At 70.9% G+C, this 115,343-nt stretch carries 88 protein-coding genes and 3 rRNA genes (2 of these 91 cut by a window edge); 27 read left to right on the top strand and 64 right to left on the bottom strand.

The window, feature by feature from the left end; all coding sequences use genetic code 11:
* On the bottom strand, positions 1-19 hold the 5' end (the start) of the coding sequence (locus F9C11_RS25190; RefSeq protein ID WP_409179819.1) for an alpha-1,4-glucan--maltose-1-phosphate maltosyltransferase. Its footprint begins 1,961 nt before the window's first position; only the first 19 of its 1,980 coding nucleotides appear in the window; the start codon lies at positions 17-19; its stop codon lies off the left edge, out of view.
* Between the two features lie 284 nt (positions 20-303).
* Complete coding sequence (gene glgX / locus F9C11_RS25185) at positions 304-2,448, bottom strand: glycogen debranching protein GlgX (RefSeq protein WP_409179818.1); 2,145 nt, start codon at positions 2,446-2,448, stop codon at positions 304-306.
* 175 nt (positions 2,449-2,623) lie between these two features.
* On the opposite strand from glgX (F9C11_RS25185), the gene F9C11_RS25180 reads away from it, so the two are divergent.
* Positions 2,624-3,601: a helix-turn-helix transcriptional regulator gene (locus tag F9C11_RS25180; protein ID WP_409179817.1), complete on the top strand. Its 978-nt coding sequence runs from the start codon at positions 2,624-2,626 to the stop codon at positions 3,599-3,601.
* Here the strand turns inward: F9C11_RS25180 and treZ are convergent.
* From treZ to F9C11_RS25155, 5 genes are all read right to left on the bottom strand, one after another.
* Positions 3,591-5,297 carry a malto-oligosyltrehalose trehalohydrolase gene (gene treZ / locus F9C11_RS25175; RefSeq protein WP_409186976.1) on the bottom strand — a complete coding sequence of 569 codons (1,707 nt, stop codon included), beginning with the start codon at positions 5,295-5,297 and terminating at the stop codon, positions 3,591-3,593. The two genes, F9C11_RS25180 and treZ, sit on opposite strands and share 11 nt — an antisense overlap.
* Positions 5,294-7,570, bottom strand: coding sequence for a malto-oligosyltrehalose synthase (treY, locus tag F9C11_RS25170; protein ID WP_409179816.1), 2,277 nt, complete (start codon positions 7,568-7,570; stop codon positions 5,294-5,296). The genes treZ and treY overlap by 4 nt, the downstream gene beginning before the upstream one ends.
* Complete coding sequence (glgX, locus tag F9C11_RS25165; protein WP_409179815.1) at positions 7,567-9,693, bottom strand: glycogen debranching protein GlgX; 2,127 nt, start codon at positions 9,691-9,693, stop codon at positions 7,567-7,569. The genes treY and glgX (F9C11_RS25165) overlap by 4 nt, the downstream gene beginning before the upstream one ends.
* Positions 9,694-9,747: 54 nt before the next feature.
* Positions 9,748-11,688: a 4-alpha-glucanotransferase gene (gene malQ, locus F9C11_RS25160; RefSeq protein WP_409179814.1), complete on the bottom strand. Its 1,941-nt coding sequence runs from the start codon at positions 11,686-11,688 to the stop codon at positions 9,748-9,750.
* A 264-nt stretch (positions 11,689-11,952) separates the two neighbouring features.
* Positions 11,953-12,807: a TIGR03619 family F420-dependent LLM class oxidoreductase gene (locus F9C11_RS25155; protein ID WP_409179813.1), complete on the bottom strand. Its 855-nt coding sequence runs from the start codon at positions 12,805-12,807 to the stop codon at positions 11,953-11,955.
* Positions 12,808-12,958: 151 nt separating this feature from the next.
* On the opposite strand from F9C11_RS25155, the gene F9C11_RS25150 reads away from it, so the two are divergent.
* Positions 12,959-13,252 carry a DUF3040 domain-containing protein gene (locus F9C11_RS25150; protein ID WP_409179812.1) on the top strand — a complete coding sequence of 98 codons (294 nt, stop codon included), beginning with the start codon at positions 12,959-12,961 and terminating at the stop codon, positions 13,250-13,252.
* Here the strand turns inward: F9C11_RS25150 and F9C11_RS25145 are convergent, their stop codons facing one another.
* The gene (locus tag F9C11_RS25145; protein WP_409179811.1) at positions 13,253-13,735 is read right to left on the bottom strand and encodes an Lrp/AsnC family transcriptional regulator; all 483 of its coding nucleotides are present in this window, start codon (positions 13,733-13,735) and stop codon (positions 13,253-13,255) included.
* A 133-nt stretch (positions 13,736-13,868) separates the two neighbouring features.
* Between F9C11_RS25145 and F9C11_RS25140 the strand changes: the two genes are divergently transcribed.
* Positions 13,869-16,184 (top strand): transketolase-like TK C-terminal-containing protein, encoded by a 2,316-nt coding sequence (locus F9C11_RS25140; RefSeq protein ID WP_409179810.1) that lies wholly within the window; start codon positions 13,869-13,871, stop codon positions 16,182-16,184.
* 3 nt (positions 16,185-16,187) lie between these two features.
* Here the strand turns inward: F9C11_RS25140 and F9C11_RS25135 are convergent, their stop codons facing one another.
* The 4 genes from F9C11_RS25135 to F9C11_RS25120 form a co-directional block, all read right to left on the bottom strand.
* Positions 16,188-17,084 (bottom strand): DUF4157 domain-containing protein, encoded by an 897-nt coding sequence (locus F9C11_RS25135; RefSeq protein WP_409179809.1) that lies wholly within the window; start codon positions 17,082-17,084, stop codon positions 16,188-16,190.
* Between the two features lie 7 nt (positions 17,085-17,091).
* Positions 17,092-18,183 carry a Zn-dependent alcohol dehydrogenase gene (locus F9C11_RS25130; protein WP_409179808.1) on the bottom strand — a complete coding sequence of 364 codons (1,092 nt, stop codon included), beginning with the start codon at positions 18,181-18,183 and terminating at the stop codon, positions 17,092-17,094.
* A 23-nt stretch (positions 18,184-18,206) separates the two neighbouring features.
* Complete coding sequence (locus F9C11_RS25125) at positions 18,207-19,619, bottom strand: aldehyde dehydrogenase family protein (protein WP_409179807.1); 1,413 nt, start codon at positions 19,617-19,619, stop codon at positions 18,207-18,209.
* 63 nt (positions 19,620-19,682) lie between these two features.
* A complete protein-coding gene (locus F9C11_RS25120) occupies positions 19,683-20,354 on the bottom strand; it encodes a GntR family transcriptional regulator (RefSeq protein ID WP_409179806.1) in 672 nt (223 codons plus the stop codon).
* Between the two features lie 180 nt (positions 20,355-20,534).
* On the opposite strand from F9C11_RS25120, the gene F9C11_RS25115 reads away from it, so the two are divergent.
* The 3 genes from F9C11_RS25115 to F9C11_RS25105 all read left to right on the top strand — a co-directional run bounded on the left by F9C11_RS25115 (position 20,535) and on the right by F9C11_RS25105 (position 23,744).
* The gene (locus F9C11_RS25115) at positions 20,535-20,990 is read left to right on the top strand and encodes a hypothetical protein (RefSeq protein ID WP_409179805.1); all 456 of its coding nucleotides are present in this window, start codon (positions 20,535-20,537) and stop codon (positions 20,988-20,990) included.
* A gap of 1,142 nt (positions 20,991-22,132) precedes the next feature.
* Positions 22,133-22,987, top strand: coding sequence for a trypsin-like serine peptidase (locus F9C11_RS25110; RefSeq protein ID WP_409179804.1), 855 nt, complete (start codon positions 22,133-22,135; stop codon positions 22,985-22,987).
* Complete coding sequence (locus F9C11_RS25105; protein WP_409179803.1) at positions 22,923-23,744, top strand: class I SAM-dependent methyltransferase; 822 nt, start codon at positions 22,923-22,925, stop codon at positions 23,742-23,744. Before F9C11_RS25110 ends, F9C11_RS25105 begins: the two co-directional genes overlap by 65 nt.
* A 126-nt stretch (positions 23,745-23,870) precedes the next feature.
* Here the strand turns inward: F9C11_RS25105 and F9C11_RS25100 are convergent, their stop codons facing one another.
* The 5 genes from F9C11_RS25100 to F9C11_RS25080 all read right to left on the bottom strand — a co-directional run bounded on the left by F9C11_RS25100 (position 23,871) and on the right by F9C11_RS25080 (position 27,896).
* Positions 23,871-24,686, bottom strand: coding sequence for a hypothetical protein (locus tag F9C11_RS25100; RefSeq protein ID WP_409179802.1), 816 nt, complete (start codon positions 24,684-24,686; stop codon positions 23,871-23,873).
* Positions 24,687-24,780: 94 nt separating this feature from the next.
* Positions 24,781-26,307 (bottom strand): CehA/McbA family metallohydrolase, encoded by a 1,527-nt coding sequence (locus F9C11_RS25095; protein WP_409179801.1) that lies wholly within the window; start codon positions 26,305-26,307, stop codon positions 24,781-24,783.
* Positions 26,308-26,817: 510 nt separating this feature from the next.
* Positions 26,818-27,033 (bottom strand): alpha/beta fold hydrolase, encoded by a 216-nt coding sequence (locus F9C11_RS25090; RefSeq protein WP_409179800.1) that lies wholly within the window; start codon positions 27,031-27,033, stop codon positions 26,818-26,820.
* A complete protein-coding gene (locus F9C11_RS25085) occupies positions 27,012-27,611 on the bottom strand; it encodes an alpha/beta fold hydrolase (protein ID WP_409179799.1) in 600 nt (199 codons plus the stop codon). Before F9C11_RS25085 ends, F9C11_RS25090 begins: the two co-directional genes overlap by 22 nt.
* 123 nt (positions 27,612-27,734) lie before the next feature.
* Positions 27,735-27,896, bottom strand: coding sequence for a hypothetical protein (locus F9C11_RS25080; protein ID WP_409179798.1), 162 nt, complete (start codon positions 27,894-27,896; stop codon positions 27,735-27,737).
* A gap of 173 nt (positions 27,897-28,069) precedes the next feature.
* On the opposite strand from F9C11_RS25080, the gene F9C11_RS25075 reads away from it, so the two are divergent.
* Entirely contained in the window at positions 28,070-28,591 is a 522-nt protein-coding gene (locus tag F9C11_RS25075) for a 2'-5' RNA ligase family protein (protein ID WP_409179797.1), read from the top strand.
* Here the strand turns inward: F9C11_RS25075 and F9C11_RS25070 are convergent.
* From F9C11_RS25070 to F9C11_RS25060, 3 genes are read right to left on the bottom strand one after another with little or no spacing between them, the layout of a single operon-like run.
* A complete protein-coding gene (locus F9C11_RS25070; protein ID WP_409179796.1) occupies positions 28,533-29,615 on the bottom strand; it encodes an MAB_1171c family putative transporter in 1,083 nt (360 codons plus the stop codon). The two genes, F9C11_RS25075 and F9C11_RS25070, sit on opposite strands and share 59 nt — an antisense overlap.
* 7 nt (positions 29,616-29,622) lie before the next feature.
* A complete protein-coding gene (locus F9C11_RS25065; RefSeq protein ID WP_409179795.1) occupies positions 29,623-30,231 on the bottom strand; it encodes a hypothetical protein in 609 nt (202 codons plus the stop codon).
* A complete protein-coding gene (locus tag F9C11_RS25060) occupies positions 30,228-30,671 on the bottom strand; it encodes an XRE family transcriptional regulator (RefSeq protein WP_409179794.1) in 444 nt (147 codons plus the stop codon). Before F9C11_RS25060 ends, F9C11_RS25065 begins: the two co-directional genes overlap by 4 nt.
* A 224-nt stretch (positions 30,672-30,895) precedes the next feature.
* Between F9C11_RS25060 and F9C11_RS25055 the strand changes: the two genes are divergently transcribed.
* The gene (locus F9C11_RS25055) at positions 30,896-31,840 is read left to right on the top strand and encodes an NAD-dependent epimerase/dehydratase family protein (RefSeq protein ID WP_409179793.1); all 945 of its coding nucleotides are present in this window, start codon (positions 30,896-30,898) and stop codon (positions 31,838-31,840) included.
* The gene (locus F9C11_RS25050) at positions 31,837-34,011 is read left to right on the top strand and encodes a glycosyltransferase (protein ID WP_409179792.1); all 2,175 of its coding nucleotides are present in this window, start codon (positions 31,837-31,839) and stop codon (positions 34,009-34,011) included. Before F9C11_RS25055 ends, F9C11_RS25050 begins: the two co-directional genes overlap by 4 nt.
* Here F9C11_RS25050 and F9C11_RS25045 read toward each other — a convergent pair.
* Positions 33,941-34,447, bottom strand: a complete 507-nt coding sequence (locus F9C11_RS25045; RefSeq protein WP_409179791.1) for a GtrA family protein — start codon at positions 34,445-34,447, stop codon at positions 33,941-33,943. The genes F9C11_RS25050 and F9C11_RS25045 overlap by 71 nt on opposite strands.
* A gap of 188 nt (positions 34,448-34,635) precedes the next feature.
* Here F9C11_RS25045 and F9C11_RS25040 point away from each other — a divergent pair, with 188 nt between their 5' ends.
* The 6 genes from F9C11_RS25040 (at position 34,636) to F9C11_RS25015 (ending at position 43,067) form a co-directional block, all read left to right on the top strand.
* A complete protein-coding gene (locus F9C11_RS25040; protein WP_409179790.1) occupies positions 34,636-35,793 on the top strand; it encodes an NAD-dependent epimerase/dehydratase family protein in 1,158 nt (385 codons plus the stop codon).
* 105 nt (positions 35,794-35,898) lie between these two features.
* Positions 35,899-37,212: an SWIM zinc finger family protein gene (locus tag F9C11_RS25035; protein ID WP_409179789.1), complete on the top strand. Its 1,314-nt coding sequence runs from the start codon at positions 35,899-35,901 to the stop codon at positions 37,210-37,212.
* The gene (locus tag F9C11_RS25030; protein WP_409179788.1) at positions 37,209-38,651 is read left to right on the top strand and encodes a DUF5691 domain-containing protein; all 1,443 of its coding nucleotides are present in this window, start codon (positions 37,209-37,211) and stop codon (positions 38,649-38,651) included. The genes F9C11_RS25035 and F9C11_RS25030 overlap by 4 nt, the downstream gene beginning before the upstream one ends.
* Positions 38,648-39,733, top strand: coding sequence for an ATP-binding protein (locus F9C11_RS25025; protein ID WP_409179787.1), 1,086 nt, complete (start codon positions 38,648-38,650; stop codon positions 39,731-39,733). The genes F9C11_RS25030 and F9C11_RS25025 overlap by 4 nt, the downstream gene beginning before the upstream one ends.
* Positions 39,730-41,910, top strand: a complete 2,181-nt coding sequence (locus tag F9C11_RS25020) for a DUF5682 family protein (RefSeq protein ID WP_409179786.1) — start codon at positions 39,730-39,732, stop codon at positions 41,908-41,910. The genes F9C11_RS25025 and F9C11_RS25020 overlap by 4 nt, the downstream gene beginning before the upstream one ends.
* A complete protein-coding gene (locus tag F9C11_RS25015) occupies positions 41,907-43,067 on the top strand; it encodes a VWA domain-containing protein (protein WP_409179785.1) in 1,161 nt (386 codons plus the stop codon). The genes F9C11_RS25020 and F9C11_RS25015 overlap by 4 nt, the downstream gene beginning before the upstream one ends.
* Positions 43,068-43,199: 132 nt before the next feature.
* Here F9C11_RS25015 and F9C11_RS25010 read toward each other — a convergent pair whose 3' ends face one another.
* Entirely contained in the window at positions 43,200-44,090 is an 891-nt protein-coding gene (locus F9C11_RS25010) for a MerR family transcriptional regulator (protein ID WP_409179784.1), read from the bottom strand.
* A 44-nt stretch (positions 44,091-44,134) separates the two neighbouring features.
* Here F9C11_RS25010 and F9C11_RS25005 point away from each other — a divergent pair, with 44 nt between their 5' ends.
* Complete coding sequence (locus tag F9C11_RS25005; protein WP_409179783.1) at positions 44,135-44,878, top strand: maleylpyruvate isomerase family mycothiol-dependent enzyme; 744 nt, start codon at positions 44,135-44,137, stop codon at positions 44,876-44,878.
* Between the two features lie 231 nt (positions 44,879-45,109).
* Here F9C11_RS25005 and F9C11_RS25000 read toward each other — a convergent pair whose 3' ends face one another.
* The 6 genes from F9C11_RS25000 to F9C11_RS24975 all read right to left on the bottom strand — a co-directional run bounded on the left by F9C11_RS25000 (position 45,110) and on the right by F9C11_RS24975 (position 54,425).
* Positions 45,110-46,582: a flavin-containing monooxygenase gene (locus F9C11_RS25000; RefSeq protein ID WP_409186975.1), complete on the bottom strand. Its 1,473-nt coding sequence runs from the start codon at positions 46,580-46,582 to the stop codon at positions 45,110-45,112.
* Positions 46,583-46,690: 108 nt separating this feature from the next.
* Positions 46,691-49,000, bottom strand: a complete 2,310-nt coding sequence (locus F9C11_RS24995; protein ID WP_409179782.1) for a polysaccharide lyase 8 family protein — start codon at positions 48,998-49,000, stop codon at positions 46,691-46,693.
* Positions 49,001-49,079: 79 nt separating this feature from the next.
* A complete protein-coding gene (locus tag F9C11_RS24990; protein WP_409179781.1) occupies positions 49,080-50,534 on the bottom strand; it encodes an aldehyde dehydrogenase (NADP(+)) in 1,455 nt (484 codons plus the stop codon).
* A 552-nt stretch (positions 50,535-51,086) separates the two neighbouring features.
* Complete coding sequence (locus tag F9C11_RS24985; protein WP_409179780.1) at positions 51,087-52,232, bottom strand: hypothetical protein; 1,146 nt, start codon at positions 52,230-52,232, stop codon at positions 51,087-51,089.
* Between the two features lie 4 nt (positions 52,233-52,236).
* On the bottom strand, positions 52,237-53,493 hold the full coding sequence (locus tag F9C11_RS24980; protein ID WP_409179779.1) for a glucarate dehydratase family protein: 1,257 nt from the start codon (positions 53,491-53,493) through the stop codon (positions 52,237-52,239).
* On the bottom strand, positions 53,493-54,425 hold the full coding sequence (locus F9C11_RS24975; RefSeq protein WP_409179778.1) for a 5-dehydro-4-deoxyglucarate dehydratase: 933 nt from the start codon (positions 54,423-54,425) through the stop codon (positions 53,493-53,495). The genes F9C11_RS24980 and F9C11_RS24975 overlap by 1 nt, the downstream gene beginning before the upstream one ends.
* 130 nt (positions 54,426-54,555) lie before the next feature.
* Between F9C11_RS24975 and F9C11_RS24970 the strand changes: the two genes are divergently transcribed.
* The 5 genes from F9C11_RS24970 to F9C11_RS24950 all read left to right on the top strand — a co-directional run bounded on the left by F9C11_RS24970 (position 54,556) and on the right by F9C11_RS24950 (position 60,922).
* Positions 54,556-55,353: an IclR family transcriptional regulator gene (locus tag F9C11_RS24970; protein ID WP_409179777.1), complete on the top strand. Its 798-nt coding sequence runs from the start codon at positions 54,556-54,558 to the stop codon at positions 55,351-55,353.
* An 84-nt stretch (positions 55,354-55,437) separates the two neighbouring features.
* The gene (locus F9C11_RS24965; protein ID WP_409179776.1) at positions 55,438-56,262 is read left to right on the top strand and encodes an NAD-dependent epimerase/dehydratase family protein; all 825 of its coding nucleotides are present in this window, start codon (positions 55,438-55,440) and stop codon (positions 56,260-56,262) included.
* A 42-nt stretch (positions 56,263-56,304) separates the two neighbouring features.
* Positions 56,305-57,186, top strand: coding sequence for a helix-turn-helix domain-containing protein (locus tag F9C11_RS24960; RefSeq protein WP_409179775.1), 882 nt, complete (start codon positions 56,305-56,307; stop codon positions 57,184-57,186).
* Between the two features lie 93 nt (positions 57,187-57,279).
* Positions 57,280-59,205, top strand: a complete 1,926-nt coding sequence (locus F9C11_RS24955; protein WP_409179774.1) for a maleylacetate reductase and hydroxyquinol 1,2-dioxygenase domain-containing protein — start codon at positions 57,280-57,282, stop codon at positions 59,203-59,205.
* Positions 59,192-60,922, top strand: coding sequence for an FAD-dependent oxidoreductase (locus F9C11_RS24950; RefSeq protein ID WP_409179773.1), 1,731 nt, complete (start codon positions 59,192-59,194; stop codon positions 60,920-60,922). The genes F9C11_RS24955 and F9C11_RS24950 overlap by 14 nt, the downstream gene beginning before the upstream one ends.
* Before the next feature lies 1 nt (position 60,923).
* Here F9C11_RS24950 and F9C11_RS24945 read toward each other — a convergent pair whose 3' ends face one another.
* The 9 genes from F9C11_RS24945 to cmk form a co-directional block, all read right to left on the bottom strand.
* A complete protein-coding gene (locus F9C11_RS24945) occupies positions 60,924-63,224 on the bottom strand; it encodes a glycosyl hydrolase family 95 catalytic domain-containing protein (protein WP_409179772.1) in 2,301 nt (766 codons plus the stop codon).
* A gap of 20 nt (positions 63,225-63,244) precedes the next feature.
* Positions 63,245-65,539, bottom strand: a complete 2,295-nt coding sequence (locus tag F9C11_RS24940; RefSeq protein WP_409179771.1) for a glycosyl hydrolase family 95 catalytic domain-containing protein — start codon at positions 65,537-65,539, stop codon at positions 63,245-63,247.
* Between the two features lie 158 nt (positions 65,540-65,697).
* Complete coding sequence (locus F9C11_RS24935) at positions 65,698-66,279, bottom strand: dihydrofolate reductase family protein (protein ID WP_409179770.1); 582 nt, start codon at positions 66,277-66,279, stop codon at positions 65,698-65,700.
* Positions 66,276-66,545 (bottom strand): VOC family protein, encoded by a 270-nt coding sequence (locus F9C11_RS24930; RefSeq protein WP_409179769.1) that lies wholly within the window; start codon positions 66,543-66,545, stop codon positions 66,276-66,278. The genes F9C11_RS24935 and F9C11_RS24930 overlap by 4 nt, the downstream gene beginning before the upstream one ends.
* A gap of 121 nt (positions 66,546-66,666) precedes the next feature.
* On the bottom strand, positions 66,667-68,022 hold the full coding sequence (locus F9C11_RS24925; RefSeq protein WP_409186974.1) for a M1 family metallopeptidase: 1,356 nt from the start codon (positions 68,020-68,022) through the stop codon (positions 66,667-66,669).
* An 82-nt stretch (positions 68,023-68,104) separates the two neighbouring features.
* Positions 68,105-71,992, bottom strand: coding sequence for a Pls/PosA family non-ribosomal peptide synthetase (locus tag F9C11_RS24920; protein ID WP_409186973.1), 3,888 nt, complete (start codon positions 71,990-71,992; stop codon positions 68,105-68,107).
* A 254-nt stretch (positions 71,993-72,246) separates the two neighbouring features.
* Positions 72,247-73,728, bottom strand: coding sequence for a ribosome biogenesis GTPase Der (der, locus tag F9C11_RS24915; protein WP_409179768.1), 1,482 nt, complete (start codon positions 73,726-73,728; stop codon positions 72,247-72,249).
* Between the two features lie 15 nt (positions 73,729-73,743).
* Positions 73,744-74,400: a lysophospholipid acyltransferase family protein gene (locus tag F9C11_RS24910; protein ID WP_409179767.1), complete on the bottom strand. Its 657-nt coding sequence runs from the start codon at positions 74,398-74,400 to the stop codon at positions 73,744-73,746.
* Complete coding sequence (cmk, locus tag F9C11_RS24905) at positions 74,397-75,122, bottom strand: (d)CMP kinase (RefSeq protein ID WP_409186972.1); 726 nt, start codon at positions 75,120-75,122, stop codon at positions 74,397-74,399. Before cmk ends, F9C11_RS24910 begins: the two co-directional genes overlap by 4 nt.
* Before the next feature lie 211 nt (positions 75,123-75,333).
* Between cmk and F9C11_RS24900 the strand changes: the two genes are divergently transcribed.
* Both F9C11_RS24900 and F9C11_RS24895 read left to right on the top strand, forming a co-directional pair.
* Positions 75,334-75,816 (top strand): cation:proton antiporter regulatory subunit, encoded by a 483-nt coding sequence (locus F9C11_RS24900; protein WP_409179766.1) that lies wholly within the window; start codon positions 75,334-75,336, stop codon positions 75,814-75,816.
* The gene (locus tag F9C11_RS24895; RefSeq protein ID WP_409179765.1) at positions 75,816-77,006 is read left to right on the top strand and encodes a cation:proton antiporter; all 1,191 of its coding nucleotides are present in this window, start codon (positions 75,816-75,818) and stop codon (positions 77,004-77,006) included. The genes F9C11_RS24900 and F9C11_RS24895 overlap by 1 nt, the downstream gene beginning before the upstream one ends.
* A gap of 48 nt (positions 77,007-77,054) precedes the next feature.
* Here the strand turns inward: F9C11_RS24895 and F9C11_RS24890 are convergent, their stop codons facing one another.
* From F9C11_RS24890 to F9C11_RS24850, 9 genes are all read right to left on the bottom strand, one after another.
* Positions 77,055-78,956 carry a Xaa-Pro dipeptidyl-peptidase gene (locus tag F9C11_RS24890; RefSeq protein WP_409179764.1) on the bottom strand — a complete coding sequence of 634 codons (1,902 nt, stop codon included), beginning with the start codon at positions 78,954-78,956 and terminating at the stop codon, positions 77,055-77,057.
* An 88-nt stretch (positions 78,957-79,044) separates the two neighbouring features.
* The gene (locus F9C11_RS24885; protein WP_409179763.1) at positions 79,045-79,797 is read right to left on the bottom strand and encodes a pseudouridine synthase; all 753 of its coding nucleotides are present in this window, start codon (positions 79,795-79,797) and stop codon (positions 79,045-79,047) included.
* Positions 79,787-80,647, bottom strand: a complete 861-nt coding sequence (gene scpB / locus F9C11_RS24880) for an SMC-Scp complex subunit ScpB (protein ID WP_409179762.1) — start codon at positions 80,645-80,647, stop codon at positions 79,787-79,789. Before scpB ends, F9C11_RS24885 begins: the two co-directional genes overlap by 11 nt.
* Entirely contained in the window at positions 80,644-81,669 is a 1,026-nt protein-coding gene (locus tag F9C11_RS24875) for a segregation and condensation protein A (protein ID WP_409179761.1), read from the bottom strand. The genes scpB and F9C11_RS24875 overlap by 4 nt, the downstream gene beginning before the upstream one ends.
* A complete protein-coding gene (locus F9C11_RS24870; protein WP_409179760.1) occupies positions 81,669-82,085 on the bottom strand; it encodes a cobyrinic acid a,c-diamide synthase in 417 nt (138 codons plus the stop codon). Before F9C11_RS24870 ends, F9C11_RS24875 begins: the two co-directional genes overlap by 1 nt.
* Positions 82,082-83,131, bottom strand: a complete 1,050-nt coding sequence (locus F9C11_RS24865; RefSeq protein WP_409179759.1) for a ParA family protein — start codon at positions 83,129-83,131, stop codon at positions 82,082-82,084. The genes F9C11_RS24870 and F9C11_RS24865 overlap by 4 nt, the downstream gene beginning before the upstream one ends.
* A gap of 132 nt (positions 83,132-83,263) precedes the next feature.
* Positions 83,264-84,196 (bottom strand): site-specific tyrosine recombinase XerD, encoded by a 933-nt coding sequence (gene xerD, locus F9C11_RS24860; protein ID WP_106965024.1) that lies wholly within the window; start codon positions 84,194-84,196, stop codon positions 83,264-83,266.
* A gap of 39 nt (positions 84,197-84,235) precedes the next feature.
* On the bottom strand, positions 84,236-84,868 hold the full coding sequence (locus tag F9C11_RS24855) for an NUDIX domain-containing protein (RefSeq protein WP_409179758.1): 633 nt from the start codon (positions 84,866-84,868) through the stop codon (positions 84,236-84,238).
* On the bottom strand, positions 84,865-86,565 hold the full coding sequence (locus tag F9C11_RS24850) for a CTP synthase (protein ID WP_409179757.1): 1,701 nt from the start codon (positions 86,563-86,565) through the stop codon (positions 84,865-84,867). The genes F9C11_RS24855 and F9C11_RS24850 overlap by 4 nt, the downstream gene beginning before the upstream one ends.
* A gap of 97 nt (positions 86,566-86,662) precedes the next feature.
* On the opposite strand from F9C11_RS24850, the gene aroA reads away from it, so the two are divergent.
* Positions 86,663-87,949, top strand: coding sequence for a 3-phosphoshikimate 1-carboxyvinyltransferase (gene aroA / locus F9C11_RS24845; protein ID WP_409179756.1), 1,287 nt, complete (start codon positions 86,663-86,665; stop codon positions 87,947-87,949).
* On the opposite strand, the gene F9C11_RS24840 is transcribed toward aroA, so the two are convergent.
* Together F9C11_RS24840 and F9C11_RS24835 are read right to left on the bottom strand one after the other, a co-directional pair.
* The gene (locus F9C11_RS24840; RefSeq protein ID WP_409179755.1) at positions 87,942-88,787 is read right to left on the bottom strand and encodes an alpha/beta fold hydrolase; all 846 of its coding nucleotides are present in this window, start codon (positions 88,785-88,787) and stop codon (positions 87,942-87,944) included. The two genes, aroA and F9C11_RS24840, sit on opposite strands and share 8 nt — an antisense overlap.
* 42 nt (positions 88,788-88,829) lie before the next feature.
* A complete protein-coding gene (locus F9C11_RS24835; protein WP_409186971.1) occupies positions 88,830-89,501 on the bottom strand; it encodes a GntR family transcriptional regulator in 672 nt (223 codons plus the stop codon).
* A gap of 144 nt (positions 89,502-89,645) precedes the next feature.
* Here F9C11_RS24835 and F9C11_RS24830 point away from each other — a divergent pair, with 144 nt between their 5' ends.
* Together F9C11_RS24830 and F9C11_RS24825 are read left to right on the top strand one after the other, a co-directional pair.
* Complete coding sequence (locus F9C11_RS24830; protein WP_409179754.1) at positions 89,646-91,073, top strand: NCS1 family nucleobase:cation symporter-1; 1,428 nt, start codon at positions 89,646-89,648, stop codon at positions 91,071-91,073.
* Complete coding sequence (locus F9C11_RS24825; RefSeq protein ID WP_409179753.1) at positions 91,073-91,783, top strand: aspartate/glutamate racemase family protein; 711 nt, start codon at positions 91,073-91,075, stop codon at positions 91,781-91,783. Before F9C11_RS24830 ends, F9C11_RS24825 begins: the two co-directional genes overlap by 1 nt.
* 28 nt (positions 91,784-91,811) lie before the next feature.
* Here the strand turns inward: F9C11_RS24825 and F9C11_RS24820 are convergent, their stop codons facing one another.
* Entirely contained in the window at positions 91,812-92,948 is a 1,137-nt protein-coding gene (locus F9C11_RS24820; RefSeq protein ID WP_409179752.1) for an acyltransferase, read from the bottom strand.
* Between the two features lie 391 nt (positions 92,949-93,339).
* Here F9C11_RS24820 and F9C11_RS24815 point away from each other — a divergent pair, with 391 nt between their 5' ends.
* Entirely contained in the window at positions 93,340-95,229 is a 1,890-nt protein-coding gene (locus F9C11_RS24815) for a glycosyl hydrolase family 18 protein (RefSeq protein WP_409179751.1), read from the top strand.
* A 400-nt stretch (positions 95,230-95,629) separates the two neighbouring features.
* Here F9C11_RS24815 and F9C11_RS24810 read toward each other — a convergent pair whose 3' ends face one another.
* The 15 genes from F9C11_RS24810 to argH all read right to left on the bottom strand — a co-directional run.
* Positions 95,630-96,577, bottom strand: a complete 948-nt coding sequence (locus tag F9C11_RS24810; RefSeq protein WP_409179750.1) for a copper transporter — start codon at positions 96,575-96,577, stop codon at positions 95,630-95,632.
* Positions 96,574-97,758: a putative cytokinetic ring protein SteA gene (gene steA / locus F9C11_RS24805; protein WP_409179749.1), complete on the bottom strand. Its 1,185-nt coding sequence runs from the start codon at positions 97,756-97,758 to the stop codon at positions 96,574-96,576. The genes F9C11_RS24810 and steA overlap by 4 nt, the downstream gene beginning before the upstream one ends.
* Before the next feature lie 102 nt (positions 97,759-97,860).
* Complete coding sequence (locus F9C11_RS24800) at positions 97,861-99,009, bottom strand: DUF1266 domain-containing protein (RefSeq protein ID WP_409179748.1); 1,149 nt, start codon at positions 99,007-99,009, stop codon at positions 97,861-97,863.
* Positions 99,010-99,019: 10 nt separating this feature from the next.
* Entirely contained in the window at positions 99,020-100,804 is a 1,785-nt protein-coding gene (recN, locus tag F9C11_RS24795; protein ID WP_409179747.1) for a DNA repair protein RecN, read from the bottom strand.
* A gap of 96 nt (positions 100,805-100,900) precedes the next feature.
* Positions 100,901-101,821 (bottom strand): NAD kinase, encoded by a 921-nt coding sequence (locus F9C11_RS24790; RefSeq protein ID WP_409179746.1) that lies wholly within the window; start codon positions 101,819-101,821, stop codon positions 100,901-100,903.
* Positions 101,818-102,636, bottom strand: a complete 819-nt coding sequence (locus F9C11_RS24785; protein WP_409179745.1) for a TlyA family RNA methyltransferase — start codon at positions 102,634-102,636, stop codon at positions 101,818-101,820. Before F9C11_RS24785 ends, F9C11_RS24790 begins: the two co-directional genes overlap by 4 nt.
* A 5-nt stretch (positions 102,637-102,641) precedes the next feature.
* The gene (locus F9C11_RS24780) at positions 102,642-102,848 is read right to left on the bottom strand and encodes a hypothetical protein (RefSeq protein ID WP_009079580.1); all 207 of its coding nucleotides are present in this window, start codon (positions 102,846-102,848) and stop codon (positions 102,642-102,644) included.
* A 16-nt stretch (positions 102,849-102,864) separates the two neighbouring features.
* On the bottom strand, positions 102,865-103,833 hold the full coding sequence (locus F9C11_RS24775; protein WP_409179744.1) for an HAD-IIA family hydrolase: 969 nt from the start codon (positions 103,831-103,833) through the stop codon (positions 102,865-102,867).
* Between the two features lies 1 nt (position 103,834).
* Positions 103,835-106,441 (bottom strand): hypothetical protein, encoded by a 2,607-nt coding sequence (locus tag F9C11_RS24770; protein ID WP_409179743.1) that lies wholly within the window; start codon positions 106,439-106,441, stop codon positions 103,835-103,837.
* Between the two features lie 208 nt (positions 106,442-106,649).
* Positions 106,650-106,766 (bottom strand): 5S ribosomal RNA (rrf, locus tag F9C11_RS24765).
* Positions 106,767-106,848: 82 nt separating this feature from the next.
* Positions 106,849-109,968, bottom strand: a 23S ribosomal RNA gene (locus tag F9C11_RS24760).
* Between the two features lie 298 nt (positions 109,969-110,266).
* Positions 110,267-111,786: ribosomal RNA gene (locus F9C11_RS24755) — 16S ribosomal RNA — on the bottom strand.
* Together the 16S, 23S and 5S rRNA genes form the textbook arrangement of a ribosomal RNA operon.
* A gap of 360 nt (positions 111,787-112,146) precedes the next feature.
* Positions 112,147-113,421 carry a tyrosine--tRNA ligase gene (gene tyrS, locus F9C11_RS24750; protein WP_409179742.1) on the bottom strand — a complete coding sequence of 425 codons (1,275 nt, stop codon included), beginning with the start codon at positions 113,419-113,421 and terminating at the stop codon, positions 112,147-112,149.
* A 32-nt stretch (positions 113,422-113,453) separates the two neighbouring features.
* Entirely contained in the window at positions 113,454-114,089 is a 636-nt protein-coding gene (locus F9C11_RS24745; protein ID WP_409179741.1) for a DNA-3-methyladenine glycosylase, read from the bottom strand.
* Positions 114,090-114,133: 44 nt separating this feature from the next.
* On the bottom strand, positions 114,134-115,343 hold the 3' portion of the coding sequence (gene argH / locus F9C11_RS24740) for an argininosuccinate lyase (protein ID WP_409179740.1). 206 nt of this gene lie beyond the right edge of the window; 1,210 of the gene's 1,416 nt are visible here — the last part of the coding sequence; the start codon falls outside the window, past its right edge — the gene reads right to left on this strand; its stop codon occupies positions 114,134-114,136.

The following is a 115,343-nucleotide window of genomic DNA, read 5'->3' as shown; positions in this document are numbered from 1 at the left end:
TCCCGAGCCTGCCGGTCATGGCGATGCCCCTTTTTCACGGTGGGTGGGAAGGTGGTCGGAGTGCGTTCGCGCGAGCACGGCCAGTGTGCCTGATTCCTCCAAAGCCGTTGACAGCGGGGCCTTTTTCTGCAATTCCCGCCACCCGGTCGGGCGAAACGCGCCCATTCGGCGGAACTGTCCGTCGGATTCCCGTCTCCCGCCCGCAACACGCGCGCCGAACAGAGTTAACAATCGGCGGCGCGTTCCGGTGATTACCCGGGAGTATCAGCGGGTATCCCCGGCCGGAATGCCCGCTGCCGTTTCTTACGGCTGCGGGATCTCCACCGTGTCCCGCGGCGCGCGCAGCAGCAGCAGCGACCGCGCCTCGACCGTGATCCGCGACTTCGGCTCGAGCACGCCGGGACGGGCCGGGGTGCCGTCGGCGGTGCTGGTGTCCAAAGTGGGCTTGAAGGTCTCGCCGTACTCCGGGCCGGGCAGCACGATCTCCGCCGGCTCCGCGCCCGCGTGCAGCACCAGCAGCCACGAATGGTCGGTGACGAGCGCGCCCTCGCGGTTGCGCGCCTGGCTGTTCGACCCGTCGATCCACATGCAGAGCGTGCGGCGGTCCTCGTCGAACCAGTCGATCTCGTCGAACTCCTCGCCGTCCGGGCGGAACCAGACGAGGTCGGGCTTGCCGGTGACCGTCGTGCGGCCCTCGAAGAACTCCGGCTGCCGCAGCGCCGGGCTGTGCGCGCGCAGCCGGACCACGCGGCGAGCGAAGTCGAGCATCGGCTCGGACAGCTCGGTCGGGGTCCAGTCGATCCACGACGTTTCGTCGTCGAGGCAGTAGGCGTTGTTGTTGCCGTACTGCGTCCGCCACATCTCGTCGCCCGCGGTGAACATCGGCGTGCCGGTGGACAGCAGCAGCGTCGCGAACAGGTTGCGCGCCTGGCGGGTGCGCAGCGCGACGATCGCCGCGTCGTCGGTCTCGCCCTCCGCGCCGTGGTTCCACGACCGGTTGTCGTTGGTGCCGTCGCGGTTGTCCTCGCCGTTGGCCTCGTTGTGCTTTTCGTTGTAGGACACCAGGTCCCGCAGCGTGAAGCCGTCGTGCGCGGTGACGAAGTTGATCGACTGCCACGGCCGGCGCAGGTTGTGGTCGTACAGGTCCGAGGAGCCGGACAGCCGGTACGCGAGATCGCGCACGCCGGTCGCGCCGCGCCAGAAATCGCGGACGGTGTCGCGGTAGCGGCCGTTCCACTCGGCCCACTGCGCGCCGAAGTCGCCGACGCGGTAGCCCTCGCCGGTCGCGTCCCACGGTTCGGCGATCAGCTTGCAGCGCGACAGCACCGGGTCGGTGGTGATCGCGGTGAGCATCGTCGACTCGCGGTCGAACATCTCCCCGCGCGGGCGGCCGAGCGTGCTCGCCAGGTCGAAGCGGAACCCGTCGACGCCCATCTCCTGCGTCCAGTACCGCAGCGAATCGGTGACCAGCCGGACGACCGTCGGCGAACCGGCGTCGAGGGTGTTGCCGCAGCCGGTGAGGTCGGCCATGTGGCCGCGGCGGGTGTGCAGGTAGTACGCCGGGGCGTCGAGGCCGCGCAGCGAGAGCGTCGGGCCGTCCGGGCCGCCTTCGCAGGTGTGGTTGAAGACGACGTCGAGCAGCACCTCGATGCCGGCCGCGTGCAGGGCGGCGACCATCGTGCGGAATTCCTCGACCTCGCGGCCCGGTTCGCTGGCGTACCCGGCGTGCGGCGCGAAGTAGCCCAGCGGCGAGTAGCCCCAGTAGTTGTGCCGTCCGGAGCGGATCAGCGCGGGCTCGTCGGCGAACGCGTGCACCGGCAGCAGTTCGACGGTCGTCACGCCGAGCCGGGTCAGGTGCTCGATGGCGACCGGATGCGCGAGGCCGAGGTAGGTGCCGCGCAGCGCCTCCGGGATGAACGGATGCTGCTGGGTGTACCCCTTCACGTGCAGTTCGCAGATCACCGACTCCTCGAACGGCACCTCGGGCTTGACCCCGGTGTCCTGCCCGCCCGGCGAGGTGACGACCGACAGCGGCACCGCGCCCAGCGAGTCCACTGTGGACATCGGGCCGCGCTCGGGGTCGCCGGTGAAGCCCTGCGCGGCGTGCAGGCTGGCGAGCTTCCCGTCGATCCGGCGCGCGTACGGGTCGACGAGCAGCTTGGCCGGATTGCAGCGGTAGCCGTGCGCCGGGTCGTACGGACCGTGCACGCGGTAGCCGTAGCGCTGACCGACCGTGACGCCCGGGACGAGGCCGTGCCAGACGCCGAAGGTGCGCTCGGTCAGTTCGATCCGGCGCTCGGAGCCGTCGTCGCCGATGAGGCACACCTCGACCGCGTCGGCGACCGCGGAGGTCACCGCGAACCGGACGCCGCCCGCCTCCGGGTGGGCGCCGAGCGGAAAGGGACGTCCGGCGAGGACCTGGTTGTCGGATGCGGGTCGTTGTGCCATGCGCCGATCTTTTCAAACCCGAAGCGGCGGCGGGCTCCGGCGCTTGGCTGAACTTGCCCGAAGCAGGGGTGATGACCAGGGCCGATGACCGCGCCGGTAGGGGTCGCGGCCGGGCGTGCCGGTTCCCGGCAGGTTTTGCCGGTTTTTGTCGGTGCGGCCGGGCATGCTGGGCCCCATGCGCGCGAGCCGGCTCGTTTCCCTCCTAATGCTGCTGCAGGCCCGCCAGCCGCGGACCGCCGACGAGCTGGCGGCCGAGCTGGAGGTCTCGCCGCGCACCGTCTACCGCGACATCGAGGCGTTGAGCGCCGCCGGGATCCCGGTGTACGGCGAATCCGGGCACGACGGCGGATACCGGCTGGTCGACGGGTACCGCACCCAGCTGACCGGCCTGACCAGGCAAGAGGCCGAGGCGCTCTTCCTCGCCGGCCTGCCCGCCGCGGCTTCCGGCCTCGGTCTCGGTCCGGTCGCGGCGAACACCGCGCGCAAGCTGCTGGCCGCGCTGCCCGCCGAACTGCGCACCCACGCGGACCGGGTGCGCGAGCGGTTCCATCTGGACGCGGCGTCCTGGTACCACGGCCCGGAGGCCACACCGCAGCTGCCGACGGTCTCGGACGCGGTGTGGCAGCAGCGGCGGGTCCGGATCCGGTATCAGCGGTGGGCCGCGCCCCACGAAGCGAGCCGGACCGTCGAGCCGCACGGGGTGGTGCTGAAGGCCGGGCAGTGGTATCTGGTCGCCCGGCGCTCCGGGGAGTTCCGGACTTACCGGGTGGCGCGGATCGTCGAGGCGGTGCTGCTGGACGAGCCCTTCGAGCGGGCCGAGTCGTTCGAGCTGGGCCGGTACTGGTCGGATTACCTGGAGGATTTCGACGCCCGGCGGCACCGGGGCGAGGCGGTGCTGCGGCTGTCGCCGGAGGGGGTTCGACTTTTGCCTCAGCTCGCTGAACCAGCGATTGCTCGCGCGGCTGCGAGCGGGGTGGTCGAGGCGGACGGCTGGACCCGAGTGGTCGTGCCGATCGAGCAGCCCGAGCAGGCCGTGCACGATCTCTTGCGGCTCGGTCCGCTGGCGGAAGTGGTTGCGCCGCAAGAGCTTCGGGACCGGCTGGCCGAGGCGTTGACGTCGATGCTCCGCCGGTATGCCGAGGTCAGCGGGTAGCGAGCAAGACGAACGACTCCGCGGGCAACACCGTCACGGCGCCCACCTCGGGGCCGCCCCACGAAGCCAGCACCTCCCCCGTCACCGGAAGCTCGACCGGCTCCGGCCCGAAGTTGCACGCCAGCCGCAGCGTGCCCCGGTGCAGCACCAGCCACGCGTCGTCCGGCGCGGTTTCCACCGCGACCCGGTCCAGCCGCGGGTCGGTCAGTTCCGGGCGGGAGCGGCGGAGGCGGATCAGCGTCCGGTAGAGGTCCAGCATCTCCCGGTGCCCCGATTCGCCCGGTTCGCTCCAGTCCAGCCGCGAGCGGGCGACGGTCGCCGGGTCCATCGGGTCCGGGACGTCCGATTCTCCCCAGCCGTGCCGGGCGAACTCGCGGCGGCGGCCGGTGCGGACCGCTTCGGCGAGTTCCGGGTCCGGGAACGACGCGAAGAACTGCCACGGCGTCTTCGCGGCCCACTCCTCGCCCATGAACAGCATCGGCGTGAACGGAGAGCAGAACACCACCGCCGCGCCGCAGGCCAGCAGGCCGGGCGAGACGGTCGCGGACAGCCGGTCGCCGGTCGCGCGGTTGCCGATCTGGTCGTGGTCCTGCAGGTAGGCCAGGAACCGGTGGCCCGGAGCCGCCCGCCGGTCCAGCGGGCGGCCGTGCACCCGCGAGCGGAACGACGACCAGGTCCCGGCGTGGAAGAACGCCTCCCGCAGGGTCTTGGCCAGCGCGCCGGGTGCGGCGAAATCGGTGTAGTAGCCGGTGGTTTCGCCGGTGAGCCGGACGTGCAGCGCGTGGTGCAGGTCGTCGGACCACTGCGCGTGCAGGCCGTAGCCGCCGCCGTCCCGGGCGGTGACGAGCTTCGGGTCGTTCTGGTCGGACTCGGCGATCAGCGTCAGCGGGCGGTTCAGGGCCGCCGACAGCGCGTCGACCTCGGCGGAGAGTTCCTCCAGCAGGTGCACGGCGCGCTTGTCGACCAGCGCGTGCACGGCGTCCAGGCGCAGGCCGTCGAAGTGGAAGTCGCGCAGCCAGCCCAGCGCGTTGTCGATGACGTAGCGGCGGACCTCGTCGGAACCCTCGCCGTCGAGGTTCAGCCCGGCGCCCCAGTCGGTCCGGCCGGCGAAGTACGGGCCGAACCGGTCGAGGTAGGCGCCGGACGGGCCGAGGTGGTTGTAGACGACGTCCAGCACGACCGCGAGCCCGCGCGCGTGACACGCGTCGACCAGGCGTTTCAGCCCGTCGGGACCGCCGTACGGTTCGTGCGCCGCGCCCCACAGGACGCCGTCGTAGCCCCAGCCCGCGGTGCCGTCGAAGGAGTTCACCGGCAGCAGTTCGACGTGCGTGACGCCGAGGTCGACGAGGTGCCCGAGCCGGTCGACGACCGCGTCGAACGTGCCTTCCTCGGTGAAGGTGCCGACGTGCAGTTCGTAGACCACGCCGCCGGCCAGCTGCCGTCCGGTCCACGACTGGTCGGTCCACGCGAAGGCGGAATGGTCGTAGACCCGGGACGCTTCGTGCACGCCGTTCGGCTGGCGCAGCGAGCGCGGGTCCGGCAGCGGGCGCTCGTCGTCGCCGAGCAGGAAGGCGTAGTCGGCGCCGGTGACGTCGGCCTGCCACCACCCGCCCTCGGCGGCGGTCATCTCGTGGTCGGCGCCGTCCACGCGGACGCGGACCCGCTCCGCCGAAGGAGCCCATACGCGGAACATCAGGAGTCCTCCCGCACCAGCAGCGCGACCGGGTACTGGTCGAACAACGCGGACGCCGGCGGGGTGTCGCCCACTCCGCGGCCGGTCAGCACGTCGGTCCACTCCCCGGCGCGCAGCGGCAGAACGGTGTCGCGCCAGCCGCCCGCCCGCTCCAGCCCCAGCGGCAGCCGCGTCACCGCCACGGTCAGGCCGGTGCCGCGTTCGAAGGCCAGAAGATGGTCCGCCGCAACGCCTTCCGCCTGCAGCGGCCGGTATCCGGTGAAGAGTTCCGGACGGTCTCGGCGCAGGGTCAGCGCGTGGTGCACCACGAGGAGTTTCGCCGCGCCCGTCTCGTCGATCGCGGGGCGCTCCCCCGCCTGGACGCGTTCGAGCAGCGAGCGCCGGAGGGCGTAGTCGACCTCGCGGCGGTTGTCCGGGTCGACCAGCGAGTAGTCCCACAGCTCGGTGCCCTGGTAGACGTCCGGCACGCCGGGCCCGGCCAGCTGCAGCAGCTTCTGCCCCAGCGAATTCGCCCAGCCCGCGCCGCGCACCCGATTGACGAACGCCTCGACATCGGCCGCCAGCTCCGCGTCGCCCAGCACTTCGGACGGCCACGCGGCGACGGCGCGCTCGAACTCCTCGTCGTGGTCTGTCCACGTGGTGCGGAGTTTCGCTTCCTTCGCGGCCTTGTCGAGGTAGTCGCGCAGGCGCTCCGGCGAGATCGGCCACGCGCCCACGAGCGTCTGCCACGCCAGGAGATTCAGCGCGGGTTCGTCGATCCCGCGCGCGGCCGTCCAGCGGCGGAACGCGACGGCGAACTCGTCCGCGACCTCCGACAGCGCGGCCATCCGCGCCCGAGTGTCCTCGGACCGCTTCGTGTCGTGGGTGGTCAGCGTGGTCATCGTGGCCGGAGCCGCGGCCGCCCGGCCCGCCGCCAGCGTGTGGAATTCCGCCGGGCTCAGCCCGAACCGGTCCGGGTTGCCGCCGACCTCGTTCAGCGCGGCGAACCGGGTGAACCGGTAGAACGTCGTGTCCTCGGTGCCCTTCGCGACGACCATCCCGGACGTCTGCTGGATCCGCGTGGCCAGCTCGCCGTCCGGCGCGCCGCGCACCTGGCTGTCCAGCGCGTCGAGCGCCGGAGCCAGTTCCGGCCGCCGCTCGCGCGCCCGGGCGACGGCGGTCGCCCAGTGCTCGGAACCCTCGGGGAGGTACGAGCGGTAGACCGGGAACGCGATCATCACCTCGGCCACCGCCGCGCGAGCCGCGTCGGCGTCGACGCCTTGCAGCAGCGCGGCGATCCGGTGCACCTCGGCGACCAGGATGCCGTCGGTCACCAAACGCCGCGCGCCTTCCTCGACCGCGTGGTAGTCGGTGCGCACGCCCTGTTCGGCGGCGAGCCGGGTGAACGCCGGCGCGGCCGCCGGGTCCACGAACACGCCAGTGATCTCGCGCAGCGCGTCGTAGCCGGTGGTCCCGTCGACCGGCCAGCTCTGCGGCAGCGCCTCTCCCGGGTGCAGGATCTTCTCCGCCACCAGCCACGCCCCGGGCGCGCCCTCGCGGAGCCGCCGGAAGTAGCCGCCGGGGTCGGCGAGCCCGTCCGGATGGTCCACGCGCAGGCCGGTGACGTCGCCGTCGGACACCCAGCGCAGCACCTCGCCGTGCGTTTCGGCGAACACCTCCGGCCGCTCCACGGCGACCGCGGCCAGGTTCGCGATGTCGAAGAACCGCCGGTAGTTCAGCTCCCGGTTGCCGCGCCGCCAGCCGGCCAGCTCGTAGTGCTGGCGCGCGTGCACCTCGGCCGGCGTGCCCTCGCCGGTGCCGGGCGCGATCGGGAACCGGTGGTCGTAGTAGACGAGTTCGTCCCCCTCGACAGCCAGCTCGTCATCGTCGTCGCCGAGGACCGGCAGCAGCAGCCGTCCGCGGCTCCAGTCGATGTCGAAGAACGGCGCGTACGGCGAGTCCTGGCCGTTCCGGAGAACGTCCCACCACCACGGGTTCGCCTTCGGGACCTCGACGGACATGTGGTTCGGCACGATGTCCACCACGAACCCGAGCCCGGCGTCCTTCAGCCGCGCCGCCAACGCTTTTCGCGCTTCTTCGCCGCCCAGTTCGCCCCGGGCGTGCCTCGGGTCGGTGACGTCGTAACCGTGCGTGGAGCCCGGGGTCGCGTCGAGCATCGGCGAGCCGTACAACGCGCCGACGCCCAGCTCGCGCAGGTACTCCACGATCGCGGCCGCGTCCGCGAAGCCGAACTCCGGCCGCAGCTGGACCCGATAGGTCGAGGACGGGGTGCTCATTCGCCCTCCTTGGCGGTGCGCTGGAGAACCACGAGCGAACGCGCGGCGAGGGTGAACTTGCCGCCGCCTTCGACCGGTTCGACGTCCGTGTCCCCCACCGTGCCGGTGTCGGTGTCGACCACGACTGTCCATTCGCGGCCGTAGCCGTTGCCCGGCAGGGTCGTCTCGATGTCCTCCCAGTGCGCGTTGAACGCGAGCAGGAACGAATCGTCCTCCACCGGCATCCCGCGCGGGTCGAGGTCCGGAATCCCTTCCCCGTTCAGGAAAATCACCACCGACTTGCCGAACGCGTCGTCCCAGTTCTGCTCGGTCATCTCCTCGCCGGACGGGGTGAACCAGGCGATGTCGCCCAGCTCCTCGCCCTTGCGCACCGGTTTGCCCTGGAAGAACCGGCGGCGGCGGAACACCGGATGCGCCTTGCGGAACGCGGTCAGCGCGGCGGTGAACTCGACCAGGTCGGAATTCTCCGTGGCGAGTTCCCAGTCCATCCAGGACAGTTCGGTGTCCTGGCAGTAGGCGTTGTTGTTGCCCTGCTGGGTGCGGCCGAGTTCGTCGCCGTGCAGCAGCATCGGCACGCCCTGGGACAGCAGCAGCGTGGCGAGCAGGTTCCGCCGCTGCTTCGCCCGCAGCGCGAGCACCTCTTTGTCGTCGGTCGGGCCCTCGACGCCGCAGTTCCACGACCGGTTGTCGTCCGCGCCGTCGCGGTTGTCCTCGCCGTTGGCCTCGTTGTGTTTTTCGTTGTAGGACACCAGATCGGTGAGTGTGAAGCCGTCGTGCGCGGTCACGAAGTTGATCGACGCGAACGGGCGGCGGCCGTCGTCCTGGTACAGGTCCGACGACCCGGTGATCCGCGACGCGAACTCGCCCAGAGTGGACGGTTCGCCGCGCCAGAAGTCCCGCACGGTGTCGCGGTACTGCCCGTTCCACTCGGTCCACAGCGGCGGGAAGTTGCCGACCTGGTACCCGCCCGGCCCGACGTCCCACGGCTCGGCGATCAGCTTCACCTGGCTCACGATCGGGTCCTGCTGCACGAGGTCGAAGAACGTCGACAGCCGGTCGACGTCGTAGAACTCGCGGGCCAGCGCCGAGGCGAGGTCGAACCGGAAGCCGTCCACGTGCATCTCGGTCACCCAGTACCGCAGCGAATCCATGATCAGCTGCAGCGTGTGCGGGCTGCGCACGTTGAGCGAGTTCCCGGTGCCGGTGTAGTCCATGTAGTACTGCGGATCGTCCTCGACCAGGCGGTAGTACGCCTCGTTGTCGATGCCGCGCATGGACAGCGTCGGGCCGAGGTGGTTGCCCTCCGCGGTGTGGTTGTAGACCACGTCGAGGATCACCTCGATGCCGGCCTCGTGCAGGGCGCGGACCATGCCCTTGAACTCCTGCACCTGCCCGCCCTGGCCCTGCATCGCGGCGTAGCCGTCGTGCGGCGCGAAGTACCCGATCGTGTTGTAGCCCCAGTAGTTGCGCAGGCCCTTCTCGTCGAGCGCGTGGTCGGTGACGAACTGGTGCACCGGCATCAGCTCCACCGTGGTCACGCCGAGCTTCTGCAGGTGCTCGACGATCGCCGGGTGCGCCAGCCCGGCGTACGTGCCGCGCAACCGCTCGGGGACGAACGGGTGCGTCATCGTCATGCCGCGCACGTGCGTCTCGTAAATGACGGTCTCGTGGTAGGGCACCCGCGGCGCGCGGTCGTTGGCCCAGTCGAAGAACGGGCTCACCACGAGCGAATACGGCACGTGCCCCGCCGAATCGTCCTCGTTGAGCTGGTCCGGGTCGTCGAAGCGGTAGCTGAACAGCGCCTCGGACCAGTCGACGCCGCGGGACAGCGCCTTGGCGTACGGGTCGATCAGCAGCTTGCTCGGGTTGCAGCGCTGGCCGCGGCTCGGGTCGTACGGCCCGTGCACGCGGAAGCCGTAGCGCTGGCCGGGGCCGACGCCGAGCAGGTAGCCGTGGTGGACGAAGCCGTCGACTTCTTCCAGCCGCGCGCGGGTTTCGTTGCCCTTCTCGTCGAACAGGCAGAGGTCGACGTGGTCGGCGACCTCGGAGAACAGCGCGAAGTTCGTCCCCACGCCGTCATAGGTGGCGCCGAGCGGGTAGGGCTTTCCGGGCCAGGGCCGCACAGGGCTTCTCCTTGGGCATCGGTTTTCGTTGTCCGGACGGGCTTTTCGAGTCTTTCAGCGCAGCGGGCGGGCCGCGGCGAGCGGGGCGACGGCCGCCCGCACCCGCGGGTCGGCGAAGAACCCGTCGACGGTGACGGGAAGGGGGATGCGCCAGTTAGGGTACTCATCCACGGTGCCCGGCAGATTCGGCTGGCACCGCTGCCCGACGACGTCCGCCGGCGCGGTGAGCACCAGCCGCGACGCCGCCGACGCGAGCAGGGTGTGCAGGGCGACCACCAAGTCGTCGTCCGGAATTCCTTCGCTGGCAACCAGTTCGAGCAGCGCCCGGCGTTCGGCCGCCGCCTCGGCGTACTCCTGCTCCGCAGGCCGGTCGAGCTGGCCGAGCTCGGCGCGGACCCGCACGTGCTCGGCCTCCAGCCAGCCGGACACGGTCGGCAGGTCGTGCGTCGAAATGCTGGCCATCGCGTCCGGATCCCAGCGGTCCGGCCGGACGAACGGCTTGCCGGGCGCGTCCCAGTCGCGCTGGAACCACAGCACCGCGGAGCTGAGCAGGCCGCGTTCGTGCATGGTTTCGGTGACGGTGTCCTCGACCGTGCCGAGGTCCTCCCCCACCACGACCGCGCCCGCCCGGTGCGCTTCCAGCGCCAGCACGCCGAGCATCGCTTCGGCGTCGTAGTGCACGTACGTGCCGCGACCAGCCGGTTCGCCCGGCGGAATCCACCAAAGCCGCCACATCCCGGCGACGTGGTCCACCCGGATGCCGTCGGCGTGCCGCAGCACGCCGCGCACGACGTCGCGGAACGGCGCGTACCCGGCTTCGGCGAGCCGGTCCGGCCGCCACGGCGGCAGATTCCAGTCCTGCCCCTGCTGGTTGAACGCGTCCGGCGGCGCGCCGACGCGGACCTGCGCGGCGAAGACGTCCCGCAGCGCCCAGGCGTCCGCGCCGCCGGGATGCACCCCGACCGGCAAGTCGTGCACGACGCCGACCGGCATGCCCGCTTTCCGCGCGGCGCGGCGGACGTTGTCCAGCTGCTCGTGACAGAGCTGCTGAAGCCAGCCGTGGAACTCGATCCGCTCGGCCAGCTCCTCGCGCGCGGCGGCGACCTCGGCGCTGCCGGGATCGCGCAGCGGCTCGGGCCACTCGCGCCAGTCGTTGCCGTGCACCTCGGCGAGCGCGCCGAACGCGGCGAAATCGCGGAGGTCGTCGTCCAGTGCGACCGGATGCGGATGGTGCGGGCGCAGCAGTTCCAGCGCGGCGCGTTTGGCGGTCCACACGGCGTCGTAGTCGATCAGCTCGCCGATCGGATCCGGCGCGAGCGCCCGGACCCGCCGCTGAGTGTCCTCGTCGGCGCGGGCGAACGCCTCGGTGTCGGTTACCCGCAGGTACAGCGGGTTGGCGAACCGGCGGCTGGACGGCGAATACGGCGACCGTTCGACCGGATGCGCCGGACTGATCGCCTGCACCGGGTTGACGAGCAGCACGCCCGCGCCCAGTTCCGCGGCCGACCGGGAGGCCATGTCGGCGAGATCGCCGAAATCGCCCATCCCCCACGACTGGTCGGAATGCAGCGCGTAAAGCTGCAGCATCCAGCCCCAGGCGGACGGCGCCTCGGGCAGCTTCGCCGGGACGACGGCCAGCGAAACCCGTTGCTCCGCGGTCACGATCCGGTGCCAGCCGAGCGGAAGGTCCGCCGGAAGGGTGGCGCCGACGTCACGCGTCGTGCCGTCTTCGAGTTCGACAACGGCGGCCTGGCCGAGGTCGCGGTCCTGCCCGGCGCGCACCACGACCGTCGGCGGCAGCGCTTGAGAGGCGCGGGTTTCTCGCACCGCGGCCAATTCTCGCTGAATCGCTTGTGGAGTGCTGGCATCCACGTCCAGCTGCGCCAATACGGCGACGACCACGTCGGAATCGACCTGTACTTCGACGTGGTCGGCGTTTTCGTAGCGGGTGCCGACTCCGTGGGCGGCGGCCAGTTCGGCCAGTTCGGGAGTCACGTTTCGGTCCGGGGAAGGGGGATGCGCACCGGACCAGTGTCCCGGGCCCCGCCGCTCGGCGCCATTCGCCTCGCCGCGGCGGACGGGCGAAGCGGTGGCCGGCCGGTCGGGGGGCGTGCCGGCCGGTCACCGCCACACGAAACGAGAGGGAAGGCGCTCCCCGGAATGACGCGCGGCCGCCGAGTTCACCCGTTCAGGTGCTCTTCGCTTTTTCAGCGCGCAGGTCCATACCAATGGAGGTAGAGCGGTCCACAGTGGACGCGGTCAGGCCCCGGCCGGCTGCCCGAGTTTCCCGGCGAGCCGGTCCAGCCACGCCTCGACCTCGCCCGCCGGCCGGTCCGGCAGGCCGAACACGACCTCGGTCACGCCGGCTTCCTCGAGTGCGGCCAGCCCGTCCGGATCCGGGCGCGGGCCGAGCGCGATCACCTCCGGTTCGCCCTCGCGGCCCTCCGCGCGCCAGATTTCGCGCAACTGCGCGGCTTTCCCGGCGATGTCGCCCTCGGCGGGCGTGGTGAGCCAGCCGTCGCTGTGCCGCGCGATCCAGCGGAACGTGCGCTCCGTGCCGCCCGCGCCGACGACCACCGGCACCTTGGGCTGCACCGGTTTCGGCCACGCCCAGCTCGGCCCGAACTCCACGAACTCGCCCGCGTAGCTCGCCTCTTCCTCGATCCACAGCGCGCGCATCGCCTCGAGGTGCTCGCGCAGCGCGGTGCGCCGCCGCTTCCCCGGCACGCCGTGGTCGGCGAGTTCGTCGGTGTTCCAGCCGAACCCGACGCCGAGCGTCACCCGGCCGCCGGACAGGTGGTCCAGCGTCGCGACGGTCTTGGCCAGCGTGATCGGATCGCTCTCCACCGGCAGCGCCACCGCGGTCGCCAGCCGGATCGTCGAGGTCACCGGCACCGCGCTGGCGAGCGCGACCCACGGGTCGAGCGTGCGCAGATAGCGGTCGTCCGGAAGCGAGGAGCCGCCGGTGCGGGGATGCGGAGCGTCCCGGCGGACCGGGATGTGGGTGTGCTCGGGCACGTAGAACGTCGCGAACCCGGCCTCTTCCGCGGCTTGCGCGGCCGCCGCCGGGGAAATCCCCCGGTCGCTGGTGAACAGCACGATCCCGTATCTCACCCCCGGCACGTTATTAGAACGTGTTTCAGTTGGCAACGGCCGCCCGGCCCGCGGATCGTTCCGGCGAAAACCCGGGCTTGACGGGGCCCCGGGGCGGGTACTCCACTGGTACTTGAGCGATCACCGGCCCGTCCTGCCCGAGGAGGGGATCATGCTGCCCCATCGCGACCGCAGCGCCCTGCGGAAGATCGAAGAGGAACTCGCCGCGAGCGACCCCGTGTTCGCCGCGACGCTGAGCCAAGGCGTGCCGCCCGTGCGGACCCGGCGGTGGCGGCAGATCCTCGTGCTCGCCGAGGCCACCGTGCTGCTGATGCTGGTCTTCGGCCTGATGGCGGGCGAGACCGGGTGGTTCCTGTGGGGACTGCTCGCCGCGCCGCTGCTGGTCTGGGCGCACCGGACGATGCTGCAGCGCCGCGAACCCGTGGCCGACGACGACCGGAGCTGATCACCCGCGCCCGGCGGCGCGCTCGAGCAGCGGGGTGATCCGGTAGGGCACCATCTCGCGCATGACGAGCGCGTTGTTGGTGCGCTCGACGCCGGGGATCTCCAGGATTTCCCCGGCGATCCGGTACAGGTCGTCCGCGTCCGTCGCCACCACGTGCACCAGCAGGTCCTGCGCGCCGGTCAGTCCGCGCACCTGCAGCACCTCGGGCACCGCGGCGAGGGCGCGGCCGACCTCGTCCAGCAGCCGCTGCCGGGCCTGCACCGTCACGAACGCGGTGAGCGGGTAGCCGAGCGCGGCCGGGTCGATCCGGTGCTCGGCCGAGCGCAGCGCGTCGCCCTGTTCGAGCCGGGCCAGCCGGGTCTGCACGGTGTTGCGGGACAGGCCCAGTTCGTCGGCGAGCGCGACCGCGGTGGCCCGCGGGGTGCGGCCGAGCGCGAGCAGGATCCGGGCGTCGGTGGCGTCGAGCCGCTGAGTGCTGGGCATGCTGCGCAATCCTTTCCGCACCGGGCGGTGCTGGCTTGGGCGTTCTGCGCAATGTCGAGCGCGCTTGTTGTGCACCCTACCCAGCTCTGCTGGACTGGCCCGAACTTTCCGCCCAAGAAAGGTCCGATCCGTCGTGAGCAGCGCCGCCCCCGAACGCCTTCCGGACAACGACACGGTGACCGTCCTGCGCGAGGTGCAGGACCGGGTGCTGTGGCTGTCGGCCGCGATCATCGACCACGCGAACCGGGTGCGGCCGAATCCGACCGGGCTCAAGGTCGGCGGGCACCAGGCGTCCAGCGCGTCGATGGTGTCGATCATGACCGCGCTGTGGTTCGCCCGGCTGCGCGCGCAGGACCGGGTTTCGGTGAAGCCGCACGCCTCCCCCGTGCTGCACGCGATCAACTACCTGCTCGGCGGCCTGGACGAGAAGTACCTGACGACGCTGCGCGAGTTCGGCGGGCTGCAGAGCTACCCGTCGCGGTCGAAGGACCCGGACCAGGTCGACTACTCCACCGGTTCGGTCGGCATCGGCGCGACCGCCCCGATCTGGGGCGCGCTGGCGCGGCGCTACGTCGAATCGCACGGCGGCGGCGCGGGCGCCGGACGGCAGTACTCGCTGGTCGGCGACGCGGAACTGGACGAGGGAGCGTGCTGGGAAGCGATCCTCGACCCGCACGTCGCCGAACTCGGCGAGGTCGTCTGGATCGTCGACCTGAACCGGCAGTCGCTCGACCGCGTGGTGCCGAACATCGGCGCGACCCGGCTGCAGGGCATGTTCGAGGCGGCCGGCTGGCAGGTGCTGACCGTCAAGTACGGGCGGCTGCTGCAGGAACTGTTCGAGCGGCCGGGCGGTTCGGCCTTGCGCCGGCGCATCGACGAGATGCCGAACCCGGAGTACCAGCGGCTGCTCCGGTGCACCCCGGCCCAGCTGCGCGAACGCCTGACGACGCCGGAACTGGCTCCGCTGCTGGACACGCTGGACGACGAAACGCTGCACGCCGCGATCCGCAACCTCGGCGGCCACGACCTCTCCGCGCTGCTGGACGCGTTCGACGCCATCGAAGACCACCGGCCGACCGTCGTTTTCGCCTACACCGTCAAGGGATTCGGGCTCGCCAGCGAAGGACATCCGCAGAACCACTCGTCGCTGCTGACCGCCGAGCAGCTGGGCGCGCTGGCCGAACGCGTCGGGATCTCGCCGGACGACCCGTGGCGGAAGTTCCCCGAAGGCTCCGCGGCCGCCCGGCTGTGCGCCGCGACCGCCGCCCGCCTGCAACGGGAACCCGTTGAGCTGCGGCCGGTGCCGGCGCTGCCGTCCGACATCGGCCGCACGCCGTCCGGCCGCACGACGACGCAGGCCGCGCTCGGCCGGGCACTGCTCGACCTGACCCGCGAGGCGCCCGAAGCCGCGGAACTCGTGGTGACGCTGTGCCCGGACGTCTCGTCCAGCACCAACCTCGGCGGCTGGGTCAACAAGGTCGGCGTGTGGTCGCCGCAGGAACGCGTCGACTGGTTCGCCGACGACCCGGAGACGATCCTGCACTGGCGCGAGCGGCCCAGCGGACAGCATCTGGAGCTGGGCATCGCCGAGGTGAACCTGGTGAGCGCGCTCGGCGAACTGGGCACGACGTGGTCGCGCTGGGGCCGTCCGCTGCTGCCCATCGGGGTGCTTTACGACCCGTTCGTGGAGCGCGCGCTGGAACCGTGGTCGTTCGGCATCTACGGCGGCGGACAGTCCATTTTGGTCGGTACGCCGTCCGGCGTCACGCTCGCGCCCGAGGGCGGTGCGCACCAGTCGGTGACCACTCCGTCGGTCGGGCTGGAACAGCCGGGTTGCGTGACGTACGAACCCGCCTTCGCTTTGGACGTCGAGTGGACCCTGCTGGCGTCTCTGGCGCGGCTCGGGCGACCGGACGGCACCTCGGCGTACCTCCGGCTCTCGACCCGTCCGGTGGACCAGAACCTGGCCGCGGTGCCGGCCGACCCGGCCGCGCGGGAACGGCGGCGCCGCCAGGTCGTGGCGGGCGCGTACCCGATCCGCACCGCCGCGGTGGCGCGCCCGGACGTCACGCTGGTGACGATGGGCGCGATGGTCACCGAGGCGCTGGAAGCCGCCGCCCGGCTGGACGCGCTGGGCAAGCACGCCGACGTCGTGTGCGTGACGAGCCCGGGTCTGCTGTTCCGCGCCGTGCAGGCCCGGGCGGGCCAGGACACGGCCGACACGTGGATCCTGGAGTCGGCGCTGCCGTCCGAACGGTCCGCGCCGATGGTGACGGTCCTCGACGGGCACCCGCACACGCTGGCGTTCCTGGCGAACGTCCACCGCGTGCGGGCGGCGCACCTGGGCGTGACGCGGTTCGGGCAATCGGGCGATCTGGAGAGCGTGTACCGGCACCACGGCATCGACACGGACAGCATCATCCAGGCCGCGCTGGACGTGGCGGACTGACCGTCAGTACCCCACCCACCCGTGCTTGATCCACTGCTTCGCCTTGCCCTCGAACCCTTTCGGCGCCTTCGTGGCGTCGCCCGCCTTGGTCGCCTCCCAGAACTGCCGAGCGATCTCAGCGGTGCCGTAGACGTCCCTGACATAGGCGCGGAACGCGCGGATCTGGTCGTCGCAGTCGGTCGAATCTGCTTTGTCCTTGAGGTATTTCACGCGCGCCGCTCGCAGCAGCTGGCCCAGGCCGAACGCGGTCGACGCCGGGTTCTTCGCGGTGGGCCGCCACCCCGACTCGGCCTCGATGATCCAGTCCTCGGCCTCGGTGATGTCGTCCGGTTTCGGGCACCGGCCGCCCGATTCGGCCGGTGCCGAGGTTTTGCGCGGCGTCGACTGGGCGAGCGCCCGGGCGCCGGAGCGGCCCAGGCGCGGGTCGTCCATGTCGTCGCGCTGAAGCACCGGGCCGTCGACGGCTCCAGCCGCGCCCCCGGTCCGGCCGTCCGCGCGGTGCCGGGCTTCGGCTTCCGCCGGAGCGTGCGCGTCCCCGATCGGCAGCCCGGACGAGGGAATCGCGCCGGCTCCCCTTTGCTGCACCACGTGGGTGAGCTCGTGGGCGAGCACCCGCTGGCCCTGCTCGGTGTCCGGGCGACAGCCGAACACCACGTGCGCGCCGACCGTGTAGGCCCGCGCGCCCACGGCCGCGGCAGACTCCGCCGCCCGCGCCCCGGCATGCACGCGGACCTGGCTGAAATCCTCGCCGAACTGGGCGTTCACGGCCGTGAGCGTCGCGTGGTCCAGCGGCTCGCCGGACTCCCGCAGGACCTCGTGCACGACCGGCGGCGCGGCTTTCGGCGACGTTGTGCTCTGGCGGGCGAACATCATCGCCGGATTCTCGTCCGCCCGCGTCACCGCGGCGTCACTGGCCTCCGCCGCCGATCCGGACCAGCGACCGGGCGCCCTCCCCGCGCCGCATCCGGTCGAACGCCTCGCCCACCTCGCCGAGCGAAATCCGGTGCGTCACCAGGGTTTCCAGGTCCAGCGCACCGGAGACGACCTCGTCGGCGAGAACCGGGATGTCGCGATCCGGGTCGGAAGCCCCGTAGACGGTGCTGGTGAGCGTGCGGGCGAAGTGGAAGATCTCCAGCGGGCTCAGCACGACCTGGTGGTCCTTCCGCCCGACGCCGACCACCGTGCAGTGCCCGCCGCGGCGCACCGAACTCCACGCCGCGCGGATCGTCGTCGCCGCGCCGACGCATTCGAAGGCGTAGTCCGCGCCGCGGCCCTCGGTCAGCCCGCGCACGTTCTTGGCGAGTTTGTCGTCGCTCACCAGGAAATCCGTCGCACCGGCCGCACGGGCGAGCGCTTCCTTCTCCGGCGACAGGTCGGCCGCGACGATCTGCCCGGCGCCCGCGAGTTTCGCGCCGAGCACCACGCACAGGCCGATCCCGCCGAGGCCGAGCACGAACACGCTCTGTCCTTTTCGGACCTTCGCGGTATTGCGCACCGCGCCGACCCCGGTGAGCACCGCGCAGCCCATCAACGCGGCCAGGTCGAGCGGCACGCCGCCGGGCAGCGGCACCACGGAGCGCCCCGGCACCACGGTTTCCTCGGCGAAACCGCCGACGCCGAGCAAGACGTTGAGCGGCCCGCCGTCCAACTCCCCGCGCGGCACCGTGGTGACGCCTTCGATCGCGGAACACAGCCAGGGTTCCCCGGCCCGGCAGAACCAGCATTCCCGGCACGCGGCGGCCCAGTTGAGCACCACCCGGTCCCCCGGCCGCACGTGCGCGACCTCGCTGCCGACCTCGGCCACGACGCCGGACGCCTCGTGTCCCGGCACGAACGGGTACTGCGGGCGCAGCGTTCCGTCCACCATGGACAGATCGGAATGGCACACCCCGGCGGCCGCGATCCGCACCCGCACGTCCCCCGGCCCGACCGGCGGCAGCACGATGTCGCACACTTCCGGACGCCCGCCCTGCTCGCGCACGACCACGGCTTTGACCACGATGTCTTCTCCTTCGGGCCGGGCTAGAGCTGGATGGATTTGAGTTCGGTGAACTCGTCGAGCGCGGCCCGGCCCATCTCGCGGCCGAGACCGGACTGCTTGTAGCCGCCGAACGGGGCCAGCGGGTTGAAGGCCCCGCCGTTCACGTCGATCTGCCCGGTCCGGACCTGGCGCGCGAAGGCCAGCGCCCGCTCCTGGTCGGCCGACCACACCGCGCCGTGCAGGCCGTAGCGGGAGTTGTTGGCGATCCGCAGGGCGTCTTCCTCGTCGTCGAACGGGATGATCGACAGCACCGGGCCGAAGATTTCTTCCTGCGCGATGGTCGAATCCGGGTCGACGTCCGCGAAAACTGTCGGTGCGACGAAGTAGCCTGTGTCCTCAGGAGCTTCGACGCCGCCCGTCACCAGAGTCGCACCCTCGGCGATGCCCTTTTCGATGTAACCGCGCACGCGGTCGCGCTGTGCCGCGCTCACCAGCGGGCCGAGCTTGGTCTTGGGGTCCAGCGGATCGCCCGTCGTGAACCCTTCGGCGAACGTCTTCGCGAGCGCCGCCGCTTCGTCGTGCTTCTCGCGCGGGACGAGCATGCGGGTCCACGCGGTGCAGGTCTGGCCGCCGTTGAGGAACGCGTTGGAGACGCCGACCTTGACCGCCGTCGCGAGGTCCGCGTCGTCGAGGATCACGTTGGCGGACTTGCCGCCCAGCTCCAGCGTGACGCGCTTGACCGTGCGCGCCGCCAGCTCCGCGACCCGCGTTCCGGCGCGCACCGATCCGGTGAACGACACGACGTCCACCTCCGGATGCGTCGCCAGCGCCTCGCCGACCTCCGGACCGTACCCGGTGACCAGATTGACCACTCCGGGCGGGAAACCCGCCTCGTGGATCGCGTCGAACAGCTGGTACGCGCTCAGCGGCGCGACCTCGCTCGGCTTCACCACGACCGTGCACCCCGCCGCCAGCGCGGGCGCGATCTTGCAGGTGATCTGGTGCAGCGGGTAGTTCCACGGCGTGATCGCCGCGACCACGCCCGCCGGTTCGCGCACGATCAGCGAGTTGCCGACCTTCTCCTCCGGCTCCTCCTGGCCGAGCAGATCGACGTAGGTCCGCACGTCGGTCTGCGGCAGCGCGGCCTGGATCCGGGTCGCGATCCGCACCGGCGTGCCGACGTCCTTCGCGATCGTCTCGCCGATCTCGTCGGCCCGCTTCGCCAGCCCGTCGAGGAGTGCGCGCAGCAGCTCCGCCCGTTCCGCCCGGCTGGTCCGCGCCCACGCCGGGAACGCCTCGCGCGCCGCCCGGACCGCCCGGTCGACGTCGGCGGCGGTGCCCTCCGGGATGTGCGCCTGGACCTGCTCGGTCGCCGGGTTTTCCACCGGGATCGAGGATTTTCCGTCCGAGCGGACCCATTCGCCGCCGAGGTACAGCACGTCGCGTTCAGCCACCGAGTCTCCTCCGACCTGGGTTCGCACCCCTCGGCCGGATTCTATAGAAAACGCGCGGGCTGTCTAGTGCTCCGCCAGCACGCCCTGCGCCGCGAGGAAGTCGACCAGCAGATCCCCCGCCTCGCGGATGTGCGCCGCCATCGCCTCCCGCGCCGCCTCCGGCCTGCGCTCGTTCAACGCGGCGAGCACGCGATCGTGGTCGTCGCGGGCCAGCAGCGGCCAGCCCGGGATATCGGCATATGCCGAAAAGGGCACGTACCTGAGCGTCAAGGAGAGCATCCAGGTGAACTTCGGCGCGGCGGCCGCGTGATTGATCATGCGGTGCAACGCGAAATCGGCCCGCTCGGTCGCGTCGAGGTCGCCGTCGCGGACCGTTTTTTCGATCTCGCGCTGGAGGTCGTCCAGCCGCGCCAGCCCGGCCGGATCGAAGACTTCCGCCGCGCGCGCGGCCAGCTCGCCGGAGACGTAGGCCTGCATCGCGTAGACGTCGACGACGTCCCGGCGCGTCACCGGGATCACCCGGAATCCGCGCCCCGGACGGAAATCGACCATGCCCTCGCCCGCGAGCGCCATCAACGCCTCGCGCACCGGCGTGGCGCTGACGCCGAGCCGCTCGGCGAGGTGTTCCGTCCGCAGCCGTTCGCCGCCGCGGACCGCGCCGGTGAGGATCAGATCGCGCACCTGCTTGGCGACCCGCGGGCTCAGCCGTTCGCGCGCTTCTCCGGCCACTGTCACGAAAACTCCCCGCCAGCGTTGGATTTCCCGCCATCGTAGCCCTTGTGCCGCGATGTGACCCCGGTCACTTTTCGTGCCGGGGAGAACCTGCGGAGGGGGTCTCGTCGACTATCCGGACGAACCCGTGCACGGGCGAACCGCACAGTGTCCTCAATGGACACCACGAGGGAGGGAAACCGAATGTCAGCGAAGTCTTCGATCCTGCGCCACGCCAGCCTGATCGCAGGCCCGGCACTGGCCGCGGCCGCCATCGCAGCCGGAACGATCGGAGTCGCCACCGCCGCGACCGGCGACCGTCAGGCCCCGCCTGCCGTCGCCGCGGCGATGGCCCAGCCGCCCGCCGAACAGCCGCCGGAAGGCGCCAGGGCGACCGTGAAGGCCGACCCGAACCCGGCAGCCCCCGGCGGAGACGTCACGATCACCGGCAACTGCGGCGGAGGCAAAGGCCTCAAAAAGGTGATCGGCGGCTACCCGGGCCACCAGGTCCTGAAGGACGTCAAGATCGTGGACGCGAACCCGGAAGCCTTCAAGGCAACGGCGAAGCTGACCACGAAGGCCGGCGACGGAGCAGCCCCGGTGATGGTCGACTGCGACGGAGAAGCAGGCGTAACCCTGCTGGTGACCCACGCCGAGTGACCATGCCGATCAGCAGCACCCGCTTCGGTCCGGAGGCAGCTGGGGCTAGTTAGCGCCCGGCTTCCGGCAGCTCGCGGTTTGCCGGTCCGGTCGGTGGCCAACGACCGGACCGGCAACAGCCGCGAACGACCGACGACTCCGCCAAGCAACGGCATCCACGGGAGGCCACGACCAAACGCCATCCACGCGCCCGATTTGCCCGGCGACTTCACCGGCGGCTTTACCGGAGGCTTCACCGGCGGCTTTGCCGGCGACCTGACCGGCGGCTTCACCGGCGGATCAGCCGCCCGCCGCCTCCGTCCGGGGACGGCCGCGTCCGCCGAGCACCTTGCCCGCCAGCGCGGCCAACCGCCACCTCGGCTCGGGCGTCGCTCGGCCTGACCGCCCGCCCCCACAACCCGAACCAATCCCGCAGCCGACCGCAACCGCCCAGACAATCACCAGCTCGTCCCGGGCATCGCGCGATCTAACCGCGCGTGCCACCACCCCAGCCAGCCCCACGACCGACCGCCACCACCAGACAACCGCCAGCACGGCTCAGACACCACTCGACCTAACCCGCCCAAGACACCGCCAACCCACAGCCGACCGCGACCACCCACCACCGCCAGCTCGACTCACGCACCACCCAACCTGACCCGCCCAAGACACCCCGCCAACCCCACGACCGACCACCACCCACCACCGTCACCTCGGCTCAGACACCACCCGACCTAACCCCGCACGCCACCACCCAAACCAACCCCACGACCAACCGCCACCACCCGGACAACCGCCAGCTCGACTCACGCACCACCCGACCTAACCCGCCCAAGACACCGCTCCCGCCAACCCATATTCGACCGCGACCACCCACCCAGCCCGGCTAGTCGCGGGCCCGGCAGCGCCCCGGGCTGCCCGCACAGCAGGCAGATGACCGGCCAGTCCCCCAGGCTGGCCGGTCACCCCCGGCGGCCCGAGGCGGATCCAACGCACCGAGAGGAGGCCCTCACTTCGCAGCCCACCCACCCCCGCGAGGGTGGAAAATCTCAGCCGCACCGGCCCGGATCCCCTGCTGTGAGCCGATGTGCGAGCGCTGTGAGGTTGCTGTGCATCCGGCCGCACGGGATGCCCGCCGGGCGTCGGCATGGTCATCTTGAAGCGTGAAGGTCAACGTTTCCCGGAGCGCGCTGGTCGTCTGCGCCGCGGCGGCGATCGTCGCGACCGGCGGCGCCAACGCCGTCGTCGACACCGCTGACGTCACCATCTCGACCGGCCAGCCGAGCAGCCCCGGCACCCCGCGCGGCACGGCGACGAGCACCGCGTCCAGCAGCACCCCGGCGACCGGCGGCACCCCAGCGACCGGCGGCACCTCAGCGTCCAGCAGCACCCCGGCGACCGGCAAAGCAAGCCCGGCAGTCGGCGCGCTGTTCTCCGGCGGCAACCACTTCTGCTCGGCCAGCGTGGTGCACAGCCCCACCGGCGACCTGCTCCTCACCGCCGCGCACTGCGTCAGCGGCGACGTCTCCGGCGTCACCTTCAAACCCGGTTACCACGACGGCATCGCCCCGTACGGCACCTGGCAGGTCACCGCTGCGGTCCTCGCGGACGGCTGGAAGTCCTCGTCCGATCAGGACCTCGACTTCGCGTTCCTCAAGGTCGCCCAGCCCGGCTCCGCGAGCCTCGAAAGCCTCACCGGAGCCAACCAGCTGGGCACCAACCAAGGCTTCTCCCACACCATCACCCTCACCGGCTATCCCAACGGCGCCGAACAACCAGTCGTCTGCACCGGCGCCACGACCCAATCCGACGCCTACCAGCAACGCGTCGCCTGCCCCGGCTTCCCCGACGGCACCAGCGGCGGCCCCTGGGTCGTCGACCAGAACCCGAGCACCGGAACCGGCACCGTCATCGGAGCCATCGGCGGCTACCAAACCGGCGGCGCCACCCCGGATGTCTCCTACAGCGCCTACTTCGACGACGACATCGCCCAGCTCTACCGCTCCGCCATCAGCTGATTGGCACCCCGAAACTCCGCACTTCCGCATAAGGTTCGAGCGGCGGAGGGGCTGCGATGAGTTCCGGGTCGGGAACGTCGGCAGAGGATTAGTGGTACTCGACCATGCGCGGCAGCACCGCCCGCGACGAAATCCACCAGCGGCACCTCGGGCTGCCGCCGCGACTGCTGTCGAGCAGCCTGTTCACCTGGACGGCGTCGCGGAAGTTGCAGAGGCGCTGCGGCTCGATCCGGGAAACCGGTTGCTGGATCTGGCGTGCGGACGCGGCGGGTACGGCCTCGAGATCGCCTCCCGCACCGGGGCGCGGCTGATCGGCATCGACTTCGCACCGGCCGCGCTCGACCAGGCCCGGGGGTTCGGTACCGGGGCCGCCGAGTTCCGGCTGGGAGAGTTCGCCGACACGGCACTGCCGGACGATTCGGTGGACGCGGTCGTGTGCGTCGACGCGATTCAGTTCCAGCCGACAGCCGCAGCATTCGAGGAGATGCGGCGAGTGCTCCGTCCGGGCGGACGCGTCGCGTTGACGACTTGGGAGGCCGTCGATCACGCGGACGAACGCGTGCCGGCACGGATCCGGGCGGTCCGCACCGAAACCCGGCTCAGAGATTCAGGATTCACGAACGTCGCGGTTCGGGAACGCGCACAGTGGCGGAACGGGCGATGTGGGAGGAAGCCGCGGCTCTCGACCCGGGCGACGATCCCGCGCTGCAATCCCTTCACCGGGAAGGCGTCCAGACACTGGCTGCTTTCGAGTTGAGGCGCCGAGTTCTCGCCACGGCGACCGCAGGCACTTGACCCGCGCAGGGCGTCTCAAGCCGAATGACCAGGCACTGCCCCAAAAGGCGCCGAAATCCCGCGGTGCCGGCTCGGCGCGCCCATCCGGTCAGCTGGAACTAGGCGGCGCAACCGGCGCCTGATGCAGCGAGAGATTCTGCCCCGCCTTCTCATCTGCGGCCCATGCCCCGGCCTCTGCCGTCCACGTCTGGCCGGCGAAACTCACCCGGTCGACGCCCAGTTTCGCCGCGCGTGCCACCAGCCAGCTCGCGATTCGCCAGCCCTCCGCGGACGGGTGTGCTCCGCTCAGGCGGGCGGTGCCCAGTTCGGCGTTCGCGACTGTCACCAGGTTCGCTGGCGGGTTCAGCGTCAGGTTGCGGCAGGTCAGCGCGGCGGGGTACTGCCCGGTCAGCGCGCCGGTCAGCGCGGTGGCTTCGTCTTCCCACTGGGCGTACGCGTCGGGGGCGCCGGAGCGTTGCACCGCCTGCGCCGCTTCGGTGATGGGGATCGTCTGCCAGTTGTCGAGTTTCGCGAGTTTCTTGTAGAACTCCGTCGCCGAGTAGACCGGGTCCTGAAGCTGGGCGGGAGTGCCCCAGCCTTGGCTCGGCCGCTGCTGGAACAGGCCTACCGAATCCCGGTCGCCGCCGCTCAGGTTGCGGAGTTTCGACTCCTGCAGGGCGGTCGCGAGGGCGACCGTCACCGCGTGCGAGGGCAGGCCCTGTTTGATCCCGACGGCGGCGATGATCGCGGCGTTGTTCATGGGTTCCGGTTGCAGCGTGTACTGCGGCGCGGAGGCGTCGTTCGGTCCCTTCGGCAACGCCACAGTGCAGCCCGGGGTCTTCACCTCGTCACTGCTCGAAAACATGACCACTACGACCACCACGGCCGCGAGAGCCACGACGACCGCAAGGATCGCCGCTCGCACGCCACACCCGCGCACCCGTGCCCGCCCTTCCCCACTGCCCACTCCAAGTGCACAGTCTGCCCGGGCGTTCCGGCCGCGAGACGCTCGGGTCGGGTCAGCCGGCGTCGGCGGCGCCCAGGAAGATCGGGTTCGACAGGGCGACCATGGCGTTCGGCGTCGTCGTCTTCGGGCCTCCCGACGGGCGCCGCACCTCGACCCGGACCCAGCGGCTGTAGCGCGGGTACGTCGTCCACGTGACAGTCGCGGCGCCGGACTCCGGGACGGTCTCGCTGTGCTCCGGCCCGAGCTGGTCGAGGAACGTCACGGTCGTTCCCGGCACTCCGCGCACGACCGCGCGCACCTCGACCGGCACGCCGGTGCCCGCGGCGAGCCGTCCGCCGATGCCCGCGGTGCGGCCCGCGCCGGAGACGGAGAAGTCCAGCTGCACGTCCTTCGATTCGGCGAGCCACGACCGGCCCGCTTTGAGCCCGGCGAGCAGTTCGGCGCGGCCCAGCCGGTCGGCCTGGACGACGGTGTGCGGGAGCGCCACGGTGTGGTCCGGGTTGTGCGCGTCGGAATCGCCGATCGCCGGGATCCACCGGCCGCCGCGCAGCAGGCCGTCCCAGTGCGTGACGCTCGCTTCGTCCTCCGGGCTCCACGGGCCGTTCCAGACCTCGACGAGGTCGGCGATCTCGTAGGCGAATTCGTACGTGCAGCCGAAGCAGTTCGCGAACGGGTGCGCGGCGGTGACCAGGCCGCCCGCCCGGTGCACCTGGTCGGCGAACCGCCGGAAGTCGCGCGGGTCGGAAGCGCGGTAGCGCCAGTCGATCCACGTGCCGGCCGGGAGCCCGATCGCGGGCCAGTGCCCGGACCGCGTGGTGACCTCCTCGCCGTTCAGGATCAGCAGGTCGTCGGTGGCGTAGTCGCCCCACACCAGCTGCGAGCTGGACGTGTTGTGGTCGGTGGACACGATGAAGTCCAGACCGGCCGCCCGCGCGTCCGCCACCAGCTGCTCGGGCGTGCGCCTGCCGTCGGAGTGGACGGTGTGCAGGTGCGAGTCGCCGCGGTACCAGGACCGGCCGCGGTCGCGCGCGGGCGCGGTCTCCGGGGCCGGGTTCGGCCGGAACGGCTTCGAGGTGTCCCGGCCGAAGGTCAGCGTGATGTCGACGCGGTAGTTCAACCCCTGCGGCGCGACCGTGTACGGGCCGAGGATCACGTGCCAGCGGCCGGGCGCGATCGGCCCGGCGAGGTAGCCGGGGGTCGCCTCGGCGGCGCTGATCGAGAACCGGTCGCGGAACCCGCCGGACCAGCCGCGGAACCCGCGGCGGGTGCCCAGTTCGTGCCCCTCCGGGCCGAACATCCCGATGTCGCAAGCATTTCCGCGCGTCCCGGCCGGCACCGACGGCTTGTCGTAGGAGTAGACCACGTCGATCTGCTTCACCCCGCGCGGCACGTCGACCGGGAGGTAGTACCAGTCCGGCACGTCCGGGCGGAAGGTGCCGGCGACGGTCTTCGTCTGCTGCCCGGAGCCGGGCGCGGGCGCCGCGAACGAGACGCCCGGCAGCATGGTCATCGCCGCGCCCGCGGCGACGACGCTTCCGGCCCGGAACAAGGTGCGCCGGTTGAGTTCCCCAGTGGACATGGCCTACCTCCGCGGCGAAGAAGTCGCGCCGACGCTAACCGCCGGGACCACCCCCTTCAACGACGCTCCGGTGAACACTCGGCGACTCGCCTCCTCTCGCCGAGAACGCCGCTCCCATCGCGGGGCGACCGGACACGACACCTTCACCGCCAGCCTCGCCGGGCTCATCCGCGCTCTCCACCGGCCACGTCGATTCCTGGGCTGACACCCGACTAGCAGGCCGCGCGCTCGCCAAAGAACCGCGGTGTCGCAGGCCGCGCACCCGACAACACCCCAACGGCATCACCGCCAACGACGACCGCCGGGCCCAGAAGCGCTCACCTCAGCCGGAAGAACCGCACCGTCAGCACAGCAGGCCGCGCCCTCCGCCCGCCTCGATGGTCTTAACCGCGAGCGCGTCCGGAGATCAGCGCAATCCGGAACGAACCGAGCAACGGCAAGACCATCCCCTAAGCCTTCGGACCGCTCCGGCAACGCCAGCCCCGCCGGCCACCGCGCGACACCGGCCGCTCACCCCGCCGCACCACTCCCCTCCATCACGCGGTCCAGCCATTCCTCCAGCAGCGCCTCGAACAACACCGGCTGCTCGAACTGCAGGTTGTGCCCCGCCCGGTCGAGGACCGCGTAGCTCGCCCGCGGATAGTGCGCCAGCAACCCGTACGGCTCCGCGAATCCGGTGGACGCGTCCTGCCCCCCGCACACGATCAGCGCCGGTTTCCGGTACACCGGACCGCTTTCCGGATCGACCGACAACCGCCAGCCCGCCAGCATCCGCCGCAGCGCGGCCCGGTCGGCGACTGCCAGGCCCGGCGCGACGTCCGCCCGGAAGCGCGCCAGCGTTTCCGGACCACCGCCATCTCCCCGTACTCCGCCGCCTCCGCCGGATCGAGCCCCGCCATCAGCTCCGGGTCGGCGCGCAGCACCTCGTGGTCCGGCACGTCCCGCTCCAGCACCGGCACCGGGCGGGCGACCGGGCACACCAGCGCGAGCCCGGCGACCCGCGCCGGCCGCGCCCGGGTCAGCCCCCGCGCCAGGTAACCGCCGTACGACTCCCCGACCAGCAGAAACGGCTCGTCGCCGATCAGGTCGTCCACCGGGTCCTCCAGCGCCGCGACGAGGTCGTCCGACCCGCGCGCGGACCCGGCGGGCGATTCGCCCATCCCGGGCAGGTCCGGGTAGATCCGCCGGAATCCGGGCCGCCGCGCGAAGACCGGCTCGAGACAGCCGGTCATCAGGCGGTGGTCCGGCGTCCAGCCGTGCACGGCCAGCACCGGCGTGCCGGAACCGTGTTCGACGTAATGCATCGTTCCTCCCTGTTCGCCGGCCACCGTTGTACCGCACGGCGCCGACAATTCCGGGACTCCGGCCGCCGGGAGGAGGACGGCCGGCCGCGGGGGCGGCGATTTCCGGGAGAATTCCCCGGAACGTCAGCCGAGAGAGCTGATCAATTCCCGTTCGGGCGCCGGCCGGCCCGGAGCGGGGCGGCGCGGAACGCAAGCCAGCAGAAGGAAACCTGCCACGACGCCCAGGAGCACGTGGCCGGCGACGGCGCACAATCCGCACAATGCGGTCCATAGGACGATCTTCATCCACCGAGTGTAGGACCGGAAAGAATCGCCGGCTCCGGACTTGGGGAAGACTTAGGGTTCGGTGTGCGCGGAATTCCCGGATGAAACCGGAAAAGAAAGGGTTGCCTTTCCTTTCCCGCGCCCGAAGGGCCCTTCCGGCGCGTCCGCGCGGGCGGTCCGGCAGGATCGGGGCCGTGCCCAAGCCCGGAACCAGCGCGCTCGTCGTCACGCTCCCCTCCGCCGCCGTCCTGCTCGAAACCGCCGCGGCCGTCGACCCCGGACTCGTCCGTCCCGGCCTTCCGCCGCACGTCACGGCGCTGTACCCGTTCCTGCCCGCCGACCAGCTCACCGAGGCGACCGACGCCGCGGTCAGTCAGCTCGCCGGCAGCTTCCCCGCGACGGAAGCGCAGCTGACCGATCTGGTCACCGCGCCCGGGTTCGTCGCCGCGGCCGCCCCCGCGCTGCAGCCCCTCGCCGACGCCGTGTGCGATCGCTGGCCCGACGTGCCCCCGTACGGCGGCCGCTTCGGGGCGCACCCGCCAGCGCATCTGACGATCGCCCTCGGCGGCACTGACGACCAGCTCGCCGAGGTCGCCGAACGAGCCCGAGCCGCGCTGCCGCTCACCGCTCGAGCGGAAACGCTGCACCTCGTCGTGCTCACCGAGGAGGGTTGGCAGCTCCGGCTGTCGGCTCCGCTCGGAACGCCTCCGCGATAGCCCGCAGCCGGGCCACATCGGCCTCGAACGCGGTCTCCGGGGCCCGCGCCGGCGATGCCGCGGGCTCGTCCGGCACCGTCTCCGAGCTGCGCACCATCCGCGCCGCCGCGCTCGGCGGCAATTCGGGACCGACGCCGGACAGCAGCAGTCCGTCGTTGATCTCGCTCATCATCGTCAGCAGCCGCTCCCGGCCGGTCCCCGAAGCGTCGTCAAGGCGGACGATGTCCGGATACCGCGAAGCCAGGTGCTGCCGCAGCGGCCGCAACGCCGCCCGCGTCCGCGCGTCGCGCACTGACCGGCCCAGCGCGGGCAACGCGGGCACCGTCAGCCCCACCACGATCAGCAGCACCGAAATCGCCGGAAACCCGACCGCGAGCGTGCACCGAACTGTCGAAAACGCGCCGCGGCACAGTTTCGCGACCGGATGCTCGGCAGTCAGATCACTGATCAGATCGACAATTTTGCCGACGAGGTAAGCGAATGCGAACACACAGGCCGCGAGCATGAGGCCCAGCCCAGCACGCAGCGCGCCAGTGCCCGCGCGCACCGCTCCGGCGGACACCACGGCGATGTCCGCCACCGCCAAGCCGAGGTACAGCGTGTAGACGGCGATGTAGACGACCAGCGTCGGATTCGACCGGTACAGCTCGTCGAAGAGCCCGACGCCCGTCGGCAGCCCGCGCGTCGCGAAGAACGACGCAGTGAGCACGACGAGCGCGACAATCAACGCCCCGAGCCGCGCGCGCCGTCGACGCTCCGCGACGCCACCGATCTCCGCGACAGTCACTTCAATGCCGTACGCAGCCACCATCGTCGCGAGGTTCGACAGCAGCCGCCCCAGGCTCGGGTACAGCTGGCTCTCGATCTTCTGCGCGCTGTCCGCGAGCAAGCACAACGCGACGCCGAGCGCGATCAGGCTGATCGCGAGCCCCGCGCCCGCACCGGTCCGCCGCGCTCGCACCGCGCGCCAGATCCCGACCGCGAGAGCGAGCAGGCCGACCCCGAAGAACAGAACGTCGATCATTCGCGCACTACCCGAGCAGCGACGCGAAGCGCCGCGCGCGATCCGCTGCCGGGCCGGAAGCGCCTGGCCGCAACTGCGCGTCGTCCGCCGTGGCGGCGCTCATCAAGAACACCGCGAACAGCTCCGCTTCGTACTCGTCGGCATTCGTGGTGACACGGGTGAGCAGATGCGACAGCAGGTGCGCGCTGAGATCCGGCGCGAGCGTCGCCGCTTCGGCGTCGGTGAGCACGCACTCGCCGCGGTGCTCGCACAGCAAGTGCGCGATTTCGTGGGCGATGATGTGGTCCTGGTGCAGCGGCGACGTGCCGGCCGCGTACGCGATCAGGTCGAAGTCGTCGTGCCGCTGCCACGCGCCGGAGGGCTGGCCGGGCGCGTAGCCGACGGCGACCAGGTCGATGTCGCGGCCGCGGTGGCGTTCCAGCCGGTCGATCCACGCGTTCATCGACCACGGCCGCGGGGCGGGCACGTGCCGCAGCAGGTCGCGCACCCGGTCGCGGGCGCGCGCTCGCACGGTCGGGTCGATGTCCCCTCCCGAGGCGATCGGCGGCTGGACCAGCCGGGCGCACCAGGGGGTCCCCGGCGCTCCGGCCGTCGCCAGCATAGCCGCCCGGGTCACTCGGGCTTGCGCCCGCGCCGGGTGCGCTCGCGGCCCTCGGCGTAGCTGCCGAGCTGGTCCATCAGGGCGGAAACGGTCTGCCGGTCGCGCTCGGACAGCCGCATCGCCCGCTGCGCCAGGTCGCGGGCCTGGGTGTCGCGCCAGGCCACGACGTCGGCGACCTGTTCGTCCACCCGGCCGGCGACCTCGTCGTCGAAGAAGTAGGTGACCGGAACGCCGAAGAACCGGGCGAGCGCCTGGATGTGCGACCGCTTCGGGTCGCGCCGCGCGCCCACGGCCAGCTGCTGGACGTGCGTGGCCGACATGCGGACGCCGGTCGTGTCCGCGACGCCCTGGGCGATCTCGCGGTAGGAGTAGGGCTTGCGGTCCGGCGGGTGCACGGTCGCGATCAGGTGCGCCAGCCGTTCCGCGAAGCTGCGCTCCTGCCCCTGCTCGGCCATGCCGCCCCCACCACCGTTCCGTCTCCGTAACAGCGTCCAGCATAACCGTCCCGAAAACTTGACACCAACTGTCCCGTTACGGCTACACTCGCCCCGCGCATCGTTTAGAAAACTAAACACCGGGATCCGCGTGCGGTCGCTGGGGGTGCCCGCACGCGGTCCCGCGCCCGTCCGCGCGCGGGACGCACAAGTGCCGCACAGGCCGCGGAGGTAGGTTGTGCGCCATGACACTCCGCCCCAGTCCCGAAAGGACACCCGTCGTCGTCACCGGCGGAAGCGGCTTCATCGGCCGCGCTGTCGTGCGCGAGTTTCGTAAGCGCGGTTATCCGGTCACTGTCGTGGACCGCGTGCGCTACGAGACGACGGACGAGGGAGTGCGCGTCGTCGTCGGAGATCTGCGTGACGCCGAAACGCGCGAAGCAGCTGTCGAGGCCGGCGTCGGCGGGATTGTGCACCTTGCCGCACTGACGTCCGTGCTGAAGTCAGTGGAGCTGCCGCGCGACACGTACGCGGAGAACGTCGCAGTGACACAAGAACTTCTCGAACTGTGCCGCGTACGCGAGGTGCCGCGTTTCATTCTCGCTTCCACGAACGCAGTGATCGGCGATGTCGGCACTAACACCATCACGGTCGACCTGCCCACGAAGCCGCTTACGCCCTACGGTGCCACGAAAGCGGCCTGCGAGATGCTGCTGTCGGGCTACGCGGGCGCGTACGGGATCACGACGTGCACGTTGCGCTTCACCAACGTGTACGGGCCTGGCATGTCGCACAAAGACAGCTTCGTCCCGCGAATGATGCGCGCGGCGTTGAAGAATGAAGGCGTGCGGGTGTACGGCACCGGAGAGCAGCGTCGCGACCTTGTGCATGTAGACGACGTCGTGCGCGCGGTCGCGCTCGCCTACGAAAGCGGCTACACCGGCCGTGCGATCGTGGGTGCCGGACATTCGGTGTCGGTGCTGGAAATGGTCGAGACCGTGCGCGCGGTGACCGGTGCCGAGCTGCCGGTCGAACACGTGCCCGCGCCGGCCGGCGAGATGCCCGCGGTGGTCGTGGACGTCTCGGCGAGCGCGGAAACCATCGGCTACCGCCCGGAAATCAGCCTCGCCGACGGGCTCGCCACGGCCTGGAAGTACTTCTCCGGGCTGGACCGGGCCGAGGCGCCGTGACCGGATTCCTCCGCCGCCACGCGTTCCTGCTGGTGCTCCTCGTCGCGGGAACCACGCTGCGGGTGCTGTCCTGGATCGCCTACCGGCCCGCGCTGCTGTACATCGATTCCTTCCGGTACCTGGACAATCTGCGGGGCCTGCGCGCCGACGGGATCAACCCGGTCGGCTACGACCTGCTGCTGAAGCCGCTGCTCGCGGTCGGCGGGCTGTCGGTCGTCGCCGCCGTGCAGCATCTGGGCGGGCTGGCGATCGCGGTCGGAAGCTACGCGCTGGCCCGGCGGCTCGGCGCGCGCCGCTGGGTGGGCGCGCTGGCCGCCGCGCCGCTGCTGCTCGACGCCTACCAGGTGCAGATCGAGCAGAACATCATGGCCGAGGTGCTGTTCGAAGCGCTGCTGCTCGGGCTGCTGTGGCTGGTGCTGGCCAAGGGAAAACCGAACTGGCGGCGGATCGCGCTGGCCGGGCTGGTGGTCGGGTTCGGCGTGCTGGTGCGGCTGATCGGCATCACGGTCGCCGCTCCGTTCCTGCTGTACGTGCTCGCCGCGGGCAGCGCTTGGCGTTCCTGGCGCGGCTGGCGCGACGCCGGCGCCGGGCTGCTCGCGATCCTCGTCGTGCTGGTCCCGTACGCGGCGAAAGTCAAGGCAGAGACCGGGAACTGGGGGTTGAGCGGGCCGTCCGGCAGCATGCTCTACGGCCGCACCGCAGCGGTCGCGGACTGCGCGAAACTCCAGCTCGACCCGGTCGTCCGGCAGTTCTGTCCCGCCGAGCCGGTCGAGAACCGGATGGTCGACAACTACACGCACGCCGACCTCGACCCGGCGTGGCCCGGCCCGCTGCCGCCGGGCGCGGACAAGGGCGCGCTGGCGCACGAATTCGCGGTGACCACGCTGAAAGCGCAATGGTGGGACGTCGCGACGGCGATCCTCGGCGACTTCGGCAAGAGCTTCCAGTTCACCCGCTCCACCGCGCCCACCGACGTGCCGATCGACCGATGGCAGTTCCAGCTGGCCTATCCGGAGTTCGCCGAACCGGCCGCGGTCAAGGCGGTCACGCAGCAGTACGACGGCACCGACCCGCAGGTGAACGAGCCGATCGCGGCGTTCCTGCGCGCCTACCAGCTCAACGGCGGGTTCGTGCCCGGCGCCGTGCTCGGGTTCTTCGCGCTGCTCGGCCTGCTGACCCTGCTGCGGCGCAAGAAACCCCGGCATCCGGCGCGCAGCGGTGCGTTGTTCGCTGCGAGCACCGGGTTGCTCCTGCTGTTCGGGTCCGCGGTGTTCGAGTTTTCCTGGCGCTACCAGCTTCCCGCGCTCGTGCTGCTGCCGATCGCCGGGGCGCTCGGGTTCACCACGCTCACCGTGGCGAGCCGTCGTCGTCTCGGCAGTTATCCGGACGCTGTCGACGAAGGCGCGATCGCGGACTTCCACGGCCGGCATCCCGGCGCGAAGCTGTCCGAACTGACCGTGGTGATCGCCGCGTACAACGAAGCCGACGGCATCGGCCAGGTGCTGGAAAAAATGCCCGACGAATGCCTCGGGCTGCCAGTCGACGTCCTGGTGGTCGTAGACGGCGGCACGGACAACACTGCGGCCATCGCGGAAGACCATGGCGCGTACGTGTGCGTCGCGCCGACTAACCGCGGCCAGGGCGCCGCGCTGCGCCTCGGGTATCACCTTGCCGCGGAGAACGGCGCTAAATACATAGTCACCACCGACGGCGACGGTCAGTACGACAACAGCGAAATGGCCGAACTTCTCGCGCCGCTGCTGGACGGCACCGCGGACTTCGTGACCGGCTCCCGGCGGTTGGGCCACGAAGAGGCCGACAGCCGGATGCGCTGGGTCGGCGTGCGCGTGTTCGCGTGGCTGGCGTCGGTGCTCACCTGGCGGCGGATCACCGACACGTCGTTCGGATTCCGTTCGCTGCGCGCGGAACTCGCGTGCGCGATCCCGCTGAACGAACCGCAGTACCAGTCGTCGGAGCTGTTGCTGGGCGCGACTGCGCTGGGCGCGCGCGTGCTCGAACGGCCGATGAGCATGCGGCTGCGCAAGGCGGGCAAGAGCAAAAAGGGCGGCAGCCTCGTGTACGGCGCGAACTACGCGCGGGTCATGACAGGGACGTGGTGGCGCGGGTACGTGCTGCGCCGCGGCCGAAAACGAACCGGTCGAGCATCGTGAACTTCGCGACGAACACCAGGGCGTAGCTGATCACGTACGCCGCGTCGAGCAGCACGACCCACCAGAAGTGCGGCAGGTGCAGCGGCGCGAGCAGATGCCCGGCGAGCGTGGTCAGGCCGACCGAGGCGAGGCCGCCGAGCGAGATGACGACGACGTAGGGCAGCAGTTCGCGGACCGGTTCGGGACGGCCGCGGCGGCCCCACACCCAGCGCCGCGTCAGGAAAAAGTTCAGCACCGCCCCGGCCGCGAACGCGCACGCGCCGGCCAGCCAGGGAGCCCCGTCCGCGGCGAGCACCGCGATCAGCGCGGCCTGGCTGAGCAGGGTCGCGGCCACCGAACTGGCGGCCGCGCGGACGAACCGGGCCAGGCCGCGGCGGCGCGGCTTGGGCGATTCTTCCGCCGTGCGGGGGTTCGCCGGGTTGGCTACCGTCGTCATAGTCCTCAGTCTCCCCTCGGGCCGCCGGCTCCGCCGCGCGGCCCCCCGGCCCACAGCGGATTCACAGCTGACTGCCAGCCGCCGATCAGCGGCGGGCGATTAGGTTCGGATCCGCCACCGCGACACCGGCGCCGTGTCAGAACGAAAGGCCGTGCCTGTCGCGAAGACGAAAGGAAAGGGTGCTCCGGATGCGAGTGCTGGTTCTCGGCGGTGACGGCTACCTGGGCTGGCCCACCGCGCTCCACTTGTCGGACAAAGGCCACGAAGTGGCTGTTCTGGACAACTTCGCGCGGCGGCAGTACGACGTCGAGCTCGGAGCCGAGAGCCTCGTCCCGATCGAGGACCTGAGCACCCGCACCGACGCGTGGCACGAGGTGTCCGGAAAACGCATCGCGCGCTACGAAGGCGACCTGCTCGACGCGGAGTTCCTGTTCGCCGCGGTACGGGAATTCCGGCCTTCGGCGATCGTGCATTTCGCCGAGCAGCGGTCCGCGCCGTATTCGATGATCGACCGCGAGCACGCGGTCTACACGCAGCACAACAACGTGGTCGGCAACCTCAACCTGCTGTACGCCATCGCCGAGACCGACCCGGACATCCACCTGGTCAAACTGGGCACGATGGGCGAGTACGGCACCCCGAACATCGACATCGAGGAAGGCTGGCTCGAGGTCGAGCACAACGGCCGCCGCGACCGGATGCTGTACCCGAAGAAACCGGGTTCGTTCTACCACCTGTCGAAGGTGCACGATTCGCACAACATCGAGTTCGCCTGCCGGGTCTGGGACCTGCGCGCGACCGACCTCAACCAGGGCGTCGTGTACGGCCAGCAGACGCCGCAGACCGCGCTCGACCCGCGGCTGGCCACGCGCTTCGACTACGACGCGGTGTTCGGCACGGTGCTCAACCGGTTCGTCATCCAGGCCGTGCTGGGGCAGCCGCTCACGGTGTACGGCAAGGGCGGGCAGACGCGCGGGCTGATCGACATCCGCGACACCGTCGAGTGCATCCGGCTGGCCGTGGAGAACCCGGCCGCGCGCGGCGAGTTCCGGGTGTTCAACCAGATGACCGAGAGCATGTCGGTGCGCCGGATCGCCGAGGTCGTCGCGGACCGCTTCCCCGGGCCGGTGCAGATCGAGAACCTCGACAACCCGCGGGTGGAGCAGCCGGAGCACTACTACAACGTCAAGCACACCGGGCTGCTCGAACTCGGGCTGGAGCCGCATCTGCTGTCGGACACGCTGATCGAGTCGATGTTCGACATCGTCGGCGCGAACAAGCACCGGGTGAACGACGAGCGGCTGCGCCCGGCGGTGCGCTGGCGCGGGGCCGTCGAAACCTCCTGATTTCCGCTGCTCTCCCCCTCCGTCGCGAAAATTGTCGGTGCCGGGTGGGATGCTCTTCGAGTCAGCCCCCGAGGGGGGAAGAAGCGGAAGAGCGGCAAGGAAAACGTGGGGGACGAAGCAGCGGCGCGGTGGAGCCCGGAGCGGGTGCTCGAACTCGCGCCGGACGCCGCGTCGGCGAAAGCCGGGCGCGGGCAGGCGGCGCCGGCCAAGTGGTCGGGCGCGGGCGCGTCGGGCCGCGCGGTCTGGGGCGCGTGCCAAGGCAGCGGGAAGCGGCCGTACCAGACGACGGTGGAAACGGCCGGGCCCGCGTTCCGGTGCAGCTGCCCGAGCCGGAAGTTCCCGTGCAAGCACGCGCTGGGGCTGCTGCTGCTCTGGGCCGACGGGCAGGTCCCCCGCGAGGAGGAGCCCGGATGGGTGCACGCGTGGCTCGAGGAACGGGCCGCGCGGGCGGAGCGGGCCGAGAAGAGAACGGACGCGCCGAAGGATCTCGAAGCGGCGGCGAAGCGGGCGCAGGAACGGCTCGCGCGGGTCACCGCCGGGGCCGCTGAGCTGCGCGGATGGCTCGCCGACCGGGTGTCCGCCGGGTTCGCGGCATTCGAGCGAGGCGGTGCCGACGAGCTGTACACGGTCGCCTCGCGGATGGTCGACGCGCAGGCTCCCGGGCTGGCGAACGGCCTGCGCCGGGCGGCGGCGCTGGTCGGCCGCGGCCGGGACTGGCCGGATCGGCTGCTGGCCGAGTTGTCGCTGGTGTACGTGCTCGCGGACGCGGCGAGCAGGCTGGAATCGCTGCCGGGCGGGCTCGCCGACACCGTCCGGACCCGGCTCGGGTTCTCGGTGAGCACCGCGCAGGTGCTGGAGTCCGGCGAGCGCGTGCCGGACCAATGGCTGGTCACCGGCGCGATCGACGAGGAGCAGGACTCGCTGCGCAGCAGGCGCACCTGGCTGCGGGGCAAGCGCAGCGACCGGGACGCGCTGGTGCTGTCGTTCGTGCCGCCCGGGCGTCCGCTGGACAGTTCGCTGCCGCCGGGGTTCGTGGTCGCCGGAGAGCTGGTGTTCCACCCGGGCGCGGTGCCGCTGCGGGCGGTGTTCGACCACCGCGAGGAACCGGTGGCGGCGGAATCGGCGCCGGTCGGCGGGAGTTTCTCCTCGGCTCTCGCCGGGCATGCCGCCGCGCTCGCGGCTGATCCGTGGCTGGACCGGTGGCCGATGCTGGTGAGCGGCCTCCGTCCGGCGAGGCACGGCGAGGGCTGGGCACTGTCTGATGTGGACGGTGCGGCGCTGCCGCTGGCGTCCTCCGCGGATCCCTGGCCGCTGCTGGCGCTCGCGGCCGAGCGGCCGGTGACAGTGGCCGGGGAGTGGACGACGGCGGGGTTGCGGCCGTTGAGCTGCTGGCATCGCGACGGGATGGTGCGACTGTGACTGCTTGGAACGACCTCGTCAGCACCGTCCTTCTCGGCACCCGCCGCAGGACCTTCGACCCCGCCGGATTGCCGCCCGGGGTAAGGGAAATCGCCGAGCACCGCACCGAGCCCTCCGACCAGGCGCTCGCCGCCGCGGCGGCCTACACCGGCTACCGGCGGGCCGGGCAGCGACCGCTCGCCGGCATCGACCCCGAACCGGCCGCGGCGGAGGACACCCGGCCGTTCGTCCCGGCCCTCGCGAGGGCCCGGCTCGGGCACCTGCTTTCCGCCAACCGCCCCGAGCTGGTCGAGGAATGGCTCGCCACGGTGGCGGACAAGGGATTCCGCGTCCCCGCCGAGCGGCTGCCCGCGCTCGCCGACGCGGCGCGGACCCGGGTGTCGCTGCGGGCGCCGCTCGCCACGGTCGCCGGTCCGGTCGGGGCGTGGCTCGGCGAGCGGAACCCGGATTGGGCGTTCCTCGTGGCCGCCGCGGACGACACGAGCGACGACGCCTGGCGGTTCGGCACCGCCGCCCGGCGGCAAGCCTGGCTGGAACGCGTGCTCGTCGCCGATCCCGCCCGCGCGCGGGAGGCGCTCGCCGAGGCGTGGGGCAACGAACCGGCCGACGTCCGGGCGACGTTCCTGGCCGTGCTCGGCGAGCACCTCACCGCCGAGGACGAGCCGTTCGTGGAAGCCGCGCTCGGCGACCGGGCGGCCGGGGTGCGCGAGATCGCGCTGCGGCTGATCGGCCGGTACCCCGATTCGGCCTGCGGCGGGCGGATGACCGAACGGCTGCGCGCCTGCGTCACCGTGCGCAGCCGCGCGCTGCGGGCCGACGTCCTCGAATTCACCCCTCCCGAACCGGACGACAGCCTGATCCGCGACGGCATCCGCGTCCCGGCCGGTCCCGGGCAGGGCATCGCCCGGCTGCGCGCCCTCATCGCCGCCACTCCCCTGCGGTTCTGGGCCGAGTACGGCACCCCGGGCGAGCTGGCCGGGATGCTCGTCGAAGGACCGCCGCTGAACGTGGTGCGCGAAAGCTGGGCCACCGCCGCGCTCCGGCAGCGCGACGAACAGTGGGCGCAAGCCCTCGTGGAAGCCGAGCCGGGCGGCCGCAGCACCGCCGCGCTCATCGGCGTGCTGTCGCCCGAACAACAGGCCGCCACGGTCGCGAAGCTGACTCGGGGGCTGCCGGTCGAAGCCCTCACCCGGCTCATCCTCGACCTGCCGCGGCCGTGGCCCGCCGCGCTCGGCACGGTGCTGCTCGACTGGGTCGCCGGGCAGCGCGACCACCGGCTGGTCGCGCACGCGGCCGCGCTGATCGCGAAGGCCGTGCCCGTCGCCTGCCTCGGCCACCCGCTGGCCGAGATCCCGCTTCCCGGCGAAGCCGCCCCGTGGCGGCGCGCAGTCGCCGAAACCCTGTCCTTCCGCCGTGAAATGCACAAGGAGCTCGCATGACGTCCCCCGTCCTCCGGCCGCACGCCGAAGCCGAATACGCCGGCGAACTGGCCGCCCTCGCCGCGGCCGACGACCGGGCGAAACCGCCGTCGTGGCGGCTTTCCCCGTGGGCGGTCGTCACCTATCTGCTCGGCGGGAAACTCGACGACGGCACCGAGATCAGCCCGAAGTACGTCGGCCCGCGGCGGCTGATCGAGGTCGCGGTCGCCACCCTCGCCACCGACCGCGCGCTGCTGCTGCTCGGCGTGCCGGGCACGGCGAAGACCTGGGTGTCCGAGCACCTCGCGGCGGCGATCAGCGGGGACTCCACGCTGCTCGTCCAGGGCACCGCGGGCACCTCCGAGGAGCAGATCCGCTACGGCTGGAACTACGCCCGGCTCATCGCCGAAGGGCCGAGCGACCAGGCGCTGGTCGAAAGCCCGGTCCTGCGCGCGATGCGCGACGGCAAGGTCGCCCGGCTCGAGGAGCTCACCCGGATCCCGGCGGACGTGCAGGACTCGCTGATCACGATCCTGTCCGAGAAGACGCTGCCGATTCCCGAACTGGGCTCCGAAGTGCAGGCGCGGCCCGGGTTCACGCTGGTGGCCACGGCGAACAACCGGGACAAGGGCGTCAACGAGCTGTCGAGCGCGCTGCGGCGGCGGTTCAACACCGTCGTGCTGCCGCTGCCGGACACCGCCGAAGCCGAGGTGGACATCGTCCGGCGCCGGGTCGGCCAGCTGGGCGCCGCGCTTTCGCTGCCCGCCGAAGCCGCCGATCTCGCCGAAATCCGCCGCGTGGTCACGGTTTTCCGCGAGCTGCGGGCCGGCCGCACCGAGGACGGCCGCACCGCGGTGAAGACCCCGTCGGGCACGCTGTCGACGGCGGAAGCGATCAGCGTGCTCACCGGCGGTCTCGCGCTGGCCGCGCACTTCGGCGACGGCGTGCTGCGCGCGCAGGACGTCGCGGCCGGGATTCACGGTGCGGTCGTGAAGGATCCGGTGGCCGACAGCGCGATCTGGACCGAGTACCTGGAGACCGTGGTGCGCGAGCGGGAAGGCTGGGCCGACTTCTACCGGGCAGGCCAGGAGATCGCCGGATGACCACTCATCTCCTCGGGATCCGGCACCACGGTCCCGGTTCGGCGCGGGCGGTCGCCGCCCGGCTCGCCGAGCTGGAACCGGACGTGGTGCTGATCGAGGGACCGCCGGAGGCGGACCAGCTCGTCGACCTCGCCGCGGACGAGGGCATGCGGCCGCCGGTGGCGCTGCTGGCGTACGTGTCCGACGACGTGTCGCGCGCGGCGTTCTGGCCGTTCGCGGTGTTCAGCCCGGAATGGCAGGCTTTGCGGTACGCCGCCGCGGCCGGCGTTCCGGTGAAGTTCTGCGATCTCCCGGCAGCGCACCAGTTCGCGCTCGGCGAAGAACGCACCGCGCCCCGCGCCGACCCGCTCGCGGAACTCGCCGCGGCGGGCGGATACGACGATCCGGAACGCTGGTGGGACGACTTCGTCGAGTCCCGCCGGGGCGAGGAATCGCCGTTCGAGGTGATCGCCGACGCGATGACCGCGCTGCGCGAGGGCGACCGGCCGGACGATCCGCACGAGCAGCGGCGCGAGGCGTACATGCGGAACGTGCTGCGCAAGACGCGGAAAGAAGGCTACGAACGGATCGCGGTGGTGTGCGGGGCCTGGCACGTGCCCGCGCTGGCCGATCCGCTGCCGCCCGCCTCCAAGGACCAGGCTGTCCTCAAAGGACTCCCGAAGCGGAAGGTCGTCTGCACGTGGGTGCCGTGGACGCACGGCAGGCTCGCGTCGGGCACCGGCTACGGCGCGGGCGTCCGCTCCCCCGGCTGGTACCACCACCTGTTCAGCACCTCCGGCGACGTCACCACCCGGTGGCTCACCGCCGTCGCCGGGGTGCTGCGCGAGGAAGACCTGCCCGTCTCCACCGCGCACGTGATCGAAGCGGTCCGGCTGGCCGACACGCTGGCCGCGCTGCGCGGCCGGTCGTCCGCCGGGCTGGCCGAGGTCGACGCCGCCACCCGCGCGGTCCTGTGCGGAGGCGACGACGTCCAGGCCGACCTGGTCACCCGGCGGCTGGTGGTCGGCGAACTGCTCGGCGAGGTCCCGGACCGCGTCCCGCAGGCGCCGCTGGCCGCCGACCTGGTCGCCACCGCGCGGCGGCTCCGGCTCAAACGCGAGCCGCAAACGCGAGAGCTGGACCTGGACCTGCGCACCCCCGGCGGGCTCGACCGCTCCCGCCTGCTGCACCGCCTGCGGATCCTCGGCATCCCGTGGGGCGAGCCGGAACTGTCGTCGGTCCGGAGCAAAGGCACCTTCCGGGAGACCTGGACCCTGTGCTGGGAACCGGGTTTCGAGGTCGACCTGGTCGCAGCCGCCGTGCACGGAACCACCGTGCCCGCCGCAGCCACCGCCGTCGTACGCGAAACCGTCGCGGAATCTCCCTCGCTCGCGGACATCACCGCCGCGGTGGAACGCTGCCTGCTGGCCGACCTCGGCGATGCCCTGCCGGAAACCCTCGCCGCCCTGGACACCCGCGCCGCCGCCGACGCAGACGTCGCGCACCTGATGACGGCCCTGCCTCCGCTGGCCCGGGCCACCCGCTACGGCGACGTCCGCGGCACCGACACCGCGCAACTGCAAGAAGTCGCCGACCGGATCCTCACCCGGGTCTGCGCCGGTCTGCCGCCCGCCGTGCACGGCATCGACGAGGAGGCCGCCGCACAGTTCTGCGAACTGGTCGACGACGTCCACGAAGCCACCGACCTCCTGGGCGACGCCGCCCGCGAGCGCTGGTTCACCGCGCTGGCCCGGCTGTCCGCCCGCGACGCTCTGCCGCCGCTGCTGGCCGGCCGCATCGTGCGCCTGCTGCACGACGCCGACCTGCTCGACGGCGCGGAGGTCGAACTCCGGCTGGGCCGCATGCTCACCCCCGGCATCGCCCCGACCGACGGCGCGGCCTACGTCGAAGGCTTCTTCTCCGGCGGCGCGCTCCTGCTGGTCCACGACGAACGCATGCTGGGCGTCGTCGACACCTGGCTGTCCTCGATCCAGCCCGAGGTCTTCACCGAGGTGCTTCCTTTGCTGCGCCGTACTTTCGGAGCCTTCGCCGGTCCGGAGAAACGCGCGATCGGCGAACGCGCCGCCACCCTGTCCGGCGCTCGCCAGGTCTCCTCGGCGGTCGCCGAAGACCTGGACGAGATCCGCGCCGCAGCCGCCTTGCCGGTCTTCGCCACTCTCCTGGGAGCCGCCTCGTGAACGCTGATCCCGAACGCCTCCGCCGCTGGCGCCTAGTGCTGGGCGGAGATTCCGACGGCACCGGACACGCACTGTCCGAAGGAGACAAAGGCGTCGACAACGTGCTCGCCGCCCTCTACGACGAGCGCCCCAAGAACGCCCGCGGCAGCGGCGACCGCAGCGGCGGCCTGCAAGCCTCCGCGCCGCGGGTCGCGCGCTGGCTGGGCGACATCCGGAAGTACTTCCCCGGCTCCGTCGTCCAAGTCATGCAACGCGATGCCGTAGACCGCTTGGGCATCACCCGGATGCTGCTGGAACCGGAACTGCTCAGCGCGGTGGAGCCGGACGTCCACCTGGTCGGAACCCTGTTGTCCCTCAACAACGTCCTGCCGGAAGAGACGAAGGAAACCGCACGCACCGTCGTGCGCAAGGTCGTCACGGAACTTGAAGACCGCCTGGCCGAACGCACCCGCGCGGCAGTCCGCGGCGCACTGGACCGCGCGGCCCGCACCCAACGCCCGCGAGGCGCGGACATCGACTGGGACCGCACGGTCCGCCGGAACCTGAAGCACTACTCCCCCGAGCTGAAAACCATTGTGCCCGAACAGCTTTTCGGCTTCGGCCGCCGAGAGCAGAGCGTCCGGCGCGACGTGATCCTGGCCGTCGACCAGTCCGGTTCGATGGCGGAATCCGTGGTGTACTCGGGGGTTTTCGGCGCCGCGCTGGCCTCGATGCGCGCACTGAGCACGAAGTTCGTCGCGTTCGACACCGCGGTAGCCGATCTGTCCGACCACCTCGACGACCCGGTCGACGTCCTGTTCGGCACCCAGCTCGGCGGCGGCACCGACATCAACCGCGCATTGGCGTACTGCCAAGGACTCGTGGAGCGCCCGGAGCAGACCCTCTTGGTGCTGATCAGCGACCTGTACGAGGGCGGAGTGCGCGACGACCTGCTGCGCCGGGTCGCCGACCTGGTGGCGTCCGGGGTGCAGGTGGTCACGCTGCTGGCGCTGTCCGACTCCGGAGCGCCGTTCTACGACCACGACAACGCCGCCGCGCTCAGCGAACTGGGAGTGCCCGCTTTCGCCTGCACGCCGGATCTGTTCCCGGATCTGATGGCCGCGGCGCTCCGAAGGGAGGACCTGACCCGCTGGGCCGCCTCGGCGACCGCTCAATGACCCGGCGCGCCTAGCCTCTTCCGCCGGGAACGCTTCGGCGAGCGCGGGCTAGGGAGCGAACCCCCGCTCCCTAGCCCGTCCAGCCCAGCGAAACGCGTCGCGCGAGCCGACACGTTTCCCGCTCGAGAGATCTCAGCCAGCCGAGCGGTCCAGCGCGTCCAGCAGCCAGGTGTGCGCGACTCCGATCGGCGCAGCTTCTCCGGTGATTTCGCCCGCGAGACGCCAATAGCGGCGCACCTGCGGATGCCGATCGCCAGCGGTGCGCCGTCGCAGTGTGCAGCGGAACTCCGGGGTGTCGCGGGTGCCGGACGCGGCGGCGTGGGCTTCGGCAAACCGGTCGAGTGCCGGTCCTGGTTCCGGCTCGGATCCGGCCGCTACCTGCGGGGCCGCCAGCTCGCAGGCCTCGCCGACGCCTTCGTGGAGGGCGCCCAGGTGTGTGACCAGCGGGCTGGCGCGCAGCCGGGCGGCGAACGCGCGGTCGGCGGCGAGCAGCACTAACTCGGCGTAGGCGACGACCTGCTCCGGGGTCGGCAGCTCGGGCGGCCGCGGCGCGCTCACGGCGAGGAACATGTCTGCTGTGTCCGGCGGGACGGCGCCGGTGGCCATCGGGTGCCAAAGGCGGACCAGGGCCGCATGCGCGGCGAACCCGTCCGTCGCGGCGGACAGCAACTCGAGCCGGGCGGCGCGGGCGGCAGGCGGTGCCTCCTCGACGGCGCGGAGGGCTGAGCGTCGCCAGGCCAGCGTCGTCAACTCGCGGTCCAGCGCGGCGCGCTCTGCGGACACGGCGTCGGAAAGGGAACGTTCTCCGGCGAGGACGTCCATAATCGGCTTCAAGCTCAGCCCGAGTCCGCGCAAGCGCCGCACCAGGACGAGGCGGTTGACGTCCGCCGGGTCGAATCGACGGTGTCCGCCGGCGCTGCGCACGGGTGCCAGCAGTCCCTCGTCGCAGTAAAAGCGAATCGTGCGGACGGGCACGCCGGTGCGCCGCGCCAGGTCGCCGATCCCGAGTGTGTCCCCAGTCACTTCCGATGGAACCTCCAGTCGGGTGGAGTTCCTACGGTACGGCCATGGATCTCGACACCGCACGAATTGTCCAGGGATTGCACGAGCACACCGCCGGGTTCGCGAAGGCGGTCGCCGGGGCAGACTCGGAGGCTCCGGTGCCCACCTGCCCGGAATGGCCCCTGCGAGTGCTGGCCGGTCACGTCGGCCAGGCGCACCGCTGGGCGGCGGACCTCATCCGGTCCGGTCCGGCTCCAGTTCCCGACCCGTTCGAGGCGGACCCAGACGCACCCAGCGAATGGTCGGCCTGGCTCCAAGCGGGCGCCGCGGACCTCGCCGACGCGGTGCTCGCTGCCGCCGACCGTCCAGTGTGGACCTACTTCGGCCCGCGACCGGCGACGTTCTGGCTGCGCCGCATGCTCCACGACACGACCGTGCACCACGCGGACGCGGCCTTCGCCACCGGGACCGCGTTCGCAGTGGCACCGGACCTCGCGGCCGACGCGATCAGCGAGTGGCTGGAAATGCTGTCCCATCCGGTCATGGCGACGCTGAGACCGGGTTTCTCGGCCCTGCGCGGCACCGGCCAGACGCTCCAGCTCCGCACTGGCTACGGCGCGGGCTGGCTGATCACCCGCACTCCCGACGGCGTCCGATGGACACCCGCCGCGGACGCCGCGGACGCGACGCTGACAGGTTCGGTCCAGGACCTCCTGCTGGTGCTCACCCGGCGCCTGCCAGCCGACCGGGTAACGATCACTGGCGACCGCGACCTGGCCGACCACTGGCTGGCTCACTCGGCGGCGTGAGCGCGTCGAACTCCCGGAAGCCCCGCGCTGCCGACCCCCTCGACCTGTCGAGTTCAGCAGCCTGGGGTCCTTTTCGGCGAGCTTCAAAAAGCACACCGGACTGACCCCGAGCGAGTACCGGGCCCTCCCGTCAAGCAGGACTCGGCCCGGGCCAGTCAGCCGAGCCGGTTCCTGAGTGAGGACGGACACCGTCGCTGACCAAGCACAAAAGACCGAGCGCAACCCACGACATCAGGAGGCCACGCGCTGCGCCCCCACCCGCTCGAACCGCAGCACCCCGTCGTCCATGCGGCTCAGGCGGAGATCCGCTGCGTCCAGCAGGTAGTTCTGCCGCATCAGCCATGGGCGGCGGTCGCCTTGGCGGGGCAGGACTGAGGCGGCGCGGGTGAGGTAGCCCGACGTCAGGTTCATGATTGGCCGCCGCCGCGTGGACGGGATCGCCGGCGGGCGGGGCACACAGGTGTCGAAACCGTTGCGCGACAGGTGGTTCAGCAACCGGCACACGTACCGCGAGACGAGATCCGAGCGCAGCGTCCAGGAGGCATTCACGTAGCCGATACACCAGGCCAGATTCGGCACTCCGCCGAGCATCATTCCCTTGTACACCAGTTGTTCCGACGGTTCGATCACCTCGCCGTCTACGCTCAGCTCGATTCCGCCGAACGCGATCACGCGCAGGCCGGTCGCGGTGACGACCACGTCCGCGGGCAGGTGTGCGCCGGATTCCAGCGTGATGCCGTCGGGGGTGAAGCGGTCGATCCGGTCGGTGACGATGTCCGCGCGGCCGCTGCGGAGTGCGCGGAAGAAATCGGCTCCGGGCGTCAGGCAGAGTCGTTGGTCCCAGGGCCGGTACCGGGGCGAGAAATGGGGGTCGACCGGGATCGAGGCGGGCAACTGCTTCGCGGCCGCGTCGCGCAAGAAAGCCGCGGCGCGGTCGGGCTGGCGGCGCGAGAACTGGTACAGCAACGTTGTCACCAGGACGTTCTTCGTGCGCACCGCGTGGTACGCGAGCCGCGCAGGCAGGAATCGGCGCAGGCGGCGGGCGAGCGAGTCCGTCCACGGGCGGGACAGGACGTAGCTCGGCGAGCGTTGCAGCATCGTCACTGACTCCGCCGTGGAAGCCAGTTCCGGCACCAAGGTCACCGCGGTGGCGCCGCTGCCGATGACGACCACTCGTTTGCCCGTGAAGTCCGACCCCTCCGGCCAGAACTGGGGGTGCACGATCTCGCCGCGGAACGAGTCGCGGCCGGGGAAGTCGACGACGTGGCCGTTCTCGTAGCTGTAGTAGCCGCTGCACAAATACAGGAAAGAGCAGGTATGAGTGACGACCTCGCCGTCGTGCGAGGCCTCCACCGTCCAGCGGGCCGCGGCGGACGACCAGGACGCCCGCCCCACGCGGTGCCCGAACCGGATGTGCCGGGAGATTCCGTGCTCCGCGGCGGTCTCCCGGAGGTAGTCGAGGATCTCGGCTCCGGACGCGATCGCCTGTTCCTTGCGCCACGGCCGGAACGGGTAGCCGAGCGTGAACATGTCCGAGTCGGAGCGCACGCCCGGGTACCGGAAGAGGTCCCAGGTTCCGCCGATCGTGTCTCGCGCTTCGAGGACGGCGTACGTCCGGTCCGGCGCCAGCTGCCGCAGCCGGCAGGCCGCGCCGATGCCGGACAGCCCGGCCCCGACGACCAGGACATCGAAATGCGCCACGATTCCTCCCCGCGTGAAGCGATTCCGCCCCACTTTACGGCCGGGGGCCGGATCAAGTGGGGCCCCGCCGGGCCGGGCCGGGAACCACCGGCCCGGCGGGGAAAACCTGGGTCACCGCAGGGAAACCACTGTGGTGGCGCCGAAGGTGTCCTTGAGCGGGACCTCCACCGTGCGCCGCCGCACCGTCACGCGGACGCTGTCCTGCAGCTGCGTCGGGTCGGAAACAGCGAGACTGTTCCTGCCGAGCGCCACCGAAGCGGGTCCTGAAACGGATACCTCGTCTACCGTACCCGCACTGTAGAAGTTTGCGAGCAGTGTGTTATCCCACAGCCGCAAGGCCTGGACAGCGGCCGTATTAGCCCGCACGCGCCACGCGAGCACCGAAGCGACCGTCCCGACGACCGACGCGCCCGGCAAGACTGCGTACGCATACTTCGCGTCCACCGGCTTCGCGCCGTGCTCGATCACCAGCTTCTGGTAGCGCCGCGTGTTCGGCGTCGTGGTGCCCTTCGTGTTGGCGCCGGTGTCGACGTCGCGCCACGCGCCGGTCCGGTCTTCGCGCAGCGCGGTGACCTCGGCGTTGTCGAGCAGGACGTAGCCGCCGACGTGGTCGAGGTGCAGCCAGCGCGGCCGGTGCAGCGTGCTCGAATCGCCGACCACGCGCGCGTCGGCCAGCAGCGTGCCGCGTCCGTTTTCGCCGAGGTTGCGGTTTTCGATCGTCGTCCGGACCGCCTGCCCGGACGTGTCGGTGATCCCCGCGCCGAGGCAGACGATGCCCGCCGGAGTGAAAAACCACGACTTCTTGGCCGTCAGCGAACCGTCTTCGGAGACGAAGTCCATCGCGTACGCGCCGTGCCGGGCATCCCAGCGCACGCCGCCGACGTGCGCTTTCGTCGTCAACGGCGTGGCCGCCAGCGGACCCGGCGGACCGGCCTTCGCGGTGGTCCCGGGCAGCAGGGCCGGATCGACGGTCGGCCAATAGGCGTCCGAGTAGTGGCCTTTCGCGTGGGGAAGGAACAGATACAGCACCCCGTCGCCGACGTGCCAGCCGTGCAGGTTCATCCCGTTGATCGACTCGTAGCGCGAGATCCGCGCGGAGCCCACGCCGAGCGACGCGGACCAGCCCTCGGTCACGTGCACCATCCGGTCCTGCTGCCCGAAGATCCGGTGCGCCGCGACGATCGGCGCGGGCCGCACGCGCGCGGCGAGCATCTCCTGGGCGAACTCGATGCCCGGCGTCGCGACGAGGTCCGGACCGGGCGCGAACCGTTCGGGGTCGGGGATTTCCAGGAACGGCGCGTACGTGCCTTCCTTGATCCACTTGGCGGCGAGCTCGGACAGTTCGGTCTTCACGGCCCCGGTCGCCGACCTTGCGAGGACCAAGGTCGCGACAGTCAGCTGGTGCCCGATGTCGTGCGCGGTTTCGCCCTGGCGCGACAGCATCCGCCCGCGCACCGGCTCCATCAGCGCACCCGCGTACACGAACGGCGCGAACGTGTCGCCGACCAGCGCGTACACCTTCTGCTTCAGCTCGTCCGGCAGCGCGTACTCGGTGCCTTCGGTGACGTGGATCGTCCCGGCGAGCGCGGTCAGCAGGACGATGCCGTAGTGGCCGGGGTACGGGACGGTGTCGTGCTGGATGAACGAACCGTCGGCGTGGAAGCCGTCGCCCGCCGCGCGGTTCAGCTTCGCCAGGACGCTGGCCGCTCCCCCGCCGGCGACGTCGGTGATCGCGTCGATGCCGGTGCGGATCCACGCGGTGTCGCCGGTCAGCGCGCCGGAGACGACGGAGATCAGCGCCTTGTCCGCCCGGTTCGCGCCGGTTTCGACGATCTTCGGGTTGTTCGCGCGCAGATTCGGATTGCCGACGAACCGCTTGACCGGGCTGACATACCGCGCCAGTTCGTCGGCGGTCAGCTGGTCGGCGACCGTGACGAGCGTGTGCAGCAGGTAATACGGCACGCCGATCTCGTAGGTGTACCAGTTGCCGATCTCGCCGACCTGCGGGTTGTACTGGCTGGCGTAGATCAGCTCCAGCGCCTTCTTGATCCCGTCGAGCACCTTCGGGTCGCCGGACAGGGTGCTGCCGGGAGTTCCCCAGTCGACCGCGATCGCCCGCAGCCGCGCGTACATCGACGTGGTGTAGTCGCTGCCCGGGCCAAGCGGAAGGTCAGTCCATAGTGGACCGTTTCCGGACACCGACATGCTGTCGTAGTACGACTTCGCGACCCGGCCGAGGTTCTTCAGCGCGGCCGTGCGTTCCGGCGACGGGCGGTTGATGCCCGTCTGCAGCTCGCGGTAGCCGGCGACGATCTTCTTCAGCGGGTCAGCAGCGGGCGCGGCGAAGGCCGGGCGCGCCGTGGCGACGAGCGCGGCGGCGACGGCACCGCCACGCAGTGCGGTTCTGCGGTTCACGGGCATGACGGTGCCTCCCAGTGGGGTTGGGTCGTGAGCGGCTGAGCCGGCGGGAACCGGCCCAGCCCCTCACGAGGGGGTCTGCTCAGCGCGCTCCGTCGACACGGCGCGGCAGCTGCCACGGGTTCGCTTCCTGCAGGGCTTCCGGCAGCAGAGCGTCCGGGAAGCTCTGCCACGCGACCGGGCGCAGGAAGCGTTCGATGGCGGCGGTGCCGACCGACGTCGTGGTCGGCGCGGTCGTCGCCGGGTACGGGCCGCCGTGCTGCTGCGCCCAGCTGACCGTGACGCCGGTCGGCCAGTCGTTCCACAGCAGCCGTCCGGCCAGCCGGGTCAGGGAAGGCAGCAGCGGGCGCACGAAGTCGGCCTCGCTCTCCTCGCCCTGGACCGTCGCGGTGAGGCCGGGTTCGAGGCTGTCCAGCACCTCGATCAGTTCCGCCTGGTCGGAGTACGTGACGATCAGCGACGCGGGCCCGAAATGCTCCTCCCGGACCGCCTCGCCGCCCGCCAGGAACTGCTTCGCGGTGGTCGCCAGCAGGGACGGAGTGAACGCGTCGCCGTCCTGCGCGCCTTCCACGACCGGCTCGACGCCCGGCGCCGCACGCAACTCCGCCAGTTTCCGCGCGAATCCGGCGGCGATGCGGTCGTTCAGCATTTCCTGCCGGGCCACCGCGCCGACCGCCTCGCGCAGGGTGTCGTCCAGGCCGTGGCCCTCGGGCAGGAACAGCAGGCCCGGCTTGGTGCAGAACTGGCCCGCGCCGAGGCTGAACGACGCGGCGTAGCCCTTCGCCACGGCCTCGCCGCGCGCGGCGACCGCACCCGGCGTGACGACGACCGGGTTGACGCTGCCCAGCTCGCCGTAGAAAGGAATGGGCGTCGGCCGCGAGACGGCGATGTCGAACAGCGCGCGCCCGCCCGGCACGGAACCGGTGAACGCGGCGGCGGAAATCCGCGGGTCCTTGAGCGCCGTGACGCCCTGCTCGACCCCGTGGATCACCGCGAACGCACCCTCCGGCGCACCCGCGGCGGTCAGCGCCCGCGCGACGATCTCGCCGGTCCGCGCCGAGAGTTCTTCGTGGCCCGGGTGCGCCTTGAGCACCACCGGGCACCCGGCGGCCAGCGCGGAAGCGGTGTCGCCGCCCGCGACGCTGAACGCGAACGGGAAGTTGCTCGCGGCGAACACGAGCACCGGCCCGATCGGCACGAGCACCCGGCGCAGGTCCGGCCGGGGACCCATCGGCCAGTCGGGATCGGCGTGGTCGACGGTCGCGCCCAGGAACTGCCCGTCCCGCAGCACTTCGCCGAACAGCCGGAGCTGGAACGTGGTGCGCGCGAGTTCGCCCTTCAACCGCGGCGCGGCCGGCAGGTGCGTTTCCCGGTGGGCCAGCGGAACCAGCTCGTCGGCGGCGGCGTCGAGCGCGTCCGCGGCGGCGGACAGCCAGCGCGCCCGCTCGGCCGGGGTGCTCTCGGCGAATGGCCGGGCGGCCGCCGCGGCGGCGGCGAGCACGTTTTCCAGTTCTGTGGCGGAAGTTTCGCGGCTCAATGGATTCTCCTCGTCAAGCAAGTTTCAGGGCGCCGAGTGCGGGGCGGCCCGGTTGGCGGACGTGCTTCGGGGACGGGCCGGGCGGCTGCCAGCACGCTCGCTGGTCCGATGGCGGAAGTTGCGCGGCTCAATCGTTCCTCCTCGGCATCCGACTTCGCGGGACACCGAGCGCCCGGCGGCGGCAAGGACGGTTTCCGGCTCGGTGGCGAAGTTTCGCGGCACGCCGAGCGCTCGGCAGCAGCCAGTGGCTTCCGGCGAACGGGGCGCGGCGGCCACCGCGCTTCCCGGCCCAACGACCGAAGTTTCACCACTCAATCGATCTCCCCGCCACCCGACCACAGCACACCCAACGCCCAGCAACAGCCAACCGCCTCCGGCGAACCGGGCGCGGCAGCCACCGCGCCTCCCGGCCCAACAACCGAAGTCCCACCACTCAACCGATCCCCCGCCACCCGACCACAACACACCCAACGCCCAGCAACAACCAACCGCCTCCGGCGAACGATCGGCCCGTCGCCGCAGCCAGCAGGCTTCCCCACTCCTCCAGCAACTTCAGGACGCCGAGTGCGCCGCAGCAGTAGCCGCGTGCAGATCCGCCCACCGTGCAGGCCCCGCGAGGCCCAAGTGGTACAGATGCAGCTCACTCGCCCCGGCCTTGGCCAGCTCGCCTACGTACGCCTCGATGTCCGGCACCGCGCTCGCCGCGACCGCGGTGATGTAGCTGCCGATCGCGACCCGTTCCGGCAGCGCGCGCCGGGCGGCCGCGACCGCGTCGACGCTGCCCTGGCCCGGGGCCCAGTTCTGCAGCACGACCGTCTCGGCGTCGTCGGCGGCCGTCGGGGTCAGGCCGGGCAGGGCGCCGGTGACCCACGGGTCGAGCGCGCCGTGCAGCACGATCCGCGTGCCCGGCTCCAGCACGGCCAGGACCGCGGCACGCAGCGCATCGGTGGACTGCTGCCGTCCGGAGAGCAGTTTTTCCTTCAACTCAGCCGGAAGTCTATCCTCCACCACTGACAAATCCGCCGTGGCGATGAGCCGCCGCACCTCGGCGCGCAAGGTTTTCCGGACCTCCGCCGGGTCGAGATCGGTCCAGCCCTCCGCGCAGGCAGAGCAGCAGCAGATCGACAACAACCGCGCGGTGGCCGGGGCCCACACGCCGTCGGTCTTCTCGTGCTGGTGCTGGTGCACGCCGCCGAGGGGGCCGCACGCCTCCAGCACAACCGACGAAAGCTCCAGTCCGGCAACGGATTCTTCGGTAAGCGTCGCCGCGTACGAGCGGACCGCGGGCTGTGCCGGGCAAAGCGCCCACGGGTACGTCTCGCCGAAGCAGTTGCGCACCGCGTACTGCGGAAACGCCGTGCCCAGCTGCGAATTGTGCGTGAGCACGATCCACGCGGCAGCCGGGATTCCGGCCTCGTTGAGCCGCCGGACCGCGTCGCCGCCGCTGTCCTCCGAAGAAACCCAGTCCGGCGTGGCGGGGACGAGATCGCGGCCCTTCCAGGCTTCCGCGCGCACCGGCCGGTAGAGCGCGGCGGTCCGCGCGACCACCGACGTCCGCTCGGCCGACCACGGCGTCGCGGCCCGGGCGCTGTGGTAGGCCAGCGCCACCGCGACCTCGTCCACGCCGAGGTCCAGCGCCCGTTCGACGAACGCGGGGTCGAGCACGTCCCACGGATACGCGTATCCGGTCGCCTTCACCGGATCACCACCTCGCCGTGTTCGGTTCGAAGCCGGGCGTGTACTTGCGCATGTACGTCACATCGTCCCGTTTAGTCAGTCCACATCGGACATAGTCCTCGTGCGCCCTGGCGAGCGCGTCCTGGTCGAGCGTGATTCCGAGTCCGGGCCGGTCCGGCACCGCCACCGCTCCGTCGACAAAATTCAGCACGCCCGGTTCGATCACGTCGGCAGTCTTCCACGGCCAGTGCGTGTCGCAGGCGTACGTCAGATGCGGGGTCGCCGCCGCGACGTGCACCATCGCGGCCAGGCTGATCCCGAGGTGGCTGTTGGAGTGCATGGACAGTCCGACGCCGAAGCTTTCGCAGGCCACCGACAACGCCTGGGTATCGCGCAGGCCGCCCCAGAAATGGTGGTCGGACAGGAGAACGCCGATCGCCCGCGCCCGGAAAGCAGGCTCCAGGTCGCCGAAATTGACCACGCACATGTTGGTGGCCAACGGCATGCTCGCCTCGCGGGCAACGCGCGCCATGCCCTCGATGCCCGGCGTCGGGTCCTCGAGGTACTCCAGAACGCCGTCGAGTTCGGCGGCCACGCGGATGCCTGTCTCGGGCGTCCACGCGGCGTTCGGGTCGATGCGCAAGGGATGCCCGGGGAAAGCCGACGCGAGCGCGCGAATGCCCTCGATCTCTTGCTCCGGCGCGAAAACCCCGCCCTTGAGCTTGATCGAGCGGAACCCGTATTCCTCGACCATCCGCCGAGCCGAACCGACCAGCGCTTCCGGGGTGCGGATCTCGCCCCAGCTGTCCTCTTCCGCGCCGAGGTGCGCGCCGTACTTGTAGAACAGGTAGGCGGAGAAGTCGACGGCGTCGCGAGCCTTGCCGCCCAGCAGGTCCACGACCGGACGGCCGAGGAGCTGTCCTTGCGCGTCCAGGCAGGCGACCTCGAACAGCGAGTACACGCTGGCGACCGTCTTGCGGATGGAGAACCCGCCGATCAGCCCGTGCTCGTCGGTCAGCACGGTTCCGGCGAGCGTGCGCGCGATGATCCGCTTCAGGCCCGGCAGGTCGAAAATGTCGTGTCCGGCCAGCTCCGGCAGCACCTTGCGCACCTCGCCGAGGAATGCCGCGTCGCCGTAAGACTCGCCGAGGCCGGTCACGCCGTCGTCGCACACCACCTGCACCACGCTGCGCAACGCGAACGGCTCGTGCACGCCCATCACGTTGAGCAGCGGCGGGTCCGCGAAGGCGACCGGGGTCAGCACCACGTCCCGGATCTTCATCAGAGGCCTTTCAGCACGGCGAAACCGTTCTCGACGACCTTGCCCAGCCGGTCGATCTGCTCGGGCGTCGGCTCGATCAGCGGCGGCCGGACGGTGCCGACCTTGTCTCCGCGCAGCCGGGCGGCGGCCTTGACCAGCGACACCGCGAAGCCGGGCGTTTCGTCGCGCAACGCCACCAGCGGCAGGTAGAACCCGGCGAGCAGCGCGTCCATCGTCGCGTTGTCTTCCTCCGCGAGCGCGCGGTGGAAGCGGTGCGCGATTTCCGGCGCGAAGCAGTGCACCGCCGAGGAGTAGCGCGCGACGCCAGCCGCCGCGTACGCCTTCGCGGAGACCTCAGCGGTCGGCAAACCGTTGAAGAACAAGAAGTCCGCGGAACGCTGCGTGCCGAGCGCGCGGATCGTGGTGACGATCCGGGTCATCGCTTCGACGTCGCCGAAGCCGTCCTTGATCCCGACGACCGACGGGATATCCAGCAACTTCGCCGCGGCCGGCGCGGTGAACACGCCAGTGCTGCGGTGGTAGACGATCACCGGCACCGAGGTGTCGCCGACCGCGTAGCGCACGTAGTCGACCAGCCCGTCCTGCGGCCCGGTGACCAGGTACGGCGGAAGCAGCAGCACGCCGTCGGCGTTCCCCGCCTGCGCCGCCGCCACGCCCGCGCGCGCACCCGCCGCGCCGCCGCCCGCGCCGACCCACACGGGCACGCGCCCGCCAGCGACCTCGCGCGCCTTGGCCAGCAGCGCGGCGACCTCGTCGACCGACAGCGAGCTGAACTCCCCGGTGCCGCACGCGACGAACAGCGCGCCCGCACCGGCGGCGATGTGGCTCTCCACGTTTTCCGCGAACCCGTCGAGGTTGATCTCGAGGTCTTCGGTGAACGGGGTCAGCGGGAACGCCAGCAAGCCGTCCAGCTCGATCTCGGTCTGTGCCATCAGTTTCTGCTCCAATGTTCACATTCTTGAATGGAGTCTGTTATCGTGACTATGTTCACCCACAAGAACGCTGTTCGGGACGCTAATATGGCCGGACTCACAAGTCAACGGCCCGGTTGGAGGACGCGCCATGGCGCAGAAGACGGACCCCGCCACCGCTCCCGCGGAGTCCGCGGGCGTGAAGTCGGCGCGGCGCGCCATCGACCTGATCGAGACGTTCGCCGCGAACGACGTGTGGCTGTCGCTGTCGGATCTCCACGCGCGCACCGGGTTCCCCCGCTCCAGTCTGCACGGGCTCCTGCGCACCCTGCTGGACGCGGGCTGGCTGGAAGCCGATGCGAACTCCGCGCGCTACCGGCTCGGCGTGCGCGCGCTGATCTGCGGCACCGCGTACCTCGACCGCGACGCGATCGTCCCCTACGCCACCGAAGCTTTAGAACGCATCCGCGAGAAGACCGGCTTCACCGCGCATTTCGCCCGCCGCAACGGGACCGAGGTCGTCTACCTGGAGACGCGCGAGTCGCAGCACTCCACGCACCTGATCTCCCGCGTCGGCCGCACCCTTCCCGCGCACGCGACCGCGCTGGGCAAGGCCTTGCTCGCCGAGCTGACCCACGAAGAGGTCGAGGCGCTCATGCCCGAAGAACTGGTCGCGCTCACCCCGAACACGATCACCACGCTCGACGCGCTGCACGCCGACCTCGCGCGCACCCGGGAACGCGGGTACGCCGCCGAGAGCGAAGAGGGCACCCTCGGCGTGCGCTGCGTGGCCGCGGTGATCCCGTACCGCATCCCCGGCACCGACGCGATGAGCTGCTCGATGCCGCTGGGCAAGGTCACCGACGCCGACGTCGAACGCGTCGGCGAACTGCTGGCCGAAACCACCGCCGAGCTCGGCCAGCAGCTGCGCCGCGCCGGAATCCGCTGACCGCCGCCACCCGTGCCCCTCGTGAGCGCTCATCGCGGTGAGAACCGGGAACGGCGCGCACGAGGCTTTCGTGAGAGGAATTCCATGTCAGACCAGCGTGTGCTGATCACCGGATCGGCCGGCGTCGTCGGCACCCTGATGCGGCCGCGGCTGCGCCGGGAAGGCCGGGTGCTGCGGCTGCTCGACCTCGCCGACCAGCCTCCCGCCGAGGACGGCGAAGCGGTCGAAATCGTGACCGGCTCGGTCACCGACCCCGAGGCGATGGCCGCCGCCTGCGCGGGCGCGGACGCGTTGATCCACCTGGGCGGGCTCAGCCGCGAGGCGTCGTGGGAGGACACGCTCGACGTCAACATCAACGGCACGCACACCGTCCTCGAAGCCGCCCGCGAAGCGGGGATCCGCCGGGTCGTGCTCGCGTCGAGCAACCACGCCGTCGGTTTCCGCCGCAACGCCGACGCGGGCGAGAACGGCTTGCCCGCCGACTCCAGCCCCCGGCCGGACACCTATTACGGCGTAAGCAAAGCGGCCATCGAAGCGCTGGGCAGCCTGTACGCGTCGCGGTTCGGCATGGACGTGATCGTCATCCGCATCGGCTCCTGCTTCGAAACGCCGCTTCCGCTCGGCATCCGCGGCCTGACCAGCTGGCTGTCGCCGGACGACGGGGCGCGGCTGTTCGAGGCGTGCCTGAGCGCGCCGTCGCCGGGCTACCGGATGATCTGGGGCGTCTCGGACAACACCCGCCGCGTCTACTCGCTCGCCGAGGCCGAGGCGCTGGGCTACAAGTCCCACGACAACGCCGAGGTCTACGCCGAGCAGCTCGCGGGCAAGCCGGCGCCGACCGGGGCGGCGGCCGAGTACGTCGGCGGGCCGTTCTGCACCGCGCCGCTGGGCGTGTTCAACCCGCTCTGAGAGGTACCCTCGCCCACGGAGACCCTCGAAGAGGAGGACGCCGTGGGCGAGCTCGGGCCTGCCGACACGAACGGCATCCTCGCCCTGCCGTGGATCCGCCCGGAACGCACCAGCGCGGGTCTCGGCTGGGACCGGATCTACCTGTCCAAGCAGCGCGAACGGCCGTATCGCGCGGAGTTCGGGCCCGCTCGCACGCACCAGCTGATCCTGCACCTCGCCGGTCCGGTCACCGTCCGCCGCGGCGTCGGGTCGCCCGGCGAGCGCAGCCGGCGGATCCCGGCGGGCGGGCTGTTTCTCCAGCCCTCGCACCAGGAACTGTCGGTGGAACTCGGCGGCGAACTGGACACGCTGCACGTCTACCTGCCGGATTCGGCGGTGCAGGAGGCCGCCGGATCGGACGTTCCGGTCCGGCTGGCCGACGAACTCGGCAGTGTCGACCCGCTGCTCGAACAGCTGGTTCTCGCGCTCGACCGCGTCGTGCGGGAGTGGGAGCCGGGCGCTCGCGCGTACGCGGATCAGCTCGGCGCGCTCGTGGCCGCGCAGCTCGCGCGTCAGCACCGATCCGGTCGAAGCCGTCCAGCGGAGACCCGGCCGGTCGAGGCGCTGACCGACCGGCAGTTCGCCCAGGTGCGCGAGCTGATGGACGAACGGCTCGCGGACCCGCTCGGGCTGGCCGAACTGGCCGCGGCGGCCGGGTTGAGCGTCAGCCGGTTCGCCCGGCGGTTCAAGGCGCGCACCGGGCTGCCGCCGCACCGCTATCTGCTGCGGCTGCGCGTCGAACGGGCCGGACTGCTGCTGCGCACCGGCGCCGAACCGATCGCGGACATCGCCGTGCGCTGCGGGTTTTCCCATCAGGAACACCTCACCCGGGTGCTGCGCGCCCAGCTGGGCACCACTCCCGCCGCGCTTCGCCGGGACGGCTGACGCGCGTTTCGTGCAGCCCGCTCAGCACGTCTGTGCAGGCGCGAGGTCCTCGCCACGCGGATACTTCGACGTACCCGCGTGGAAGGACCGTCGATGTTCACCTACACCGCCAACCCGGCCCGGGTCGTGTTCGGCAGCGGCACGCTCTCCGTCGTCCCCGAGGAGGTGCAGCGGCTCGGTTCCCGCCGCGTGCTGCTGGTGGCCGGGAAGTCGGCCGCCGACGCAGCCGACCAGACGGCCGAGGCGCTCGGCCCGCTGCTCGCCGCGCGCTTCGGCGAACCCGCCATGCACACCCCGGTTGAGGTCACCGAACGCGCGCTCGCGCTGGTCGCCGAGCATTCCGCGGACTGCGTGGTCGCGATCGGCGGCGGGTCGGCGACCGGGCTGGCCAAGGCGCTCGCGCTGCGCACCGACCTCCCGCAGATCATCGTGCCGACCACCTACGCCGGGTCCGAGATGACGCCGGTGGTCGGCCAGACCGAGAACGGCCGCAAGACCACGCAGTCGTCGCCGAAGGTGCTGCCCGAGGTGGTCGTCTACGACGTCGACCGCACCCTCGGCCTGCCCGTGCCGACTTCGCTGACCAGCGGCGTCAACGCGATGGCGCACGCGGTCGAGGCGCTCTATTCGGCGCAGGCGAACCCGATCGTCGACCAGTTCGCCCTGGAAGCGATCCGGCTGCTCGCCGCCGCGCTGCCGCGGATCGCCGCCGATCCGTCCGATGCGGACGCTCGGACGGACGCGCTGCGGGCCGCGTGGCTGGCGGGTTCGTGCCTGGGTTCGGTCGGGATGGGCTTGCACCACAAGCTGTGCCACACCCTCGGCGGCAGTTTCGGTTTGCCGCACGCGGAAACGCACACGGTCGTCCTCCCCCACGCCATGGCGTACAACGCGCCGGACGCCGCCGACGCGATGCGCCGGATCGCCGAGGCGCTGGGCGCCCCGGACGCGCCGACGGCGGTGTTCGACCTGATCGCGAGCCTGCCGGTACCGCATTCGCTGGCCGAAATCGGTCTCGCCGAAGGAGATCTCGCCAAGGCCGCCGAACTGGCCGCCGCCGCGCCGTATCCGAATCCTCGCGAACTCGCTCGCGAGGGCATCGAAGACTTGCTGCGGCACGCGTGGTCCGGCGCCCGCCCGGCCCCGGCTGAAGGCGCCCCGCCGGATCTGCGCGGGCTCACCCAGGAGGTCGTGGACAGTTTCGCCGGCACGCCAGACCCTCGGGTTCGTGAACTGCTGACCGAACTGGTTCGCACACTGCATTCATACGTCGTGCGCACCGATCTCACCCAGGAGGAGTGGGAGTACGCGATCGGTTTCCTCACCCGCACCGGGCAGATCAGCTCGGACACCCGCCAGGAGTTCATCCTGCTGTCGGACACCCTCGGCGTTTCGAGCGTGGTCGACGTGCTCGCGAACTCGCGCACGCCGGACACCACTCCGTCGGCCGTGCTGGGCCCGTTCTACGTCGAAGGACCACCGGAAACCGAACAGGGCGCGGACCTCGCCGAAGGACTCCCGGGCACTCCACTGTGGACGAATGTCCAGGTGACCGAACCGGACGGAACCCCGGTGCCGGACGCGGTGGTGGACGTCTGGCAGTCCAATGAGGACGGTTTCTACGACGTCCAGCTGCCCGACGTGGACGGTCCGGTGCTGCGCGCCCGGTTCCGCACCGACGCCGAGGGCAGGCTGCGGTTCCGGACGATCGTGCCGTCGGCGTATCCGATCCCGGACGACGGCCCGGTCGGCGGGATGCTGGCCGCGACCGGGCGGCATCCGTTCCGCGCGCCGCACGTGCACTTCATGATCGCCAAACCGGGCTACCGCACGCTGGTCACCCAGCTGTTCGTCCGCGGCGGCGACTACCTCGATTCGGACACCGTGTTCGGCGTGAAGGACGGCCTGATCGCCGATTTCGCCGAGCAGACCGGCCCCGCGCCGGACGGGCGCGAACCCTGGCGCCGCCTCGAATTCACCTTCCGCGTCTCCCCGGGAACCCACCATGACCAGTCATGACACCGACGTCCTCGTGGTCGGCAGCGGCCCGGCAGGAGCGTCCGCCGCACTGCTGCTCGCGACCTACGGCGTCCGCACCGTCCTCGTGACCAAATACGGCTGGACGGCGCACACGCCCCGCGCGCACATCACCAACCAGCGGACCATGGAGGTCTTGCGCGACCTCGGCGTCGAAGACCAGGCGCTCGCGCAAGGCACTCCCCCGGAGCTGATGGGCGACACCGTGCTGTGCACGTCGCTCGCCGGCGAGGAGATCGGCCGGATCGCCAGCTGGGGCACCGCCGATCGCTCGGCCACCGAGTACGCGGCGGCGAGCCCGTGCCATCTGATCGACCTGCCGCAGACATATCTGGAACCCATCCTGGTCACGAACGCCGCCGCGCGCGGGGCGAAACTGCGGCTGGACACGGAATTCCTCGACTTCGCCCAAGACGCCGACGGGGTGACCGCGCGGCTCCGGGACCGGGTTCGCGGGGACGAGTTCCCCCTCCGCGCCCGCTACCTGATCGGCGCGGACGGCGCCCGCAGCCGCGTCGCCGAGCAGGCCGGGCTGCCGATCGACGGCCAGTCCGGCAAGGCCGGCAGCATGAACATCACCTTCACCGCCGACCTTTCCCAGTACGTCGCGCACCGGCCGAGCGTGCTGTACTGGGTGATGCGGCCGGGCGCGCACCTCGGCGGCATCGGGATGGGCCTCGTGCGCATGGTCCGGCCGTGGAACGAATGGCTGCTGACCTGGGGGTACGACATCGCGCAGCCGCCGCCCGACGTGACCGGCCAGGAGGCGGCCCGGATCGTGCGGGACCTCGTCGGCGACCCGGACCTGCCGGTGGAGATCACCTCGGCTTCGCTGTGGACGGTCAACCACAGCTGCGCCACGCGGTACTCGTCCGGCCGCGTGTTCTGCGCGGGCGACGCGGTGCACCGGCATCCGCCTTCCAACGGGCTCGGGTCCAACACCTCGGTGCAGGACGCGTACAACCTGGCGTGGAAACTCGCGATGGTCGTCCGCGGCGAGGCGGGCGAAGGACTTCTCGACAGCTACAGCGCCGAGCGGGCCCCGGTCGGCAAGCAGATCGTGGACCGGGCGAACCTCAGCCGCGAGGAGTTCGGACCGATCTTCGCCGCGCTCGGCATCGACGGCGACAGCGATTCGGCCGCCATCGCCGCTGGTCTCGCCGCCTGCACCGCCGAGACCGAAGAGGGCGCGCTGCGGCGGAAACAGTTGCGGGCGGCGATCGAGCTGAAGAACTACGAGTTCAACGCGCACGGCGTGGAGATGGACCAGCGGTACGTGTCGAACGCAGTACTCCCCGACGGCGAGGAACCGCCTGCCGCAAGGGATCCCGAGCTGTACCACCGGCCCACGACCGCGCCGGGCGCGAAACTGCCGCACGTCTGGCTCGTCGGCCCGGACGGCCGTCGAGTGTCCACACTGGACTTGGCCGGCCGCGGCCGGTGGACTGTCCTCACCGGACTCACCGGCGGCGCCTGGCGAGAGGCCGCCGCGAAAGCCGGTGCGGACCTCGGACTGGACCTGCGGGTGGTGACCATCGGTTCGCCCGAGGCCCGCGATTCCTACGGAGACTGGGCGCGCGGCAGCGGCATCGAGGAAGACGGCTGCCTCCTGGTCCGGCCGGACGGCTACGTCGCCTGGCGGCGCGCCACCGCGGGAACGGGCCTGCCGGAAGCACTTCGCAAGCTCCTCGACCGTTAGCTCACGGCATCCCCCACGGATCGCTCGCCCCGCCCGGTGGCACCGGCCGGACCGTGAAGTCCGGCCGGTCGCCGCGGCGGTACACGTACGCGTCCTGACCGCGTCCGAGGTCGACTTGCACGTCGCCGTTGGCCAGCCGCCGCCACCTCCGCGGACGGCCGTGCGCGTCCGTCACCGTCAGCTCGCCGTCGATGCCCGGCCGCAGTACGCACGGCGCACCGGCCTCGCTGTGCACCTTCAGCCAACGCGTTTTCCCGCTTTCCCGCGATGCGCTGAGCAGGAACGCGCCTTCGGTCCGGAAGTCGCGCAGTGCGATGTCGCCCCACGCCTCCGGTACCGCCGGGAAAAGCCGGACGACGCCGCCCCAGCTCTGCACCAGCATGTCCTGCATGGATTTCGCCGCGGACAACGGCGTTTCGATGACCGGACCGGATTCCTTGTACATCGTATTCGGCTGGATATACCGCTTTTGGAGTTCGCCGAGATAATACGCGGCCTTCTCGCCGCGGAGCATCTGCGCGGAGATCGACGCGGCGCCGGTGAACGTGTAGCCCTGCAACGCGCCCTCGAAGCCTACCCAGTGGTTGAGCGAGGTTTCGATGATCTCGCGGTGCTCCGGCTGTTCCCAGGTGATCTCGTAAAGCGGGTAGATCTGCAGCAGATGCGAGTAATGCCGGTGCGACTTCGCGAACGGCACGCCCGCGCCGATCATGTAGCCGTTTTCGTCGGCCGGGTAGTCGGTGAGCGTGGCGAGCACCTCCCGCCACTTCCCCGCCAGCGGATCGGCGATGCGCAGCTCTCGCGCGCTGTCGAGCAAAGTCCGGCAACCCCAGCGGATCAGCGCGAGGTCGTAGTTCGTGTCCGGCGCGTTCACGCCGTACTCCGGGGAGAAGGTCGCCGGGAGATGCAGGCGGCCGTCCGCGCCGGGGGCGAGGAAGTGGAGATAGTAGTTGATCGTCTTGCGCAGCAACGGGAACAGCGGGTCCCGCAGCAGCTGGCGGTCCATCGTGTGCCGGTAGGTGAGCCAGACGTTGTGCAGCGCCCAGGTGAGGTTGCCGACCTCGGGGGTCGGGGTGTCCTTGCCGGGAATGCCGACCGGGTAGCCGCTGGTCGCGTCAGCGAGGCCGTTGAGGAGCGTCATGTCGGTGGTGCGCGGGATGCCCGCGGAATCGGCCTGGTACGGCTGGGCGACCTGGCTGGTGAGCCGGTCGCGGTATTTGCCGAGCGCGTAGCTGACCGCGTCGAGTTCGAGGTGGTTGGAACCCTGGATCAGCCAGTATTCCAGCTGCACGTTGAGGTTCCACCAGGTCGCCGGCCACGGCGTGTTTTCCAGCCACGGCCCGGAAGTCGCCATCACCGGCGCTTCCCGGCGCGCGGCGGAGGCGACTTTGTACAGCTGGATCCAGTAGAAACTCTGCAGCCGAGTGTCCGGAACGGACAGGAAGCTGCGCCGGTAGTAGTCGTGCCACCAGCGGCGGTGGTCCCAGGTCAGCACGTCCAGGGCGCTCGCCCGCCGCACCGTCTGCAGGGCCCGGACCGCCGAGGTCTTCTCCGGATGCGACCACGCGACCGACGTGTACAGCGTCCGCGCACTGCCCCGGGCGACCTCGCGCCAGGCCGTCACGTGCTCGCCGCCCGCGAGCAGCGGCTGGACCGCGAGGTGCGCGTCGCCCGCCTGCCGCAGCTGGACCGGCGGGTTCTCCAGATATCCGTCCGGCGGCGGCTTTTTCCACACCGGATCAGCCCGCGGGCTGATCGCCTTCGCCGGATGGAACACCCACTGGAAACCGCGCTCGCCCTCCGACGGCCGCACCTCCACCGCGAGCAGCGACTGTCCGGTGTGGACGATCGCGCGCAGCTCAAGACTCCCGGCCGCGGTGGTGATCGTGCCGCTGAGTTCGGCGTTCCAGAGATCGAGCCGCCAGTCGAGGCCGGTGATCGCGCCGACCGGTTCGAGCGTGAAGTACCCGATCGGCAACCGCGCCAGGCCGAACAGCGACCCGAACTGCGGCCGGTGGTCCTGCACCTGGCTGTGCTGGACGTTGAAGCGGACCGCGTTGCGCCCGGGTTCGGCGTAGATGCCGGAGCCGAGGAAACCGTTGCCCAGGAACGGTCCCTCGTACCAGGTCTTCGGCATCCGCCGCCATCGCAGATCCGCGGTCGCGAGGAAGTCCGCCCAGCCGACGCCGTCGCGGCCCAGTTCCGCCGCATCGGCCCGCGGCAGCACTGGAGGCACTCCGACCGCTCCGGCGGCGATGCCCGCGAGCGCTCCGCCGAGCACTGTCCGGCGCGAGATGTCCATGTCCGCCAGCCTCCTCGTTTCTAGTCAGGCAAACCCCAGGCCGGAACAGCGCCCAGCGAAGGAACGTCACGCGGCGAAAAGTCCGGCCGGGCCCCGCGCGGGGTGACGGTGACCGTGCCGCCCCGCCGCAACGCCACCGTGATCCGCCGCGGCCCGACCGGCCGCCACGACAACCGCCGACCCCACTCGTCGCGGACGTCGATGTCGCCGTCGATCCCATGGTCGAGCACCAGCGGCGCACCGGCTTCGCTGTGCACCCGCACGAACTCCGTCGCACCGTTCCGCCGCGACGCGTCCACCAGAAACGCGCCCTCGGCACGCAATCCGGCGATCGACGCGTCCGGCCATTTCGCCGACACCGACGGGAACGCCTTCACCACTCCCCCGGACCCCTGCAGCAGCATGTCCACCACGGACTGGGCGGCGGTGATCGGGCTTTCGACGGCGAAGTTCGAGCCCTCGCGGTACATCGTGTTCGCGGTCAGTTCGGTGTCCGCGACGATGTTCCGGTCGAGGAAGAACTTCAAGTACCGCAAGGCTTCCTCGGGCTGGTCCATCACCGAGTTCATCGACGACGCGGCCGCGTAGCTGTAGCCGTGCCAAGCCGACTGGTCCGCCGCCCAATGCCGGAAGGTGCGGGTCATGACGTCCCGGTCGGCGGGCCGCTCCCAGTTCCGCTCCCGCAACGGGTACAGCCAGAGCAGGTGCGAGAAGTGCCGGTGCGAAGCGGCGAGCCGGACCCCGTCGCCGATCAGCACGCCCTCAGCCGGATCCTCGTGGTACGGAACGAGTTTCGCCGCGATCTCCCGCCACATCGGCACGCGCGGTTCGTTCAGCCGCAGGATCCGCGCGGAGTAGGCCAGGGTCGTCGCGGCCCAGCGGATCAGCGACAGGTCGTAGGTGCAGTCGGCCGCGTCGGCGTACTCCGGCGACCGGGTGAGCGGCAGGTGCAGGAGGCCGTCCGGGCCGGTGAAGAGGAAGTGCCGGTAGAAGTTGAGCGCCTTCGCGAGCGTCGGGTACAGCACGTCGCGCAGCACCGGCTGGTCGAGGTGATGCCGGTACGCGAGCCAGACATTGTGCAGGCCCCACAACAGGTTTCCGGTCTGGTCCGTTTTGGACGTCGTCCCCGGAACGCCGACCGTGCGGACGCCGCCGGGCCGCAGCCGCCAGTCCCCCGGATGCGACAGCGCGTAGGTGTCGCCGTCCCGGTACGCGGGCGGAACGGACACCTCCAGGTTCGCGTGATCGCGGCGGAAGGTCTCGGTCACCGCGTCCAGCTCCGGATGGTTGGTGCTGTTCACGATCGGATACGTGACCTGGACGTTGAGGTTCCACCACACCGCCGTCCAGCTGTTGCCGACCTCCGGGAACCACGGCCCCCATTCGGCGGCCACCGGGCCGTCCTCGCGGGTCGCCGAGGCGATCTTGTAGAGCTGGATCCAGTAGAACCGCTGCACCTGCTTGTCCGGCACGGACACGAAACTGCGCTGATGGAAGCCGTTCCACCAGCGGCGATGCCAGGCGAGCAGCACGTCCGGATTCATCGAGAGAGCCCGGCCGGCCGACGACACCGCGTCGCGGGTATGCGTGGAGCCCGGGAACGAATACGCGACCGTCGCCGCGAACAACCGCTTGGAGCCGACCCGCTTCTCCCCCCACGCCGTCGTATACCCGCCGCCCGCGGTCAACGGCTGTGCGCAGTACCCGTCGGTCTGTTCGGGGTCGGGATTCGCGGTGTACTCCGGGGGCTTGCGCACCGTCCGGGTCGTGGCCGACACGAGCGGCGCGAAGCCCCAGGTCGCCCCGGATTCGCCCGCGCTCGGGTCGAGCGAGACGAGCAGGACGCCGAGATCGTTGTGCACCACGGCGGAGAACGCGACCTGCCCGCGAGTGGTGGTGATGGTGCCGCCGAGTTCGGCGTTGTAGAGGTCGAGCGTCCAGTCGACGCCGGTGATCGCGCCCGCGAAGGCGAGTGTGACCGCGCCGATCGGCAGCCGGGACAGGCCGATCCCCGCTTCCCACTGGATGCGCTGGTCCTGGACCTGGGTGTGGCTGAGCATGAACTTGAGCACCTGCGGCGTCTGCCCGGCGTAAGCCTGGACGCCGAGAAAGCCGTTGGCCAGGAACGGCGCTTCCTGCCAGTTCTTCGGCATCCGCCGCCAGCGCATCCGCGCGTCCATGGCGACCTCGCGGTGCGGGCCGCGCGGCACCGCCAGCCCCGGTGGCGCGCCCTGGGCCCACAGCCCGCCGAACGCCGCCGCTCCGGCAGCGACCGACACGGATCGAAGCACCGTCCGCCGCGACACCCCGACCATGACGTTCCTCCGGATTCATATTACGTTTCGCTCCCGCTGGCGCGAGGTGAGCGGAATATATCCAGACAGGACAGGCGAAAGCCAGGGTTGTTCACTCGGAAAGCCGCACAGACATCCGATGACTGGGATCCGCCGGATGCGGGTTCAGATACGTGAAATCACCGAGCAGGACGCACGACGCGGTACCGCAGATGCGTGACGCCGCGCCCCTCGAGCCGGCGCACCGGCTCCAGTTCGACGGAGCCGAGCCCGGCCGGCTCGAACAACCGCCGTCCCCCGCCCAGCAGCACCGGGACGAGGTGCAGTTCCAGTTCGTCGAGCTGGCCCGCTGCCAGCAGAGCCTGCGCCGCGCCCGCGCCGTGGACCAGCACCGCGCGGCCACCCGCTTTGCCCCGGGCCTCGTCGGCGCAGGCGTCGACGTCGGTGTAGAACCGCGCGCTGCCCGGCGGCACGTCGGCCGGATCGGCCTGGCGGGTGAGGACGTGGATCGGGACGCCGTCGTGGTGGTCGCCGTTCCATCGCTTGGCCAGTTCGAACGTGCGGCGGCCGGAGATCACCGCACCGGTGGACGAGGCCTCGGCGTACACCTGCCCGTTGACCTCTTCGGACCTGCGGTCGTCGAGCCAGTTGAACAGCCGTCCGCCGCCGCGGCCGAGTTCCTGGCCCGGCCGGTCGTCCGGCCCGGCGATGTACCCGTCGACCGACATGGACATGTACAGCCGCAGCGGCGTCCGGCTCATCGTCCCGTCCCGCTTCCGGCCCAGTCGGCGGCGGTCATGCCGTCGAGGTGTCCCGCGGGCCACTGGACGAGTTCGATCCGCCGCCCGTCCGGGTCGGCGAGGAACGTCTCGACGGTGACGAACTCGTCGCCGGGCAGCTTGAGCATGGTCAGCTGCCCGATCGCCGTCCCGGGCACAGTGCCGACGAACTCGTAGCCGAGCGCCGAAGAGAACTTCAGCGACCGGGGAAGATCGGTCACCCGCAAGCCGAGGTGCGGAGTCCGCATTCCGGTGCCTCCTTCGCGTGCCTGGCCCGCTGCCAGCCGCACTCACCGGTGCGTCGATCGCCCGGCGCCGGATTCGACACCCGCGGAGAAATTTCCGTCCGACGCGCCCGGCGGCCCGGATTCAGAGCGCCGGCAACTCCGCCCGGTCCAGCCAAGCCGAGAAGAACTCCCGCAGAGACCGCCCCGCGTAGGACTCGGCCAGCGACACGAACCCCTCGGTAGTCACCGCACCGTGCCGGTTCTCCACCGCCCACGCCTTCACCAGCGCGAAGAACGCCGGATCCCCGATCTCCCCGCGCAAGGCGTGCAGCGTCAGCCCGCCGCGCTTGTAGACCCGCTCGTCGAACATCCGGGCCACCCCGGGATCGCCGATCGCCACGTCCGCGGGCTTGGCCCGCACCCGCCCGTACCACGTCCGGGCCAACGCCTCCGCCGACTCGCCGCCGGACCGCTCCGACCACAGCCACTCGGCGTAAGTAGCGAATCCCTCGTTGAGCCAGATGTGCTGCCAGTCCGCCACCGTCAGGCTGTTCCCGAACCACTGGTGCGTCAGTTCGTGCACCACGAGCCGCTCGTGCGTGCGCTTGCCGTCCACGTGGTTGGCCCCGAAGATCGCCATCCCCTGCGCCTCGATCGGATCGTCGAGGTCGTCGTCCGTCACCACCACGACGTACTCGCCGAACGGATAGGGCCCGAACCACTCCTCGAGCGCCTCCATCATCCGGCCCTGGCGGCCGAAGTCCCGCGCGAACGCCCGCCGCAGCCGAGGCGGCACCGCGGCCCGTTGCACGACGCCGCCCGGCCGGTCGACCACAGTCCCCGGAACCCAGGCGCCGTCGGACAATTCGAGGTCTTCGTACCGCCCGATCTGGACGCTCATCAGGTACGTCGAAGTCGGCTCCGGCCGTTCGAACACCCATTTCGTGGTGCTCGCCGACTGGTACCGCGACACGAGATTCCCTGTCGCCGCAACGAGATACGGCGACGACGTGGCCACCGCGAGCCGGTAGCTCGCCTTGTCCGCCGGATGGTCGTTGCACGGGAACCACGACGGCGCGCCCACCGGCTGGCTCGCCACCAGCGCGCCGTCGGTCAGCTCGTCCCAGCCGATGTCGCCCCAGCGGCTGCGCACCGGGCGCGGGTTGCCCGCGTAGCGGACCTCCACCTGGAACTCGGTGCCGGCCGGCACCGAGCGCGCCGGTTTGACCTGCAGCTTCAGCCCGCGCCGGGTGTACTTCGCCGGTTTGCCCCCGACCAGCACGCGCGACACCCGGAACTCGCCGAAGTCGAGCGTCAGCCGGGACAGCGCCTGGGTGGCCTCGCAGGTGAGCACCGCGGTGGCGGACAGCCGGTTCGGCCCGATCCGGTAGTCGAGATCGAGGTCGTAGTGCCGGACCCGGTAGCCGCCGTTCCCGTGCGCGGGGAGGTATCCGTCGCCCGAGGTCTCCGCTCCGGGCGCGGCCGCTTTCCCGTTCACCCGCACCGAAACCCGCCTTCGCCCGCCGCCGTGATCTTCTCCAGGATGAGGCGCCGCGACAGGGTCCGCAACGCCTCCGCCCTCACCGCCGCCAGGCCGAGATCGGATTGCCGAGCCAGCGGGTGTCCGCGGGCACCGCGTCGCCGCGCGTCACGAGCGAGCCCGGGCCCACCGTGGTGCGCGCGCCGATGCTCGCGCCCGGCAGCACGATCCCGTGCGGGCCGAGCGTCGCGCCCTCTTCCAGCGTCACCCGCGACATGGTCATGATCCGGTCGTGAAACAGGTGCGTCTGCACCACGCAGCCGCGGTTGATCGTCGCGCCGTCGCCCAGTTCGACCAGGTCGGACTCGGGCAGCCAGTAGGTGTCGAGCCAGACGCCGCGGCCGATCTTGACGCCCATCGTGCGCAGCCACGCGGGCAGCAGCGGCGTGCCGCCGAGCGCCCCGATCAGCCACGGCACCGCGAGCGCCTCGACGAAGGTGTCGGCCAGCTCGTTGCGCCACACGAACGAACTCCACAGCGGATGGTCGATCTCGCGGAACTTCCCGACCAGCAGCCATTTCGCCGCCGTCGCGGTGAGCGCCGCGACGATCCCGGCGGCCAGCAGCACCGGCCCGGCCAGCAGCGCGGCGACCCAGAACCCGCCCTGCGACGCCAGCGCCAGCAGCGCGAACGCGACGCCGACGGTCAGCGCGACCGCGCACATCACCGGGACGATCCGGCACAGCTCGACCAGCGCGCGGGCCGCCTTGAGCCGCAGCGGCGGCGTGTACGTGCGGCTGGTGTCGCTCTGCTCCACCGCGCGGCGCACCGGCAGCGGCGGCATGCCGAGGTACGACGAGCCCTTCTTCGCCTTCGCCGGAGTCGAGGACAGCACCCCGACCAGCCCGCGCTTCGGCACCGAACGGCCCGGCGCGGTCATCCCCGAGTTGCCGAGGAACGCCTGCTTGCCGATCCGCGCCGGGGCGGCGTGCAGCCAGCCGTGGCCCAGTTCGTAGGTGGCGACCATGGTGTCGTCGGCCAGGAACGCGCCACTGTCCACTTTGGTCATCTTCGGCAGCGCGAGGACGGTGGACGCCTCCACGTTGCGGCCGACCTTCGCGCCGAGCAGCCGCAGCCACACCGGCGTGAACAGGCTGGCGTACAACGGGAACAGGCCTTCGCGAGCCATCCCCATCAGCCGCTCGGTCGCCCAGACCTGCCACGCGACGCGGCCGTGCACCGGGTGGTAGCCCTCGACCATGCCGACGCCCAGCGCGCGGACCCCGGCCAGCACGAGCAGCGCGTACGTCAGGAAGTACGCGACGGTGGCGACCGGCGCGAACAGCAGCGCCTGGCCCAGCGCGGCGCCCACATCAGAGGCGCCAACGACCGCGTACCCGATCACCGCGACGCCGGGCAGCGCAGCGATCCCGGGCAGCAGCCCGAGGAACATCGAGGTCGCGCCGTACACCGCGGCCCAGAACCGCGACCGCGGCGGACGGCTCGACGGCCATTTCAGCGCGTCCTTGACGTCCGAGCGCACCGCGGGCGAACCGGCCCAGCGCTGGCCCGCCGGGACCGCGCCGCGCACCGTCGACCCGGCGGCGATCTCCGCGCCCTTGCCGATCCGGGCGCCGGGGAACAGCGTGCTGCGCGCGCCGACCCGGGCCTCGGCCCCGATCCGCATTTTGCCGATGTGCACGACGTCGCCGTCGACCCAGTGGCCGGACAGGTCGACCTCGGGCTCCACCGCGGCGCCGCGGCCCAGCTTGAGGAAGCCGGTGACCGGCGGCGGCGAGTGCAGGTCGACGTCCTTGCCGATGCGCGCGCCCAGCGCCTTCGCGTACGTCGTCATCCACGACGCGCCCGCGACGCTGTCCGCACCGCTGAACTCGGCCAGCTTCTCGGCGGTCCACAGTCGCAAGTGGACACTGCCGCCGCGCGGGTAGGTGCCGGGGCGCACCCCGGCCAGCAGCACGCGCGCGCCGCCCGCGGCGACGGCGATCCGCCCCGCCGGGGTGAACAGCACGAGCCAGGCGAGCACCAGCCACGCCCAGTTCAGCGTCGGCGCCCACGAAACGCCCAGCAGCGCGAGCACGTTCGAGCAGGCGGCGGCGAGCGTGGTCCAGCGCAGTCCGACGAGGCCCATCAGCGGGACCATCAGCAGCGACTGCACGAGCCCGGCGCGGCGCGGCGTCGGCGCGATCTCGCGGCGCTCGGTCTCCTCGCCGTTCAGCGCGTCCAGCTTCGCGGCCAGCGCGCCGAGCTTCGGGTTCTGGTAGATGTCGCTGACCGACACCTCGGGGTGGCGGGTGCGGATGCGCGCGATCAGCTGCGCCGCGGTGAGGCTGCCGCCGCCGTTGGTGAAGAAGTCGGCGCCGGCGCTGCTGACCGACACGCCCAGGATTTCGCTCCAGCCCTCGGCGAGCCACGCCTCGGTGGGCGACAGACCGGCCGCGCTCGCGTCCACAGTGGACAGCGGCCACGGCAGCGCGGCGCGGTCGACCTTGCCGGACGTGCGGGTGGGCAGATCGTCGATCGTGGCGAGCAGCGGCACCAGCGCGGCGGGCAGCTGCGCCCGCAGCCGGGTCGCGGCGTCGTCCGTGTCGAGCGTCGCGCCGTCCTCGGGCACGACGTAGCCGACGAGGACCTGGTTGCCCGCCTTGGTGCGGCGGACCGCGGCGGCCGCGCCGCGCACGCCGGGCAGCGCCTGCAGCGCCGCGTCGACCTCGCCCAGCTCGATCCGGCGGCCGCCGAGCTTGATCTGCTCGTCCATCCGGCCGAGGAACAGCAGGCCTTCCGGCTCCGCGCGGACCATGTCGCCGCTGCGGTAGGCGCGTTCCCAGCCCATCGAGGGCAGCGGCACGTACTTCTCCGCGTCCTTGTCCGCGTCGAGATACCGGGCGAGCCCGACGCCGCCGATGACCAGCTCGCCGGTTTCGCCCATGGCGACCGGCTCGCCCGCCTCGTTCACCACGACCAGCTGCCAGCCGGCCAGCGGCAGGCCGATCCGCACCGGTCCCTCGCCGGTCATCTGCGCGGCGCAGGCGACGACGGTCGCCTCGGTGGGGCCGTAGGTGTTCCACACTTCGCGGCCTTCGACGGCCACGCGCTCGGCCAGCTCCGGCGGGCAGGCTTCGCCGCCGAAGATGAGCAGCCGCACGTCTTCCAGCGCGTCCGCCGGCCACAGCGCGGCCAGCGTCGGCACCGTCGACACCACGGTGATGCCCTGCGCGACCAGCCACGGGCCCAGGTCGACGCCGGTGCGGACCAGCGCGCGCGGCGCGGGCACCAGGCAGGCGCCGTGCCGCCAGGCCAGCCACATCTCTTCGCAGGAGGCGTCGAACGCGACGCTCAGCCCGGCCAGCACCCGGTCGCCCGGGCCGATCGGCTCGTCGGTCAGGAAAAGCCGGGCTTCGGCGTCCACGAAGGCCGCCGCCGAGGCGTGCGTGACCGCGACGCCCTTCGGCTTGCCGGTGGAGCCGGAGGTGAAGATGACCCACGCGTCGTCGGACGGGCCAGGCGTGCCAGTGGCCCCGCTCGGCGTGCCCGCGACGGTGATCTCGCCATCGGTGGCGATCGCGGCGACGCCTGCCTCGCTGAACACCAGCTCGGCGCGCTCGTCCGGGTCGTCCGCGTCGACCGGCACGTACGCCGCGCCGACCGACAGCGTCGCCAGGATCGCGATGTACAGCTCGGCGGTGCCCGAGGAGATCCGGATGCCGACCCGGTCGCCCCGGCCGACGCCGTGCTCGCGCAGCTTGCCGGCGTACGCGTCGATCTCTTCGGTCAGCCTGCGGTAGCTCAGCGGGCCGGTGCCGTCGTCGAGCGCGGCGGCGTTCGGGTGCCGCTCCGCGGTCGCGGCGAGGATGTCCAGCAGGGTGCGCTCGGCGGCGGGCGCGGCGGTCTCGAACAGAGCGGGCGAGAGCGCGGCCTCGACGGCGAGAGTCAGTGCTTCGGTGCTGCCGGAATCGGCGGTCAGCGTCACCGGGCCGCCCCGGTATTCCGGCACGACAGGGGCAGGGTCGAACTCTGGGCGCGCAAGCCCATCACTCACCTTTCGCGAGCGTCATTCGGGCTGGCCATCCGAATGAGGCGCCCGTAGCGACCGTCCACTTTACGCGGCGATCAAGCCCAGGTCGCGCCTGGGCAACGGCGGCGTGTCGGACGTCACCGCGCGCTGGTCCGGCAAGGGAATCCCGGGAAATCGGCTCCGCCGGGATTCCCTTGCCGGGAAAGGAATCACCGGTTGCGGGCCGCTTTTCCGCCCGCCTTCGGCTTCTGCTTCTTTTCGCGGACGCGCACATTCACCCGGACCGGACTGCCCGCGAAGCCGAACTGCTCGCGGAATTTCCGCTCGATGAACCGGCGGTACCCGGCCTCGAGGAAGCCGGTGGTGAACAGCACCAGCGTCGGCGGGCGGATGCCGGCCTGCGTCGCGAACAGCACCTTCGGCTGCTTGCCGCCGCGCACCGGCGGCGGCGTGGCCGCGACGAGGTCGGACAGCCAGCCGTTGAGCTGCCCGGTCGACACGCGCTGGTCCCACGAGGCCAGCGCCGTGCGCAGGGCGGGCGCGAGCTTGCGCACCGCGCGCCCGGTGAGCGCGGAGACGTTGACCTTCTCCGCCCACGGCACCCGCACGAGGCCGCGGTCCAGCTCGCGCACCATGGCGTGCCGGCGGTCCTCGTCGACCAGGTCCCACTTGTTGAACACCAGCACGCACGCGCGGCCCGCCTCGACCACCATCGTCAGCACCCGCAGGTCCTGCTCGGTCAGCGGTTCGGACGCGTCCAGCAGCACGAGCGCGACCTCGGCCGCGTCGATCGCGGTCTTGGTGCGCAGGGAGGCGTAGTACTCCGCGCCGTCGGCGAAGTTGACCCGCTTGCGCAGGCCCGCGGTGTCCACGAACCGCCAGACCTCGCCGTCCAGCTCGACCAGCGAGTCGACCGGGTCGACCGTGGTGCCCGCGACCGAGTCGACCACCGAGCGCTGCTCTCCGGAAAGCCGGTTGAGCAGGCTGGACTTGCCGACGTTCGGCTTGCCGACCAGCGCGACGCGGCGCGGCCCGGCGGTGACCGCGCCGGCTTCGCGCGGCGCCTCGGGCAGCGCGGCCATGATGGCGTCGAGCAGGTCGCCGGAGCTGCGCCCGTGCAGCGCGCTGACCGGATGCGGTTCGCCGAGGCCCAGCGACCACAGCGACGCGGTGTCGGCCAGCAGCCGATCGTCGTCCACCTTGTTCGCGGCCAGCAGGACCGGCTTCTTCGAGCGGCGCAGCACGCGCGCGACGGCCTCGTCGGTGGCGGTGGCCCCGACCGTCGCGTCGACCACCAGCAGCACCGCGTCCGCGGTCTGCATGGCCATCTCGGCCTGCTGCGCGACCGAGGCCTGCAGGCCGGTGGCGTCGGGCTCCCAGCCGCCGGTGTCGACGAGCGTGAACCGGCGGCCGGCCCAGAACGCGTCGTAGGCGACGCGGTCGCGCGTCACGCCCGGCACGTCCTGCACGACCGCTTCCCGGCGGCCGAGGATGCGGTTGACCAGCGTGGACTTGCCCACGTTCGGCCGCCCGACCACGGCGAGCACCGGCTGCGCGGCGGCCGCCCGGCCGTCGGCCTCCTCGGCCTCGATCTGCGCGTCGAGCGCGGCGAACTCGGACTCGTCGGACCAGCTTCCGTCGACTTCGCCGAGACCGTCCACCGCACTGTCGGCGGCGTCAAACCCTGTCATTGTTTCCCACTTCGCCTACGGCGTGGCGAACCCGTGTTCGCCCCGCCAGTCGTCCAAAGCCTTCACCAGCGCCGCGAGCTGCGCGCGCAGCTCTTCAGTGCCCTGGTCCAGGCCCTTGCGGCCCGGACCGACCTTCAGCGCGAACGGCTCCCCGAAGAGGAGGTCCACGCGCGGGCGCCACCGGCGTTTGCCGTCGGCGGGCTTGCGCGTCCCGCGGATCGCCACCGGCAGCACCGTGGCGCCCGAAGCGCGCACGAGCCACGCCGCGCCGCGTTCGGCGGCCCCGACGTCGCCCTCGCCGCGAGTGCCCTCGGGGAAGATCCCGACCGCCCCGCCCGCTTTGAGCACCCCGACCGCCGTGGTCAGCGGCGTCCGGTCGATCTCGCCCCGGCGGACCGGGATCTGGCCGATCGCCCGCAGGAGCCGCCCGGCGGCGCCCTTGAACAACTCGGCCTTGGCCAGGAACGCGCTGCGCCGCGGAAGCATTCCGATCAGCAGCTGCGGATCGACGTTCGAGCTGTGGTTCGCGATCACGACGAGCGGCCCGCCGGCGGGCACCCGGTCGCGGCCGTGCACCCGGATTCGGAACGCCGGACGCAGATAATACCGGCCCGCGGTCCGCCCGATGTCGAGCAGGAGCCCGTTCGCCCCCTCGGGGAGGGCCCCGCTCACCGGCTGACCCCGGCCTCGGCGGCGGCCGGCTCGGCCGGGCAGTCGCCGAGCAGCCCGCGCCCGCGGGCGAGTTCGGCCAGCGCGACGATCACCTGGTCGATCGTCAGCTCGGACGTGTCCACCTGGACCGCGTCCCCGGCCGCGCGCAGCGGCGAGGCGGCGCGGGTGGAGTCGATCCGGTCGCGGCGCTCCACCGATTCGCGGGCGGATTCGACGCTCGAGGCGCGGCCCGCCGCGGAGTCCTGGGTGTTCCGCCGCGCGGCGCGGACCTCGGCCGAGGCGGTGAGGTAGACCTTGAGCGGCGCGTCCGGCGCGACGGTGGTGCCGATGTCGCGGCCCTCCACGACGATCCCGCCGTCGCCCTCGGTCGCGTCGGCGATCATCCGGCGCTGGCGGGCGACGAGCACCTCGCGCACCTGCGGCACGGCCGACACCGGCGACACCGCGCCGGTCACCTCGGGGCCGCGGATCTCGGCGGCCACGTCCTCGCCGGCCAGGCGGACGTCCGGCCGCTCCGGGTCGGTGCCGAGCGAGAAGTCGACGTCGTGCGCGAGCGCGCCGACCGCGTGTTCGTCGGCGAGGTCGATGCCGGCGCGCAGCACGGCCAGCGTGACGACGCGGTACATCGCTCCGGTGTCGAGGTAGCGGGCGCTCAGCCGGCCGGCGAGCTTGCGCGCCACCGTGGTCTTGCCGGTTCCCGACGGGCCGTCCAGCGCGACCACCCCACGTAGGGCTCCCGTCACCGATGTTCTCCTCACGTTCGTCCCGCACTCCCGGTCCGGTTCATTCTGCCGGTAGCCGGTCCCGGCACCTCAGGCGGTGTCCACGGCGGACTGTCAGGCACTCCGCCACGGCGCGTTCAGGGCTGTCACCGCGATCTTGTTCCTGCTGGGCTGAACTCCGCGAATCGGACAATGAGTTACCTTGGCTAGCGTGAACGTCGAAGTCACCCCCCTTCCCGGAATCGGTGTCCGCAAGGACTTCGCCACCCGCGCGGGACGCCGCATCGGCGTCGTGACCCAGCGGGACGGCAAGATCGAGCTGATCGTCTCCAAATCGGACGATCCGGACGCCTGCCTCGCGTCGCTGCCGCTGACCGCGGACGAGGCGGGCGCGCTCTCGAACCTGCTGGGCGCGCCGCAGCTGGTGGCGCAGCTGAACGAGGAGCACCGCGAGCTGCCGGGCATCAACACCAAGCAGCTGCCGATCACCGCGGACAGCCCGTTCGACGGCCGTTCGCTCGGCGACACCGCGATGCGCACGCGCACCAGCGTTTCGGTGGTGGCGGTGATGCGGGCCGGGCAGGTGCACCCGTCGCCGACGCCGGACTTCCTCTTCACCGCGGGCGACCTGCTCGTGGCGGTCGGCACGTCCGAGGGCCTGGAAGCCGCCGCCAAGATCCTCAAGCACGGCTGATGGACCACACCGCACTTTCGCTGATCGAACTCGGCGCGGTCTTCTTCGTGCTCGGCGCGCTGGGCAGGCTCGCCGGCCGGATCGGCCTCTCCCCCATCCCGCTGTACCTGCTCGGCGGCCTGTGCTTCGGCTCGGGCGGGCTGATCCCGCTCGCCGACATCGGCGATTTCGCCCACCTCGCCAGCGAAATCGGCGTGGTGCTGCTGCTCCTGCTGCTCGGCCTGGAGTACTCCGCGGCCGAACTGTTCACCGGCATGCGGCGGTCGTGGACCGCGGGCCTGGTGGACATCGTGCTCAACGCCGCGCCCGGCGCCGCGGTCGCGCTGATCCTGGGCTGGGGCCCGATCGGCGCGATCGTCATGGCGGGCGTCACGTACATCTCGTCGTCCGGCATCATCGCGAAGGTCCTCGGCGACCTGGGCCGGCTCGGCAACCGCGAAACGCCGGTGGTGCTGTCGATCCTCGTGTTCGAGGACCTCGTGATGGCGCTGTACCTGCCGATCCTCACCGCGGTCCTCGGCGGGGTCAGCCTGCTCGGCGGCCTGGAAGCGGTCGGCATCTCGCTGCTGGTGATCACCGTGGTGCTGGTGATCGCGCTCAAGTTCGGCCGCTACGTCTCGGCGCTGGTGGACAGCGACGACCGGGAAGTGTTCCTGCTGAAGATCCTCGGCGCGGCGCTGCTGGTGGCCGGAATCGCGTCGGCGCTGCAGGTGTCGGCGGCGGTCGGGGCGTTCCTGTTGGGGATCGCGGTGTCCGGCTCGACGGCGCACAACGCGACTCGGTTGCTGGAGCCGTTGCGGGACCTGTTCGCGGCGATGTTCTTCGTGGTGTTCGGGTTGAATACCAACCCGTCGTCGATCCCGCCGGTGCTGGGATGGGCCGCGATTCTCGCCGTGGTGACGACGCTGACGAAGGTGGCTACCGGATGGTGGGCCGCGCGTCGGCAGAAAATTGGACGGCTCGGCCGCGCTCGGGCCGGGGCGGCTTTGGTTGCGCGGGGCGAGTTTTCGATCGTGATCGCCGGGTTGGCGGTGACCGCGGGCGCGGTGGACGGCGAACTCGCCGCATTGGCTACCGCGTACGTGCTGCTGATGGCGATTCTCGGGCCTACCGCGGCTCGAGTGGTGGAGCCGATCGCGAAAGCCTTCCAGCGCAAGGCCGCCGCGAAGGAAACCGTCACCGCCAACTGACGTCCGGGTGGGGACTCCGAGGCAATCGGCGTCCCCACCCGGCTTCGGTCAGCGCAGGTCGAACCGCGCGGCAGCCGGAACGTGCGCCAAGGCGCCCGAGGGCGCGGATTCCGTCCGCGGACGCGCCGGAACCGTGCCGACCAGCGGAATCTGGGCCGCGGTCTTCGCCAGGTCGATCGTCAGCTTCGGCGGGTTCGCGGGCGCGGCGATGAAACCGTTGTCGGTCCCGCCGATCACCAGCGCCAGCCGGTGCCCGGCCGGGACGACGTGGTCCGTGCTCGCGAGACGGAACGTCATCGTGTACGCCTTGCCCGGCGTGAGCCGCGCTTCCCGGCTCAGCGACTGGTAGTTCGCCAGGTCCGCCCAGCCTCGGCTGATGATCGTGTAGTCCACGTTCTTCGTGTCCGCGCTGGTCACCTTGTAGCAGGCGCTGTCGCCGTCGGTGCTCGAACCCCAGCACGTGCGGTCCGTGCCGGTCACGATTCCTTCGCCGGGGCCGGAGAAATTGCGGATCTTCGCCGGGCCGTAGTCCACCAGCATCGCCGACAGCCGCGCGGTCGAAGTGCTCGGCGTCGCCGTCACGGTGATCGACGAGGTGCCCGAAACCTGCACCGGTGCCGTGAGCGGACCGGTGCTGTACAGGACGCGGTTCGCCGACGTGGCCGACGGATTCGCCGCCCACTCGTTCTCCCCCGTCTTCGGGTTGTCGGTGAACGACGCGCTTCCCCGGCTGCCCACGGTGCCGAGCGTGCCGACGCCCGGCGTGCGGCCCGGCTGCGGACGCAACACCGTGGTCTTCGTGCCCGGCGCCGGGTAAGCGGCTTGGCTGGCCCACTGGTCCGGCTGGCGTTCGACGGTCGCCATCGGTTCCTTGTCGATGCCGTTGTCGATGCCCATCAGATAGTGGTCGAACCACCGGTGCAGGGTGTCGACCCACTCGGTGCGGCGGTAGTCGAACGGATCGACGTGGCCGGTCTGCGCGAGCCAGATCTTGCGCTGCACGCCCTTCGCGGCGAGCGCGTCCCACCATTGGCCGTAGTTGATCGGCATGACGTTCAGGTCGTTCACGCCGTGCGAGATGAACACGCTGGCGCGCACGTTCTTCGCGTTCGCCACGTAGTCGCGCTCCGCCCACAGCGGCCCGTAGTCGCCGTTCTCGGTCGCGCCCTCGGCGAGTTTCCGGTTCTGCGCCGAGCAGTCCTGGCCGCCGTTGCGCCGCTCGACGGTCTGCGCGAGCCCGTCCGGGTTGAAGCCGAACGACGCGCCGTCCGAGCGGTAATAGTCATACCAGGAGCTGATCGCGGAAATCGGCACGATCGTCTTGAGCCCCTCGACGCCGGTCGAGGCGACGCCGTTGGCGATGGTGCCGTCGTAGGACTTGCCGATCATCCCGACGCCGCCGTCGCTCCAGCCCGCCGACGTCGTCGTGCCGCCGGTCTTCGCGGTGTAGCCGGTCGCGCGGCCGTTCAGCCAGTCGATCACCTTCTTCGCCGACTGGACGTCCGAGTTGCCGCCGACGTCCACGCAGCCGGTCGACCGGTTCGTGCCCGCCAGGTCCACGAGCACCACCGCGTACCCGCGGGGCACGAAGTAGTTGTCGTAGAACAGCGGGAAGCCGACCGGGCGGCCCTGCGCGTCGTACGTCTTGAACTGGGTTTCGTTGCCGCGCCCCACCGAGGAGTAGTACGGGCTGGCATCCATGATCACCGGGATCTTCCTGCCCGCCTCGGCCGGTTCCCTCGGCCGCACGATGTCGGCGGCGACCCGGTCGCTCACGCCGTCTCCGTCGCCGTCCCGGCCGAGGTCGACCCACACCGTCTCGCGGATCGCCCCGGCGTAGTCGTACTGCGGCTCCGTCGCGGTTCTCGCCGGGGCGGCCGTCGCGGCCGCCGGCACCACCACTCCCGCGGCCAGCACCGCGGCGGCGCACAGCCCTGTCAGCACACGCATTCCCGTCGCCCTCCAGAGTCGTCGTCGGGTACCGACAACTCAACCGGGGCGGCGGGGCCCGGCATCAGGGCCGAAAGTGGGGAACCGGTCAGAGTCCCACGGTGCGGTACAGCGCGCCGACCTCGCCGCGGTTCAGCCTGCGGATCGTGCCCTGGCGCTGGTTGCCCAGCTGGACGTCGCCGACCGCGGTGCGCACCAGCTTGCGCACCGGGTGCCCGGTGGCCGCCATCAGCCTGCGCACGATGTGCTTGCGGCCCTCGTGGATCACCAGCTCGACCATGCTGCGGCCGGAGTGCATGTCCTTGACCCGGAACTGGTCGACCTTCACGATGCCGTCCGGCAGCTCCCAGCCCGCGCGCAGCTGTTTGCCCAGCCCGCGCGGCACCAGGCCCTCGACCTCCGCGAAGTAGGTCTTGAGCACCCGGTAGGACGGGTGCATCAGCCGGTGCCCGAGGTCGCCGTCGTTGGTCAGCAGCAGCAGGCCCTCGGTGTTCTCGTCGAGCCGCCCGACGTGCACGACGCCCGGGGTCTCCTCCCACCGGCCGCGCAGGTAGTCGCCGACGCACGGGCGGCCCCGGTCGTCCGACATCGTGGAGTGCACGCCCTTGGGCTTGTTGAACGCGAGGTACACGAGGTCGTCGCGGAGGTTGACCCGCGTGCCGTCGACGTGGATCACCGCCTCCTCCGGGTGCACGCGGCGGCCCAGCTCGGTGACGACCTCGCCGTCCACCTCCACGCGGCCGGCCGCGATCAGGTCCTCGGCCGCGCGGCGCGACGCCACGCCGGCCTGCGACAGGACCTTCTGCAGGCGGATGCCGTCGGGGTGCTGCTCAGATGTCATCGATGGTGTCCACTTCGGGTAGCAGCGGAGCGATCGGGGGCAGGTCGTTCAGCGACGACAGCCCCAGTCGCTCCAGGAACAGCTCGGTCGTCACGTACAGCGTGCCCGTGGTCTCCGGGTCGGTGCCCATCTCCTCGATGAGCCCCCGCGCCAGCAGGGTCCGGATCACGCCGTCCACGTTCACCCCGCGCACCGCCGCGACCCGGGCCCGGGTGACCGGCTGCCGGTACGCGATCACGGCGAGGCTCTCCAGCGCGGCCCTGGTCAGCTTCGACCGCTGGCCGTCCAGCAGGAGCTTCTCCACGAACGGGGCGTAGGTGTCCCTAGTGTAGAACCGCCACCCTTCGCCGACGCGCCGCAGGTCGATCCCGCTGGCCCGCTCGGCGAACTTCTGCGCCATGGTGCGCAGCGCGACGGTCACCCGGGCGACCGGCTGGTCCAGCGTTTCGGCGAGGGAATCCTCCCCGATCGGCGAATCCACGACGAGCAGCAGGGCTTCGAGAGCGGCTTCGAGCGCCTCGTCGTCCTCGACGCTGGGCAGGCCGCTGTCCACGGCGACCAGGCCTTCGTCGTCGGAGGGCCCGGCTTCGGGTTCGGCTTCGGCAGCGGCTTCGCCCTCCGGCGCGGCCTCGGCTTCGGCTTCGGCAGGCTCCGCGGTCTCCGGCTCGACGGCGTCGGCGGGCTCCGCTTCGGCCTCGTTGTCCGGCCGCGGCGCGGTTTCCGGCTCGGTCTCCGCGGCCGGTTCCGGCTCCCCGACCGGCTCGGCCGCCGCCTCTTCGGCCTCGACCTGGGCCTCTTCCGCCGGAGCCTCCGGAGTCTCCTCCGGCACGCGGTCGTCTTCGGTGCTCACCCGTATTCCTCCTCCTCGGCCGCCGCGCGGTCCTGCTCGGCGGCGGCGGACGCCTCGGCCACGCTGCCGCCGGTCCAGCGGACGTGCAGTTCCGCCAGCGCCTCCAGCTGGTCGAACTGCACCGCCGATTCGCGGTACAGCTCCAGCAGCGCGAGGAACCGGGCCACGACCTCCACCGTGTGCTCGCAGTCCGAGGTCAGTTCCTTGAACGTCGCCTGCCCGGCCTCGGCGAGCTTCACCCGCAGCAGCGCGGCGTGCTCGCGCACGGACACGCGCCCCATGTGGATGTGCGCGATCGACACTTGCGGCGGCGGCTTCGGCCGGAACACCGCGACCGCGATCTCCGCGAACCGCTCCGGCGTGACGCCCAGCATCACCTCCGGCAGCAGCCCGAGGTAGCGCTCCTCCAGCGCGACCGACCGCGGGTACCGGCGCAGCGCGTTCTCCTCCAGCTCGCCGAACAGCGCGGCCACCTGCTTGTACGCGCGGTACTGCAGCATCCGCGCGAACAGCACGTCGCGGGCTTCCAGCAGGGCCAGGTCGTCCTCGTTCTCGACCTCGGCCGCGGGCAGCAGCCGGGCGGCCTTGAGGTCGAGCAGGGTCGCCGCGATCACCAGGAACTCGGTGGTCTCGTCGAGGTTCCAGTCCGGCCCGAGCGCGCGGGTGTAGGCGATGAAGTCGTCGGTGACCGTGTGCAGGGCGACCTCGGTGACGTCCAGCTGGTGCTGCGAGATCAGCTGCAGCAGCAGGTCGAACGGGCCCTCGAAGTTCTGCAGCCGCACCTTGAACTTCGAGGAGCCCTCCTCGGCGGCGTACCCCTCGGGGATGGTGCCGCCGTGCACCGTCTGGTGCCCGGCCGGAGCCGCCGGGTCTTCCGGGACCGCGGCGGCGTCCGCGTCCCCGGTGCTCTCCGCGCCGTCCGAGCCGGCAGTGCTCTCCGAGCTCTCCGAGACGTTCTCCGAGACGTTTTCCGAGACCGCCGCTTCCGGCTCCGGCAGCTCGGCCGATGCCGGTTCGTCCATCAGCCCTCGGTTCCGCCGTCCTCGCCGCTCGCCCGCAATCGCTGCACCAGCACCGACTCCTCGCCGCGCTGGTCGAAGTCGGCGAGCAGCACCGCGACCGCCTCGCGGACCAGCCTGCCGCGGTCGACGACCAGGTCGTGCTTGGCGCGCAGGTTCAGCCGGGCCTGCTCCATCGCGAGCAGTTCCTCGCCGGAGACGTACACGGTGATCTTCGCGTCGTGCTTGGTGCGCCCGGAGCCGCCGCGCGCCGCGTTGCGGGCCAGCTGCTCGGCCTCCGCGCCGCCGGCGGGCTTGCCGCCGCGCTGCACCGGTTCCGCCGGAGCGGGCACGGCGGGGCGTTCGAGGGCGGGGGTCGCCGGACTGGAGGTGAGGCGGAAAAGCTCCGACGCTCCGGGCAGGGAAGCGCGCCTGCTCACCGAGCGATCACCTCGCGGGCCAGCGCGCGGTAGGCCGCGGCGCCGGCGGACTTGGGGGCCCAGGTCGTGATGGGTTCGCCCGCGACCGTCGTCTCGGGGAACCGCACGGTGCGGTTGATCACCGTGTCGAACACGGTGTCGCCGAATGCCTCCACCACGCGAGCCATGACCTCCTTCGAGTGCAGGGTTCTCGGGTCGTACATCGTGGCGAGAATCCCCGTGATGTCCAGTTTGGGGTTGAGGCGTTCCTGCACCTTCTCGATCGTGTCGATCAGGAGCGCGACGCCTCGCAGACTGAAGAACTCGCACTCCAGGGGGATGATCACACCGTCCGCGGCGGTCAATGCGTTCACCGTCAACAGGCCGAGCGAGGGCTGGCAGTCGACAAGAACATAGTCGTAGTCGTTCATCACCGGACGAAGGACCCGTAACAACGTGTGCTCGCGCCCTACCTCTGCGACGAGCTGGACCTCCGCCGCCGACAGGTCGATGTTGCTCGGCAGCAGGTCAACGCCGTCGACGCGGGTTTTGCGGAGCACGTCCTCGATCTTGACCGAGCGCTCCATGATGACGTTGTAGACCGTCTGGTCCAGTTCGTGCGGCTGGATGCCGAGCCCGACCGACAGCGCGCCCTGCGGGTCGAAGTCGACCAGCAGCACGCGGCGGCCGCATTCGGCGAGCGCGGCCCCGAGGTTGATCGTGGACGTGGTCTTGCCGACCCCGCCCTTCTGGTTGCACATGGCGAGCACCTTCGCCGGGCCGTGCCGCTCCAGCGGCGGCGGCTCGGGGATCTCGCGCAGCGGGCGCCCGGTCGGCCCGATCCCGCTCTCCGCGCGCTCCTTCGCCCGCATCCGGGCGCGCTCGCCGCGGGTCATCGGCCGCTCCGGCTCGTCGCCCTCGTGGTCCGCCGGCGTGGCGATCCGCGCGTGCTCGAGGTTCGCCGCGGCCGGACCGGACGGCCCGGCTGACCCGGACGGCCCGGCTGGCGCGGCGGACCCGGGCGACGCTGCCGGGTCCTCCGGCTGGTTCGGGGTCGGTGTCGACATGGCGCGAAAGCTCCTTGTTCGGCGGGGTCTGGCGCAGCCTATGCGGATTTCCGGAGCCCCGGCAAAGCGCCGCGCCGGGCCGCACGGGCCGAGTCACCGCAGCGTGGGAAGGCTGTGGGACGCCTCGGGCATTCAGCCCAGCGCGCGCGGATGCGCGGTGGCGTAGACCTCGCGCAGCGTCGTGACCGTGACGAGCGTGTACACCTGGGTCGTGGTCACCGAGGCGTGGCCGAGCAGTTCCTGCACCACGCGGACGTCCGCGCCGCCTTCGAGCAGGTGGGTCGCGAACGAGTGGCGCAGGGTGTGCGGCGACACCGCGGCGGTGATCCCGGCCCGCTCGGCGGTGTCCTTGAGCACCTGCCACGCGCTTTGCCGGGAAAGCCGGCTGCCGCGCGCGTTGAGGAAGATCGCCGACGTGCCCCGGCCGTTCGCGGCGAGCGCGGGACGGGCGCGGACCAGGTAGGCGTCGAGTGCTTCGAGCGCGGGACGGCCGATCGGCACCAGCCGTTGCTTCCCGCCCTTGCCGTCGAGCAGGACGGTGCGCTCGGTGTCGTCCACATCGTCCACGTCGAGGCCGACCGCCTCGGAAATCCGCGCTCCGGTCGAGTACAGCAGTTCCAGCAGCGCCCGGTCGCGCAAAGCGCGTTCGCCGTCCGGCGGCGGAGTGTCGAGCAGCTTGAGGACGTCCGCGACCGGCAGCGCCTTGGGCAGCCGTTTCGCCGCCGCGGGCGGGCGGACGTCGCGGGCCGGGTCGTGTTCGGTGAGCCCGTCGGCGTGCGCGAACTTGTGCAGCCCGCGCACCGCGACCAGCGCCCGCGCGGCCGACGACGCGGCCAGCGGCTGGTGTTCTTCGTCGCCCTCGCGCAGCGCCGCGCCGAACGACGTGACGTGGGCGGGCGTGACCTCGGTCAGCCGCTCGACCCCCGCCGCTTCCAGATGCGCGGCGTAGCGCCGGAGGTCGCGGGAGTAGCTGTCGAGGGTGTTGCGGGCGGTGCCGCGTTCCACGACGAGGTGGTCGAGGTACGTGGCGATCGCGCCTCGCACCTCGACACCCGCATCGTTCACGCCGCCACTCTAGGACGGCGCACCGACAGAACGGGGAAATCAGCCCTCGGCCAGTCGGCGAGCGAACCGCGTCGGCCGGTCCTGCCACGGCGCGTCGGCCGGGCGCGTCTGGGCCGCCCCGGTCAGAACCGCGTGCGCGGAAAGGACACCCGAGACGGTCGCGCCGTTGACCAGCTCGCCCGCCAGCGCCATCCGGACCGCCTCGGCGAGCGGGAATTTCCGCACCACCAGGTCGGCCTCCTCGTCGCCGAGCACCTCACGGTCCACTTCGGACAGATCGCGCGCGAGGAAGACGCGCACCACCTCGTCGGTGAACCCGGGCGAGGCGGCGACGTCGACCAGCGTCTCCCAGCTTCCCGCCGCCAGCCCGGCCTCCTCGGCCAGCTCGCGCCGGGCCGCCTCGACCGGGTCCTCCCCCGGCTTGTCGATCAGCCCGGCGGGCAGCTCCCACAGCCGGCGCCCGAGCGGATGCCGGTACTGGTGCACGAGCGTGACGTTGTCCTCGCCGTCCAGCGCCGCGATCACCACCGCGCCGAGATGTTCGACCACCTCGCGCTTGGCGGTTTCCCCGCCGGGCATCACGACGTCGTCGACCCGCAGGCCGACGACGCGTCCGAGGTGGACGACCGTGCTGCCGGCGACGGAGAACTCGTGCGTGCCGGGCGCGCTCACCGAGCCGCCACGGGCGTCTCGGGCAGTTCGACCGGGAGCCGCTCGGCGACCTTGCGGTCCACGACGGCCTTCACGAACGCGCTGAACAGCGGGTGCGGCCGGGTCGGGCGGCTCTTCAGCTCGGGGTGCGCCTGGGTGCCCACGAAGAACGGGTGCACGTCCGCGGGCAGTTCGACGAACTCGACCAGGCGGTCGTCCGGCGAGGTGCCGGAGAACACCAGGCCGGCGTCGCCGATCTGCTTGCGGTAGGCGTTGTTCACCTCGTAGCGGTGCCGGTGCCGCTCGGACACCTCGGTGGTGCCGTACGCCTTGGCCACCTGCGAACCCGGCTTGAGCTTCGCCGGGTACGCGCCGAGCCGCATCGTGCCGCCCATGTCCCGCTCGCCCGCGACGACGTCGCGCTGGTCGGCCATGGTCGAGATCACCGGGTGCTTCGTGGTCTCGTCGAACTCGGCCGAGTTCGCGCCCTCGATGCCGGCCAGGTTCCGGGCGCTCTCGATGACCATGCACTGCAGGCCGAGGCACAGCCCGAGCAGCGGGACGCCGTGCGTGCGCGCGTAGTGGATCGCGCCGACCTTGCCCTCGATGCCGCGGATGCCGAACCCGCCCGGGATCAGCACACCGTCCACATCGGACAGCACGGAGGCCGCGCCGGATTCGGTCTGCGCGTCGTCCGAGGCGACCCAGACGATCTCGACCTTGGCGCGGTGCGCGAACCCGCCCGCGCGCAGCGCCTCGGTGACCGAGAGGTACGCGTCCGGCAGGTCGATGTACTTGCCCACCACGGCGACCCGGACGACCTCGGCCGGGTTGTGCACGCGGTCGAGCAGGTCGCCCCACACCGTCCAGTCGACGTCGCGGAACGGCAGGCCGAGGCGGCGCACCACGTACGCGTCGAGCGCCTCGCCGTGCAGCACCTTCGGGATGTCGTAGATCGAGCGCGCGTCCGGGCAGGCGATGACCGCCTCGGTGTCGACGTCGCACATCAGGCCGATCTTGCGCTTGAGGTCGTCCGGGATCTCCCGGTCCGCGCGGCAGACCAGCGCGTCCGGCTGGATGCCGATGTTGCGCAGCGCGGCGACCGAGTGCTGGGTCGGCTTGGTCTTGAGCTCGCCCGAGGGGGCGAGGTAGGGCACGAGCGACACGTGCAGGAAGAAGCACTGGTCGCGGCCGACGTCGTGGCGCACCTGGCGGCACGCCTCGAGGAACGGCAGCGACTCGATGTCGCCGACCGTGCCGCCGACCTCGGTGATCACCACGTCCGGCGCGACGCCGTTCTCGTCCGGCCCGGCCGCGGCGGTGATCCGCGCCTTGATCTCGTCGGTGATGTGCGGGATCACCTGGACGGTGTCGCCGAGGTACTCGCCGCGGCGCTCCTTGGCGATCACCTCCGAGTACACCTGTCCGGTGGTGACGTTCGCCTTGCCGTCGAGAGAGCGGTCGAGGAAGCGCTCGTAGTGCCCGATGTCGAGGTCGGTCTCGGCGCCGTCGTCGGTGACGAACACCTCGCCGTGCTGGAACGGGTTCATCGTCCCGGGGTCGACATTGAGGTACGGGTCGAGCTTCTGCATCGTGACGCGGAGTCCGCGCGCGGTGAGGAGCTGTCCGAGGCTGGACGCCGTCAGACCCTTACCCAGAGAGGAGGCGACGCCTCCGGTGACAAAGACATACTTGGTAGCCCGCGACTGAAGTCCCACGGGCCGCCAGCATATCCCACTCCCGCCGGTTCGCTCGCCGACGCCTCTTCCCGGCGCGGCGGAACCGGCCCGCCCGCCCCGCGCTAGGCTGCGCGGCGTGCCGAACCTCCGCGATGACCACTGGACCGCCCCGGTGGCGGGCGCCTCGCTGGACGCCGCGGTGCGCGTCCCCGGATCGAAGTCCATCACCAACCGGGCCTACGTGCTCGCCGCGCTCGCGAGCGCGCCCACGCGGGTGCGCCGTCCGCTCGATTCGCGCGACACCCGGCTAATGCTGGCCGCGCTCGCCTCGCTGGGCGCGCTGTCCGAAGAGACCATCGACGGCTTCCTCGTCCACCCGCTCGGCACCATCGGCGGACGCGGCGACGAAACGACCGTGACCCTCGGCAATGCCGGTACCGTCGCCCGGTTCACGCCCGCGCTCGCCACGCTCGGCGACGCGTCGGTGCTGTTCGACGGCGACGAGGCGATCCGCCGCCGCCCGATCGGCCCGCTGCTGGCCGCGCTGCGCGAGCTCGGCGCGCGGATCGACGACGGGGGCCGCGACGCGCCGCCGTTCACCGTGCACGGCACCGGCGGCCTGCGCGGCGGCCGGGTGGACCTCGATTCGTCGGCCTCCAGCCAGTTCCTGTCCGCGCTGCTGCTCGCCGGCCCGGCGTTCGAGCGGGGCGTGACGGTGCGGCTGGTCGGCGGCGCCCCGCCGAGCGAACCGCACATCGCGATGACGCTCGACATGCTGCGCCGGTTCGGGGCGACGGTGGACCGTTCGGGCCCGGAATTCCACGTGGAGCCCGCCAAACTCTCCTGCCCCGAGTACGTCGTGGAGCCGGATCTGTCCACCGCGGCCCCGTTCGTGGCCGCCGCGGTGGTCGGCGGCGGCACGGTCCGGGTGCACGGCTGGCCGAAGCAGACCACGCAGCCGGGCGACTGGCTGCGCGGCCTGGTGACCGAACTGGGCGCGAAGGCGACGCTGGACGACGACGGCCTGGTCGTCACCGGCGGCGGCGCGTTCCCCGGCATCGACCTCGACCTGCACGAGGTCGGCGAGCTGACCCCGGTCATCGCGGCGATGCTGTGCTTCGCCGACGGCCCGTCGAGCATCACCGGCGTCGCGCACCTGCGCGGTCACGAGACCGACCGGCTCACCGCGCTGGCCACCGAACTGTCCGGCCTCGGCGCGAACGTCGCCGAACTCGAGGACGGCCTGGAAATCACCCCCGCCCCCATGCACGGCGGCGTGTTCCACACCTACGAGGACCACCGGCTGGTGATGGCCGCGGCGGTGCTGGGCCTGCGCGTGCCCGGCGTGCTGGTCGAGAACCCGGAGACCGTCGGCAAGACGTTCCCGAAGTTCGTCGAGACGTGGAGCGACGCGGTCAGCTGAGCAACCGGCGGATCTCCTCCGCCACCACACCGGGTTCGGTGACCGGAACCAGATGCCCGGACTTCTCCGCGATCCGGTGCCGTCCGCCCGGCGAAACCCGTTGTGCGTGCGCGGCATTCGCCTCCGCGCGCACGGCGGCGTTCATCCCGTCCCCGGTGCGGCCGCCGGACACCACGGCGACCGGATAGTCGCCTTGCGCGGGCGGATTCGCCCGCCAGGTCGCCAGCTCGTCGAGGAAGGTGCGCGCCTGTTCGGTCTGGGTGCGCAGCACTTGCGGCGTAAAGCCTTCGCGCACCAGATCGCGCCGGACGTCCTCGGGAGCCGCCCGAACCATGGGGCGGTACAAGAACTTCAGCAATCCGGCCGCGGCGAGGATCCGGCCGGCAAGCAGAAGTTTCCGTTCGGCGGCGCGGAATCGGGGCGAGAACAGCACTTCCGCCGCTTCGTCGGTCGGATCGACCAGCACCAGGCCCGCCAGCTTCGCCGAGGTCCGCGAGGCGGCGAGCCGCACGATCGGTCCCCCGGCGCTGTGCCCGACGAGCACGTACGGCCCCGGCCCGAAATGGCTCAGCACGTCGACGAGATCATCGGCCATCCGGTCCAGCGTCCGCCCGGAGGGATCCGGCGCGCTGCGCCCGAGCCCGGACCGGTCGTACACGACGGCCCGCGCGAACTCGCCGACCAGCGGCTGCACCAGCCCCCACGACGACCGGCCCGCGCCCGCCCCCGCCTCGAACACCACGGTCGGCGCGCTCTCCGGACCGGGCAGCACCATCGCGTACAGCCGTCGTCCGTCCCTTGTGGACACCCACTCCGGCTCGCCCTGCACGTGCGCCACCAGCGACCCCCCTCGCGCGAGTCAGGGTCACCTTACCGGAGATCAGCCCGCCGGGCGCTCGCCCCGCTCGCCCTCCCCGAACAGGTCGCGCAGCGTCACCTCGCGGTTGACCCGGACGTGCTCGGCGGCGTACTCGCGCGCCCGCTCCACGTCGCCGGACCCGATGGCGTCCACCAGCCGGCGATGCTCGTCCAGCAGTTCGTCCCAGTGCTCGTTCTGGCTGGTCAGCCACCGCAGCTGGCCTTCGAGCGGATGCAGCATCGTGGTCAGCAGCCGGTTGCCCGCGATGGCGACGATCTCGTCGTGCAGCCTGCTGTTGACCTCCGAGATCCGCGCGCCGTCGCCGCTCGGGGTGACCCGCGCGGATTCGGCGAGCAACCGCTCCAGCCGCCGCATCTCCGGCTTCCCGGCCCGCTCCGCGGCGCGCGCGGCGGCGAGGCTCTCCAGCGCCTCCCGGACGTCGAACAGCTCCTCGACGTCCACCCGCGCCAGCTGCCGCACCACGACCCGCCGCGGCGAGGGCACGACCACGAATCCCTCGGCCTCGAGGCTGCGGATCGCCTCGCGCACCGGCACCCGCGAAACCCCGAGGTCCTCGGCCAATTCGCGTTCGACCAGCCGGTCCCCCGGCTTCAGCCGCCCGGTCAGGATCCGCTCCCGCAGCTCGTCGAGCACCCGGGCGCGCGTCGCCGCGAGCGGCTGCCGCTCTTGGATGGCGCCCACCTGACCCCCTCTGACCGACACCGGACGCTCGCGAGTTTATCGGGAAGAGGGTTGACGCAGCGGCCGAGCGGGGAGATAGTGAGGATCCCCAGTTTGGGATACCAAAGCTGCCGGCACGTCGACCGGAGGTCAGCGATGACGCCCGTCCCGTCCACCGCGACCAGCGCGAACGTCCAGACCGAACCCGACCCCCGGCTGTGGAACGAGGACCTCGCCCCCGCCCGGGAACGGCGCTGGAAGGTCTACGACATCTTCGCGCTCTGGATGTCGGACGTGCACAACCTCGGCAACTACACCTTCGCCGCCGGCCTGTTCGTGCTCGGCCTCTCGGCCTGGCAGGTGTTCACCGCGCTGCTGTTCGGGTTCGTGGTCATCTTCTTCGGGATGAACCTGATGGGCCGGATCGGGCAGCGCACCGGCGTCCCGTTCCCGGTGGTCGCGCGGATCAGCTTCGGCACGTTCGGCGCGAACCTCCCCGCGCTGATCCGCGCGGTGATCGCGATCTTCTGGTACGGCATCCAGACCTATCTCGCGAGCGTCGCCATCACGCTGCTCGTGCTGGCGATCGACCCCGGCCTGAAACCGTTGACCCAGCACAGTTTCCTCGGCCTGCACGCGCTCGGCTGGATGTGCTTCGTGGCGCTGTGGCTGGTGCAGGCGCTCGTGCTGACCCGCGGCATGGAGGCCGTGCGGAAGTTCCAGGACTGGTGCGGCCCGCTGATCTGGGTCGTGATGATCGCGCTCGCGGTCTGGATTCTCGCCGCGAGCCACTGGCGCCTTTCGTTCACCAGCAGCCCGCGGCAGCTGTCCGGCGGCGAGCAGGTGCGGCAGTGGTTCGGCGCGGCCGGGCTGATCCTGTCCACCTACGGCACGCTGATGCTCAACTTCTGCGATTTCTCCCGCAACGCCCCGGACCAGAAAACGGTGCGGCGCGGCAACTTCTGGGGCCTTCCGGTGAACTCGACGGCGTTCGCGCTGCTGTCGGTGATCGTCACCGCGGGCAGCCTGCAGGTGTTCGGCGAGGCGATCACCGACCCGGCCGAGCTGCTCGCCCGCGTGCACAACACGCCGGTGCTGATCGTCGGCGCGCTCACCTTCGCCATCGCCACCATGGGCGTCAACATCGTCGCGAACTTCGTCTCCCCCGCCTACGACCTGGCCAACATCTGGCCCAAGCGGATCTCGTTCACCGTCGGCGGGATGATCAGCGCCGTCGCCGCGCTGTGCGTGCTGCCGTGGAAGCTGTACTCGTCGCCGGTGGTGGTCAACTACTTCCTCGGCGGGCTCGGCGCGTTCCTCGGGCCGCTGTTCGGGATCATGATCGTCGACTACTACCTGATCCGCCGCGGCGAGGTCGACGTCGAGCAGCTGTTCGTGCGAGACGGCAAGTACCCCAAGGTGAATCCGCGCGCGATGGCGGCCTTCTTCCCGTGCGCGGTGCTCTCCGCGGTGATCGCGCTGGTGCCGTTCTTCGCGCCGGCCGCGCCGTACTCCTGGTTCCTCGGCACCGCCAGCGCCGGATTGCTTTACTACGCCGTTTCGCACCGCCAGCGGAGGGCTTGATGCGGATCCTCGTCACCAACTGCAACACCACCGAGGCCATGACGAAGGAGATCGAGGCCGGTGCGCGCGCGGCGGCCAGCCCCGGCACCGAAATCCTTGCGCTGACGCCGAAGTGGGGCCCGGAATCGGCCGAGGGCTGGCTGGACAGCTTCCTGTCCGCCGCGGCCGTGCTGGACTTGTTGCGCACCACCGAGGAACCGTTCGACGCGGTCGTCCTCGCCGGGTTCGGCGAGCACGGCCGCGAGGGCGCACGGGAACTGCTGGACGTGCCGGTCGTCGACATCACCGAGGCCGCGGCGCATCTCGCCGGGCTGCTCGGCCGCCGGTACGGCGTGGTGACGACGCTGGACCGCACCTGCGGCCTGATCGAGGACAGTCTGCATTCGGCGGGCGTGGACCGGAACTGCGTCGCGGTCGTCGGCACCGGGCTGAGCGTGCTGGAGCTGCGCGACGAGGAACGCACGGAATCCGCCCTGCTCGCCGCGGGATTGCGGGCGCGCGACGCCGGGGCCGAGGTGCTCGTGCTCGGCTGCGCCGGGATGACCGGGCTGGACCGCAAGATGTCGGCGATGCTCGACGTGCCGGTGGTCGACGGCGTCGCGGCGGCGGTCCGGCTCGCGGAATCCCTGGTGGCGCTGGGATTGCGCACCAGCCGCGCCGGGTCCTACGCCCGGCCGCTCGAGAAACACCGCGCCTGGCCCGGGGAATGACCGCTTGCCCCTCCCGGACGTTTGCCGCTCAGGACCGCACCGGCACCCGGGCGCGTCCGGTCAGCGCCTTGCTCCACGGCAGCCGCCGCAGCACCTCGACGATGCCGAAGGTCAGCGCCACCGTCGCCGGGTAGGCCACCAGCGTCGTCCACGGCGCGCCGTAGCGGTCGCCGACGAAGACGAACAGCGGGTCCAGCAGCGCGATCGCGATCGGGTGGGTCAGGAACACCGCGAACGACCGGTTCACCGCCCAGGACACGAACCGCCCGCCGCGCTGCCTGCTCTCCGCCCAGCGCGCGCCCGCCAGGTAGATCCCGGCGATCACCGCGACGAACCACGGGATCAGGTACGGGCGGAAGGCGTCCGACGCCATCTCCGGCCACTCTCCGAAGTGGACACTCACGAAATAGCCGGTCTCCGCGATCGCGAGCCCGCCGGCCATCGCCAGCAGGACCCAGCGCGCGTGCGTGCGCAGCCAGGCGTGCACCGCCTCGAAGTGCACCGCCGCCGCGGTGCCGAGCAGCATGTAGAACTGGTACACGACGAAGGTCGCGAAGAACTTGCTGACGAAGCCGTAGCCCAGCGCGGCGGGCGGGTAGCTCATGAAGGCCGCGACCGCCGCCTGGAGCGCGCCGGAGACCGCGAGCACGGTCCACGGACGGCGGCGGATCAGGTCGAACAGCTTGGCCAGCAGCGGGAACAGCAGGTACACCTGCAGCGTCACCAGCATGAAATACATGTGGTACCAGGCGTTCCCGGTGAGCAGGTCGAGCCCGAGCGTGCGCAGCTGCGCGCCGGCCGAGCCGAACGGCTGGTCCGAGGCGAGCACCGAATAACCCCGGTAGATCACCGTCCACACCACGTACGGCACCGCGACCAGGGGGAACCGCCTGCGCCAGAACTTCCCGGCGTTGAGCGGCCGGTCGCGGTACTGGAACGCGAGCACGAACGCGGTCAGCGCGAAGAACGCTTCGCGGGTCAGGTGCAGCGGGGTCTGGATCGCGTCGGCGACGACGTCCTGCGGGAAGGTCGTGGAGCCGATCACGTGGATGAGGATGACCAGGGCGAACGTGACGACCCGGTACAAATCGAGCTGACGCAGGTGCGGCGATCTGGCGGGCGCCGGCTCGTCGGAACGGACGAGCGGGATCTCGGTAGTGGTCATCGTTCGGCCGTGCTCCCGGGGTCGTTGGCGCTCATGGTGCCAGGCTCTCGTGCGCAGCTGTGAACCACCCATGATCTTCCTGAGACGCGCCTGATGCCGCGCGAGCCGGATGTCGGGTCAGCCACACCCGTACGGGTGAACCGGAGCCGCTCGGCGGTCCGGACCACTCGCCCCGCGTGGAACAGGCCGTTCGTCGGGCCTTTCCGGACACTCCACCACAAAACGCCCAGCCCTGGAAATTGGTCTAGTCCATAGTATTGACTCCGGCTGTGCCCTGGTTCACATTCGGAAGCGGGCCGGCCCCGCTCCTGCAGTGATCACCCGATGTCCGACGCTCGCCGCGCATTCCGGTGCGGCGGGCGGACTTCGCTTGTGCGAGGGAGAAACGCTTATGCCCCACCGGACCTTGAGACCGCTGGCCGTGGCCTGCGCCGCCGCGGCCGCCGTGGTCGTGGCCGGTCTCACCATCCTGGCCCGGCCCGCCCCGGCCACCGCGACGCCCGCGCCCTCCTCGGGAGGCCTGCGCATCGCCTACTTCGACCAATGGAGCATCTACCAGAACGCCTACTACCTCAAGAACGTCGACAAGATCGCCGACAACATCGACTACCTGCTCTACGACTTCGAAAACATCGAGCCGAACAACCTCACCTGCTTCGAGACGACCAAGGCGACCACCCCCGACCCGGGCGGCGAGGACGACCCGAACGCGGGCGACGGCGCGGGCGACCAGTTCGCCGACTACCAGAAGTCGTTCGGCTCGGACATCAGCGTCGACGGCACCGCCGACACCTACAACATGCCGATCGTCGGCAACTTCCACCAGCTGCAGGAACTCAAGGCCCGCCACCCGAACCTGAAGGTGCTGCTGTCGCTCGGCGGCTGGACGTACTCGAAGTACTTCTCCGACGCCGCGGCCACCGACACCTCGCGCAAGAAGTTCGTCAGCTCCTGCATCGACATGTTCATCAAGGGCAACATCCCGGCCGCGGGCGGCTTCGGCGGCCCCGGCACCGCCGCGAACATCTTCGACGGGTTCGACATCGACTGGGAGTACCCGGCGCATCCCGGCGGCCACAAGGGCAACCACTACAGCCCCGACGACACGAAGAACTTCACCGCGCTGCTCGCCGAGTTCCGCAGCGAACTCGACGCGCTGGGCAAGCACTACGCGCTCTCGGCCGCCCTGCCCGGCGGCCAGGACAAGATCGCGAAGATCGAGACCGACAAGATCCACCAGTACATGGACTTCGCGGACCCGATGACCTACGACATGCACGGCGCGTGGGACAAGACCGGCCCGACGAACTTCCAGGACCCGCTCTACCCCTCGCCGAACGACCCGTCGCCGACCATCCCGCCGGGCACCGAGAAATACACCATCGACCAGGTGATGAAGGCGTACACGCAAGGCGATCCGGCGTACGGCATCCCCGGCGGGTTCCCGGCGGCGAAGCTGACGCTGGGCATCCCGTTCTACTACCGGGGCTGGACCGGCGTCCCGGCCGGCTCGAACCACGGGCTGTACCAGACGGCGACCGGCCCGTCCGCTCCGCATCCGCTGAGCGGCAACGTGCCCGGCGTCGCGATGTACAAGGAACTCTCCGGCGTGGTCGACAACCCGGCGACCACGTTCTGGGACCCGACAACGCAATCCGCGTGGTTCTACGACGGGACGAGCTTCTACGGCGGTTCGTCCAAGCAGTCGATCAAGGCGCGCACCGATTACATCCATTGCAACGGCCTCGGCGGCGCGATGATGTTCTCGCTGTACGACCTCGATCCCGAGTCGACGCTGTTCCACGCGGTCGTGGACGGGCTCGCCGCGCCGACGGAGGGCTGCTCCGGCCCGCCGCCGACCACCTCGACGACGCCCACCACGCCCACCAAGCCGACCACCCCCACGACCCCGACCACGCCGACGACTCCGACCACGCCCACCACTTCCACGACTCCGCCCAGCCAGTGCACGGCGGCGGCCTGGGATTCGGGCAAGGTCTACAACGGCGGCGCGGTCGTGTCGTACAACAACCACACGTGGACGGCGAAGTGGTGGACGCAGGGCGAGCAGCCCGGCACCTCGGACGTCTGGGCGGACAACGGAGCCTGCACCGGCGGCGGCGGTCCGACGACCGCGTGCCCGGCGGCGTGGAGCACCTCCCAGTCCTACAACGCCGGCGCGGTGGTGTCCTACAACGGCCACCGCTGGTCCGCCAAGTGGTGGACGCGAGGCGAAACGCCCGGCAGCGCAGCGGTCTGGGCGGACAACGGCGCCTGCTGACCCCGCGGCAGGCGCGTGAATAACGGCGGCGGCACCGGAATTCCTCCCCCGAAGGGATCCGGTGCCGCCGCTGACTGCTGTGCAAGAGCCGTCCTCGCGACAGGCGCACGAAGCTGGGCGGGCACTCCCGCCCTCGCGGCACGCGCGCAAAGCTGGGCGAGGGCCGTCCCGCCCTCGCGACAGGCGCACTAAGCCGGGCGAGAGCCGTCCCGTCCCCGATGCAGGCGCACAAAGCTGGGCGGGGCACTCCCGGCCCTCGCGACACGCGCACCAAGCCGGGCGAGACCCGTCCCGTCCCCGACGCAGGCGCACAAGTCGGCGGCAGCACCGGTTTTCCTCGCCCACGAAGGAAACCCGGCGCCGCCGCCGGCTGTGGTGCGGGAGGCGGAAAGTCTCTCGTTCAGTTCCCCGAAGCGGCCACGCCCGGCGCGATCGCCTGCGCGTTGCCCGCGATCCCGTACCGGCCCGAACCGCCGTTGAGCTGTTCCTGCAAGGCCAGGATCGCCGCCACGCGGCCGGCCGCCGAATCCGCGTTGTCCACAGTGGACAGGATCGACGTCGCCGACGTGTCCGCGCGCACGACCCCGATCGGGCCGGTGCCTTCCGCGGAGCCCGGGTCCCCGGCGAGCACCGTGCCCGCGCCGGAGCGGTCCATCTGCGCGGCGAACCGCGCGATCGTCGCGGCCCGGTCGCCCGCGCCGTCGCCGGTCTGCTGGGCTCCGGTCAGCACGATCGCCAGCTGCGCGGGCTGCACGCCCTGGCTCGGCTTCACGAAACCGCCGTCGGTCAGCCCGCCCAGCGCGGCGGCGAGTTCGTCGCCGCTCGACTGCGGTTTCGCGCTCGCCTTGTCCAGCAGCAGCACCGAACCGAGCAGCGCGCCGGCGAGCGTGCCGGAGTCGCCCGCGGTCGGGAACTTCGCCCCGGCAGGCTGCAGCCGCGTGACGACGTCGCGCAGCTGGTCGGCTTTCGCCGGGTCGGTGAACGCGTTCGTCAGCTGCAGTTCGCCGGTCACCGAGGCGCCGGCCTGGCCGACGAGCTTCTTGAGCGCGTCGCGGTCGGCCGGGCGCGCGTCCTGCGTGGTGACGATGACGACGCTGCGCTTGTCGAGCGCGCCCGCGACGACCTTCGGGCCCATCGTGCCGGCGAAGGCGTCCGCGTCGGACAGCCGCGCCTTGAGGTTGTTGCGCTGCGCCTCGAGGTCGGCGACCTGCGTGCCGAGGTCTTTCTTCTGGTCCGCGAGCCCGGACAGCAGCGAACCGTTGAGCGCGGTCGAGCCCAGCACCACGCCGACGGCCAGCGCCAGGAAGCACGCGGTGATGGAAACGATGTGGTACCGCAGGGAAATCACGTGAAGAGACCCTTCACCCAGGCGACGAACGTGGACCAGGCGTGCTGGATCCACTCGAGATAGACGGAGCCGACGTCGGACACCAGCAGCGCGGCGATGACGACGACGATGGCGGCGAGCACCAGCAGCGCGACCGCGCCGAGCGACACCCGGGCGCGGTGCAGCGTCGCGACGGCCTTGCCGTCGACCAGCTTCGTGCCGAGCTTGAGCCGCGTGAGGAACGTGGACGGATTCGACCCGGACCGGCCGTGGTCGAGGAATTCCCGCAGCGTGGCCTGGAACCCGACGGTGACCACCAGGCTCGCGCCGTGCGCGTCGGCCAGCAGCAGCGCGAGGTCCTCGGCGTTGCCGGACGCGGGGAAGGTGACCGCGCCGATGCCCAGGTCCTGGATCCGCTCGACGCCCGGCGCGTGCCCGTCCGGCTGCGCGGGGACGACGACCTCGCCGCCGCTGCGCAGCGTCGCGGTGCCGATCCCGGTCGGGTCGCCGACCATCACGTCCGGCTGGTAGCCCTGCGCGCGCAGGGTGTCCGCGCCGGCGTCGACGCCGATCAGCACCGGCCGGTGCTCGCCGATGTACTTCTTGAGCTTCTTGAGGTCCTCGGCGTGCCCGGTCCCCGCGGCGACGACCAGCACGTGCCGGTCGCGCACCGGGACCTTCAGCTCCGGCACGCCGACGCCGTCGAGGATCAGCGTCCGCTCGCGGCGCAGGAACTCGATCGTGTTGGCGGAGAAGGCTTCCAGCTGGGTCGACATCCCGGCCTTGGCCTCGATCATCTGGTCGGCGACGCTTTCGGCGGTCTGCTCGACCCCGGTCGCCAGCTGCCGCTCCCCCAGGTACACCGCGCCCTCGTGCACGCGCAGCTTCGTGCCGTCCTTGACGGTGCGCAGCAGGTCCCCGCCGACGGAGTCGACCAGCGGGATGCCCGCCGCCACCAGGATTTCCGGGCCGAGGTTGGGGAACCGGCCGGAAATCGACGGCGACGCGTTGACCACCGCGGCGACCTCGGCGGCGACGAGCGCGTCGGCCGTGGCGCGGTCGAGGTCGAGCTGGTCCAGCACGACGATGTCGCCGGCGCTGACCCGGCGCAGCAGCTCCCGCGTGCGCCGGTCGACCCGCGCGACACCGATGACGCCGGGGAGGGCTTCTTGGTTCCGCGCGAGAAGACCAGTGAGCTTCATGTGGCTGATGGTGACAAATTTGTGCCTTGGTGCGGAGCCGACGCGCCGAAGCGGACATGACTCGTTGTGGTGAGCCAGGTCGCGCGCCGTGCCGGGCCGGGGTTAACTGTGCGGTCCGTCCGCCTCGAAATCGAGGTTGGACCAGGGGCTCGCGGGATCGGTCAGCAGCCGGTGGCGGACCCGCGCGGCCGAGGCGTACTCCGGCCCGAATTCCTCGCGGTCGAGCGCGAGCAGCCTGCCGAGCACGTATCCGGTGGACAGGTCCGCCCACGAATCGTGGTAGCGGCGGGCGATCGCGCCGGCCTCCAGCACCATCAGCTCCGCGGTGAGCGGGTCGCAGTAGCCGACCGCCAGTCCCCAGCGCGCCAGCTCGACCGCGCGGGCGACGTCCCAGCCGATGATGCTGTCCACCACGCCGTCCGGCGCGAGCAGGCCGTCGGCGCGGAACCGCTGTTCGTACCGGACGATCCGGCGCACCGCGTCCACGAGCGGCCCGGCCTGGTCCTCGGCGTCGTTGTCCGCGCACCACTGCCGGACCAGCTCGACCCAGCCGTAGACGTCCAGCGCCAATCCGCTGCGGGCGCGCAGCACGAGCACGAGGTTCCCGGTGGTGAGCTGGTAGGAATCGCCGAGCAGCCGGTCCATCGCGGCCCGCCAGCCCGCCGCGTCCGCGACGCCCCACCAGTCGCGCAGGCCGCGGACCTCGGCGACGTAGTCGTGGTAGCGCGCGTCGAGGACGTTCCACGGTTCGGCCGACAGCACCGCCTGGTGCGCGCCGCAGGCGAGCGCGTGCGCGACCGGACCGTCGAGAACCCCGTACCGCGCCGTGTAAAGCCGCTCGACCTGCTGTTCCACCGCGGTGACCCGGTGCGGGTTCGCGTCGACCCAGGGCAGCACGGCCGCCGCGCTCACCCGCCATTCGCCGAGCGTGCCGCGGTTGAACACGACCTGCTCGCCGGGCCCGAGGCCGTGCGTGGCCCAGTCGAGATCGCCGCTGAGGAACACCACGTCCGCGCCGAAATCCGGCAGCGCGCCGCGGGTGAACACCTGCAGCGAGGCCTCGCCGCCGTGCGCGCAGCAGACTTTCGCGGGCGACCAGGTCCGCTCCTGCGCGAGCCGCTGCGCCTCGTCCCGGTGGATCGGCACGAACAGCTCCTCGTCGCCGAGGAGCGCGAGGAAGCGGTCGAGATCGTCCTCCCGCCGCGCGCGGGCGAGTTCGGCTTCGACGTCGGCCAGCGTGGCCCAGGTCATGGGATCCGCCTCAGCCCTTCTTCGTGCGCTTGCGCTTCGGAGCCGCGTACTTCGCTTTGTCTTTCTCCGCGGCGGCAAGCAGTTCTTCGGCGTGCGCGCGGCCGGTTTCGGTGCCGTCCATGCCGGCGAGCATCCGGGCCAGCTCGCGCACCCGGTCGTCCTGGCCGAGCGTTTTCACGCCGCTGCGCGTGACGCCGCCGCTGGTTCCCTTGTCCACCACCAGATGCTGGTCGGCGAACGCGGCGACCTGCGGCAGGTGCGTGACCACCAGGACCTGGTGCGTGCGCGCGAGCCGGGCCAGCCGCCGGCCGATCTCCACCGCGGCCCGGCCGCCGACCCCTGCGTCCACCTCGTCGAACACCAGCGTCTGCACGGTGTCCGCGTGCGCCAGCACGACCTCGATCGCCAGCATCACGCGCGACAGCTCACCGCCCGAGGCGGCCTTGTGCACGGGAAGCGGCGGCGCGCCGTTGTGCGCCCGCAGCAGCAGTTCCACTTCGTCGACGCCGTCCGGGCCCGCGTGCACCGCGTGGCCGTCGATCGCGAGCGCCTGCCGGTCGCCGTGTTCGGCCGGCCGCTGTTCGACGGTGATCTCCAGCTCCGCCTGGCCCATCGCGAGCCCGGACAGTTCCTTGGTGATCGCCGTGGCCAGTTCCGCGGCCGCTTTGCCGCGCGCGGCGGAAACCTCGGTGGCGTGCGCGACCAGCTCCACGGCCAGCTCGTCGCGGCGCAAGGCCAGCGCCGCTAGTGCTTCTTCGGAGGTGTCCATCGATTCGAGCCGGCGCCGCGCGTCCTCGGCCCACGCCAGCACGCCGTCGACGTCCGCGGCGTACTTGCGGGTGAGCCGTTTGAGATCGGCCTGGCGCGCGAGCACCTTCTCCAGCAGCGCCGGGTCGGCGTCCAGGTTCTCGACGTAGCCGCCCAGCTCCGCGCCGACGTCGCTGAGCAGCGTGGAGGCTTCCTCCAGCCGCGGCACGAGGTCGCGCAGCACGGAGTCCTCCGCCGAAACCAGCCGCCGCACCGCCTCGCCGACCAGGCCGAGCGCGCCCGGGGCGTCCGGATCGCCGTCCTGCGCGCCGGACACCGCCGCGTGCGCCTCGGTGGCCATCGCGCGGAGCTCGTCGACCGCGGCGAGCCGCTTGATCTGCTCGGTGAGCTCGACGTCCTCGCCCGGTTCGGGCGCGACCGCGTCGATTTCGTTCAGCCCGTGTTTCAGCAGGTCCGCCTGCTGCGCCATCTCGCGGGAGCGGTTGGAGCGCTCGCTCAGCTCGGTGAGCACGGCCAGCCATTCCTCGCGGACCCGGCGGTACTCCGCGAGCGGCCTGCCCACCGCGTCGCCGGCGAACCGGTCGATCACCGCGCGCTGCTCGGCCGGGCGCAGCAGCCGCAGCTGGTCGTTCTGCCCGTGCACGGCGATCACCTGCTCGGACAGCTCGGACAGCACCCCGACCGGCACCGACCGGCCGCCCAGGTGCGCCCGCGAGCGCCCGTCGGCCGCGACCGTGCGCAGCGCGATGACGCTGCCGTCCTCGTCGACGTCGGCCCCCGCGTCGGTGACGATGCGGGCGGCCGCGTCGTCCTTGCCCACGGTGAACCGGCCCTCGACGAATGCCTTCAGCATCCCGTTCCGGACCTTCGACGCCTCGGCCCGCCCGCCCGAAAGCAGATGCAGCCCGGTGACGACCATGGTTTTGCCCGCACCCGTCTCACCGGTGACCACGGTGAAGCCCGCGTGCAGTTCCAGCAGGGCTTCCTCGATGACTCCGAGGCCCTGGATGCGCATCTCGGCCAGCACGACGCATACGGTAGCGGCCCGCACCGACGTTCTGCGCGTCCGAGGTCCGCTAACTCTTCTTTTCGCTGGTCGAACACTTGTGCGGGCGCGTCGCGCTCAGCGGTCTCCCGCGCGCCGGTCGCGCCAGCTGCGCACCGGCAGGCCGAACTTGTACACCAGCCGGTCGGTGAACACGCCGTCCCACAGCCGCACCAGCCGCACCGGCTGCTTGCCGCACACCACGCGCACCAGCGCGCCCGGCGGCAGGTCGAACGACCGCAGCCCGTCGCAGGTCAGCGCCGCTTTCGGGCCGGTCGGGTCGATGCCGACGGTGATCACCGACTCGGGCGAGACGACCAGCGGGCGGGAGAACATCGCGTGCGCGTTGCTCGGCACCACGAGCAGCGCCTCGACGTCCGGCCACAGCACCGGGCCGCCGGCGGAGAAGGCGTACGCGGTGGAGCCGGTCGGCGTCGCGCACAGCACGCCGTCGCAGCCGAAGGACGACACCGGGCGGCCGTCGACCTCGATCAGCGCGTCGAGCACCCGCTCGCGGCTGAACTTCTCGACGCTGGCCTCGTTGAGCGCCCAGGTCCGGTAGATCTCCGCGCCGTCCGCGGCGACCGTGACGTCGACGGTCATCCGCTCTTCGACGTGGTACTCGCGGTCGACCACGCGCTGCACGGCGTCGGCGAGGGCGTCCGAATCCGCCTCGGCGAGGAAGCCGACGCGGCCGAGGTTCACGCCGAGCACCGGCACCTCCGCCGGACGGGCGAGTTCCGCCGCGCGCAGCAGGGTCCCGTCGCCGCCGAGCACGAACACGAGTTCGGCTCCCTCGGCCGGATTGTGCTCGGGCGCGACCACGGTGCACGGCATGCCCATGCAGCCGTCCGGGTCGATCAGCCGCAGAACGTCCTCGTCGAGCACGCGCAGCCGGATCCCGGCCTTGGCGAACCGCTGGGACACCTCGCGGGCGGCCTCCCGGGTGGTGTCCCGGTCGGGGTGCACCACGAGGAGCACTTCACGTTCGGCGGTCACTGGGGTCCTTCCTGGACTGCGGCGCGCACGAGCCGTTCGGCGTCCTCGCTGCCCGCGTCTTCCGGCTCCGTTTTGCGGAGCCACACGAAGTATTCGACGTTCCCGGACGGGCCGGGCAACGGGCTCGCGACGACCCCGCGCAGCGCCAAGCCGAGCTTCGCGGCCTCGGCGAGCACGCCCAGCACGGATGCGACGCGCAGTTCCGGATCGCGCACCACGCCGCCGCTGCCGAGCCGGTCCTTGCCGACCTCGAACTGCGGTTTGACCATCGGCACGAGGTCCGCGCCGTCGCGCGCGCACGCGGCGAGCGCGGGCAGCACGAGCTTGAGCGAGATGAAGGAAAGGTCGCCGACGACGAGGTCCACCTGGCCGCCGAGGACGTCCGGCGTCAGGTTGCGGACGTTCGTCCGGTCGAGGACGACGACGCGGTCGTCGGTCCGCAGCTTCCAGTCGAGCAGCCCGCGCCCGACGTCGGCGGCGATGACCCGGTCCGCGCCGTTGCGCAGCAGCACGTCGGTGAACCCGCCGGTGGACGCGCCCGCGTCGAGACAGCGGCGGCCTTCGACGGCCAGCCCCTCGGGACCGAAACGCTCAAGCGCGCCAAGGAGTTTGTGCGCGCCGCGCGACGCCCAGCCCGGGTCGTCCTCGTCCTTCACGACGATCGGCGCGTCGTTTTCCACGCCGGTGGCGGGTTTCGTGGCGACCATGCCGCGCACGGTGACCTTGCCGCCGGTGATCAGCGCGGAGGCTTGTTCGCGGGAGCGGGCGAGTCCGCGCCGCACGAGTTCCGCGTCGAGCCTGGCCCGTTTGGCCACGCCGGTCAGACCTTGTCGATGCTGGACAGGGCCACGGTCAGCTCGGTGTGCACGGCCTCGAACCGGTCCACGTGCTCGGCGGGCGGCAGCGTGTCGAGGTCGTCGAGCCCGGCGACGGCCTCGTCGATGCCCGCCCGCGGGTCAGTCTGCTGCGGGCCGGGTCCGGGGATCGGCGGGGGTCCGGGAACCGGCCGCGGAACGTTCGGGTGCACAGCCCCAAACTACCAGTCAGGCCAGCCCGAGCCCGGCTACCGCCGCCGCGGCCGCGTCGCCGTCCGCGCGCACCTGCGAGACTCCCGTGCGCCACGCCGAATCGCACAGCGCCCGCAGCAGGTCGAGCTCGTCCCCTTCGCCGCGGACGGTCAGCACGTCGCTTTCGCTGATCTCCCAGCCGGTTCGCTTGCCGACGCGCAATTCGTCCACCGGCTGCGCGAGCGCGGTGAGGTCGTGGCCGAGATGAGTCGGCCGTTCCGCCGGAATCGCGGCGAGCAGCGTCGCCGGAGTCGCGATGCCGGTGAGGACGCACAACGAGTCGAGCCCGGCCGCGACCGCGCCCGCGATGTCGGTGTCGAGCCGGTCCCCGACCACCAGCGGCCGCTTCGCTTCCGCGGATCGCGCGGCCGTCTCGAACAGCAACGGCTGCGGTTTCCCGGCGACCACCGGCTCGGCTCCGGTAGCGATCTTGAGCGCCCCGACCATCGACCCGTTGCCCGGCATCAGGCCGCGCTCGGTGGGCAGCGTGGAGTCGGTGTTCGTGGCGACCCACAGCCCGCCGGCCCGGATCACGATGCTCGCCTCGGCGAGGTCCGCCCATCCGGTTTCCGGCGAATGTCCTTGCACCACCGCGGAAACGTCGTCGCCCGCGGTCCGCACCGGCTCCAGTCCCGCCGCGGAGACCTGGTCGCCGAGCGACGCGGTGCCGACGACGAGCACCTTCGCGCCGGCGGGCAGCCGGTCCTTGAGGAGCGCGGCTGCCGCCTGAGCGCTCGTGTGCACCTCTTCGGTGTCCGCGGTGATGCCGAGGTCCCGGAGGTGCTCCGCGACCGCGGACGGGGCCTTGGACGCGTTGTTGGTCACGAACCGGACCGCCGTGCCCTGCTCGCGCACGGCGGCCACGGTTTCCGCGGCGCCCTCGATCACCTGCGGCCCGTGGTAGACGGTGCCGTCGAGATCGAAGAGCAACGCGTCGTAGGCCACGTCAGTCGTCCGTCTCGCTGGGCTCGTTCGCCTCGTTCGCGTTCGCCTCGTTCGCCAGGTCGGCGGCCCGCTCGGCCGCGTCGGTCTCGTCCTCGGCGTCGGCCTCGGCGGCGTTGAGGAACCACTGCACGGCCTCTTCCTTGCGCCCGGCAGCCTCGAGGTTGTCGGCGTAGGCGTAGAACAGGCGCGCGCTCCACGGGTCGCGCTTGCCCGCCTGGAGGTCCGGCCCCTGCAGGGAAACGACCGCCGCGTCCAGCTGCCCGAGGTCGCGCCGCGCACCGGCCGCGACGATCGCCAGCTCGACCTGGGTCGACTTGGTGAGCCGCTCCTTGTCGGTCTCCTTGGCGAGGTCCAGGGCGCGCTCCGGACGGCCGAGCGCGCGCTCGGCGTCCGCGATGATCGCGATGTGCTCGTCGCTGCGCGTCATCCGCCGGACGGCCCGCAGCTCGGACAGCGCTTCCTGCCAGTTGCCCGCGTGGTACGCGACGAGCCCGAGCCCCTCCCGGACGATCGGCACCCGCGACGCCTTGGTCTTCGCGTACCGAGCGTGCTCGAGCGCGGCCTCCGGGTCGCTGTCGACGAGCCCGCCCGCGGCGACCAGATGCTTCCCGACGGTCTCCGCGAGCCCCTTCGGCAGGGTCCGCAGCTCCCGGCGGACTTCCTCGTCGAGGTCGGAGAACTCGATGTCCTCGGGCAGCTCGGGCGCTTCGAGCAACTCGCGGGCAAGGGCCGCGTCCTGCTCCTCGAGGGTCACCGGCCGCTTGGCACGGGGCCGGTCGTCCCTGCGGTCGCGCCGGTCACCGCGATCTCCACGGCTGTCCCTGCTGTCCCTGCTGCCCCGGTTGTCGCGGCTGTCCCGGTCTCCGCGACTGGGGCGATCGCCTCGGCCGCCACGGTCTTCCCGCTCCTCGCGGTCGCCGCGGCCCTCGCGCTCGCCACGGTCGGGCGAACCGTCCGCGGCACGCTGTTCCTGGCCCTCAGCGGCCTCGTCCCGCGCTCCCGCGCCCGACTCGACCTCAACGGCGCTCGCAGTCACCTCTTCGACCGCGGACTCCTCGCTCGCCGCCGACGAAGTCTCCTCGACCTCGTCGCGCTGCTGCCGGAGGTTCTCGTCCTGACGGTCCTTCCGGAACCCGCCGGAACGCTCGTCCCGCCGCTCGCCGCCAGACCGGTCATCCCGACGGAACCCGCCGGAGCGATCGCCCCGGTAGCCGCCTTCGTCACGACGCTCGTTGCGGAATCCACCAGACCGCTCGTCCCGCCGGTCCCCGCGGTGACCGCCTTCATCGCGACGGTCATTGCGGAACCCACCCGAACGGTCGTCCCGCCGGTCCCCCCGGTAGCCGCCTTCATCGCGACGGTCATTGCGGAATCCACCAGACCGCTCGTCCCGACGGTCCCCGCGGTAGCCGCCCTCGTCACGCCGCTCATTGCGGAACCCGCCCGAACGGTCATCCCGCCGGTCTCCGCGGTGACCACCTTCGTCACGCCGCTCATTGCGGAACCCGCCCGAACGGTCATCCCGCCGGTTGTCGCGGAACCCGCCGGACCGGTCGTCGCGCCGGTCCCCGCGGTGACCGCCTTCGTCACGACGCTCGTTTCGGAACCCGCCCGAACGGTCATCCCGCCGGTTGTCGCGGAACCCGCCCGATCGGTCGTCACGCCGGTCCCCGCGGTAACCGCCTTCGTCGCGACGGTCATTGCGGAATCCGCCCGGACGGTTGTCCCGCCGCTCGTCGCGGTCGTTGCGGAACCCGCGGTCGTCGCGCCGGTTCCCGCCGGAGCGGTCGTCCCGGAATCCGCCGGAACCCCGGTTCCCGCCGCGGAATCCGCCGTCGCGCGGGCCGCGGTCGTCCCGGTTTCCGCTGGGCTTGCCGCCGCGGTCGTCCCGGTAGCCGCCGCGGGTGTCGCGGCGGTCGTTGTCGCGGAATCCGCCGGATCCGCGCCGATCGTCGCGGAAACCGCCGCCCTGGGAGTCCTTGCCGCGGTATCCGCCCGGACCGCGCCGGTCGTCGTTGTCGTTCCAGCGCCCGCCGGACCGTTCCCCGTAGGAGGACTTGCCCTGCGGCCGTCCGCCGCGGTCGCCGTAGGAGGATTTTCCTTCCGGACGGTCCCCGTACGACTTGCCGCCCGGACGCCCGGACCGGTCGCCGTAAGAAGGTTTGCCGCCGCGGTCGCCGTAAGAGGACCGGCCTTCCGAACGGTCGCCGTAGGACGAACGCCCCTCGGGACGCCCGGAGCGGTCCCCGTAGGACTTGCCGCCGGGTCCGCCGGAACGCTCGCCGTACGACTTGCCTTGCGGCCGGTCGAAGTCGCGCTTGCCGCGCGGGCGGAAGTCGCGGTCGTCGTCGCGTTTCCCGGCGTATCCGCGGTTCTCGCGGGGCCCGTCGCCGCGGCCGGGGCGGCCGGCGAAACCGCCGGATCCGCGGGCGCCGCGGTCGTCCCGCCGGGGCCGGCCCTGGTGGCTGTCCCTCCCGCCGCGGTCCTGCCGCGCGCCGCGCCGGTCTCCCCGGGGCGCGTCGGACCGTCCGCCGCGGGAGTCCTGGTCGCGGCGAGCCGACCGACCGGACCCCTCATCCGCTGAGTCTCGTCGACCGAACTCGGACACCTGGCCTCCTGCCATAGACAACTGTGGAATTCTGAAGCAGGCCCTCGCACGAGGGCCGATTGACTATCCTACGGGCCCGTTCGGAGCAACCTCGCGCGGGCGGACCTCAGCGGTCCCCGCGCGCGGCTTCGAACGGATGCGAACATGAGTCTGGGCCCCGGGAGAACCAGCGAGGGTTCTCGGACCGGGGCCCAGACTGTCACGTTAAGTTCGGCGGTGTCCTACTCTCCCACAACCCTTCGGTTGCAGTACCATCGGCGCAGTCAGGCTTAGCTTCCGGGTTCGGAATGGGACCGGGCGTTTCCCTGACGCTAAAACCACCGAAACACTCCGAAACAACACACACCCCCCACATGGTGGGGCCGGTGTGGTGTTTCAGAACCGTAGAGTGGATGCGCAACATCTTCGTAGGCAAGTCCTCGGCCTATTAGTACCAGTCAACTCGACAACACATTACTGTGCTTCCATTTCTGGCCTATCAACCCAATCGTCTCTTGGGGGCCTTAACCCGCAAAGGGGTGGGATACCTCATCTTGGAACAGGCTTCCCGCTTAGATGCCTTCAGCGGTTATCCCTTCCGAACATAGCCAACCAGCCATGCCACTGGCGTGACAACTGGCACACCAGAGGTCCGTCCGTCCCGGTCCTCTCGTACTAGGGACAGCCTTCCTCAAGTATCCTGCGCGCGCGGCGGATAGGGACCGAACTGTCTCACGACGTTCTAAACCCAGCTCGCGTGCCGCTTTAATGGGCGAACAGCCCAACCCTTGGGACCTACTCCGGCCCCAGGATGCGACGAGCCGACATCGAGGTGCCAAACCATGCCGTCGATATGGACTCTTGGGCAAGATCAGCCTGTTATCCCCGGGGTACCTTTTATCCGTTGAGCGACACCCCTTCCACCAGGAGGTGCCGGATCACTAGTCCCGACTTTCGTCCCTGCTCGACATGTCTGTCTCACAGTCAAGCTCCCTTGTGCACTTGCACTCGACACCTGATTGCCAACCAGGCTGAGGGAACCTTTGGGCGCCTCCGTTACCCTTTAGGAGGCAACCGCCCCAGTTAAACTACCCATCAGGCACTGTCCCTGAACCAGATCATGGTCCGAGGTTCAGATTCCCAATCCGACCAGAGTGGTATTTCAACAACGACTCCACGATGACTAGCGTCACCGCTTCACAGTCTCCCACCTATCCTACACAAGCCGAACCGAAAACCAATACCAAACTATAGTAAAGGTCCCGGGGTCTTTCCGTCCTGCCGCGCGTAACGAGCATCTTTACTCGTAATGCAATTTCGCCGGGCCTGTGGTCGAGACAGCCGGAAAGTCGTTACGCCATTCGTGCAGGTCGGAACTTACCCGACAAGGAATTTCGCTACCTTAGGATGGTTATAGTTACCACCGCCGTTTACTGGCGCTTAAATTCTCAGCTTCACCCACAAAGTGAGTTAACCGGTCCTCTTAACGTTCCAGCACCGGGCAGGCGTCAGTCCATATACATCGTCTTGCGACTTCGCATGGACCTGTGTTTTTAGTAAACAGTCGCTTTCCGCTGGTCTCTGCGGCCAACCACCCCTCCGTCCGCACGGGACTTCAAGGTGTTTGGCCCCCCTTCTCCCGAAGTTACGGGGGCATTTTGCCGAGTTCCTTAACCACAGTTCACCCGATCGCCTTGGTATTCTCTACCTGACCACCTGTGTTGGTTTGGGGTACGGGCCGTGCATGCACTCACTAGAGGCTTTTCTCGACAGCATAGGATCACCCACTTCGCCTCAAACGGCTACGCATCACGTCTCAGCCTATATGCCATGCGGATTTGCCTACATGACGGCCTACACGCTTACACCAGGACAACCATCGCCTGGCGGAGCTACCTTCCTGCGTCACCCCATCGCTTGACTACTACGGAATCAGGTCCCACGCTCCACACACGAACTCCGTCCGAAGACATCGTCCGCGGCTTCGGGTGGTTAGTGTCAACCGCCTCGCCATGGGCGCACATGCTCGGGTACGGGAATATCAACCCGTTGTCCATCGACTACGCCTGTCGGCCTCGCCTTAGGTCCCGACTTACCCTGGGCGGATTAGCCTGGCCCAGGAACCCTTGGTCATCCGGCGGCAGAGTTTCTCACTCTGCATTCGCTACTCATGCCTGCATTCTCACTCCCGCACCCTCCACGACTCGCTTCCGCGGCCGCTTCCCTGGATGCAGGACGCTCCCCTACCCATCAACACGACTGGACGCCCGCCTCAAGGACGAACGTCGATCTAATGTGTCAATGACACAGCTTCGGCGGTGTGCTTAAGCCCCGCTACATTGTCGGCGCAGGACCACTTGACCAGTGAGCTATTACGCACTCTTTCAAGGGTGGCTGCTTCTAAGCCAACCTCCTGGTTGTCTGGGCAATCCCACATCCTTTCCCACTGAGCACACACTTAGGGGCCTTAGCTGGTGTTCTGGGCTGTTTCCCTCTCGACGACGAAGCTTATCCCCCGCCGTCTCACTGCCGCGCTCTCACTAACCGGTATTCGGAGTTTGGTTGATTTCGGTAACCCGGTAAGGCCCCTAGACCATCCAGTAGCTCTACCCCCGGCAAGAAACACGCGACGCTGCACCTAAATGCATTTCGGGGAGAACCAGCTATCACGGAGTTTGATTGGCCTTTCACCCCTACCCACAGCTCATCCCCTCAGTTTTCAACCTAAGTGGGTTCGGGCCTCCACGACGTCTTACCGTCGCTTCACCCTGGCCATGGGTAGATCACTCCGCTTCGGGTCTAGACCACGCGACTACATTCGCCCTATTCAGACTCGCTTTCGCTACGGCTACCCCACCCGGGTTAACCTCGCCACGCAGCACTAACTCGCAGGCTCATTCTTCAAAAGGCACGCCATCACCCGAAGGCTCTGACGGCTTGTAGGCACACGGTTTCAGGTACTCTTTCACTCCCCTCCCGGGGTACTTTTCATCTTTCCCTCACGGTACTCGTCCGCTATCGGTCTCCAGGAAGTATTTAGGCTTACCGGGTGGTCCCGGCAGATTCACAGCAAATTCCACGAGCTCGCTGCTACTCGGGAACACCACCAAGACCTACGACGACAGCTTTCGCGTACGGGGCTCTCACCCGCTCCGGCCGCCCGTCCCAAGGCGTTCCGCTAACCATCGCGTACATCCGGAGAAATGTCAGTCTCTCCAAGGTGGGTCCCACAACACCGCCTGCACAACGCCTGACAGCTTGACATGCAAACGGTTTAGCCTCTTCCGCTTTCGCTCGCCACTACTCACGGAATCACTTTTGTTTTCTCTTCCTGCGGGTACTGAGATGTTTCACTTCCCCGCGTTCCCTCCACACCGGCTATATATTCACCGGCGGGTAACACCACATCACTGGTGCTGGGTTTCCCCATTCGGAAATCCTCGGATCACAGCTCGGTTGACAGCTCCCCGAGGCATATCGCAGCCTCCCACGTCCTTCATCGGCTCCTGAAGCCAAGACATCCACCATGTGCCCTTAACAACTTGACCACAAAGATGCTCGCATCCACTCTACAGTTCTCAAACACCACACCAGAAACAACGTGTGTTGCCTCAGGACCCAACAGTGCGCAGTGAACAACCTGATCCCCGGGCTCCGACCACGAGTTCCACGACCGCCGAAGCGAGTCAGTACTACCGCGGGCATCGCCCACCAGAACAAGCCTTAACCAGTAGTTCCACAATTCCTTGAGCAACCAGAGCAAAACCGCGTGCGGGTTTTGAACTCCGGCCACCCCATGCCCTTGGCCCGGGTATCCCGGGAGCATGGATGTGTTGTGCTCCTTAGAAAGGAGGTGATCCAGCCGCACCTTCCGGTACGGCTACCTTGTTACGACTTCGTCCCAATCGCCAGTCCCACCTTCGACCACTCCCTCCCTTGCGGGTTGGGCCATGGGCTTCGGGTGTTACCGACTTTCATGACGTGACGGGCGGTGTGTACAAGGCCCGGGAACGTATTCACCGCAGCGTTGCTGATCTGCGATTACTAGCGACTCCGACTTCACGCAGTCGAGTTGCAGACTGCGATCCGAACTGAGACCGGCTTTAAGGGATTCGCTCCACCTCGCGGTATCGCAGCCCTCTGTACCAGCCATTGTAGCATGTGTGAAGCCCTGGACATAAGGGGCATGATGACTTGACGTCATCCCCACCTTCCTCCGAGTTGACCCCGGCAGTCTCCCACGAGTCCCCGCCATGACGCGCTGGCAACGTAGGATAAGGGTTGCGCTCGTTGCGGGACTTAACCCAACATCTCACGACACGAGCTGACGACAGCCATGCACCACCTGTACACCAACCACAAGGGAAGCCCCATCTCTGGGGATGTCTGGCGCATGTCAAGCCCAGGTAAGGTTCTTCGCGTTGCATCGAATTAATCCACATGCTCCGCCGCTTGTGCGGGCCCCCGTCAATTCCTTTGAGTTTTAGCCTTGCGGCCGTACTCCCCAGGCGGGGCGCTTAATGCGTTAGCTACGGCACGGACAACGTGGAATGTCGCCCACACCTAGCGCCCAACGTTTACAGCGTGGACTACCAGGGTATCTAATCCTGTTCGCTCCCCACGCTTTCGCTCCTCAGCGTCAGTATCGGCCCAGAGACCCGCCTTCGCCACCGGTGTTCCTCCTGATATCTGCGCATTTCACCGCTACACCAGGAATTCCAGTCTCCCCTGCCGAACTCAAGTCTGCCCGTATCGACCGCACGCTCCACGTTAAGCGTGGAGATTTCACGGCCGACGCGACAAACCGCCTACGAGCTCTTTACGCCCAATAATTCCGGACAACGCTCGCACCCTACGTATTACCGCGGCTGCTGGCACGTAGTTAGCCGGTGCTTCTTATCCAGGTACCGTCACTCTCGCTTCGTCCCTGGCGAAAGAGGTTTACAACCCGAAGGCCGTCATCCCTCACGCGGCGTCGCTGCATCAGGCTTGCGCCCATTGTGCAATATTCCCCACTGCTGCCTCCCGTAGGAGTCTGGGCCGTGTCTCAGTCCCAGTGTGGCCGGTCACCCTCTCAGGCCGGCTACCCGTCGTCGCCTTGGTAGGCCATTACCCCACCAACAAGCTGATAGGCCGCGGGTTCATCCCATACCGCCGGAACTTTCCACCACCACAGATGCCTGCAGTGGTCGTATCCGGTATTAGACCCAGTTTCCCAGGCTTATCCCAGAGTACAGGGCAGATTACCCACGTGTTACTCACCCGTTCGCCACTCATCCCCGGCCGAAACCGGTTCAGCGTTCGACTTGCATGTGTTAAGCACGCCGCCAGCGTTCGTCCTGAGCCAGGATCAAACTCTCCAACAATGAACAGTTCGATCGAGACTACTCTCAATCACATTCTCAAAGGAAACCCCGACGAGGGGGTTTCATATTAAGCTCTACTGGCTTAGTTCACTAGCACACTGTTGAGTTCTCAAGCAACACACCCCGCATCACACCCACCCCCACAAGGGCGAGCCTGACCGAAGCGGTCATTCCTAGCAGTTTGTGGTGGGACACCCACTCAATCACCCTAGAGGCGAGAGCTTGGTTCGTGTCCCGGCGGCCGCCCGGTCTCCCTGGCGACTTGAAGAACTTTACACCCCCCGGAAGGGCCCGAAACAGGGGGGTCCCTTAACTGCGTTCCCGCAGGTCAGACCCCCTGTTTCGGGCCCAGGGCGGAACTCAGCCCTCGACGCGCACGCCGGCGACGTTGCGCTTGCCCTTGCGGACCACGAGCCAGCGGCCGTGGAGCGCGTCGGAAGCCGAGGGCTTCCACTCCTCGTCGGCGATCTTCACGTTGTTCACGTACGCGCCGCCCTCCTTCACCGTCCGCCGCGCCGCGCCCTTGCTGTCCACCAGTCCCCCGGCGAGCAGCAGGTCGACGATCGTCGCGTCGCCGGCGGGCTCGACCTTGCCGTTCGGGACCTCGGCCATGGCCGCGTCGAGAGTCGGGCCGTCCAGGTCGGTCAGGTCGGCGCGGCCGAACAGGGCCTGGCTCGCCGCGATGACCTGGCGCGTCTGGTCCTCGCCGTGCACCAGGTTCGTGAACTCCTCGGCCAGCCGCTTCTGCGCGGCGCGCAGGTGCGGGCGCTCCTCGGTGTCCTTCGCCAGCTCGTCGATCTCCTCCCGGTCGAGGAAGGTGAACAGGCGCAGGTAGCGGAGCACGTCGGCGTCGCCGACGTTCACGAAGTACTGGTACCAGGCGTACGGCGAGGTCAGCTCCGGGTCGAGCCACACGTTGCCGCCGCCGGTGGACTTGCCGAACTTGCGGCCCTCGGCGTCGGTGACCAGCGGCGCGGTCAGCGCGTGCGCGGCGCCGCCCTCGACCCGGCGGATCAGGTCGACCCCTCCGACGAGGTTGCCCCACTGGTCCGAGCCGCCGACCTGCAGCTTGCAGCCGTGCTTGCGGTACAGCTCCAGGTAGTCCTGCGACTGCAGCAGCAGGTAGCTGAACTCGGTGTAGGACATGCCGTCGCCCTCGAGCCGGCGCTTCACCGTCTCCCGGTTCAGCATCACGTTCACCGAGAAGTGCTTGCCGACGTCGCGCAGGAACTCCAGCGTGTTCTGCTTCCCGGTCCAGTCGAGGTTGTTCTCGACGACCGCGCCGGTCGGCGAATCGTCGAAGTCCACGAACCGCTCCAGCTGCCCGCGGATCCGCCCGGCCCAGTCGGCGACGACGTCCAGGGTGTTCAACGTGCGCTCCCCGTTGTCGCGGGGGTCGCCGATCATCCCGGTGGCGCCGCCGGCCAGCACGATCGGCCGGTGCCCGGCGCGCTGGAACCGCTTGAGCATCAGCAGCGGGACGAGGTTGCCGGCGTGCAGGCTGGGCGCGGTCGGGTCGAAGCCGCAATAGAGCGTGAGCGGGCCGCGGTCGAGTTCTCGGCGCAGGGCGTCGATGTCGGTGGACTGCGCGATCAGGCCGCGCCAGGACAACTCGTCAAGGATGTGCTCACTCACACCTGTAGATGATCCCCCACCAGGTCAAACGACTATCCCGCGGGTCGCACCTGCCGGCGTTTCCCGCCGCGGCGGTAGGTCGAGACGGCTGGTGAGCCGTCGATCCAGAACCGCCACGGCGTGTCCATCGCCATCGCGACGCCGACGCGCGGGCCGGTGCGCACGTTGTCCGCGGGCACGCGCTCGCCGACGAGCAGCCGCACCGGCGACTCGGGGTCGGTGAGATCGAGGCCGTTCTGCTCGCGGGCGAGGCCCAGCACCGAGGTGAGGATGGCCGGGCCTTTGGCGAGTTCGCCGTTGCCGCGCGCGTTCGGCCGCCGCTTCCGCACGATGTCCGCGCCCTCGACGACCTCGCCGGCGCGCAGCAGCACCGCGCCCGGCTGGCCGTCCTCGGTGCCGACGACGTTCGCGCAGAAGTGCATGCCGTAGACGAAATACACGTAGAGGTGCCCGGCCGGGCCCCACATCACCGCGTTGCGCGGCGTCTTCCCGCGGTAGCAGTGCGAAGCGGGATCGTCGAGCCCGCGATAGGCCTCGACCTCGACGAGCCGCACCCCGACCCGGCCTTCGGGCCCGTCGGCCTCGAGGACGGCGCCGAGCAGCAGCCGAGCCAGGTCGACCGGGTCCAGTGCCAGTTCTTCGCGCCGGAACAACCGGTCCACACGCACTCCCCTCGTCAGGCCGCCAGCCTAACCAGCGGCCCGACGGCAGATCACTTGAGCCACTGCCGATGCGCCGCGACGCGCTCGACGAGGCGCTCCCGCTGCTCGGCGACCCGGTCCGGCGCGGTGCCGCCGCGCGCGTCCCGCGAGCGCACCGAGCCTTCGACGGTGAGGACCTCGCGCACCGCCGGGGTCAGCGCCGGGTTGATGGCCTGGAACTCCTCGTCGGTCAGCTCGTCGAGCCCGACGCCGCGCCCCTCGGCGACCCGCACGCTCTCCCCCGCCGCCTCGTGCGCGACGCGGAACGGCACGCCCTGGCGCACCAGCCATTCGGCGATGTCGGTGGCCAGCGTGAACCCGGCGGGGGCCAGTTCGGCGAGCCGGTCGGTGTGGAAGGTGAGCGTGCCGAGCATCCCCGCGATCGCCGGGAAGAGCAGCTCCAGCTGTTCGACCGAGTCGAAGACCGGTTCCTTGTCCTCCTGCAGGTCGCGGTTGTACGCGAGCGGCTGGGCCTTGAGCGTGGCGAGCAGGCCGGTGAGGTTGCCGATCAGCCGGCCCGCCTTGCCGCGGGTCAGCTCCGCGACGTCCGGGTTCTTCTTCTGCGGCATGATCGAGCTGCCGGTGGCCCACGCGTCGTCCAGCGTGACGTAGCCGAACTCGGCGGTGTTCCAGATGATCACCTCTTCGGCGATCCGCGACAGGTTCACCGCGAGCATCGCGACGGCGAACGCGAACTCGGCCACGAAATCGCGCGAGGCGGTGCCGTCGATCGAGTTCTCCACGCTGGTGTCGAAGCCCAGCTCGGCGGCCACCGCTTCCGGGTCCAGGCCGAGCGACGAACCGGCGAGCGCGCCCGAGCCGTACGGCGATTCCGCGGTGCGCGCGTCCCAGTCGCGCAGGCGCGAGACGTCGCGCAGCAGCGACTGGCCGTGAGCCATCAGGTGGTGCGCCAGGAGAACCGGCTGCGCGTGCTGCAGGTGGGTGCGGCCGGGCAGGATCGCGTCCGGGTGCCGGGACGCCTGCGACACCAGGGCGTCGATCACGTCGAGCGTGCCCGCGACCACCCGGCGCGCGGCGTCGCGCAGCCACATCCGGAACAGCGTGGCGACCTGGTCGTTGCGGGAACGGCCGGCGCGCAGCTTGCCGCCCAGCTCGGCGCCGGCGCGTTCAAGCAGTCCGCGTTCGAGCGCGGTGTGCACGTCCTCGTCGGCGACCGTCGGCGTGAACGCGCCGGATTCGACGTCCCGCGCCAGCGTGTCG

This window comes from Amycolatopsis sp. VS8301801F10 (genome assembly GCF_046195355.1).
Lineage (GTDB): Bacteria > Actinomycetota > Actinomycetes > Mycobacteriales > Pseudonocardiaceae > Amycolatopsis.
This window is presented reverse-complemented; position numbering and strand designations above follow the sequence as displayed.

What these genes read in the sequence shown, in the direction of transcription:
- F9C11_RS24815 (WP_409179751.1), top strand. Translation starts at nt 93,340, where the DNA reads ATGCCCCACCGGACCTTGAGACCGCTGGCCGTGGCCTGCGCCGCCGCG.
- F9C11_RS24935 (WP_409179770.1), bottom strand. Translation starts at nt 66,279, where the DNA reads ATGAGCCGGACGCCGCTGCGGCTGTACATGTCCATGTCGGTCGACGGG.
- F9C11_RS25040 (WP_409179790.1), top strand. Translation starts at nt 34,636, where the DNA reads ATGCGAGTGCTGGTTCTCGGCGGTGACGGCTACCTGGGCTGGCCCACC.
- F9C11_RS25055 (WP_409179793.1), top strand. Translation starts at nt 30,896, where the DNA reads ATGACACTCCGCCCCAGTCCCGAAAGGACACCCGTCGTCGTCACCGGC.
- F9C11_RS25025 (WP_409179787.1), top strand. Translation starts at nt 38,648, where the DNA reads ATGACGTCCCCCGTCCTCCGGCCGCACGCCGAAGCCGAATACGCCGGC.
- F9C11_RS25020 (WP_409179786.1), top strand. Translation starts at nt 39,730, where the DNA reads ATGACCACTCATCTCCTCGGGATCCGGCACCACGGTCCCGGTTCGGCG.
- F9C11_RS24885 (WP_409179763.1), bottom strand. Translation starts at nt 79,797, where the DNA reads ATGACATCTGAGCAGCACCCCGACGGCATCCGCCTGCAGAAGGTCCTG.
- F9C11_RS25150 (WP_409179812.1), top strand. Translation starts at nt 12,959, where the DNA reads ATGCTGCCCCATCGCGACCGCAGCGCCCTGCGGAAGATCGAAGAGGAA.
- F9C11_RS24890 (WP_409179764.1), bottom strand. Translation starts at nt 78,956, where the DNA reads ATGCGTGTGCTGACAGGGCTGTGCGCCGCCGCGGTGCTGGCCGCGGGA.
- F9C11_RS24975 (WP_409179778.1), bottom strand. Translation starts at nt 54,425, where the DNA reads ATGGCACAGACCGAGATCGAGCTGGACGGCTTGCTGGCGTTCCCGCTG.
- F9C11_RS24825 (WP_409179753.1), top strand. Translation starts at nt 91,073, where the DNA reads ATGCGGATCCTCGTCACCAACTGCAACACCACCGAGGCCATGACGAAG.
- F9C11_RS24970 (WP_409179777.1), top strand. Translation starts at nt 54,556, where the DNA reads ATGGCGCAGAAGACGGACCCCGCCACCGCTCCCGCGGAGTCCGCGGGC.
- F9C11_RS24955 (WP_409179774.1), top strand. Translation starts at nt 57,280, where the DNA reads ATGTTCACCTACACCGCCAACCCGGCCCGGGTCGTGTTCGGCAGCGGC.
- F9C11_RS24930 (WP_409179769.1), bottom strand. Translation starts at nt 66,545, where the DNA reads ATGCGGACTCCGCACCTCGGCTTGCGGGTGACCGATCTTCCCCGGTCG.
- F9C11_RS24830 (WP_409179754.1), top strand. Translation starts at nt 89,646, where the DNA reads ATGACGCCCGTCCCGTCCACCGCGACCAGCGCGAACGTCCAGACCGAA.
- F9C11_RS24820 (WP_409179752.1), bottom strand. Translation starts at nt 92,948, where the DNA reads ATGACCACTACCGAGATCCCGCTCGTCCGTTCCGACGAGCCGGCGCCC.
- der (WP_409179768.1), bottom strand. Translation starts at nt 73,728, where the DNA reads ATGACAGGGTTTGACGCCGCCGACAGTGCGGTGGACGGTCTCGGCGAA.
- F9C11_RS24875 (WP_409179761.1), bottom strand. Translation starts at nt 81,669, where the DNA reads ATGGACGAACCGGCATCGGCCGAGCTGCCGGAGCCGGAAGCGGCGGTC.
- F9C11_RS25085 (WP_409179799.1), bottom strand. Translation starts at nt 27,611, where the DNA reads ATGCATTACGTCGAACACGGTTCCGGCACGCCGGTGCTGGCCGTGCAC.
- glgX (WP_409179818.1), bottom strand. Translation starts at nt 2,448, where the DNA reads ATGGCACAACGACCCGCATCCGACAACCAGGTCCTCGCCGGACGTCCC.
- F9C11_RS24940 (WP_409179771.1), bottom strand. Translation starts at nt 65,539, where the DNA reads ATGGTCGGGGTGTCGCGGCGGACGGTGCTTCGATCCGTGTCGGTCGCT.
- F9C11_RS24995 (WP_409179782.1), bottom strand. Translation starts at nt 49,000, where the DNA reads ATGCCCGTGAACCGCAGAACCGCACTGCGTGGCGGTGCCGTCGCCGCC.
- F9C11_RS25145 (WP_409179811.1), bottom strand. Translation starts at nt 13,735, where the DNA reads ATGCCCAGCACTCAGCGGCTCGACGCCACCGACGCCCGGATCCTGCTC.
- F9C11_RS25105 (WP_409179803.1), top strand. Translation starts at nt 22,923, where the DNA reads ATGTCTCCTACAGCGCCTACTTCGACGACGACATCGCCCAGCTCTACC.
- F9C11_RS24980 (WP_409179779.1), bottom strand. Translation starts at nt 53,493, where the DNA reads ATGAAGATCCGGGACGTGGTGCTGACCCCGGTCGCCTTCGCGGACCCG.
- F9C11_RS24800 (WP_409179748.1), bottom strand. Translation starts at nt 99,009, where the DNA reads ATGACCTGGGCCACGCTGGCCGACGTCGAAGCCGAACTCGCCCGCGCG.
- F9C11_RS25095 (WP_409179801.1), bottom strand. Translation starts at nt 26,307, where the DNA reads ATGTCCACTGGGGAACTCAACCGGCGCACCTTGTTCCGGGCCGGAAGC.
- F9C11_RS24945 (WP_409179772.1), bottom strand. Translation starts at nt 63,224, where the DNA reads ATGGACATCTCGCGCCGGACAGTGCTCGGCGGAGCGCTCGCGGGCATC.
- treY (WP_409179816.1), bottom strand. Translation starts at nt 7,570, where the DNA reads ATGAGCACCCCGTCCTCGACCTATCGGGTCCAGCTGCGGCCGGAGTTC.
- F9C11_RS24950 (WP_409179773.1), top strand. Translation starts at nt 59,192, where the DNA reads ATGACCAGTCATGACACCGACGTCCTCGTGGTCGGCAGCGGCCCGGCA.
- F9C11_RS25080 (WP_409179798.1), bottom strand. Translation starts at nt 27,896, where the DNA reads ATGAAGATCGTCCTATGGACCGCATTGTGCGGATTGTGCGCCGTCGCC.
- F9C11_RS25180 (WP_409179817.1), top strand. Translation starts at nt 2,624, where the DNA reads ATGCGCGCGAGCCGGCTCGTTTCCCTCCTAATGCTGCTGCAGGCCCGC.
- F9C11_RS25070 (WP_409179796.1), bottom strand. Translation starts at nt 29,615, where the DNA reads ATGATCGACGTTCTGTTCTTCGGGGTCGGCCTGCTCGCTCTCGCGGTC.
- F9C11_RS25005 (WP_409179783.1), top strand. Translation starts at nt 44,135, where the DNA reads ATGGATCTCGACACCGCACGAATTGTCCAGGGATTGCACGAGCACACC.
- F9C11_RS24865 (WP_409179759.1), bottom strand. Translation starts at nt 83,131, where the DNA reads ATGTCGACACCGACCCCGAACCAGCCGGAGGACCCGGCAGCGTCGCCC.
- F9C11_RS24965 (WP_409179776.1), top strand. Translation starts at nt 55,438, where the DNA reads ATGTCAGACCAGCGTGTGCTGATCACCGGATCGGCCGGCGTCGTCGGC.
- steA (WP_409179749.1), bottom strand. Translation starts at nt 97,758, where the DNA reads ATGAAGCTCACTGGTCTTCTCGCGCGGAACCAAGAAGCCCTCCCCGGC.
- F9C11_RS24895 (WP_409179765.1), top strand. Translation starts at nt 75,816, where the DNA reads ATGGACCACACCGCACTTTCGCTGATCGAACTCGGCGCGGTCTTCTTC.
- F9C11_RS25045 (WP_409179791.1), bottom strand. Translation starts at nt 34,447, where the DNA reads ATGACGACGGTAGCCAACCCGGCGAACCCCCGCACGGCGGAAGAATCG.
- F9C11_RS25060 (WP_409179794.1), bottom strand. Translation starts at nt 30,671, where the DNA reads ATGGCCGAGCAGGGGCAGGAGCGCAGCTTCGCGGAACGGCTGGCGCAC.
- F9C11_RS25115 (WP_409179805.1), top strand. Translation starts at nt 20,535, where the DNA reads ATGTCAGCGAAGTCTTCGATCCTGCGCCACGCCAGCCTGATCGCAGGC.